Raw genomic sequence first — 115343 nt, forward strand, 5'->3', positions numbered from 1 at the left:
CACCGGCACTTGCTAATACGTCTGGTACAAGTAATATGCCACGTTCAGTTAATATTCTAGTACCTTCTGGCGTTGTAGGACCATTCGCAGCTTCTACTACTACGTCAGCTTTAATGTCATGAGCATTATCAGCAGTAATTTGGTTTGCAATCGCTGCAGGAACTAAAACATCACAATCAATTTCAAATAATTCTTTATTTGAAATAGTATCTTCAAATAGATTAGTAACAGTACCGAAACTGTCTCTGCGGTCTAATAAGTAATCAATATCTAAACCTTCTGGATCATGTAATGCACCATAAGCATCTGAAATACCTACAATTTTAGCACCCATGTCATATAAGAATTTAGCTAAGAAGCTACCCGCGTTACCAAAACCTTGAATAACTACACGAGAACCTTCGATTTGTTTGTTTCTTCTTTTAGCCGCTTGTTCAATAGCTATAACAACACCTAATGCAGTAGAACGGTCACGTCCTTGTGAACCACCTAATACAATTGGTTTACCTGTAATAAATCCTGGTGAGTTAAATTTATCTAGAGAACTATATTCATCCATCATCCATGCCATAATTTGAGAATTTGTAAAAACATCCGGTGATGGAATATCTTTAGTAGGCCCAACAAATTGAGAGATTGCTCTAACATATCCACGAGATAAACGTTCAACCTCATGAATACTCATTTGACGTGGGTCGCAGACGATCCCGCCTTTACCGCCACCATATGGTAAGTTAACAATTCCACATTTTAATGACATCCACATTGATAATGCTTTAACTTCTTCTTCATCAACGTCTGGGTGGAATCTAACCCCACCTTTAGTTGGTCCAACAGCATCGTTATGCTGTGCACGATAACCAGTAAAAGTTTTAACAGTCCCATCATCCATTCTTACTGGTATTCTTACTTGTAAAAATCTTAATGGTTCTTTGATTAAGTCGTACATTCCATCATCAAAACCCAATTTGTGCAAAGCTTCCTTAATAATATCTTGTGTAGAAGTAACCAAATTATTATTCTCAGTCATGATTCATTTCGCCTCTTTTTCGTAACTAATGATTTCGCTTTCATAGTAATTGTAACATAACTTTTAGCTTTTTAAAGTGTAATTACTATACTAGATTGATGAACTTTTATGCTATTTAAAAACTGCTTTTACTTTGTCTAATGCGTAGTCAATTTCTTCCTTAGTAATAACTAAAGGTGGTGCAAAGCGAATAACCGTATCGTGCGTTTCTTTACATAGAATTCCTTGCTCTTTTAAAGCTTCACAATAAGGTCTAGCGTTTTCGTTCAATTCAATTCCAATGAATAAACCACGACCTCTTACTTCTTTAATAGCAGGATGGTCAATCTTTTGTAACTCTTCTTTGAAATAGTTACCTAATTCTAATGAACGGCCAGGTAAATCTTCATCTATAATAACGTCTAATGCAGCGATAGAAGCAGCACAAGCTAATGGATTACCACCAAATGTAGAACCGTGAGAACCAGGAGTAAACACCCCTAATACTTCTTCGTCAGCTAGTACAACTGAAATTGGTAATACACCGCCACCTAATGCTTTACCTAAAATATAAACATCAGCCTTAACGTTATCCCAGTCTGTCGCAAATAATTTACCTGAACGACCTAAACCTGCTTGGATTTCATCGGCGATAAATAAAATATTGTGTTCATCACATAATTCTCTAATTTCTTTTAAATAACCTTCTGGAGGTACATTTATGCCTGCTTCACCTTGAATTGGTTCGATAAGGACAGCAGCTGTATTTTCATTAATAGCAGATTTTAATGCTTCAATATCACCGAAATCAACTTTACGGAAACCTTCTAATAATGGACCGTAGCCACGTTGATATTCTGCTTCAGATGATAAAGAAACTGGTGCCATTGTACGGCCATGGAAGTTGCCATTAAATGCCACAATCTCTGCTTTATCTGGTTCAATATTTTTTACTTCATAAGCCCAACGTCTTGCAGCTTTAAGTGCAGTTTCAACCGCTTCAGCACCAGTATTCATTGGTAGTGCTTTTTCTTTACCTGCAAGTTTACATATTTTTTCATACCATGCACCTAAGTTGTCGCTATGGAAAGCTCTAGATACAAGCGTTACTTTATCAGCTTGGTCTTTCAACGCTTGAACTACTTTAGGGTGTCTATGTCCTTGGTTAACAGCTGAATATGCAGCTAGCATATCCATATATTTATTTCCTTCAGGATCTTTTACCCATACCCCTTCAGCTTCCGAGATAACAATTGGTAATGGAACATAGTTATGCGCCCCATAATGATTTGTAACCTCAATGATTTCTTCTGATCTTGTCATGATATCTCCCCTTTAAAGTTATTATGGGCTATAAAGCCACAATCAATCATATCCATAGCATAACGTATTTAACGGATAACTGAAACTATTTTCCTAAGTAAATTTTAGCCTATAATTTTAGTGCGTCTATGTAATGAGAATTACTTTGAATAAACGATATAATAATTTGTATATTTATCTATATGAAATTTATTTTGACACAGTCAAACTTTATTTTTATTCAAAAGTAATGATTATAAAATTATTATTATTTCTATGAATTTCAACCCATTTTGTTAAATATAACACGAGCTATATTTTGAAAATCCGATCCAGTTTTTCGGTTAATAGCCAGTTTAATTTACAGGTTATACATGATAGATAAATAGCAACCTCTTTTATAACTAATCATCTTTAACATGTAGAAACTCGCTTTTGATAAAATAAAAAACAACTTATCTCGGTCTGAATACTTCAGTGAAATAAGTTGTTTTGAAATTTAAATCTATGTTGCAAATCAAAATTGTTATTTATTGTTCATCTTTTCTTGGTAAAGGATAAAATCCAATATTAAATTGCTCCCATAATTTTGGAGGTAATTCATGTTTATCAGTTCTTTCCGGATCGAAGTATGATACAATTTCATCTTCTTTACCGTTTTCGATTTTACCAACAAATTGATAGTCTAATAAAATTTCTCTACCTAAAGCAATTAAGTCAACATTACCTGATTGGATAGCTTCTAAAGCTTGTTCTGCCGTGAAAATAGAACCAATACCAATTAATGGCATACGTCCATCTATCCATTGATGTAATAGTTTAATTCTTTCTTCACCCGCATATTTACCCTCACGTGTTTTAGAATGAACGTCCATTAAAGAAACATGTAAATAGTCTAGTGGTTTTTCAATAAGTGTTTTAACTAATGATTCAGTAATTTCCATACTGATTCCTGGTGATTCTGCTTCTTCAGGTGAAAATCTATACCCAACGATAAATGACTCATCAGCATATTGTTCTTTCGCTTTTAATACTTCATCTACAACTGCAGTTGGGAATTTCAATCTATCTGTTCCCCACTCGTCGGTTCTTCTATTGTAATATGGTGATACGAATTGATGAATAAGATAATGATTCGCACCATGTATTTCCACGCCATCAAATCCAGCTTCAGCTACTCTTCTTGTTGCTTCACCAAATGCTTTGATTGTTTCTTGAATTTCATCTTCAGTTATTTCACGTGCATCATGTTCTTCTTGTTGGCCAAAACTTTTAAGTGAAATTGGTGTAGGTGCAGCTACGTCTCCGCCAGGTGTTAAGTTTGGTAATGCTTGTGCTCCACCATGGTGAATTTGAACGACTGCTTTAGCGCCATTTTTCTTCATTACATGTGCTAATTTTTTCAAACCTTCTAAATCTGTATCATGTGCAACTGAAGGTTGACCAGGGAATGCTTTACCTAAATCAGTTACATTGCTTGCTGCTGAAATAGCTAAACCGACATCTTGTGAACGTTGTTCCATGTAGTTAATTTCGTCTTCTGATGCCGTACCATCATCGTTTGATGAGACATGTGTTAAAGGCGCTAAGACAAATTTATTTTTTAAAACTGCTTTATTAGGCAAAGTTACACTTTCAAATAAAGGGGTAAATCTTTCATTCATATTACTCTTCCTCCTTAATTATTCCATTACTATAGCACGCTATAATTAACGATACTAGCGAACTGCTTATTCATAATAACTCAAAAAATGATCAAGTTGAAATTATATGCTTGTGCATGCATATTAGAAATTAAAAAACTAACACTTCTTATTAAAGTGTTAGTCTCTCAAGACTCTTAGTCTTGTTTCATATCGTCTTTTGACTGTTCTATCCAAACCGGCAAGCGTTCTTTAATTGTTTGAAACCCATATTTTTCAGTTTCTTTGATTTCATCCAATACTGATTGCTTTTCTTTTTTACGCTCATAGTTTTTGAAATAATCATTATCTTTTAATGACAAATTCAATTTACCTTCATTATCTATAGAAATAACTTTAGCTCTAACAATTTGCCCTTCCGATAAGAATTTCTTCAAATTATGCACATAATCATCCATGATTTCTGATATATGGATCAAACCTTCAGTATTATCCGGGGTTTCAACAAATGCGCCATACGGTTGAATGCCAGTCACACGTACTTTAATGTGTTGACCAATTTTATAATGATGATTCAACTTGATAACCCCTTATATCGTTATACTTAACAATCTAATAATAGCATAAATAATAATAATGGACTAATGTTAAGTGAAAAAATTACTTCATTTGGTAAAAAATAGCACCGCTTACAAAATAAGAATCTAAAAAAGCCGAAAACTAAAAGTTTCCGGCTACTTATATTATAAAAGCATTGTATTTATTTTTTTAAGATGTTTGAACTTTATCTTTATTTATCTTCAACATCAATTGAATCGATAGTAATATCATGTAACGGTTTGTCTTGAGGTCCTACTTTAGTACTTGCAATATCTTCTAAAGTAGTTTCACCTTCTATTAATTGGCCAAAAACTGTATGTTTTTGATCTAACCAAGGTGTACCACCTTTTTCAGCATATCTATCGACGATTGGTTGTGGCCAACCTCCATCTGCTAACTGACTTAACATTGATTCAGGTACTTCATTCATTTGAACTATGAAAAATTGTGAGCCGTTTGTGTTAGGGCCTGAGTTTGCCATTGATAATGCGCCATAAATATTAAAGGCTTCTAGAGAAAATTCATCTTCAAATGGTTTGCCATAAATACTTTCGCCACCCATACCAGTAGCTGTAGGGTCTCCACCTTGTACCATAAAGTCATTAATTACACGGTGGAAAGTAATACCATCGTAGTAACCATTTTTAGCGTGAGTAACAAAGTTTTCTACTGTTTTAGGTGCTACATCAGGTAATAATTTGAATGTCATATCACCTTTATTTGTATGCATTACTAATTTGATTTCATTGTCTTTTACTTCGTTATCTAATTGAGGGTAGTTTGTCATTTTAATTCTCCATTTCATGTTAATATGATAATAGTATTCTAACATAAATGAAAGGAAGTATTGTATATGTTATACCGTTTAGCACATAAAACTGGCGTTTACGGCGTTAGTATCTTAGAAGAACAAAACAATCAAATATTAGTACAAGTCGAACAAGTGATTAAACACCCTAAACAAGGTGATTTACATAATCCTAAAGCAACTGAAAATGTCTTTTTCCATGAACGTAAAGCTTTAAGCCAATTCGAAAAGCGTTATACTTCTCAATCTCAATTGAAAGAATTTAACGAAGAACCGCTTCCTTATGTCGAATCATTGCAACTTGCAATTAGTAAATTAGAAGAACGCCTACAACAAAAACAAGATGAACATTCACGCCGTTCACTAGAAAATTTACAAAATTTAAAAGAAGATTATTCTATTCAATATAAAGAAAAATTTAAATAAAAACACTCACTTTCTTCTTATTTAATAGTACACTGAAATCCTTTATTTATAAGCGATTGACGTTTTTCAGAATAGTATTAATCATGTATAATGTTGTTATATACTTTTTTAAGGGAGGAATATTTAATGAGCTTGTTGCATATAGCGGTATTGTTACCGTTAATATTTGCCCTCATTATTCCTTTTGTGTATCGACTACATAAGCGGATTCATTTAGGCTGGTTCGTATTACCAATACCATTAGTCTTATTTATTTATTTCATCTCATACATAACAACAACAATGTCGGGTGATACCGTTTTACTAAAAGCAAACTGGATGCCAAAGTTTGGCATGAACTATGACCTTTACATAGATGGTTTAAGTTTATTATTTAGTTTACTGATTACTGGTATAGGTACGTTAGTCGTACTTTATTCAATCAGTTATTTAAGTCGAAAAGAACAATTGGGGAATTTTTACTGTTATTTATTATTATTTATGGGCGCAATGTTAGGTGTTGTCTTATCTGACAATATTATCGTTCTATATTTATTTTGGGAATTAACGTCATTTTCTAGCTTTTTACTTATCTCATTTTGGCGTGATAATTCAGCGTCTATATACGGCGCACAAAAATCAATGCTCGTCACAGTTTTAGGCGGGCTATGTTTGTTAGGTGGTTTGATTTTATTATCAATAGGCACACACACGACAAGCATTCACGAAATGATTGCCAATGCAGACAATATTCAAACTAGTCCGTATTTTATTTTGTCAATGGTACTTGTGTTAATTGGCGCTATGACAAAGTCTGCACAATTCCCGTTCTACGTATGGTTACCAGATGCCATGGAAGCACCAACACCTGTTAGTGCTTATCTACATTCGGCTACTATGGTTAAGGCAGGTTTATACTTAGTCGCACGTATGACGCCAATTTTCGCAGTTTCTCAAGGTTGGATTTGGGCAGTTACGGTGATAGGACTTGTAACACTTTTCTGGGCTTCTTTAAATGCTACAAAGCAACAAGATTTAAAAGGTATACTCGCCTTTTCAACAGTGTCCCAACTCGGCATGATAATGTCAATGTTAGGTATCGGAGCTGTTAGTTATCATTTTGAAGGTTCTGATAGTCAAATTTATAGCGCGGCATTTACTGCAGCTATATTTCATTTAATCAACCATGCTACATTTAAAGGTGCACTCTTTATGATTACTGGTGCTATAGACCATAGCACAGGTACACGTGATGTTAAAAAACTTGGTGGTCTTGTGACTATCATGCCAATTTCATTCACGCTTACTATAGTTACAGCTTTAAGTATGGCAGGTGTTCCACCTTTCAACGGCTTCTTATCAAAAGAATCATTTTTAGAAAGTGTTATTGAAATCACGCACGTTAATTTATATAGCTTAAATTCTCTTGGTCTTTTACTACCAATCATCGCTATTATCGGTAGTATTTTCACATTTGTATATTCTGTAAGATTTATCGGTCAAATTTTCTTAGGTAGCTATCACGAAGATAAATTACCGAAAAAAGCACATGAATCATCACTATTAATGCTAATATCTCCTATTATTTTGGCTTTATTAGTTGTTGTATTTGGCTTTTTCCCTAATTTAATTACGGGTTCAATTATAGATCCAGCAGTCAATTCAATAAGTAAATCTGTAAGCAAACCAGCAGAATTTCACTTCTTCCATGGTTTCACAGCAGCATTTTTCTCTACACTCTTAATATATGTGTTGGGAATTGTACTTATTTTTACGTTTAGTTATTGGGTACATTTACTACAAGCACAACCTGATAAATTAACTATCAACTACTGGTATAACAATAGTGGCCAATCTGTTCAATCATATTCTAGTAAATTTACAGATACTTATGTTACAGGATTTACACGTAATAACTTAGTAATTATTTTCCTAACTTTAATTATAATGTCAGCAATTGTATTACTTGTTTCACCTGTTTCCATTAATTTTAAAGATGTCAGCAATATTAGAGTATTTGAAGTGGTTATCGTTATATTAATTTGTGTAGCTGCAACAATGATGGTCTTAGCACATTCCAGACTCTTCAGTATTTTAATGGCTAGTGCTATTGGCTACGCTGTAGCAGTATTCTTTATTTATTTTGGTGCGCCAGACTTAGCGTTAACGCAATTCGTAGTAGAAACTATTTCGACAGCGTTATTCTTATTATGTTTCTATCATTTACCAAATTTAAATCGTTATAACGAGTCTAAAAGCTTCAAAACAGTCAATGTCTTAATATCTATAGGCGCAGGTTTAGTAGTAACTATTATCGGCTTAATCGCTTATGGAAATAGACATTTTGCATCTATTGCTAATTACTATAAAGCACACGTTCATGATTTAGCTCATGGTAAAAACATGGTTAACGTTATTCTTGTTGACTTCCGTGGTACCGATACTTTATTCGAATCTTCTGTATTAGGTATAGCTGGCTTAGGTGTCTATACAATGATTAAATTACGTTCTAAGAAAAATACAAGTATTAAAGGAGGTAATAATAATGAACAGACAGAAAAATAATTTAATTTTTCAATATTCAGCTATTGTTATCTTCTTTTTAATCGTCATGTTCGGACTTTCACTGTTTTTAGCAGGACATTATACACCGGGCGGTGGCTTCGTAGGTGGCTTACTTCTATCAAGTGCACTTGTGATTATTGCAGTTGCATTTGATATTAAAACAATGCGCAAAATCTTCCCTTGGGATTTTAAGATTTTAATCGGTATTGGATTATTATTCTGTGTAGCTACACCTATGGCAAGCTGGTTTTATGATAAAAACTTTTTTACTCATAAACCATTTGAAATACCGCTTATTATACTAAAGCCAATGCATTTACATACGGCTACGTTTTTTGATTTAGGTGTTATGTTTGCAGTAATTGGCACAGTTATGACTATTATATTATCGATTGGGGAGAATGAATAATGGAAATATTGATGATATTTGTTTGTGGCTTTCTCACTGCAATGAGCGTCTACCTCATTCTCTCTAAAAGTTTAATACGTATCATTTTAGGGACAACGCTACAAACGCATACGGCAAATTTATTTTTAATCACTATGGGCGGCTTAAAACAAGGTGGCGTTCCGATTTATGAAAAGGGCATCACTCAATATGTTGACCCTATACCACAAGCCCTCATCTTAACAGCAATCGTAATTTCATTTTCTGTAACAGCATTCTTCTTAGTGCTTGCATTTAGAAGTTATAAAGAGCTCGGCACAGATAACGTCGAACAGATGAGAGGAGTGCTTGAAAGTGATAGCGAGTAACTTACTTATGTCAGCACTGGTAATCCCATTATTAACAAGTATCTTGTTAATTTTCCTTGGCAAACGCCCTATTATTAAGCGTTACATTGCTTTAGGTGGCACTTTAATTACCTTGTGCTTTAGTTTAATTAATTTATATCACGTCTATAAAGAGGGTCCTATCAAACTGGAACTCGGTTCTTGGAAGGCACCATATAGTATTGTCTTTGTTTTAGATTTATTCAGTGGTTTACTTATTGTTACAAGTTTAATCATCACTGCTCTAATCATTTTATATTCATATAAAACAGTTGGTATTGAACGCGAAAGATTTTATTATTACTTCGCAATTATGTTTATGATTACTGGCGTGAATGGCGCGTTTATGACTGGAGATATTTTTAACTTATTCGTATTCTTCGAAGTCTTTTTAATATCTTCATACATCTTATTAGTGATTGGCGGTACGCAAATACAATTAAGTGAAACCATTAAATATGTACTAGTTAATGTTACATCTTCAGCCTTTTTCGTTATTGCTGTAGGTATGCTGTACTCAGTCGTTGGTACATTAAACTTAGCAGATATTAGCGACAAACTTAGCCAATTATCACCTAAAGATAGTAACGTCGTAATTATCATATTCGTTGTGTTTATTTTTGTTTTCGCTACTAAAGCTGGTGTTTTTCCAATGTACATATGGTTACCGGGTGCTTATTATGCGCCACCAACTGCGATTATCGCTTTCTTTGGTGCATTATTAACAAAAGTCGGGGTATACGCTATTGCTAGAACAATAAGTTTATTTTTCCGCGATACGTCATCACTCCCCTTCTACCTATTATTATTCTTAGCTATATTAACGATAATATTCGGTTGTCTAGGTGCCATTAGTTACAGTGATATTAAGAAAATCATCCTTTATAATATTATGATCGCTATTGGCGTTATATTAGTCGGCGTTGCAATGATGAATCAAGCAGGTATGATGGGTGCGATTTACTATACACTTCACGACATGTTAATTAAAGCAGGCCTATTTTTCTTAATTGGAGTTGTTTATAAAATAACTGGTTCTTATAATTTGAAAGACTTTAGCGGACTGATTAAACATTATCCAATATTAGGTTGGACATTCTTTATAGCGGCATTAAGTTTGGCCGGCATACCTCCATTTAGTGGTTTCTATGGTAAATATTACATTGTGGAAGCAACTTTCCAAAAAGGATTTTATTTAAGTGGTATTGTCGTCTTACTATCAAGTTTAGTCGTATTATATTCAGTCGTGCGTATTTTCTTAAAAGGATTTTTCGGTCCATCTTCTGGATATGACTATAATCCAAAATTACAATATCGCAGTGCATTAACAATTTCTGTTGTTACCGTCGTACTTACAATCATTTTCGGTTTGTCAGCAGACATATTACAACCAATAATTAAAGATGCAGCATTAACTTTCTATGACCCTAGTGAATATGTATCTAACGTGTTAGGAGGTAAATAATATGGCCATTCAAATATTAGTAAACTTAATATTAGCCATTCTATGGTTCTTCTTAACAGGCAGTTATACGTTAAATAATTTTATTTTAGGTTATATCTTCGGGCTTATTCTCGTAATACTTTTACGCAGCATATTCCCTAGTAGACTATACATTGTAACGCTATATAAAATCGTTAAATTAATCGTCGTATTCTTTATAGAACTTATCAAAGCAAATCTTGATGTTATCAAAATTGTGACTAAGCGCAAAATTACTAATGAGCCTGCATTTTTCACTTATAACACTGATTTAAAAACAGATTGGCAAATCGTACTCTTATCTACGTTAATCACTTTAACGCCAGGTACTATTGTCCTAGGTATTAGTGATGATCGCACAAAAATTTTCGTTCACTGTATTGATTTCAGTACAACAGAAGAAGAAACAGAAGGCATAAAATCATCACTTGAAAAAGTGGTAAGAGAGGTAGGCGAAACGACATGAATTATTCAATCATTATAATTATCGCACTTATCATTGTGTCGTTATCGATGTTAGCAATGCTAATTCGTGTAATTAAAGGCCCTTCTCTTGCCGATAGAGTTGTTGCTTTAGATGCTATGGGAATTCAATTAATGGCCATCATCGCATTATTTAGTATTTTTCTAGGTACAACTTATATGATAGTAGCTATTTTATTAATAGGTATTATCGCCTTTTTAGGCACAGCGGTATTCGCCAAATATATGGATAAAGGTAAGGTGATTGAACATGACGACGATAATCATTAGTATTTCCCTTATATTCGTTATCTTAGGGGCATTAATTAGTGCCCTTGCAGCTCTAGGTATATTACGTTTAGAAGATGTATATTCCCGAGCTCATGCAGCAGGTAAGGCAGCAACATTAGGTTCCATCTTCCTACTAGTCGGCGTATTTTTATTCTTTATCGGTAAAGAAGGCTATGCAAATATGCAGCTAATAATAGGTATCCTATTTATCTTAATTACGGGTCCATTAGCCAGTCATTTAATAATTAAAGCTGCATATAATTTAGAAACACCCTCATCTAAACGACTCAAACAAGATGATATTCCAGAACATTTGAAAGATAAGAAAATATAAATATTTCAATGTCCAAATTACTTAGTACCCTTACTAAGTTAATTTGGACGTTTTTTATTGCTTTTCTTAATATAATCCGTTATTATAAATCGTAATAATTCCTATTTAAATAAGGAGTGTGTTTATGCAACAATGGACTATTATCGGTGGCGGCATTCATGCTGTTACAATTGCTCTCAAATTAAGATCTATAGGGCTAACGCAAAATCAGTTAACAATTATTGACCCACATAATAATTTATGTGAACAATTTGCCGAACGAACAAGTAAAATTAATATGCCCTTTTTACGTTCACCATGCGTACACCATGTACATCCAGACCCTTTTCATTTAAAGCAATTTGTCAAAATAAACCAATATACCAATTGTACTTTAGGAAAATATCAGCGTCCTCAAACTGATATGTTTATGGACCATATACATATGCTAATACATCAATTTAATTTAAATCAATGCCATATATCGTCCTCTGCAATCGATATTTCACGTATTGGTAACCAATGGTCAATATTACTAGATAATAATATGAATATAACAACTGATCATGTCGTCATTGCATTTGGCAGTTATCACGATAAAAATATACCATCAATATTTCATCAACAGCCTGACATTCAACATATATTCGATGATGATAATATTAATTTCGAAAGATGTTCTCATGTTGTTGGGAGCGGTATTTCCGCCGCTCATATAGTAAATAAACTACTAAAACAAGATAAACGTATCGTTCATTTATGGCTAAATAAAACGCTCACGATTCATGATTTTGATGCAGATCCAGGTTGGTTAGGCCCTAAAAAAATGACTTACTTTGAATCTATTACTGATTCTCATCAACGCTTATTATTACTTAATAAAGAACGACATAAAGGATCTATGCCAAGAGAATTGTATTTAAAATTAAAACATTATCAAGAACAAGGTCGATTGATTATCCATCAAGATAAAATAAATGATGTTAAGCACCATCACATCATTACAAACGCTATCGAAATATTTTATGATCATATCATATTAGCCACAGGATTTAGTAACAGCATATATCAATTACCACTTATTAAAAAGTTAATTTTAAACTATCATGCATCAATGGCTAAATGTGGTTTACCACAATTAACAGATGACCTATCTTGGTTACCAAAGTTGCATGTTAGCGGTGCATTAGCTGATTTAAAATTGGGTCCTTTCGCACGTAATATTGCTGGCGGTAGAGAAGCAGCGAAACGCATAGCAACGGCATATAATAGTGGTGTATACGCGAGTTAAAAATTCATATCTAATATTTTAGTTTTCTAAACAGACGCAACACAAAAAAACGTTAGCAGTAATGCTAACGTTTACTTCTATCTTTTAAAATAAATCCAATTTTAGCAATAAGTGCTAAAACTAGTACCGGTAAAGCTCCAAAGATAACTGTCATTAACATAATAATTTTCCTATTTAGATAACAGTTTAATTGCTATGGAATGTATTATCTTAAGTGACATACCGTCTGCTATATTAGGGTAAAAAAAGAAGATCATTTCTAAGAAGTTTTATATAAATACTTAAATAAAAAATACAACTCATTCCAAACTGAATAAATCAGTGAAATGAGTTGGTGTTTATTTTTGAATTAAGTTTTATCTACTTTATACTTGAAACGATACAACTAGTTTTTACGTTCTTTGATTGCCACTGTACCTCTCATGATACAAATTAATCTGTCCGTATCATCTTTTATTTCGATGTTCCAAACTTGTGTTGTTTTACCTTCATGAATAATCGTTGCGGTAGCATAGATTGTACCTTCTACAGTAGAACCGATATGATTAGCATTCATTTCTAAGCCTAAAGGTATATAATGATCGGTATCTATAATATAAGCTGCTCCCATTGAACATGCAGTTTCACCTAATGCTAAACTTGCACCTCCATGTAAGTAACCAAATGGTTGTTTCACTTTATCAGTTACTGGCATAGAAACGACCATTAATCCATGCTCTTGTTTTTCAATCTTCATCTCTAAAGCATCTAACATCGTACTCATATCGCAACTCCCCTTTTATCAACTTATTAATTATAATACCATAGCGGCAATTGTTCCGAAAATGATTAAAGGTACGTTATAGAATATAAAGTTAGGTACACAAGTATCACGCACATGGTCATGTTGCCCATCAACATTTAAACCGGCTGTTGGTCCTAAAGTAGAGTCACTTGCAGGTGAACCTGAATCACCAAGTGCACTCGCTGTACCGATTAATGCGATAAGTGCCATTGTGCTTAATCCTAAAGATTCGCCTAACGGAATAAATAACGTTGCGATAATCGGTATAGTCGCAAATGAAGAACCGATGCCTAATGTCACGATTAAACCAATTATATACATTAATATAATACTAAGCAGTTTGTTACCGCCTGTAATATCACTTAAGCTATGTACTAATTGGCTAATGTCACCTGTCTTATTCATAACCCCGGCAAAACCATTAGCTGTCAATATAACCACACCAATGTAAGCCATAATTTGAATACCGTCGACAAATTTTTGATCCAAATCTTTCCAGTTATAAGCTCCTGAAACAAAGAATGTTAAGACACCTGCTAAAGCACCAAATATCATTGAATCTGTTAGTGTTTGAACTGTAAAAGTAGCAATAATAGAAATGATTGTAATAACAATTACATAAGGTTTTAAAGTTACTTCTGCAATTTCACTTTCGTCTTTATGTTCAATATATTTTCTTGGCTTACGATAATAAATTAAACCTACGATTAAACCTACAATATACCCCATTGAAGGTATTATCATGGCTTTCCAAATCATACTCATTTCTATAGGATGATGTGCTTTCGTAAACCCTTTTAAAATAATTTGGTGGAAAATTTGACCAAAACCAAATGGTAGTAAGACATATGGGAAACATAGCCCAAACCCTATTATCAAGCCAATTTGACGTCTATCAATATTAAGCTCATTAAATAAACTAATTAATGGTGGTATAACTATTGGAATAAATGCAATGTGTACTGGTATTACGTTTTGACTCATAATACTTAATACTAATAATGCAATCATAATAATTACTTTAACTTTAACACGTGACATTTTTGAATTCTCGGCACGTATTGCTTTTATAATTTTTAACACGAGGTAATCAGTAATACCACTATAAGAAATTAAAGCGGCGAAACCTCCTAATAAAGCATAACTCAGTGCAACTTCTGCACCATCTACAATATTTTTACCGAATACTGTCACTATATCTGTGACACTCATTCCGGCTATTAAGCCACCTACTAGCGCACTAATGAATAAACTAATAACTACATTTAATCTACATAAGCATAGAATAATCATTACTACGACAGCTATAACGACTGCATTAAACACAATTTAAAACTCCTTTACCACATTATCGAGCTAAAGCGTTATGAAATTTATATTATCAATCTGTATTACCTTTGTCAACAAAAATAAAACAAATCATAATTAATAAAAAAGTTGAACTACTACCTTTTTTACTTAACACTCTATCAATAATCATTTAATTATTAGTTTAATTTGTATTATCGATATGTGTATAAGCTAGATATAGTTCAACTTATGATTTTATATTATAAACTTCTTAACCACTGTACGATTGTAGGGATCATATAACCCGTTGGACCTTTAGGACCATTAAATGATGCTTTATGCGTCGTAGCTGGCCCAGCAATATCAAAATGCAAATGTGGTGTATCACCAGCGAAATGGCTAATAAATGTGGCTGCAAATAGGGCTTTACCATGACCATTTGTATGATTTACTAAATCAGCGACATCCGTTTGACGAATTAAACGTTGCTCTGTTGCCGTCATCGGTAACTCAAAGACCATTTCATCCGCTTCATAAGCATGTTCTAAAATCGTAGCTAATGGGGCTTTATCATTATTCTTAAATACTGCTGCTTTATCTTCACCTAATGCTGCTACGGCTGCACCTGTTAAGGTAGCAAAATCTAATATAACTTGTGGTTTAAATTGATTTGCATAAAAGACTGCATCACCTAATACGAGTCTACCTTCTGCATCAGTATTTAATACTTCCACTGTTTCACCACTTAACGCCGTGAAAACATCGTCTGGTTTCATTGCTTCACCATTTATCATGTTTTCTGAAGCTACGATAACGCCAACGATATTAATTTTTAATTTAAGTAAACGTGCCGCTTCAATCATGCCAATGACATTTGCAGAACCACACATATCATATTTCATAGTCTGCATACCTAACTTTGATTTAATTGAATAACCACCAGAATCATACGTAATGCCTTTACCTACTAATGCGATAGGCGCTTCATCACTTGAAGCTCCATTATAAGTAAGCGTAAATACGCGCGCAGGATTAATCGAACCTTTACTTACAGCATGTACTAGTCCAAAACCTTCATTTTGTAATTGCTCTTCGTTTTTAACATCCAATTGTACCTCTGTATCTTTAAAATGCTCAGTTAATACTTCTTCATAATAACTTGGCGTTAAAATATTAGGAGGCATGTTACTATAATCTCTTGCTAAATTTATCGCCTCTCCTATTGTTTGCCCTTGTTGCACAGAAGTTATGATGTGTTGGTTCTCACTATGTAAATTAATTACTAATTCATAAGGCGCTTTTTTCGTCGTTTTATAATTATCAAATTCATATATTGAACGCATACTTTGTTGTCCTAACAATTCTGCTATTCTTTCTACAGGCAATTCCTTCGCTTCAAAACTATCAAATAATAATGATGCTGTTGTTACATTTTCAGCTTTTAAAAATTGGAACAGATTGCCAAATACCTTTGCAATATCTGATGACGTCAATTGTTTTAAATTAGCTAATCCAATTGTTACAAGTCGGTATTTTTTATCATTAATTTGTAATTGCGTTTGATATATTTTACCTACCTGACTACCAACTATGTGATCATGTTTCAACTGTGATAAGTCTTCGGTAATGTCTACGCCGTCTACTACAATAGGTTGCGATAATTGATTTAAATGTCCTGCTACACCAACGATTAGTGTTTGATTAAATGCTTTATCCTTTGTGTTAAATTGAATGTTCATTAATATCATTCCCCTTTAATTAAAATAAAAAGCCTATCTTTTTCAGATAGGCTTTTCACACACAGCATATCCTAACTAGATACTACTGTCATATTATTAATTTAACAATTAAAATTTACCTTTTTTGAATGCAAGACCGATACCGCCTAATTTGAATACAGCACGTGTATCGATAACTTTCTTCATGAAAGCAGCTTTTTTACCAGCAATATCTCTACCGTAAACGATACCAACACCGTCATTAGAACCTAATGAACATACAGTACCTCTATCTACGTAAGTAAATTCTTGTGTTGGTTGTCCTTCAAGAATATGTTTGATATTTTTAGCAACATGTTCACCTTGTTGCATAGCGATTTGAGCAGTTGTTGGTAATGGACGTTCTTCACCAGCAGGAATAAACGCTGAACAGTCACCAATTACGAAGATATCGTCATAACCAGCAATTGTTAAGTCTTGTTCATTTACAATTCTACCACGTTTAACGCCGTCGAATGATTCTTCCATTAATTGACTACCACGTACACCAGCAGCCCATACAGCTGTATTTGCTTCTAATTGTTGTTCTTCATCATTAACTTTAACAACGAAACCTTTTTCGTTACAAGCTACGATTGGAGTTGCAATTTTGAATTCAACACCTTTATTTTCAAGGTAGTTAACGGCATGGTTCACAAGGTCATCTGAGAACATTGGTAACATTTTTGGTGCAGCTTCTACACAAGTAATTTTAACTTTACTTTGTTCAACGCCATATTTGTTACATAATTCAGGAATACGGTCTGTTAACTCACCTAAGAATTCAATTCCAGTGAATCCAGCGCCACCTACTAATATAGCTAAATCACGATCATCTTTGTCTTTAGATGCAGCATAATTAGCAAATTTGTCTTCGATATGACGAGCTAAACGGCGAGAAGTTAAAACGTTCTCGATTTGGAACGCGTGGTCTTTCATACCTTTGATACCGAAAGTTTCACTTTCGAAACCTAAACCTACTACTAAAATATCGAAATCAAAAATACCAGCGTCAGTTTCAACTTTTTTAGCATTACGGTCAATTTTAGTTACTTCTGCTTTTACAAAGTTTACTTTATCTTCGTTAATAACACTTTTTACAGGATATAGTAAATCTTCATAGCTAATCGTACCTGCTGAAGCTTCATGTAACCAAGTAGCTTCATAGTGATAATCATTTTTATTGATTAATGTAATTTCTGCTTCATCAGCTGAAATTTGTTTTTGTAATTTAGTAACAGTTTGTAAGCCAGCATAACCAGCACCTAAAACTAGAACTTTTTTACGATTTTGTGCCATTTTATTCACCTAAGCTTTCATAATTTTTATTGCAACCGTCTTTAGCAAGAACTAATTAGAGTAATTCAACTCATTAAAGACAATCTTTCATCCATTAATAATTTTATATTTTTTAAGGTATATTTTCAAGCACTTACATGCACATTGTTTATTTTTTCACAAATTAATTATAAAAAAGTTGGAACAACCTTACTTCAATAGCCAATTTCATCTTTAAAGCTAAAACCTTATAAGATTTAACACGTGACTATCATTGCGTAAAAGTGTTCCAACTTATTAAATTAACAGTCTTCTGGTGAACCTGCTACTTTAGCCGTTCTAAATGAACTACCGCAACCACATGATGCAATGGCATTAGGGTTATCTATTTGGAACCCGCCACCCATTAGCGATTGTTTGAAATCAACTGTTGTACCATCTAAGACTGGTTTGTCATTTTTATCTACTAAAACTTTCAAACCGTAAAATTCATATACTTCATCATTATCGCCTTTTGATTCTTCTGCAGACATACCATAAGTTAGACCAGTGCAACCGCCACCGTTAACTTTAATTTTTAAATAACCGTCTGACATATCATTTTGTTTAAGCATGTCTTTAACTTCATAAGCTGCTGCTTCAGTCAAATTTATAACTGCCATAATGTTTCCCTCCTAGAAAATCCATGTTTCTTCTATATGAGCATATATTTTTTGTAATAAATCGTCTGGTGATTCACCTTCAACGATATCACCATTTACCAATGCATACAAGGTACTTGAACATAATCCGCAATTTTGCAAACACCCATATTCTAGAACATCTACACCAGGATCATTATCAAGTTGGTTATATACATAATCTCCACCTTTCGCCATGTTCGAAATGCAGAATTCTACTATCGGATTCATAATACACCTTCTTATTAATAATCAGTTATAACATTATAACAATTTTCACTACTAATGACTATGTTCTTGCTTTGCTTCATATCATTAAATTTTCAAGCTAACATATTTAGGGGTAAATATTAATAATTTCCGTTGGTTAAATTGATATTTATCAACTTTTTTAAGTCAATAATCATCGTTTTGTTAACAATTTTGATTACTATAATAATTTAATTTCTGTCTAAAATGTGTCTAAGTTATTTGTAGAACAATTAAAAAAAGCATATAATATAGACGAGTTATTTATTTTGAAAAATGAGATGGTCATTTATACCTATTTATTTTTCACCTTAGCAAATAGATTGAAACTTATAGACTTTAATGTATTTTATTCAAACGGGCTGAAATTTAGTACTATGTCTTTTGTTGAAATCTGTAAACACATTTATTATTAGAGGGGTATCAAAATGAAGAATTTAGTTCTATTAGGTGGCGGCTACGGCAACATGCGTATTATGTCTCATATCTTACCAAATGCGTTACCTGACAATTATTCACTTACACTAATCGACCGTATGCCATATCATAGTTTGAAACCTGAATTTTATGAATTGGCCGCGGGTACAAAATCAGATAAAGAAGTGCGTATGAATTTCCCAAATTCTGAACGAGTGAACATCGTTTACGGGGAAATCAATGATATTAATTTAGAGGACCAAATCGTTACGGCCGGTCAAACAAAAGTTGATTATGACGAACTAGTTATCGGCTTAGGTTGTGAAGATAAATATCATAACGTTCCCGGTGCAGAGGAATATACACATAGTATCCAAACATTATCTAAATCTCGTGAAACGTTCCATCATATTAGTGAGCTACCAAACGGTGCTAAAGTTGGTATTGTAGGTGCAGGGCTAAGTGGTATCGAATTAGCGAGTGAATTACGTGAAAGTCGTGAAGATTTAGATATTTATCTCTATGATCGTGGCGAACGTATCTTATCTCGGTTCCCAGAAAAATTAAGTAATTATATCGAGAAATGGTTTAAGAAAAATAATGTTCATGTCGTGCCAAATTCAGATATTAACAAAGTTGAACCAGGCCGTATCTATAACTGTGATGTACCAGAAGATTTAGATTTAATCGTTTGGACAGCTGGTATTCAACCGGTCGAAATCGTTAGAAATTTACCTATCGATATTAGTAAAAGTGGCCGAGTTATTTTAAACCAATATCACCAAGTGCCAACTTATCCTAACGTTTACGTAGTTGGAGATTGTGCCGAACTACCTCACGCTCCAAGTGCTCAATTGGCAGAATATCAAGGTGACCAAATTGCTGATGTTATGAAATTACAATGGCAAAACAAAAAATTACCTGAAAAAATGCCTGAAATTAAAGTACAAGGCTTCCTAGGTTCATTGGGAGATAAAAAAGGATTTGCTTACATTATGGATAGAACGGTAACTGGACGTTTAGCTTCCATATTAAAATCTGGTGTACTTTGGATGTATAAATATCATAATGGTTAAAAAAGAGACTGCTCATTTAAGAGCAGTCTTTTATTGTGCTTCAATTTTATTTACAAATCGAGTTAAATCTCTTAATTGGATATAACCGTCAGCCACATATTCATCATTCATTGTTATAAGCGGATAAAACAATTCGTCTTCTTGAATTTGTTCGATAAAATGTTGATCATGGTCTGATAAATTATCATCATCTTTTTCTATATCGATATATGTGTATTCAAACTGAATGTTTGGGTATTTCCTAGCTAATAATGGTTGTAACCATTCATACGTATTCTTTGAAGTCGGCGCATTGACACAACTTGCACATACATTTTCCGCTCCATACACGACGACACTCACCTTGTTCAAGTTAAATCCCCCTTTAGTTTCAATCATAGATTTTTCTTTCATTTTCTATTATAATAAATAAATGAGTACAAGTTGAAATTTTTTTACTTGAAAGGAGGCATATGTATGCCAACTGAAAACGCAACTATGTTTGATCAAGTAGCTGAAGTCATAGAGAGATTACGTCCATTCCTACTACGTGATGGAGGAGATTGTTCACTAGTAGATGTAGAAGATGGGATTGTGAAATTACAATTACACGGTGCATGTGGTACTTGTCCAAGTTCTACTATTACTTTGAAAGCTGGTATTGAACGTGCTTTACACGAAGAAGTACCAGGTGTTATAGAAGTAGAACAAGTATTCTAACCGACATTAAATATACTAAGAGCGCTCAGCTTAATGAGCGCTCTTTTTTAAGTTGTTATGGTTTTTCATGCATATGATGGTTGATACATTGGTTAATATAAACCCAACCTTTCCATCCAATATGAACAGCATCACTAATAACGAATGGTTCATAATCTTTGTCTGTCATGTCATACAATTTACCTTCACGTGATGTTACAGTGTGATTGATTTTTTTATAAACGCCTTGTCGACGCTCAGAATCGATACCAATATGATCATACCATTTACCATTAGCTGGAATACTTATGTATTGTACATCTGCACCAGCTGCACGCATTGTATCTACTAATAATGCTAAATCCGTAAATTCTGGAGAGTTTTTATTAAATTCGTAATTTCGATTAATCTTTCTCTTATGTGCTTTAATTAAATCCCAATATTTATCTCTAATACCAAATTTATTAGATTTAGTATGTTCACCGCCATATGCTTCTGCATCTTGTCTCATGGCCTTCCACGATTCGTAATTATCATTAAGTGGTTTAACGTTTTCGAGTGGTGATGATGCCAAAGGATAAGCGGATTTAATAGCTTCTATTTTTAGTAATTGATTTTCTTTAAACGAAGAAACATATGAATGCTTTACGTTATCTGGATTTTTAGCTACTTGTCTTAAAAATGGTTTGTTTTCAACATTTTTAAAATGTAATAGTCTTTTCGCATATCGTTGTTTAAGCTCAGGGCTTAAATTAGGTTGTTCAAACAATTTATCTATTTGTGTTTGAGAAATCCTAGCATTAAAATTATCGTTTGTTAATCCATGATTGGTAAACCATTGTGGTGAGATAATAAAGGCTAATTTCTTACCTTTTAAATTATTATATTGAGATGCTAATCCAACGGCATTGATTAAGTCAGTCGAACCACCAGTACCGATTAAATACGGTTGTTGTGGAACGTTCTTACGATTATGCATCACAATTCCAGGATTAAATGGATCGTCTTTACCAAGTTCACTCGATCCATAAATAGGATAGTAATGATTCGATTCGAATAATTTATTTTGAATGAGGGTTCCTTTTAACACTTGTTCATTCAGTGACAATCTTTGATCAGCTACTGCTTTATTTGAGATTAAACCTGCAAACCAACTTGCTGGTAATAATAGGAAAACGCCAAACAATACTAAGCTAACCAAAATTGGAATGTATGGTTTTAACTTCATTTTTGTTGTTCAAGTACTGCAACAATTTTATTTGGTGTCGCCCATTCGTCTCTGTCGAAGTCCATAATAGAAACTTCAATATCTAATTTATTTTGAATCTCTAATAAGAGTTCCACAGTTTTAAACGAATCAATAATACCCTCTTCAAAAATTTCGATATCTGGTTGTTCCTTCACGATGTTATTTTCTGATACATCGGCTAATAAATCTAATACTTGTTCTCTAAATTCCATATAAATTCCTCCTAAAATTAAAACAGTTTACCTGAAAAGATAAGAAAACCAAAAGTTACAAAGTGGAACGTTACAACGATACTCAATGCTTGAGTATATTTATTTTGCCATTTAGGCGGATGTTGTTTTTTCCAACGCTCATAATATCCATAACCTATAAACATCAGGCCATGATATAAACCATAAGCAATATAATGTACTTCTAAACCATGCCAAACCCCCATAATAAAGAAGTTGATGAAAAATGCGATATTCGACATTAAGAGTTGGCTTTTAAACATTCTTTTTTTAGACATATAGAATAGTGAACGCATATAAATACAGTCTCTAAACCAAAATGATAATGTCATATGCCATCTATTCCAAAAATCTTTAATATTTTTTGCTTTAAACGGCTGATTAAAGTTTTCAGGTGTTTTCACCCCGTATAAATAACTAAAGGCGATTGCAAACAAACTATAACCTGCAAAATCAAAGAATAAATACATACTATAGGCATACATATAAAGCCATTTGCCCGTAAAGGTAGTTAATTCTAATGTGAGTGGCGCAACGGCATATTTTTGAATTAAGTAAGCAATAATATATTTATATAAAAAGCCCATCATAATATAATGAATCGCTTTAATTAGTAAGTCATTATATTCTCCACCAGTTGGGATTTTTTTATCATCTTTGACAAAACGTTTATATCTATCAATTGGACCAGATGAAATAGTTGGGAAGAATGAAATAAATTGAATTAATTTCCAAAATTTAACTTCCTTAATTGAACCATCTCGTATTTCCATAAGTAATTGCACACTTTTAAAAGTCACGTAGGAAATTCCTAAAAAGCCAATGAATGATACGACTTTACTTTCGTGTAATATAACTTGGTAATGCCCTAACCATGAACTTTGAATAACTTTAACCAATACTAAAGGTAAAATAGATAAAGTTATCACTACTGCAAATTTTGCGAATGAATTATTCCTCGCCTTCGATTTCCAATAAGTCATTATGATACATACTTGCCATATAATATAAAGAATAAAACTGACAAGTTGCGTACTAATATAGCTAATTCCAAATAAATTATGTTTATGTGAAGAGAAAATAATTACAATCATAAAGAAAGTAGACAAACCATTATATATGTAACTTCTCTTACCCATAAGTCCCAATATGATTACTGGGAGTAATACGATGAGCGCTATTAAGAAAAAGGTAAAAGTGCCATAAGGTATCATGTTGTTGTAACCTCAGCAATTTGCTTTCTATCTACTTTACCGTTCACTGTCATTGGCATTTGATCAATGACTTTGAATTTGCTTGGAATCATATATACCGGTACATATTGTTTCAATTGTTCTTTAATTTCATGAGATAACACATTAATATCAATATTTTGAGGTGTATCTTGCGTTAACGTAATAACACCAATAATTTTTGATACTTTGTCTTTGTTATATACCGGCACTACAATAGCTTCTCGTATTTTATCAATATGTCTTAATTGAAATTCAATTTCTTCTAATTCGATGCGATAGCCGTTCAATTTAATTTGATAATCGATACGTCCTTGGATAAACCATAGGCCATCTTTTTGAACTGCTTTATCACCTGTATAGTAACTTCTACTGTGATCATTATCTTTAAACACTTTTTTACTTCTATCTTCATCTTTATAATAACCAGCACTTACACAGTTACCCGTAATGATTAATTCACCTTCTTCTGTTACATCTAAAGCTGTGCCATTTTTCGGAACTCCTACTGGAAGTGGATTATATCTATCGATGATATCTTTAGTGATCTGAATACTAGTAATCGCAACAGTTGCTTCAGTTGGACCATAAGTATTATAAATTGTTGCATGTGGGAATTTATTATTCAATATTGTTGCCGTTTTATGCGCTAATATTTCTCCACAGAAATAAAATTGTTTCAGTTGTGCATATTTTTGTTCATCAAAATGTGGCAATAATAAACACATTTCTAAAAATGACGGCGTTGAAACCCATACGTTAATATCATTATTTTCAAGTAACTCATTTAACAATTTAGGTTTGTTAATCATATTTTTACTAACTAGGTTAAGTGTGCCTACAGATAATAAACATGGATAAATAGCCATAACAGATAAATCGAAAGAAAATGGCGCTTGATTTAACCATTGTTGGTGTTCACCTGCTTGATTTAACTCAACTACCCAGTCAGCAAATTCATTTAAACTACTGTATTTAATTTGTACGCCTTTAGGTTCACCAGTTGAACCACTAGTAAAGATCGTGTAAGCAATATCATCGCTTGCAATTTGCGCTTCATAATGTTCAACAGTAGTCAGTTGACGTAAAGATTCTATGAAAATTTCTTCGCCAATTGTTAATGTGAGTGTTTCTGAAGTCGTATTAAAAATAAATTGTGGTTCTATTTTATTAATAATCGATGCTACCCTATCTTCAGGCAACGACGTGTCCACTGGTACGTAGCCACAACCTACTTTCATACTTGCTAACATACCTACAATCATGAACGGCGACATATGTCCATATAATAACAGCGGTTTGTTAGCATCTTCTATATGCTTTGCTAATGTGTTAGAGAATTGCTCTAGTTCTTTATAAGTTAAAATGTCGTCATTATATTTGATTGCTGCTTGATCAGGGTGAAATGATGCGTGTTGTTTAACTGTTGTTATGATGTCCATCTCTTTGCTCCTCATTAAAATTCATTATAAATAAAGTTGTTGTGGGTATCGCCTGACCCATATATCAAATATAGAGCGATTAATATTATAAAATACAATACAGTTAGTCCTGCTGTCTTCACAGCACTATATTGCATAAATTTAAGTTTAATTTTTGACATTGTCCACCTCATAATAAAATCAACGATCCATTTTCACAACTTAAATGACAAAATTTACAATCGTTGTCCATCATCATTCTTTACAAATTCATTATACATTTTTTCTTATAACTTTACAATTGTATAAATATTTTACATTGTTGTTATGGCATATATAAAACGCGCTATCGATAAATAAGTGTTACACAATATATTTTATTCAAATATCTTTTTAACATAGTTATAAAACGGTTTCAAATAATTATCTCAAAGGTTTTTACATGGGCTTTACATATTCATATACTTAATTAATATTTCTCAATTTAAATTTTTATTTGTATAGTCTAGTTATACAAAATTTTGTCATAAAAAAACTCGGTCTCTGGTTGTAACATTGTTGTAAACTTTGTAAAGTAATGTCATAAAACAAAAAAAGCAGCTCAACTTTGTAGGTTGAGCTGCTTTACTTAATATTTTATTGATTATCCCCTAACTGGCGTTAAAGGCTCATGTCCGGCTAATACTAATTTAATATTATCTACACATAACTGAATCATACGATCTCTAGTTACAATAGATGCACTACCGATATGCGGTACAATGACAGCATTTTTCATTTTTAATAACGGGTTGGCCATATTAATGGGCTCTTCCCTTAATACATCAAGTCCACACGCCCATATTTGACCTTCATTTAGTGCATGAATAAGTGCCTCTTCGTCAACGACTGCACCTCTACCAATATTAATAAATATGGCTTCTTTTTTCATTTTTTCAAATGCTTGTTTATCAAATTTATCTTTTGTTTCTTCAGTAAGAGGTGCTGTACATATAATAAAGTCACTGTTTTTAAGTAAAGTATCAAACGATACGTATAGCGCACCTAATTCTTCTTCAGCATCACTATGTCTAGAACGATTGTGATACATTATATTAGCTTCAAAACCTTTTAGCCTACGCGCTACTGCTTTACCGATATCACCCATACCAAAAATACCAACTTTGGCTCTATATAAATCTTTGCCTGCTAATAAGTATGGGCTCCAACTTTGCCATTTACCCTCTTGTACGTAACGTTCTGCTTCAACTATTCGACGTGCCACACTTAACGTTAATGAGACACCTAATTCTGCTGTCGTCTCAGTTAAGACATCCGGCGTATTCGTCACAACAATATTATGGTCGTGAGCTAGTTGTACATCTATGTTATCAAAGCCCACCGCCATATTTGCTATAATCTTCAAATTTGGTGCAGCGTTTAAAGCTTCTTCATCAATTTGCTCTGATAAAGTTATAAAACATGCCGTAGCTTCTGACAAAGCTTTTAAAAATTTATCCCTTGGCATTGGCGTATATGCATCATCCCAAAGTTCAACTGTATCAATCGCTTCTAATTGCTCAATAAATTTATCTGGTACTTTTCTTGTAACAATAATTTTACCCATCCCAATCGACCTACCCTTCTAATTCGGCTATAACTTCGTTTAAATCCTTAAATGAGTACGTTGGTGGTTGTTCTTTTTGTTGAATTTCTTCTAATGATGTTACCCCTGTTTGTACATGAATCGTATCAACATTTACGTTAATACCTGATAAAATATCAGTATCATATAAATCGCCTACCATTGCCACTTCATCTTTAGGAAGATTTAGCACAGACAAAGCCATATTCATGATTACTGGTTCTGGTTTGCCAATAAATACTGGTTCTTGTCCTGTTGAAACTGATACTACACTTGTTAAAGCACCGTTTCCAGGCATAAAGCCTCTTTCTTTCGGTATAGAAACATCTTTATTTGTTGATATAAATTTGGCTCCATTGCGTACCCCTAATGTCGCAATGCCTAATTTTTCATAAGTGATAGCTTCATCAAGCCCTATGACTACATAATCCACAAATTCATCATCTTTAAGCTGTAAACCTTTATTGCTTAGTGCAGTTTTTAAACCATTGCCACCAACCATATAAACTTTTGCATCTTGTTGTTCGTTCGCTATGTAGTCAGCCGTAGCTAATGCTGAAGTAATAATATCATCAGCTGTAGCTTTAATGCCTAATCTATTAAGTCTATTAGCAACTTCTACAGGTTCTTTTGATGAATTATTAGTTACGAATAAATAAGGAATATCGTGGTTACTTAAGTAATCTATAAATTCGGCCGCACCGTCTATAATGTCATCACCTTTATACATCGTGCCATCCAAATCTAATAAATACGCGCTATACTGCTTCATTTAAGTTATTCTCCTTTATCTCCAAATGCTGTCACTGGTACGTTTTCACTTTTTAAAAAGTTTATTACTTCTGCGATAAACTGTTGATAATAAGGAATGGCTTGATCAAACAATGGCATTAAATTATTATCTTCAAGTTGATCATAAAAATGAACAAATTGTTTTCTTACATCAATTGTTTGATTAATTTGTTCTTGTGTTTCAGCTGAAATAACTTTTTCCAAAGCTAAAATATCAATAACATCTTTATAGTTTCCTGGATCTCTTAAAATAAATCCATCAATAATCATGTTGCCAATATCTACAGATGATTCAATTAGCATTTGAGCAATACGTTCAAATGCATATGTATTGCCCTTATTATTCTCATAATCCTCGGTTAATTGCTGGATATAATTTATTTTAGTATTTAACTGTTCTTTATTTACAAAGTACATAACCGTCACCTCTCAATACTTTAATAATATCACAATTTTGAAGTTAAATTCATTAGTGGTTATACTTAGAACTAAAGATTTGCAAATATAAAATTAATCATTTTACGCTTAGTAAAATATAGAAAGAAGGTCGTTTTATGATAGACATGTATTTATATGATGATGATGAGACTGCACAGGTGCAATTTGTTGGATTTGTGGGCGAGGAAAGTCGGTATGATTTAATGCTAGTGCAAACCGATCGTCATTTTGGTAAAACCATAGTTTTAAATATGCAAACGAATAAATTTGGCATTATAGGAACAGATGACCTAGAAGAAGAAGGATATATTGCATACATACTAGGTGTTAATGAAGCAGAAGGTAATGAATTACATGCCTTTTTATCAGAAAAAATTCAGTAAAATTAATTAAGCAATGTATTTAACTGCTAAAAAAAGGCAATTTCTATTTAATATTGATAGAAATTGCCTTTTAAAGTATAAACTTAATAATATTTGCGAACTTATTAGTTATTCTTCAGTATTTTGAATTGTAGGTTGGATTTTAACGTCTTTTAATTTATCTTCCGGTGTTTCTTCTACAGATAGTTCTTCATTCGTATTATTTTTTGCTACTTCAGCTGTCACATTTTGCACGATAAAATATGGACACCCGAAGTTACAATACTCTAGTAAGTATTCTTGAATTGTTGAAAAACGTTTGCTTAACTCAGCTTTTTTATTGGAATCTTTGTAGAAACCTTTTAAACGAAGCTGATCGTAGCCGTAATCACCTACTACATAGTCGTATTTGTCTAAAATATCAGAATAGCGCCCAACAAATTTTTCTTCATCAAAACATTCTCTATATTCTTCTATTAGTTCAAACAACTGATTGTTTATTTTTATCATTAGATTTCACCTTGATTTTATATTGGATCAAATATGTTACAACATTAGCTTACTATCGCTGACACATATCTTCACAGGTTAGACGGTAACTAATTATTTTAATTGTTACTATAAAGACTTAGTCCACCATATGTCAAAAAACCATACGTGTAAACTAAGTCTAGATTTAAATCATATTAAATTATTGTTCTGCGTTTAGTTGGGCTTCACCAAGACGTTGTTTTTCTTTAGCCGCTTCGTTTACTTGTTCATCTGCGTGATATGAACTTCTTACAAGTGGGCCAGCCTGACAGTGTTTAAAGCCTTTATCCATAGCAATTTTACGTAATTTACCAAATTCTAATGGTGTATAGTATTTTTCAACTTTCAAGTGTTTACGTGATGGTTGTAAATATTGTCCAATTGTTAAAATATCTACGTCATTGGCACGTAAATCATCCATTGTTTCATAAATTTCTTCGTAAGTTTCGCCTAAACCTACCATAAAGCTAGATTTTGTAGGTATTTCTGGTTGTAATTCTTTTGAGCGTCTTAAAAATTCTAAAGTTCTATCATAAGTAGCACGTGCACGAACTCTTGGTGTTAAGCGACGTACTGTTTCTATATTATGGTTTAAAATATCTGGTTTAGAAGCCATTAATGTTTCTAAAGCTTCGTAATCTCCACCCATATCTGAAGGTAATATTTCAATAGTTGTATAAGGGTTACGAGCACGTACTTTACGTACTGTTTCAGCATATACGTTTGAACCGGCATCTCTTAAATCATCTCTTGCTACTGCTGTGATAACGACGTGTTTTAAGTTCATTAATTCTACTGATTCAGCAACTCTTTCTGGTTCACCTAAATCTAATTCGTTTGGTAATCCTGTTTTAACAGCACAGAATCTACAAGCACGGGTACAAACCGCACCTAAAATCATAAATGTTGCAGTACGACGTTCACCCCAACACTCATGTATATTTGGACACTTTGCTTCTTCACAAACTGTGTGTAAGTTCTTTTCACGCATCATTTTCTTGAGGCCAGTGTAATTTTCATTCGTGTTAAGCTTTATTTTTAACCAATCTGGTTTACGTAATATTTCTTCATTTTTAGTAGCCATAACAACGCTTACCCTCCTGTATAAATATCTCTAACTATTATAACTAACTTTACACCAAATTAAAACGTAATTGAGGCATAAATTAATATTGTAACAATTTCTTCTTAAATATATCTCTTAAAAAGTCCGGCATCAAGTACTCTATTTGTTGATCTTTTAACATTGGAAAATACCTTCCAAAAGTATACATATCAACTGTTCCTAACGTATAAGTATGGTCATCAATAATTTCTTCACCACCGATAAAATAACGATTTTCAGATTCAATAAAACCAACATTATATAGGATATATCCGCCAAAAATATTTCCCCTAAAACCTAAACCTTGTGCTTGAGCATTAATATATTCTTGTTTTTGACTTTTAATTACAACTTCTTTTAACACTTTACCTGAAAGTTTAATTCTAACTGCATTAATTGGATGTGGTAACATTTGGTGAATGTCATATTCAGTAACGATTTTATCGTCTATTGCATTTACTATCAGGCCGGCATTAATGATTGTACAATCCGCACCTGTAAAATATTGTAAACTTTCTGCCAACAAATATGCTGTTTCACTAATGAAGTTTGTTTCTCGTGGTAGAGATACAAGTCTATTTGTAACAGGCTCATCCATTAATGCTTGCCCTTCTTCGGCAAAATGTGTTTCTGTTTCAGGTAATGTCTCGAGAGGATGAATCGTAGCTTCTTTGGACGTTACTTTGTTGTTGTTTATTTCTAAAGTTACTTCCCCTAAATAGTTACCATATTTTCCTGCGGCTGCCATTAATACACCATTATTGACTTCGCCATTTTCAAAATAATGATGCGTATGACTTCCTAAAATCACATCTATCTCGGGAATTTCTTGGCATAATTTTTCATCAAAAAAGACGCCGACATGGCTCATAATAATCAATACATCATATTGACCTTCATTTGCATGAATTTCATCTTTAATGGCTTCTAACGGATTTGTTACAACCCAATCTAATGCTCTATAAAACGGTGTAAAAGGTGCAGTAGCAGCTACAAATAATATACGAACGCCATCGATAGTTTTTATATAAGATGACGAAATATTGTGTGGCAAATTCCCCTCTTTATCAAAAACGTTGGCACATGTCACTGCAAAATTTGCGTCATTATATAAATTATTCAGTGCTTCATGTGATATCGTCATGCCTTCATTGTTACCTATAGTTGCTATATCACAATGTGCGTCATTTAATAAATCTACGTTTCTAATCCCCATCGTTGCCTCTGTCACCGGTGCTGATAAATCTACGTGGTCTCCAATATCTAAGTATAGAGAGGGGTGTGTTAATTGTGGTCTTACTTCAGCTAAATACGCTGAAATTCTTGAATATTCGTGTAGATGACTATGTATATCATTAGTATGATAAATAGTTAATTGCATCTATATCCTCTCCTGATAACTTACAAAGTTACAAATTTAAACTTCAGAAAATACTCTATAATACTTTACTAAAATAAACGTAATTGTTGCGGCGCCAAACCATCATAATCTATACCTAATATTGTCTGATATGTTTTAGCGTTTTTCGCAGCATGCCCTCCAGAATTGTTGTTAAACACGACGTAAACTTCGCTAGCTTTTTGATCCAACACTTTTACTTTATTCGCTAAATTAGTTAATTCTTCTTTGGTATAATCATATAAATAACGTACGTCACGCCACTTTTCATCTGTCATATCTTGTTTGGTCCAACCATGTGTATTACGTCCATGGTATCTCACAAATGCAACGCTATTAGTAATTCTGTTCACTAATGGAATAGAACCTTGTCCTACTTGAGGTTCATCACATACAGAATGGATAATATTTTGCTCTGTTAAAAATGATAATGTTTGTTCTTTAAAATCATCAGAAAACCAAGATTGATGTCGAAATTCAACGCACATAGGAAAAGCCTTTAATTGTTCTCTAATGTACCTTATGTATGTAATATTCTGAGCAGTACAATCAAACCATGGTGGAAACTGAACTAATACCATCGCTAGTTTGTTTACTTGCTTTAATGGTTCTAACATTAGTTTAAATTGGTCTATTAATTCTTGCCTAGACTCTGCGTACTCTTTATAGTCTGCATGTAAAGTTAGTGCTTGATGTATTTTTACTATGAATTTAAATTTTTCGGGTGTTTCTTTAATCCATTTTAAAATATTTCTTTCTGGTTGAATTGCATAATAAGATGCATCAAGTTCTACGATTGGAAAATGACTAGCATATGTTTTTAACTTATCTGATTTTCGTTGTAGATCTTCATATAAAGTATCATGATCGCCCCAACCTGTGAGTCCAATATTTATCATTCATATCACCGACTACATAATACCATACATATAATAATTCATTCACTTGTTTAAGCTTAACAAATCGTTTTCATATATATAAAGCACCACTACACTAAAGAATCATTTTTAGCTAAAAACTATCTTTCAATGTAATGATGCTTATCTAATTATTATTGTAATACTTTTTTCGATTGATTAAGAATGTGTTGCATTAAGTCATCGACACTAACTGCTTGAGCGAGTCTTGGACTTTGACCACTCCATAAATGCGTCATATCGGCATCGCCTTTTTGCGCAGCAGCCTTACGAATCGCATTTGTTAGTTGATTTTGTATAGGATAACTTGGAATGGTATCGTCATAATTATTCATTTCATGAATAAACTCATTATCAATGCCACGAGCCGGCTTGCCACTAAATACAGGAGTAACTACCGTATCTGTTTCCTTACTATGCAAAATAGCGTCACGTAAAACATTATTGGCGCCACTTTCCAACGTAGTTAAAAACGCTGTACCCATCTGTACCGCTTGCGCACCTAATGCCATACTCGCAATTAACCCTCTGCCATCCATAATGCCACCAGCAGCAACTACCGGTATAGAGACGTTATCGACAATTTGTGGTACTAATGACATCGTACCTACGAGTGCGCCATTATTACTCGTGTCTATAAATGAACCACGATGACCACCCGCTTCACTGCCTTGCGCAACAACAATATCAATGCCTGCAGCTTCGTTAGCTTTGGCTTCGTCAACTGATGTAGCAGTCCCTAATAAAGTAATATGGTGTGCTTTCAATTTGGTAATGATTTCTTGATCTGGAATTCCAAAAGTAAAAGCGACAATAGGAACTTGCTTATTGATTATAATGTCTATGGCTTGTTCGAATTGTTGTTGCTCAGTGATATTCACAACGGGTTCTTCTAAATTAAATGCCTTGCGATAAGGTTTAAGCCAAGCTTGCATATGTTCTACGAGTCCATTGTCTATTTCATTATTACTTGGAACGAATAAATTCACTGCAAATGGTTTAGTCGTTAAGTCTTTCACGACATCAATTTCACTTTCCAGTTTTTCACCATCAAAGTAACCAGCACCTATCATGCCTAAACCACCTGCATTACATACCGCAGCGACTAATTCTGGTGTAGTACTTCCAGCCATACCTGCTTGAATTATTGGATAATCTATATTTAAGCGTTTCGTAAGTTGTGTTGATAATTGCATCTCTAACACCTCTCGATTAATGACAAATTAATTTTTCTTTATGTTTGAAGTTAATTTTTCTTCCTCTTCTTCGTCCATTTCATCTTCAATTTCCATTCCAAGCATTTCCTCAATTAAATCCTCGTGAGAAACGATACCATCCGTCCCACCATATTCATCTAGAACAATCGCTAAATGTTTACGTGTTACGGTCATTTTTCTTAATACCCACTCAGCTTTATTATGCTCATTAACAAATAATGGCACGGAAGTATAATCGATGATCGATTTGTCTTGTTCATGATTCCACGCTAATAAATATTTAGAATGAAAGACACCAACTATATTATCAATGTCACCTTCATAAACTGGGTATCTTGTATATGGATTTGATTTTACAGTTTCATATACTTCTTCATAGCTCGCGTCGTCTGAAAATGCCGTTACATTGATTCTTGGCGTAGTATTAACATCATTGATTTTTAATTTATCAAAATCCATTACTCCTTGGATACGTTTGCTTTCCATCTCATTAAATGCACCTTCGCTACCAGCAATGGTTACAAGTTGTCGTATTTCTTCTTTAGAATACTTTTGTTCGCTTTCCTGATTTTTTGTTAATGCGTGATGTATACTATCCGTTAAGCCATTTAGAATCATCGTGATTGGTTTGAAAATCATAGTTATTAATTTTAGTGGACCATAATTAAATCGACCGACAGCATTCGGAATTGATGCCGCAATAGATTTCGGAAAGACTTCGCCTATAAGAATGACTACGATAATCGACAGTATAATTGTTCCAACAATATTTAAGTTATGGTTGATAGCGACAATAGTCATTAGCGCCAAAATCAATAGATTCGCTATTGTGTTGCACACTAAAATTGTCGTAATAAAATCACTTGGTTTATGTAAAAAATCTAGTAATTTTTGTGCTTTTTTATTTCCTTGTTGTGCTTCTTCACTTAATTTAATTTTGTTTATAGCAGTCAATGCCGTTTCACTACTAGAAAAGAAAAACGAGGCTAACAATAAAATGATTATCGATATAACCAAAAAGCATATCCCCTTCGTTACGTTTTATTTGCTGTTTTAATTCTTATTCCCTATGAGGTTTACTAAAAACAACTTTGTTGATGAAATAAATTAATTCTAACACTCATTTTTATTCATAAGAATGTATTTGTACACTATATAGTTTAACACGATAGCTATACTTATTGTTAAACATAACGTGCTATAAAGCGAAATTTATTTATTCTCCTGCTAATAGATTCGTGCATTGTTCAATTGTTATTACGATAAAAAAAGAGGCGTCCTTAGGACACCTCTTTATATTATCAATAGACATTATAATCGATTTATTAACCGATTGAACCTTCCATTTCGAATTTGATTAGACGGTTCATTTCTACTGCGTATTCCATTGGTAGCTCTTTTGTGAATGGTTCAATGAAGCCCATTACGATCATTTCTGTCGCTTCTTCTTCTGAAATACCACGACTCATTAGATAGAATAATTGTTCTTCAGAAACTTTAGATACTTTCGCTTCATGTTCTAATGAGATGTTGTCGTTAAATACTTCATTGTAAGGAATTGTATCTGAAGTTGATTCATTATCTAAAATCAACGTATCACATTCAATATTTGAACGTGCACCTTTCGCTTTACGTCCGAAGTGAACGATACCACGATAAACAACTTTACCGCCATCTTTAGAAATAGATTTTGAAACAATTGTTGAAGACGTATTTGGTGCTTTGTGAATCATTTTCGCACCGGCATCTTGTACTTGGCCTTTACCTGCAAAAGCAATTGATAAAGTACTACCTTTAGCGCCTTCACCCATAAGCACACAGTTAGGGTATTTCATTGTTAATTTAGAACCTAAGTTACCGTCTACCCATTCCATATTACCATTCTCATAAACTAATGTACGTTTAGTAACTAAGTTATAAACGTTGTTAGCCCAGTTTTGAATTGTAGTATAACGCACGTGTGCATCTTTATGAACAATAATTTCAACTACCGCTGAGTGTAATGAACTTGTTGTGTAAACTGGTGCAGTACAACCTTCTACGTAGTTTACTGAAGCTCCCTCGTCAGCAATAATTAGTGTACGTTCGAATTGACCCATATTTTCTGAGTTAATACGGAAATATGCTTGTAATGGTGTGTCTAATTTAATGTTCTTAGGAACATAGATGAATGAACCACCAGACCATACAGCTGAGTTTAATGCAGAAAACTTGTTGTCAGCAGCAGGTACTACTGAAGCAAAGTATTCTTTGAATAATTCTTCATTTTCTCTTAAAGCACTATCTGTATCTTTAAAGATAATACCTTTTTCTTCAAGTTCTTTTTCCATGTTATGGTAAACAACTTCTGATTCATATTGCGCAGATACACCTGCAAGGTATTTTTGCTCTGCTTCTGGAATACCTAATTTATCAAATGTACGTTTAATTTCTTCTGGAACTTCATCCCATGAACGTTCAGCGTGTTCAGATGGTTTTACATAATACGTAATATCATCGAAGTCTAATTCAGATAAATCTCCACCCCACTGTGGCATTGGCATTTTGTAGAAATATTTCAATGCTTTAAGTCTGAAATCAAGCATCCATTCTGGCTCTTCTTTCATATTGGAAATTTCTTTAACGATGTTTTCTGTTAAACCTCGTTCTGATCTGAAAATGGAAACATCTTCTTCGTGGAAACCATATTTGTAATCTCCAACATCAGGTGCTTTCTTAGCCATGTTAATCACTCCTTTTATATATTTAAAGCCTCATCGTGCGAGTTATATTTATTTAAGATTGTAACAAGTTGCATGGTATATTCATCTATGCCACTACCAAGTTACATTAAACATTTGCTAGTTTAATCACCTTAGCGTATTCATGTTGTTTATTCTAGTTTGAATGGCATATTACACTTTGTCAACGTATTACAATGATTATTCTTCTGTTTTACCTTCTTTTTCAACTGTGCCTTTTTCTAATGCTTTCCAAGCTAATGTTGCACATTTAATACGTGCAGGGAATTGTGAAACACCTTGTAGCGCTTCAATGTCACCCATATCTTCAGTAATTTCGTAATCTTCACCAAGCATCATCTTAGTGAATTCTTGGCTCATTTCCATAGCTTCTGCTAAAGTATGGCCTTTAATTGATTCCGTCATCATTGAAGCACTAGACATAGAAATAGAACAGCCTTCTCCATCGAATTTAGCGTCTTTTATAACATTATCTTCGATATCGAACGTTAAATTGATACGATCCCCACATGTTGGATTGTTCATATCTACAGTCATCGTGCCATTATCTAATTTCCCTTTATTTCTAGGGTTTTTATAATGATCCATAATAACTGAACGATATAATTGATCTAAATTATTAAAATTCATATGAGAAAAACTCCTTCGTTTGCTTCAACGCTTCAACTAATTGATCAATATCTTCAGTCGTGTTGTAAATATAAAAACTAGCACGTGCAGTTGATGATTGATTTAACCATTTCATTAATGGTTGCGCACAATGGTGACCCGCACGTACTGCTACGCCTTCTGTGTCGACAGCTGTAGCTACATCGTGTGGATGAATATCTTTAATATTAAAAGTAATTACTCCAGCACGACGATCTTTTGGCGGTCCATATATTTCAATACCATCAACAGTAGACATTTGTTCATAAGCATACTCAGTTAATTGCTTTTCGTGCTTATGAATAGCATCGAAACCTAAATTTTCTAGATACTTAATCGCTTCACCAAGACCAATAGCTTGTGCAATTAATGGCGTACCTGCTTCAAATTTAGTTGGTAGGTCAGCCCATGTTGCGTCGTAATTACTTACGAAGTCAATCATGTCTCCACCAAATTCAACAGGTTCCATTTCTTGTAATAATTTTCGTTTACCATATAAGACACCTATCCCTGTTGGTCCAAGCATCTTATGGCCACTAAAGCTATAAAAGTCGACATCTAAATCTTGCATATCTAAAGCAGAATGTGGTGCAGCTTGTGCGCCATCAACACTTATAACAGCACCATGTTCATGTGCTACTTCAGTTATTGCTTTAACATCGTTAATCGTACCTAATACGTTTGATACGTGAGCGATAGCTACAATTTTAGTATTATCATTGATTGTTGCTTTAACATCTTCGATATCTAGTTCGCCATCAGCTGTCATTGGAATAAATTTAAGTTTAGCATTAGTACGTTTAGCTAATTGTTGCCATGGCACGATATTGGCATGATGTTCCATTTCGGTAACAACAATTTCATCTCCAGGTTGTAAATTAGCATCACCGTAACTACGTGCAACTACATTAATAGATGCTGTTGTACCACGTGTGAAGATAATTTCTTCAAAGTAGCGCGCATTTATAAAACGTCTTACTGTTTCACGTGCACCTTCATAAGCATCAGTAGCTAGTGAACCTAACGTGTGTACACCACGATGAACGTTAGAATTATACTTTTTATAATACTCGTCAAGTACGTTTAATACTTGAACGGGAGTTTGACTTGTTGCTGTAGTATCTAAATAAGCGAGACGTTTCCCATTAACCTGTTGGTTTAAAATAGGAAAGTCTTTAATAATTTCTTGTACATTTAATGATTCGGTCACATTACCCACAGACCTTTCTTAATTAAGAATCTCTGATTAGACCTTAGTTGAAGTTACTAACAAGTACTTCATACAATTTTATATCAATCACTTTATCATAAGGTGACTGTGCTAAGGTTTATTACTTGTTTACTTTTAATTCGATTACTTCACGTAATTGACGTTTAACATCTTCAATAGGTAATTCTCTAACAACAGGGTCTAAGAAACCATGAATAACAAGTCTTTCAGCTTCTCTTTGTGAGATACCGCGACTCATTAGATAATAAAGTTGTTCTGGGTCAACACGACCAACAGATGCAGCATGTCCTGCTTCAACATCATCTTCGTCGATTAATAAGATAGGGTTAGCATCACCACGTGCATTTTCAGATAACATTAAAACACGAGACTCTTGGTTCGCGATTGATTTTGTACCGCCGTGCTTGATGTAACCAATACCATTAAATACAGATGATGCATTTTCACGCATAACACCATGTTTTAAAATGTAACCGTCTGTTTCTTTACCGTATTGAACGATTTTAGAAGTAAGGTTTACTTTTTGATCACCAGTACCTACAACAACTGATTTTAATTCACTTGTTGAACGGTCACCTACTAAGTTTGTAGTATTATCAATAATTTGACTACCTTCGTTCATTAAGCCTAATGCCCAATTAATCGTTGCATCTGCATCTGCAGTACCTCTACGAATAATATGACCAGTAAAGCCTTTATCCAAATAGTCCACTGAACCATAAGTAATATTTGAGTTAGGTCCAGCAATTACTTCTGATACGATATTTAGTTGGTTTCCTTCGCCACTTGCATTTGAAAGATAGTTTTCAACGTAAGTTACTTCAGCACTTTGTTCAGTAGCAATGATTACGTGGTTATAAAAACTAGCATTTTCATCATCGTGTAATACGACATATTGAATTGGATGTTCTACGACTACATTTTTAGGTACATAGACGAAAACCCCGCCATTCATTAATGCTGTGTGTAAAGCAGTAATACGGTGTTCGTCAATAGAAACCGCGTCTTTCATATAATATTTTTGTACTAAATCAGGATGGTTAACTAAAGCTTCTGATAAGCCTTCTACAATTACGCCATCTTTTTTAGCTGATTGAGAAACACGTGTAAAAGCTAATGAATTATTATGTTGGATAATCAAGTTTTCTGATTTATCAACATCGATAATTGCTCTTACTTCTTCAGGTAACGCATCTAAATCATCGTACGCTTCACCTGTTGTTTCAAATTGTTTAAATGAGTCAAAATCCCATCTATTTATTTTAGTTTTATCTGGTTTTGGCATTTCTAAAGTTTCAGTTAATTTCAACGCTTCTCTACGTAATTCCGTCATCCAAGAAGGTTCATTATGGGCTTGTGAATATTCAACAAGTTGCGCTTCAGAAATGTTCAAAGTTTCAGTCGTCATACTATTTTCCTCCCATTAAGATGATTAGTTGTTGCCTTGTTTTGGATATACTGACTAAGAACAATCAGTTATACAAATAAATATGAGTTGAGACTTATTCTGTAGCACCGAACTCTTCTTTAACCCATTCGTAACCTTCTTCTTCTAAACGCTTAGCTAATTCTGGTCCGCCTGATTTAACGACTTTTCCGCCGAACATTACGTGTACTTTATCAGGTGTAATGTAGTTTAATAAACGTTGATAGTGAGTGATGATTAATGAACCAAACTCATCTCCACGCATTTCATTAATACCTTTAGAAACAACTTTTAACGCATCGATGTCTAAACCAGAGTCGATTTCATCTAAGATTGCGAATTTTGGTTCTAACATTAATAATTGAAGAATTTCATTACGTTTTTTCTCACCGCCAGAGAAACCTTCGTTTAAATAACGTTGAGCCATATCTTGGTCGATGTCTAAGAAATCCATTTCTTTATCTAATTTTTTGATGAATTGCATTAAATTGATTTCTTCTCCTTCTTCACGTTTCGCATTAATTGCAGAACGCATGAAGTCAGCGTTTGTAACACCTGTAATTTCTGAAGGATATTGCATAGCTAGGAATAAACCAGCTTTTGCACGTTCGTCAACTTCTAGTTCTAAAACATTCACGCCGTCTAAAAGAACTTCACCTTGAGTTACTTCGAAACTTGGGTGACCCATAATTGCAGATGATAATGTTGATTTACCTGTACCATTTGGTCCCATAATTGCATGAATTTCACCAGTATTAATTGTTAAGTTAACACCTTTTAAAATCTCTTTATCTTCAATAGACACATGTAGGTCTTTGATCTCTAATGTTGATGGCATACATATTCCCTCCGTAATAAATAATATGTTTTCCTTACTAGTTTATAATAATTTTAATCTACAGTCAAAAAACTGCAAACGCATTACATCGTCTAATTATAACGCACTTACTAGCTAATATAAACCTTTTGGCGTGGTATTTTATAATAATTATTATAAAGCAACTATTTTTATTAAGCCTTACTTTCTAAAAGTAACTGATAATGATTAAACGTTTGTTCTCAATGGCTATTCACACTATTTAGCTACTCCATTTAACTTAATATTTATAACAACAAAACAGGTGCTATATACGTTTATTTTCTTTTACTGTGTTCCATTTTGATGGTAGTACAATATTATAAAACACTCCCTTTTCATAAGATAAGGGAGTGTTTATTGCTTTATTATTTAGCTGGTACTACCGCACCGTCGTATTTCTTATTAATGTAGTCTTTGATTTCTTTAGATTGTAAAACTTCCATTAAAGCTTTAACTTTCTTATCATCTTTATGACCTTCTTTAACAGCTATTAAGTTAGCATAAGGATTGTCTTCAGATTTTTCTAAAGCGATTGAATCTTTACGTGGGCTTAATTTTTGGTCAATAGCAAAGTTTGAGTTGATGATTACTGCGTCAGCTTTTTGATTTTGATAGATCTTAGGTAAGTACTCAGCTGATTGTTTGTTGTTAAATTTAATGTCTTTTTTGTTTTCTACAATGTCGCTAAATTTAGCATCTTCAATTTTCACGCCTTTTTTAACTTTAACTAATCCAGCATCTTGGAAGAATTTAATGAAACGACCTTCTTCAGCTGGGTTATTTGAAACATAAACCGTAGCGCCTTTTGGTAAATCTTTTAAGCTTTTATATTTTTTAGAATACACAGCCATTGGTTCTAAATGAACGTCACCAGCTGATTCAATTTTATAATGCTTGTCTTTTTTCTCAGTGTTTAAATATGGTGTGTGTTGGAAATAGTTAGCGTCAATTTCGCCTTTATCTAACAATTTGTTAGGTGTTGTGTAATCGTTGATCGTTTTAATTTGTAAATCATAACCTTTATCTTTTAATAAAGGCTTAGCTTTTTCTAAGATTTCAGCATGTGGTGATGGTGATGCACCTACAGTAATTTTTTTATCATCTCCGCCTTTACCACAAGCTGCTAGTACTACTGCTAAAATTGCAACTAACGCTAAACTTAAAAACTTTTTCATGTTAAGTCCCCTTTCATCTTACCTTTTATCGATTTTATTTGTAGCCCAATCACCAATGAATTGGATAATAAATACTATGATTAAAATTAAAATTGTTGAAACTAAAATGACATCATTTTGGTTACGCGTGAATCCAGTTAAATATGCTAAGTTCCCTAATCCTCCTGCACCAATTACACCTGCGATTGCTGTTGAACCAACTAAAGCAATTGCAGTAACGGTGATACCTGAGACTAATGCTGGCATCGCTTCTGGTAATAGTACCTTTCTTACGATTGTCCAAGTATTAGCACCCATAGACCATGCCGCTTCAATAACACCTTTATCAATTTCTTTGAATGCAATTTCAACTAATCTAGCATAGAATGGCGCTGAACCTATGATTAATGCTGGTAATGCACCAGTTGGTCCACTTATTGTCCCTAAAACTATGCTTGTAAATGGAATGAGTAGCAAAATTAAGATAATGAATGGAATCGCTCTAAATAAGTTAACGACAAATGACACAATCGTATAAAACACGTGCGCAGTTTTGGATTTACTTCTCGCCGATAGGAATAACAGTACTCCTAAAATAATACCGAAAATAAACGCAAAAATAGTCGAAATCACTGTCATGTATAACGTTTCATATGTTGCTTGCCAAACTTCAGGCCATTGTACATTTGGCATTGTTAGCATCTCTTGTAAAATTTCTCCAAATGACTTACCCATGACGTAACACCTCCACTGATACTTGTTGCGACTCTAGGTTTTCTTTGAAAGTGTCGAATTGATTAGTGCCTACATTTGGTAAATGTAATACTAAAAATCCAATTGAACCATTTTTACTATTTTTAATATTGGCTTCTAAAATATTCACATCAATATTATGTGTCTTAGTTATATATGAAACGATTGGTTCTGTAGTATTATTGCCTACAAAGTTTAATCTTACTATGTAATCTCCAGGCTGTAATGCACCTAAGTCATCGATAGATTCGTCAAAGTCATCATTCAAATCGTCTTTAACAAAACGTTTTGTCACTTGATGTTTAGGGTGTTCAAAAACATCATTAACTGTACCTTGTTCAATCACTCGTCCACTCTCCATTACCGCAACTTCATCGCAAATGCGACGAATTACATGCATTTCATGAGTGATTATTACAATAGTTATATTGCTTTGTTCTTTAACTTTCAACAGTAAATCAAGAATTTCGTCTGTCGTTTGAGGGTCTAATGCACTTGTCGCCTCATCGCAAAGTAATACAGTTGGCTCATTTGCAAGCGCACGTGCAATACCTACACGCTGCTTCTGCCCACCTGATAGCTGCGAAGGATATGCGTTTTCTCTTCCTTGCAAGCCTACAAGCTCGATTAATTCTTGCGCTCTCTTTTTTGCTTGTTGTCGTGATACGCCAGCAATTTCTAAAGGGAACGTAATATTGTTTAATACGGTTCTAGACCATAATAAATTAAAATGTTGAAATATCATGCTTACTTTTTGACGTTTTTGACGTAATGCTGATTTAGACAACTGTCCTATATTGTCTCCATCAATAATGACATCACCAGATGTTGGCTGTTCCAAATTGTTTAAAAGTCTAACTAAAGTACTTTTTCCCGCTCCTGAAAAACCAATCACGCCAAAAATTGAGCCAGTTTCTATGTTTAAATCAACATGATCGACAGCAAGAACTTCTTGCTTTTTCGTCTTATAACGTTTGACGATTTGATTTAACTCAATCATTGTGATTGCCTCCTTGTAATGCTCGATAAACTAAAAAATGCTTCCCCTATCTTATCCAGAATAGAGAAAGCAATACATACCCTCTCTCATCTTTTAAAGTTAGTTTAACTTTATGTGAATTGGCACCATTTCTATTAATTAGACGGTTGCCGGGCTTCATAGGGCACATCCCTCCACCTCTCTCGATAAGAGTTACATAATTTAATTATTTTTAATCCTACCATTACACTAATGTTTCGTCAATTATTTTTTTAAATTTTCTAACAAATAAGGAACAGACTGAAAAGCGTATAATCGTTTTAGTTCTGAACCTTTTGACATCACCATTAGAACAGGGACTGATTGAATTTCATGTTGTTGACTAAAATCAGGATGTAAATTCAAATCAATCTTAGTGATTGGTAATTTTAAAATGTCGTTCGCGATATCTAACATTCTTTCTGAAACTTTACACGTACCACATGTAGGTGTATATCCAAAAATTAAATGTTTTTCTTCATTGAAATGTTCTTCTACATTAACTCGTTGTTCTTTTGTTACGTTCATGTTATCAAACTTACCCTTTCAGCTATATTTTCTAATTGTGCTTTGTCTAACTGTTCTTCGTCTTTAACTATAAAGCCATTTTTTTCTAATAACCTAGATAAATAAGGTTTAGGACATCGTGCTACTTCACAATATTGTTTATCTACTTTTATATGTTTACTTTCACTTAAATATCTTTTGAACCAACTACGAATTTTTTCACCTTCATCATCTGAATCAACCAAGATGAATACTTGTTTATCATAAAGTGTGTCAATCATTTTATCAATTTTATCAATACTCATGGTACCGTGAGTGCATATTATCTGTACAGGTTCATCAAGCACTTTGTTTACTTGCAGTTTATCTGATTTACCTTCAACGACAATTACTTTATTTAATAGAGTCATGACATCCACCTTCTCAAAGTCGATTATCTATACTTTACTATACTATTCCACGATGTATTTGTTCATTAAACATGAATTATTATCAAACGACCAAAAATATGCTTACGTTGTAATAAATTTTGTCATAATAATAAAAACTCCTAGATATAAATATCAAGGAGTTCAACTTTTTTATTATTCGCCTATCATTTCTGAATATTGTTCAGCTGATAATAAACCGTCTAATTGACTTTCATCAGTAACTTCTATTTTAACCATCCAAGCTTTCTCGTATGGTGATTCATTTACGAATTCAGGGCTATCTTCTAATTCTTCATTTGCTTCTAAGACTTTACCTGAAAGAGGTGCATATAATTCTGATACAGTTTTAACTGATTCTACGCTACCAAAAGTATCTCCTTCATTAATTTCATCGTCAACCTCTGGTAATTCAACAAAAACGATATCTCCTAATTCATTTTGTGCGTATTCAGTAATACCAATTGTTGCTGTATTGCCTTCAATTTTAACCCATTCATGATCTTTAGAATATTTTAATTCGCTCGGTACTGCCACAAGTATCCCCTCCTATATGATTTTACACTTTTATGATGCCATATGACGATGCTTAAAGGCAACTGTTTATAATAAAAATAAAATAATAAACGACATGTAGTGATAAACATGTGTCTAATATATAAACACCCTACTATTACTTCTGTTGATTACAACCAAGTTTCTTTATAAACTTCTTCATTAAAACCTACTGTTGCTTTATCTCCAGATATAGCTAATGGGCGTTTAACAAGCATGCCATTTTGAGCTAACAAATCTAACTTATCATTGTCTGACATTGAGCTCAACTTATCTTTTAGACCTAACTCACGATATTTTGCGCCGTGTGTATTAAATAGTTTATTCACTTCAATGCCTGTACGTTCAATAATTTCTTTAAATTCACTTTTCGTTGGTGTGTGTTGAACGATATCGATTGGTTCGTAACTAACACCATATGCTTGTAAAAACTTAGCCGCTTTTTTACAAGTAGTACAATTAGGATATTGGTAAAATTTAATCATATTTCTGTACCTCCTATACGTTGTTATCACTAATATAGCAGAATTATATTAAAAACGCTCTTAATTTTAAGCTTAAAGTTTTTAATTAATAATAATTATTCGTTATAATAAAAATTAATAAATTAAAAAAAGGAGCGTTATTATGCAACCTATTAAAACAAATGATGATTTTAACACTACTATAAATAGCGATAATCCAGTAATTGTTAAATTCGAGGCCGGCTGGTGTCCTGATTGTAAAGCAATGGATATGTGGATCGATCCAATACAAGAAAAATATAATGATTACAATTGGTATACAGTCAATAGAGATGAGCTAGAAGATGTTGCCGCAGATAATGAGGTCATGGGTATTCCTAGTTTATTAGTATTTAAAAATGGAGAAAAATTAGCTCATTTACATTCGGCAAATGCAAAATCTCCTGAACAAGTTGAGTCTTTCTTAGCTGAGACATTTAATTAATTTATCCTTTGATTAGATAAATAATTCAAGCCAGAAAACAAATAACAACTCATTTCACTGATTAAATCAGTTAGCAATAAGTTGTTTTTATATAGTTTTACAAAAAAGTAGCCGCTTTCTTAGACGAAAGTGGCTACTGCTCTATTTTTAAGACACTAAATCTTGTACTTACAATTTATATTAATCCATCGTGTAATTACATAGATTATTTACGAATTAAAATTCGGTAATAATATTATGCGTATGACGTGGTGCATGTGGCATGTCATCTTGCATATCCGTTAAATATAAAAAGCCCACCAAACTTTCATCATCTTTAACGCCTAATTCTTTTCTTACTTGTGGCATAAAAATATATGGAGGTGTTTTCCAACATGTACCGATATGCGCTTCATGAAGTAATAGCATTAAATTTTGCGCAAATGTACCAAAAGCTAGATAATTTTCTAAATTTTCTTTTTGTCTTGGATCATCTTTAACGATTAGTGCTAACATACCACCTAATTTTGTCACTGTTTTATAATGATCCTGTTGTTTATCCTTTTGATGTGGAAATGCTTTATCTGAAATTGCTTTACTCATGTCACCTAATCTATCTTTAGCGATATGCACAACACGCCAAGGTTCTCTTAAACCGTGATTTGGTGCATCGGATGATTGTTTTATGGCTTGATACAATGCCTCATCATCGATATGCATATCTCTCTTAAATATTTTGCTACTTCTTCTATTAGCGATTGCATCTTGTAGTTCCATTCTCTATCGCCCTTTCGTTAATGATAACTATTTTCAATTATAAGATACAATCGGCGTATTTTCAAATTACTCGTATATTTTTAATTGTTCTCTTAACACGCTTACATGAACTTGTCCTGGGGCTTTTGGTGTATCTAAACAACCATATGAAACTGTACCACCAAAGACACCTTGTGTCGTACGTGTTACCAATCCTAATTTCGACATCGCAATACCTATCACACGTGGTTTAACTGAATCGGCAGAATCAGACATTGCCATTAAAAGATTGGTTACGTCTTGTTTATTTTTAGGCATGACAGCAACTTTAATATAATCTGGACTCAATGATTGCATTTTATAATATAAATGTTTTAATTCGTCCAATTTAGGTGTTTGTTCAAAATCATGATAGGAAAGAACAACTTCTAAGTCTTTATTTTGGGCTGCTGAAATAATCGTAGCTAATCGTTCTTTATCACTTTTTTTATCAAATTCTATATCTATTAAATCGTAATGACTAACTTCTATTAATGAATTCAGCATTTGATAATACGCATCACCATTTAAATGACCATTCCCACCCTGAATACTTGTTCTATAAGTAATAAGTAGACGTTTATTTAAATCTTTAATTTGTTGTTGAATGGTGTCAATTAAATTAACATCAATGTCATTCCACTGATCAATGCGTAATTCTATAATATCAATATCTTCATTGTACTGCTTTAAGTTAGTAAGTGTTTCTTCGTCTAACTTGTTTTCTGGTGCTATTGTTACAGCAATGTCTACATGTGTCACGACTTTCACCTTCTATTTCTTAATATAATAAGCCATATTTTAGCTTAAATTATACTATAATGACAACTACTGAAACCGGTCTAGTAAAAATATTATTAAAATCGAGTTAATTACTCATGATTGAACTTTCAAAATTTGGGGTACACTTTATATATAACTAGATATGAGGAGGAATTATAATGGCAGTTAAATATGAAACTAAAGCTACAAATACAGGTGGACGTAAAGGACACGTTCAAACTGATGATAAAGCAATAGATGTTGCAGTCATCCCTCCAGATCAAGCAGACGCTGGTAAAGGTACAAACCCTGAACAATTATTCGCAGCAGGTTATGCTTCTTGCTTTAATGGTGCTTTTGACTTAATTTTAAAACAAAATAAAGTACGTGGTGCTGAACCAGAAGTTACGTTAACAGTTAGATTAGAAGATGACCCAGATGCAGAAAGTCCAAAACTAAGCGTCGACATTGATGCAAAAGTAAAAGATGTATTATCTCAAGCTGATGCTGAAAAATATTTACAAGACGCTCACGATTTTTGCCCATATTCAAAAGCAACACGTGGCAATATCGACGTTAATTTAAACGTTGAAGTTGTAAGTTAAGCTTTCGAACAATAAAAAGTTCACTTAACATCAAATACTATAAAAGGCTGTAGCCTTTTATAGTATTTTTTTTATGTATTTTAAATGTATCTCTTAAAATTTAGATATCCCCGCAAATTCATTAATAAATTTAAAGATGAAAGATAGGTTTGTATTAAATATATATATTGTCAAATATTATTAAGTTTTATGTATATAAAAGATTGCTATTGAATAATTTATCCTTTATTATAAAAATAATATTAACTATACATACGTTTAATTCCTAATATAATCCACTTTTTGAAGGAGGGCTACAATGGCTCATTTTCGCATACTAACTAATAGCGATTTAATTACATATCAACAATTTATATCATATGTATTACACAAGAGTGGTGACGTGTTTTCATGGGGGATTTATGACTTAGAACTCTCTTCTGAAGAAAATTTAAAACCTGCATTTGCACCAGATAATAGTAATTGCATTATTATTGGGGCTTTTTCCAATGAACAATTAATTGCTGCAACGACACTATGTAATATTAAAATACATGGTCTTTCACACAAACTGTTTTTAGAAAACATGGGCATCATTGCCGATGATATCGAAGATCGTAAACGATTAGCGGCACAATTAATCGAACAGGTATTTAATTATTGTAAAGAACAAGAAATTGAAATCATCTTAGCTTCCGTTGCTTCTAATAATATTACTGCTAAAGTATTTTTCAGTGATTTAGACTTCGAAGTACTAACTGTAGAACAACATGCTAGAAAGTATAATCAACATTACGTAGACCAACATTGGTTAGTTTATCATTTAAAAGAAATCCCTTCTTAAATGTAGCGATAAATAAACACTTCTTTTATACTCTAAAACAAGGAAATTTATACACTTTAACTTGTAATAAAAATTACAAAAATATATTATTTTATTATGTCCGAATTCAGTAAACACAATTAAAGTATTTAGAGAGGATGTTTAATATGAATCATTCGAGCACTTTATTATCACTGTTTTTATCTTTGGTTACATTGGCGATTCCTCTATTTGTGGTTGCAAATGTTTTAGGTGGTAACATGACAATGGTTGTTGGATTACTATTTATTGCTGGTGTATTAATTTTTAATATTTCCGCCCTTTTAAATGGTGATAAAATAGCGAATATCTTTGCTATCGTAGTGACCCTTTTTTCACTTATTGTTATTCTATATCCCTTTTGGAAAACACTTATATAACAAATACATATTAAATAAAGAACAGTTAATAATTAATGATAATAGTTATTTATTTTTAATTATTAACTGTATTTTTTTATGTTTTAAAAAAACAGGAAAGAATTTTATGATTTTTATGATTTTTAATATCAAAATTTTAATGAAAGCGCTATAATGTAAAAAATAAGGGGGGAGTTTATGTATTTAGCAATTTTAGGTTTTATTATGATTGCAGTTTTTATGATTTTAATTATGACAAGAAAAATGTCAGCTTTAATCGCATTAATTGTAATTCCAACAATATTTGCATTAATCGGTGGTTTTTATGCTGGTATAGGCAAATTCATGTTAGATGGTATTGGTACCGTAGCACCTACAGGTATTATGTTAACGTTCGCTATTCTTTATTTTGGAGTAATGATAGACGCCGGACTATTCGAACCTGTCATTAAATTAATTATTAAAGTAGTTAAAGGGGATCCAGTCAAAATAGCAATAGGAACTGTACTTTTAGCCTCAATGGTCGCATTAGATGGGGACGGTACAACTACATTTATCATCACCGTCACAGCCATGATGCCACTTTATAAAAAAATCGGTATGAGCTATTACATATTATCAACACTAGCTTTATTATCTATTGGTGTAATGAATATGCTTCCTTGGGGTGGCCCAACGGCACGTGCAATTTCTTCTTTGCACTTACAAACTGAAGATGTATTCATTCCAATTATTCCAGCAATGATTGCAGGTATTATTTTCGCATTAGCTGTTGCAGTAATATTAGGTAACCGTTCTAAAAAATATATAAACTCTGCAACAGATATCGATACTGATGATATACAAATGGTCGATTCTAAAGAAGATTCATTGTTAAAACGACCAAAAATGATTATTCCAAATGCAATATTAACTATTTCTTTAATAGTATGTTTACTTATTGAGTTATTACCTATTCCAGTCTTATTTATGGTTTGGTTTGGTGTAGCGCTGTTAATCAACTATCCAAATTTAAGTATTCAAAATTCTGTTGTTAAAAAACATGCTGGTGATGTGTTAGCAGTTATAAGTTTAGTATTCGCCTCTGGTATCTTTACAGGTATTATGGATGGCACAAAAATGGTAGACGAAATGGCACATACATTAGTACAAATAATACCAGAAGCATTGGGCAGTCATTTTGCACTTATTACAGCAATTTTAAGTGGACCGTTCACCTACTTTATGGCTAATGACCCATTTTATTATGGCGTACTTCCAATTTTAGCTGAATCGGCACACCAATTTGGCATATCAAAAGTTGCCATGGCACGAGCATCAGTACTCGGACAACCATTGCACGTACTAAGTCCTTTATATGCAGCTGGTTATCTTTTAGTTGGGATGTTAGATATCGAGTATGGACGTAACCAACGTATCGTAATTAAATGGGCGATAGGATCCAGTTTATTTATGATATTTGTTGCCTTAATTTTAGGTATAATTCCTTGGTAACTAGGACTTTCAAAAACTCAAATAATTTAAAATTAACCTGTTAAAGCTAGGACAACTAATGTTCTAGCTTTTTTCTTTAATCAAAAAATCGCTAAAGTATTTATACTTTAGCGATTAAATCACACATATCTTATTTTTGTTATAACCCTACTACTGCATAAATTAAGAGTTAACACACTTTATTTACAGGTATTTTTTCATTAATTTGTATAAATTTTCGTTTTATTTTAATAGTACATGGGTAAAAGTTAAAGTCGGATTTACAATATTAAGGAGTGTATTAATTATGAATCAAACTAATGATTGCAATTATGTTAATCCTTCTGCCATTTCACTTGATTGGGAATGCTTTATCATAAGCAAAAGTGAAATGTTATTAGATGGCTTACCAAGTGAATTGATTAATACTTGGTTGGATCAAAACATTATTGAACCATTTTCAGTGAGAAATAATGAAATTAACTTTAAAACAAAAGATGTATGGGATGCATTAATTGAACATAACTGGTATTACAATTAATACTATTTATAGTTTACACGATATAAACTAAGCGCTCTATTGGCAGATTCTAACATCTCATGATCTAAATAATGACTATGGAAGTACTTACGTAATGTTGAATGACATGTTTCATTTTTGGGAAAATTCTTATCGCTGCGCACATTATGCGCTAAAGTGCCAAGTGGTGTATCATCTTCTATAAAAGTTATTACAAAATCATAAAATGTCATTAGCATCTACCCCAATTTCATTTATTTTATTAGCGCTTACATTATCTTTATGACAGCCTTTATCTAATCATATCAAATTTAAATTTTTTGTCTATATGTATATCTTACTGTTTTGGTAATATTAATATCAACACATCTGATGTGCCAACGTTTAAAGGCGTATGTAAACATTATTAAAAAATTTTGAAAATTGTATGAACAAAAAACGAGCCTGGGACAGAAATATTCTAGAAAGTAAAAATACAGTGGAAGTTCATTATTAAAATTGAATTTCCACTGTATTTCATTTTTAAAGTCTTTTTGGTAGCTCTTAGAGCTACCATTTTTCTTATATTTGTTGCCATTAAGGCAATTCCAAGTTCATGTTTTACTTTGGATTTCCCCCGTAATGACATATCTTATTTCATCGTAAGTCCAATTTTGAGTGTTAAATTTATTTTCTTTATATTGCTTCGTTTGTTCTTTTAAATACATAGTGTACGTTATGAGTGGTGTTTGATTAAACGAATCTAATACATTTTTTATGGTTTTCATCACTACCATAACTAGCATCTACAACAATGCAATTAGGTAAATAAAATAGTTATTTGTGATGTTATTTAAAAATGGGATTAAAGTTCTAATTTCTTTAGAATGCTTCATTAGGCATAGACTCTACAATTTGATTCACATAATGTGCAATATCATTTTCTGGCACCAATACTTCAATATTTAGTGGTAGCGTTATTTGAGACATATTATAATTTTTATACATAAGGCACCTCTTTAATTTGGTTTAGTGGTATTTATTAAATTATACGAGCGTGCTTTGTTTTTTTGTATAATATTGGAAATTTGTAACGATTTTGTAAAGTGCTGACGCCTGAGGGAATCGTATGAGTGAGAGACTACAGGCTCGAACCATACCCTAGGCAAGCATGCACGAACAAAATCGTAGATTATAAAAAATAACACCTCATTTTTACTGAATAAATCAGTTGAATGAGGTGTTAATTAATTCGAGTTAGGAATTATGTCCCAAGCTCGTTTTTTCTCTATATTTAAACAAGTACATTGCCGTTTTCATCAGCTGGTTTAAATAACGTAATTATAGCGCCTATAATGGCTAAAATGTGTGGGATGGCAGTCCAACAAAATACTAAGAAAATTAAACCCACAACTGGTTTGCGTGCGTAAAATTTATGAACGCCAAAGCTACCTAAAAATACAGCTAATACGATATATAAAACTTTATTTACTTCATTCATCATTTAGTCACCTCCCTAATTACGATTAATTAGAAGATATATTTATATTTTATCTATAATCATTGAAAATTGCTAATAACTTAATGGTTCACTAGTCATATTTTCTTCATTTACGATGTTAGTACTATTATTTACTAGTCAAAATTATTATTTTTATCAATAATGTCACTAAAATGTTGATTCATTTGTCTATTGAACACTTATAATAAATGATAAGATAAATACAATAAATATTCGATTATAATTTAACTTAAATTGTTTGATTTATTAAATTTAAATTATTGAATAAGGAGGTTAATGTTATGAGTTTACATTTCTTAATAGTATTTTGGCTATCTTTCATCTTTTTAGTGGCAGGTATCATTACTTTTATTCTTTTCAAAAGAAAGAAACCTTCTGAAGGTAAAGATTCATTACTTGGAGTAACAGTAATGCTACTCATTTTTGGCATAGTTGGTATATTGTTCAGTCTAATATTTAGTTAACTATTATAATATTTTAAAATTTTCAGAGGTGACACCTTATGCATTTACAAAACTTTCCTCAATGGCAAGTAATAAATAAAAGTACGAAAAAGTTTGCTATACAAGAGGAACAACAAAGTTTATCTATAGTTAGCCCTATTAATGATTATGCTTTCGCTATTTTAAACCAAGTATTTTTCACTATAACTGATAATGAAATAACTGAAGTAACGACAGAAAATAACAGTGATGAACTAACGATTGAAGTAGATAAAGAAAACGCCAGCATAACAATTATCGATAAAAACTGATTATAAAATAGTTGCGCGCCACACTTATGCATCCTAACTGTCTGCTTAGAAGGATAAATTAACACTTACGATTTAAATTATACGACTTACGAATAATTGCCCAAAACTAAGTTGTTACCTATATAATAAAGATAAGTTAAAACAAAGAAGGAGGTAACACTATGGATTGGACAGAAATCGTAGGTGGTATCATCAAAGTTGTCAAAACGATCGTAGATAGTTTTAAATAATCTCATATAACTTCTAAGGAGGGCGTAAACATGGAATGGACTCAAATCGTAGATGGTGTCTTAAACGCTATTAAAGCAATTATAGATATCTTTTAATCATAAGCATAATTTCTTTTTTATAAAATAACTCTAAATATTCTATCGTAATTATTTACTAAAATTTTCTTTACAACTATATGCAGCCCAACATCTTACTATAAGATTGTTGGGTTCTTTTTTATTTTATAACACTACATATTTGTCTATTTTTGTAGAATTCGGGTAATGATTACTAAAGGTATTATTTAATTTAGTGATTGGGCGTGGTTAGAATGAAATATGTAAAAAAAATACTATTACTTGTAACTGGCATATTTATAGTACGCGCATTATTGTTGAATGTTAATGAAACTAGTGATGATAAAATTGAAAACAAAGTCAATGTTGAAGCAAAACGCTAAAGTAAATTACTCTAGCGTTTTTTATGTTAAAATTAATAAAAATCTGTAATGAGTTGATGATATGCACAAATTGAAACATACAATGGAGACCAAACAAGCATACATATATTTCCTCGCGGTAATTATGGGTATCATAATGGGTATTTCTTCCACATCAATTGCTACGTTTTTCAAAGAAATAACCACACCTGCTATCATAATTTTAATGATTAGTATGTTTTGCCAACTGCCATTAAATAGTTTAAAAAGCCAATTTACTAATTTGAAATTTATAATAGTCTTATTATTATCAAACTTTATTTTAATACCAATCTTGGTTTGGCTACTCATAACAATATTTAACATTCATTCTGGCCCCATTCAGATAGGGCTTTATTTAGTTTTACTAATGCCTTGTATTGATTACGTCATCGTTTTCACTAGTTTAGGCAAAGGCAATGCAGCTATGTTGTTATTATGTACACCTTTATTGTTAATAGTACAAATCATTTTACTACCTGTTTACTTCACTATTTTTCTCACACATAACGTAAATAATTATATTGAGGTAACAACATTCTTATTAGCATTTATATTTTTTATTTTAATTCCGTTTATCTTTGCATTGCTTTTACAAAAGTTTAGCCACAACAACAAAGGATTAGATAATTTGAACCATGTAATGAGTTGGTTACCTGTTCCAATGATGGCTTTGGTACTTATAGCAGTAATCGCTTCTCAAATTTCATTTGTATTAAAAGATCTCACAGTTATCTATCAAATTATTCCAATTTATATTTGTTTTGCAATTATCGCACCTATAATCGGAAACCTATGCGCCAAACTATTTAAATTGGATATTGAGTTACGACGCACTATAGCTTTCAGTGCTACAACGAGAAACTCACTTGTCGTATTACCACTCGCCTTAACATTACCGCAAAATATAGCTATTACTGTAACTGCAATTATCGTTACACAAACTATTATTGAATTGATATTTGAAGTGATCTATATTCAAGTCATTCCTAAACTTATAAAATAAGGAGTATGTACCTATGATTAGATACATACTCCTCTTTTAAAATCTTACTTCATTATAATTTAGTATAGTCTTGGCCATGTAACATCCATCTCACGTTATATTTGTCGGTAAATGAGCCCATTTTACCACCCCAAAATTGTTCTTCCAATGGCATTTCTACGTTAATAGTGTCGTGATCTTTTACACGGTCATATAATGCTTCTACTTCTCTTACATCCGCTTCATTATTAATATCATAATCAATTAGTAAAGAAATTGATTCATTTATAGCAGAAGGCTTTCCAAAAGAATCAGAAGCTAATATCGTCGTTCCTGCAATTTTAAAATCCGAATGCATCGTTGCATTATTAGCTTCGTCTTCGGATATTCCAAAATTGCTAGCCTGTTGTGGATCTACGGGCAAACGTTTTACATCAGTTGCCCCAAAAACTTCTTCGTAATATGCGATTGCTTCTTTTGTGTTATCAAATGCTAAATATGGAAATAATGCTGTCATCATTGCACCTCAAATTTTGATATAGTCTATCTTTATTTTTAAATACTACAAGTTTTACCCTTTTTTATTTAAATCACTCATATTAAATTGAAGAAGATCGTAATTGGTTAGGATGGATTATAACTACATATCTGTAAGCGACTTATTGTATTCACTTTTTATTGTGTATATATCGATAAAATAGTAAAATTAATTTAATAAGTTTTATACTTTTTAGTGTACCTATACACCTTTTGATGTTTTGATATACATACGGTGTGGAATACGTCAAATAGTATATACTTATAGTATTTTAACCATACTGACTTAATTATTTAAACTTAATAATTAATATTTAGTTTTTTATTATATTATTTATACTACAAAATTTATCGCAAATAACTAAGTAAGTTTAAAAATTTAGTCTGTTATACAAAACATATTTTTAGGGGTGGACCATTATGAGAAAAATATTGTTATATGTTTTTATAGCTTCTCTTAGCATTTTAAGTTTTAAATTTTTAAATGCAAATGCGACTAAAAACGCATCACCTTCGGACGATCATGATGAAATTGAAGAAGATGAAGATCGTACAGATGACCAATTTTAAATTGTTTTAATTGCCTTCTTATTATATGAAGGCTTTTTTATTTGTCTAATATTTTATACAAAAAAATCTATAACAATGGTTAATCATTGTTATAGATTCAAAATACATTATTTTCTTAATGCTTTTAGTATAAATGATACAATTAAAATTAAAACAATTGCACCGATTAATGCTGGAATAATAGGTACGCCACCTAAAACTGGTCCCCAAGTACCTAATAATTTACCACCTATAAATGAACCAATTAAACCGGCAATAATGTTACCTAAGATTCCGCCTGGGATGTCTTTACCAAGGATTGCGCCAGCTAACCAGCCGATTAATCCTCCGACTATAATCATAATTATAAAGCCCATGACTTAATTCCTCCTAAACATATATTGTGTATAGTATTTCCATATATATGTTACCCTTACAACATTAACTAAAACGTAGTTATAGCAAAGAATTTGAGCATTTTTTTAACCTAATATTGTGAATTTTCCAGAAATGTTGTTCGACACTAATTTTAAAAACATTTCATATGATACACTTTAGTAATTAAATGGCATTAATTAATTTTTCAACATCTTCTTTTTTAGTAGACCAACTTGTACATAGCCTAATCACGATTTTTTCAGGGCTTAATTTTTCCCAAATTTGAAAAGCAAAGTCTTTACTTAACATTTCCATTTGTTGGTGTGAAATTATCGGGAACAATTGATTTGTTGGTGAGTCATATTGCATTGTGACCCCTTTTTGTTGTAATTCTGACTTGAGTAAGTCAGCCATTTCAAGCGCATGACGCCCTAACTGAATATATAAATTATCTTGGAATAACGTTGTAAATTGAATACCTAAAAGTCTTCCTTTTGCTAATAAGCCACCATGTTGTTTCATCATATATCTAAAATCTTGTTTTAAATCATTATGCGTTATAACAATCGCTTCGCCAAAAAGTGCACCTACTTTCGTGCCACCTATGTAAAATACGTCTGTTAATTTAGTTAAATCATTTAACGTTAGATCATTACTATCTGAAGCTAATCCATATCCTAAACGTGCACCATCTACCATTAAATAAAGATTGTTACTTTGACACACATTATAAATATCAGTAAGTTCCTTTTTTGAATATAAACTACCTAATTCAGTAGGTTGTGATAAATAAACTAATTTGGGCTGTGGGATGTGTTCGTGTGTAGCATCATCCCAATAATCCGCTACATATTTAGTAATTTGTGCGGCTGAAAGCTTTCCATTATCATTAGTTAATTCAATAACTTTGTGCCCTGTTGCTTCAATAGCTCCAGTTTCATGTACTGCTATGTGTCCAGTATCAGCTGAAATAACTGCCTGATATGGTCTTAAAATCGAAGCTATAATCGTCGTATTTGCTTGTGTTCCCCCTACCATTAGATGTACGTCAATATCGTCGTTATCACATGCTTGTTTAATTAAAGTTTGCGCACTTTCAGTGTACTTATCAGTTCCATAGCCAGGCAATTGTTCTTCATTAGTTTTATATAAAGCATCTAAAATTGCAGTGTGACCACCAGCAACATAATCATTATCAAATCTAATCATTTTTATTCCCTCTTTCAAAAATAGACATAATTTCCATCATATTTTTATTTATTGTGAAAATTTCTGTTTCATCTAATCCATCAATCATTTGGTTTACTTGTTTATTTGATGCTTCATTTAAATAATCAAATAATTCATTACCTTCAGTAGTCAATTTGATTATTTTACTACGACTATCTGTGGGCGACGTTACTTTCTCTATTAACCCTTTTTTATTAAATCTACTTAATACTCTACTTAAATATCCCTTATCTATATTTAAAGTTTGAACGATTTCATTAGCGATACAATCATGACGAATACCTATCTCGATAATGACCCTTGCCTCAGTAAACGTATAATTACTATCAAACTTATTAGTACTAAAGACATCTAATTTATTTGTGTAATACCTATTAAACTCTCTTATATTGTTAATAATTTCCTTCATGTCACCCTCCTGCTTAATTAATATAACGATTTTAGTTGACTAAGTCAATTAAAATTAACGTAAGTAATAGAATATTTATAATATCAAAATATGGTAATATGGAGAAAATTAACGAGAGAGGTTCGCTACTTATGGAATTATTAATTAAACCAACGACACAACTTACTAATTTAGAATTAATCAATATATTTATCGAAAGAACAAAAGTATTTGTAGTGGAACAAAATGCCGCTTATCAAGAAGTTGATGAAGCTGACAAAGATGCCAAACATGTTTTTTTCAAAGAACAGGACGACATTGTAGCATATACTAGAATTATTAATGATGAGGATGCAGTTGCATTTGGTCGAGTACTCGTGAATGAATCTTATAGAGGTCAAAATTTAGGTAGAAAAATTGTAACAGCAACTTTAGACGAAATTAATGCTAATTATGATACAAAGAACGTTCGTATTTCAGCTCAAGCAAGATTACAAAAATTTTATGAATCATTTGGTTTTAAAGTGGCTTCAGAAGTTTATTTAGAAGATAATATTCCGCACATCGCAATGACATTGAATTTATAAACTAAATAAAAATGTCGCAACTCATGTGATAATGAGACACGACACTTAATTATATTGATAAAATGTTATTTTATATGTTAAAAAAACGGAATAACTTTACTAGCTTCAATAATATCTTGTGTATAGAAAAATTGTTTCCCTTCGCCAGTATAGGCAGGATTAAGGATCATATTAGCTTTAGCATTATAAAGCCATTCCGGATTAATTCCACTATTTAAAATGTCTTGAAACTCTTGGAAATCCTTATTCCAATTTATGTTAAGTTTCATAAAATCACCTCAAGACCATAATAGAACAAACGTTCGCTTTTGTAAAGTGACATATACAATATAATGATATTTTAAATAGTATTGCAGTTAATGTATTATATGTTATATTTTATTTCAAAATTCCGAGGTGATTTACTATGAGTAGAGTTAACGTACCTAAAAAATTAAATTATGGTGACACCATTGCTTTTGTTGCTTTGTCTTCAGGTCTAGCAGGCGAAAAAGGTATTAACTGGAGAGTCGATTTAGCTAAAGAAAGATTAGAAAACATGGGGTTTATTGTTAAAATAATGCCACATACTTTATGCGATAAAGAATTTATTTATAATCACCCAGAATTAAGAGCACAAGACTTAATGGATGCATTTCTCGATCAAAATATAAAAGCCATTATTACAACTACAGGTGGGAACGATAGTATACGTATGCTCCCTCACCTTAATTTTGAAAGTATTGCTTCAAATCCTAAAATTTTTACAGGTTTTTCAGATAGTACAATTACCCATTTAATATGCCAAAAGTGTAATCTAGTTAGTTATTATGGTATTGATGTCTTACATGATTTAGCCGAAAATGTTCACATTCCACAATTCACTTTAGACTATTTTACTAAGGTATTTATGAACAACAAGTTAATATCAAACATTCAAGCTCCTTCAACTATTAAAAAACAGGGTCTTCGTTGGGACTATAATAAAAAAGATATTGAACGTGAAGATATTATTAACTCGCCTTTAGAGTTTTTAAACAGTAACAATATTGGAACAGGAAGATTAATCGGTGGTTGTTTAGAAGTGTTAAATATTGCAAAAGGAACTGTAATATTTCCTAGTTTAGAACATTTCGAAGGAACAATTTTCTTCATAGAAACATCTGGAGTTAAGTCTCCACCTTGGTTATTCGAAGACAGTTTAAGAAATCTAGGAGCTATAGGTATCTTAAATAAGATTAATGGTTTAATAGTAGGTAAACCATTTGATTCTATATATTATGAAGAGTATAAAGAAGTACTATTAAAAATTCTAGCAGAGTTTCATTGTACTGAACTCCCAGTAATTTTCAATTTTCCAATTGGTCATAATGAACCAAAGACGATTTTACCTATAGGTATTACTGCGCAAATCAATCCAATTAGGCATACTTTTTCATTATTGGAACCTACTGTTAAGTAGTAGATCTTCCCTTATAAAAAAATGATATAAAAAGACCCCCAATTAAGGGGGCTGTCGGTTTAAAGGAAGTGTACCTATGCATGCCAAAGGGCACGCACAAGTTACTATAACCTTTAAGCCGCATGCCCTAAGGCATGCAAAGCCATTATATGTAAATTAATTGTTAATGTAAAACAATATTGTTCTATACTGTTTTATTTTCTACACTAATGAATAAAAGTCTTTTATTCATTAGTGTAATCATAAACAGATTAATGAGATAATATGTTTAAATAATATAGTATTTATTAATTACGCATACAGAGGTCTTCTATGTCTATTACTTTAATTACATTTATACTACTAGCTATCTTTCTAGGTGCATTTATACGTACTTACTTCGGCTTTGGCGAAGCTCTAATTAGTATGCCTTTATTAGCAATAATTGGTTTAGATATTAATAGTTCTATATCGATTATAGGTTTGGCAGGTTTAACTGTTGCGATATTTAATATTTTATCTGAACTAAAACATATAAAATACAAAATATTAAGTTTAATGTTATGTAGTAGTATCATCGGTATACCTATTGGCATATATATTTTGCACCATTTTAATACAGCTATAATTCAAGTTTTCTTAGCACTCTTTTTATTGTTATATGGTACTTACGCTTTTTGTAAAAGACAATTCTTTAAAAATAATCGCAAACTTGTATTGCAATCACCTTATTGGAGTACGATTGCTGGTATTATTTCAGGTATTTTAGGGAGTTTATATAACTCTCATGGCGTCCCGATAGTCATATATGCCACATTAAGTAAATGGCCTATTAAAACATTTAAAAGTACGTTGCAAGCTCATTTTCTGCTTACCGCAATTTTCGTCGTTATCGGTCAAGCATTTGGTAATGTATGGACCGATAAGACGATTCCTATTTATTTAATGTCATTACCGTTGTTACTGCTCGCAACAATAATAGGCAGATATTTAACAATTAAAACACCAGCACATCATTTTGAAAAATGGGTTTATTTACTTATAGTGGCGTTAGGCTTATTGCTGCTAGTTTCAATATAAAAACAACTCACCTTATTTGGTGAGTTGTTTTATATTATTTACCCTGTTTCTCTAATATTGCTTTTTTAAATTGTTCTCCTTGTTTCTCTATGGTAATTAAATCACCATAAATAGCTTCGTCTGCTGGATAATAAATTACTCTATTATTTTTAACTGCTTTATTGTTTTTCCATATATCTGATTTTGTAAAATCATTATTTGGTTTTTTACCATCTACTGTAGGTACCATTAAATAGTCTCCAGAATACTCATTAAATTTCTCTTTTGGTACTTTCATAAATCTTTCCTCTGGCATAGCTTTCTTAGCTTCAGGGTCTTCTTTCACTTTAAAGCCATCATATAACGTATCGCTACCTCTACCAAATCGTGCACCGAATTGGTATATATCTTTTTGTTGAATATCCATTATTGAGAATGTCGCATCGTTGCCAATATGTTTTTTAATTTCTTTACCATCTTGTTCTAATTTTTTAGCAACTTCATCTGCTTGTTCTTTAGCTTTTTGCTCTTTATTTACTAATTTTCCGTATTCTATATGTGTTTGTTTATAATCAAATTTTTGTACTTTTATAGGTACGGTCGGTGCAATTTTTGAGAATTTCTTGTTATTTTTATTCTCTTTATATGTAATGATTAAATCTGGTTTTAATTTCGTAACTTCTTCGACATTTTCTGGATCTACTTTTTTCACTTTATCATTACCGATAAATTTAGAATTAGGAAAAGCGTTCGTGATTGCCACTGGCTTAATGCCTAATTTCTTCAGATTTCCATAATTGGCAGTAAGTAAGACTACCCTTTTAGGATTTTTAGGAATATCTATTTTTTTCCCATCTGTCGTCGTATACGTCTTCTTATCCTTAGAACCCTTGTCTTGACTATCTTTGTTGCCACATGCTGCAGTAATAACTAACAAACTTAACATAAGTAATATAATTTTTTTCATGTTTAACACCTCACTTCTTTAAGTATAAGCTTAATTGATAACGATAATCAATATTAATATTTAAAATAACAAATTAATATTGTTTAACTATTTTTCATATTGTCAATTAACGTTCATATTTGGTGTAATTTTTAGCTATTACTACAACTTATATGTGCTATGATTTCACTGTAGTTTTAACTTAAAATTTAATAATTGGAGAACAACAATGAATAAGATAAATAAACCATTATATTATTATCTGATGCTTTTTATATCAACTACCTTTATAGGAGCTTTATTACTATTCTTACCTTGTACTGGTAAGAAGCCTATAGGATTTATTGATGCACTATTTATTGCTTCTAGTGCCTTTACAGTAACAGGATTATCCCCTACTGATATCGGCACACAATTTAACGTATTGGGAGAAACTGTCATACTTCTGCTTATACAAATTGGTGGATTAGGTATAGTGACGGTGACGATGCTCACGCTTATTTTCTTAAATAAGAAAATATCAATACGCAACAGATTTTTAATTATGGTGACGTGGAATATTGATGAACCAGGAGGTATTGTTAAACTAGTTAAGCATTTAGCTATTTACACTTTAATTACTGAGTTTATCGGTTCCTTATGTTTGTGCTTATCGTTTATACCTAAATTTGGCATATCGAAAGGTATTTTCGTCAGCGTATTTACAGCAATTTCAGCATTTAACAATGCAGGATTTGCCTTATTTAAAAATAATTTAATAGATTTTACGAAGGATCCTATCGTTATGGTCACGGTGCCTTTATTGATAATATTAGGCGGATTAGGACATTTAGTATTACTAGATTTAGCGACTTGCAAAAAATTAAAAAAACTGACTTTGCATTCAAAAATAGTATTATCTACAACGGTATTTTTAATTTTATTCGGTGCTCTAACGTTCTTTATTTTAGAAACACATAACACAATGCAACATATGAGTGTCATTGAAAAGATAGGCACTTCATTTTTCCAATCTGTAACTACAAGAACAGCAGGTTTTAACAGTATTGATATGGGCCAAATCAATACTTCAACTGCACTATTATTTATGCTGTTGATGTTTATTGGAGGTGCACCTTTAAGTGCTGCGGGTGGTATTAAAGTTACGACATTTGCGATACTTGTAATGTTTGTAATTAGTACTATCAGAAAGCATAATTATGTAGAATTATTTAATAGAGAAATTCCACATAAACTTATCAAACTAGCTACTGTAACGTTTATTGTATCTTTATGTTACGTCGTTTTAGTCACATTTGTGATAACTGTACTAAATCCAAACGTTCAATTAATTAAAATACTCTTTGAAGTCATTTCGGCTTTTGGTACTGTTGGCTTAACGATGGATTACACAGATAAATATCATGGCGTGACAGAACTACTTATTATTTTTGTTATGTTAAGTGGTAAAGTTGGCATATTAACTGTCTTAAGAGCTTTCGTTACACCAAAAGATAAAAAATATCATTACGCTCAAGGACACATCCATCTCTAACTTTAAATTATAATTTTATTAATCACCCACACTACCTTATATAAGGTAGTGTTTTTATGTGGTGCCAAACAACAAATAAAAAGACACCTGCGACTATCACAAATGTCCATTATTGCTAAATATGCTATAAGATATTACTCAAATTACTTTACGCTAAAACTTGTACTACTTAAACAAACTCTTAAATATTAATTCAATAACATTTTCGATCATTTAAATCACCCCTTCGTACAAATTAATTCGCTCTACTCAACTTGGTCAAAAACTAATTTCAAGATAGTTTCTAATAATCCACCTAGCATAATTTAGCCCCCTTTCGTTTTGTTAATTATTATATTAATACAAATAAATTTAAATTGCTATAATTTACATTTTTCTTTAAATTTAATTAATTATATTTATAACATGTTTTTACAATAACTATAAAAATTTTATTTATATTTACAAAAAAATAAACTTACTTCTTGAGTAAGTTTAAATAATAAAAATCCACCTAGTGACATGCTTAGGTGGCAGGGAATAAAGAAATATTGTTATTGAATGAATAAAACATAACACTGCATGTACTAATTATATTATAGCCTATTTAAAATTTTTTCAATAAACTTGTCTTGTTTGTATTTATACAAATCAATACTAAAGACATTAAAAAAAGGCCCCACTTAAGTAGAGCCTTTTTTGAGCGTTATATAATAATGAGGTAAAGAAAACTGTATGATAATTAAATTGTGAAATTTAAAAAGAGGTATAGCACGCTCAAAACTACACAACGTGTAACTTAGTTAAGGAAGTATTTAGCGTCTATAATAGCTTCCTATAATTAATATAATACTTTTACTTATCGTTGTAAATCTTCATTACGCAGATTATTGCTTTATCACTTGTGATTAATCAGTTAATTTAAAATAGCTTATCATATTTTTAGCTATACGGGCACATGCTTTTCTATCGGCATATTTATACAATTTATCTAGGTTACTTTTATATTTTTTAGGCATTGTCGTGTTGTGAAATTGCGAAATTAACTCCTGTTGATTATTTACGACATCCCCTGGTAACAAGTCCGCAGACTCTGAAATAAAGTCATCACCTAAAATATTTTCAGGTCTGAAATAAACAACTTTCTTATGCATCAATGCAAAGTCTAAACCAACACTTGAATAGTCAGTAACCAAAACTTGGTATTCTGCTAATAAATCTTTAACATTATGATCTTGTTCCGATAAAATATCAACACATTCAGAAGTGAAAAGATGTTTAAAACCTTGGAAATTTCTATGTAAGTAAAACGCAATTTGATAACCTTTTTCTTCAACTAAAGTTTTGACTTCTTCATTATTAATTAACTGTTGAAATTCTTTATAATACGCAGTTTCTATAAATTTCTCATCTAAATACGTACTTAAACCAGATCGCCAAGTAGGCATAATTAATATTTTATGTCGATTTTTAATTTTCTTAACAATGTTTCTACGTTCTTTTATAACATCATCAAATCTTGGCAGTCCCGTGATAATAATTTCATTTTTTTCGAAGCCATAGCCTTGAGAAATGACTTCCTTTTCTCTATCAGAAGAAACGACAAATAAATCTGTTACGGAATCATTTGGTGTTCTACCATATACCCCACTCACGTCTTTAGAACCAATAATACCATGTTGTAAAAACAATCTATTTTTTTGTTTGATATAAAGTAATGCTTTGTTTGTTAGTATAGGTAATAAATATTCTGCTGAATGAGAATGACAAATAACATCCACTTCATTTGCGAGTGCCCAATTTTCCCTTGATTTATAATAAATGACATGATTTTCATATCCTATTAAATTATCTAAATCTTTACTTTCCGGACTAACCATATAAAAAATGTTAAAGTCTTTAGCTAGATGTTTTACCAACCATTTAAAATAAATCAGCCCATTTTCTTGTGCTTTTTCAGGATATTCTAGACATACGATCGTTTTCTTATCATTATTACTTAACTTGACCATTTCACCAGTAATGTAGTCATTATATGTCTCTTTAGGAATAGGAATAAGTCGCATCGATAGATTTCCATATGTCGTCGGATAAGGTCTACAATGCAACATAAAATGATCATCAAAATCTAACCATTGCTCATCATCGACATTGTACTTTTCTTCAGCAGGTAACCTTAATCTAACGTAATATTTAGAAATCTGCATTTCATCAATTCGATAATTAAAACTAATGTCATATACATCAGAATTATATATGTAGTATGGTACTTGTCCCATAAATAATGTTGCTAACTCTTGAATATCAAAAATTAAATTTGCTGAAACACTATAGTCGTTTTTATTTTTTATTATTTCTACTATTACACCATTTGTAGTAATTTCAAAATCTTTATTTCTGACTTTTATTTTGCCAACGATAGCAGTTGGTTTGTAAATACTACAAGTAAATTCAAAATTTAAAATTAATTTATTATCTTTTACAGTTGCTGCTTTATATTCAGCACTTTTATTATGAAAATTTACTAAACTCGGACGTTTATCTAATATGACGCATAATTTGTTGTCCTTAGTTAAATAAATAAAATATGTCTTTTTCCCTTTTTTTATAAAGGTTTTCTCGAAACTATGTATATCATCAGGAATTATTAACTCTTCGTTCGTAGTTGTTGTGAATGCTATAGGTGCATTCTTTTCTGTTAAGACTTCCTGTAAATCTTCAAATTTAATAACAAATCGTGTTTGGTCTGCTGTAAATGTTTTTTGAATATTATTGTTACTTAATGTTATTTCTGATATTTGTAGATCTTCTATAATAAACTGATCATTTTCCACATATATTTTCAATAACTTAACCTCCTTTGCAATATCTAAATTTAATATGTTGATTAATTATTTATAAAATTGTACTATGCTATCTTAAAAATATTATACTATATAAAAATCATCTATAGTATATAAAGTACAAATTATTATTTTGATTAAGTAAGCAACAAGTATTTTGCAAATCAGAAAACCCTTCAGCCACAGTGGCTGAAGGGTTTTAATAAGCTATTATTTCACATTATCAATCATTGACTTTAATAATACGATTTGTCCAAAATGGCGACTAGTATGCAAAATAGAAAAATGAATAGATTCAGCGAAAGTTTTCATATTTAAGTCTAAATCTTTTAATATTATTGGTTCATTTCTATCTTTTTTCAGTTGTTCTTCTAATGTATTAAATATTTTGTCGAATTGATCTTTTAATAATAATTTTAATGATTCAAAAGAAGGCTCATTACCATCAAAATCTTGTGGTGATGTCCCCCATAAAAAATAATTTGCCGCAGATTGTTCCAAAGCATTTTTATCATTAATATTTTCAAATATTAAATAGTCATTTAATAAAATGATATGTCCTAATTGCCACTTAATATTATTATTGGCATTATCGGGTTGAAATGTAGCTTTTTCTTCATCAACATCATTTAAATGTTTTGATAGAAGTTTATATGTTGCTTCAAATTGTTCTCTAATCATTTATAAACGCCCCACTTAACTTAATTTTTAATACTCAATACCTTTAAATTTTAGTAAACTATCGTTTAGCAAATAATGTTTTATAAAATTCTAATATAAGCGTTCAATTCTATGTAATAATGTTAACATTATTACGCACTTTTTCCTAAGTTGCTACATTATTCATGTAATAGTCATAATATACTTCGTCTATAAATCTTTGGATCATCTTGTCTTCAAAACGATAAGCATCTTCTTCTCTTTTGGTCGAATCATAATACCAATCACCATTAACAAATGCATAATAATGACCAATTTCATGCACTAAAATGCGTAATATATTTAAGACTGCATCAAATGATCCTAAGTCTTTCTCGATATTTTCATACTCATAGAAAGATACTTTAATACTAGGATACTGAAATACATTTTGAGGATATTTAAAATAACCGTCACTATTAATTAAGTTTTTGTGTGTGAACTTAATTTTGACTTGAACAGGAAAATCTATTTGTTGAGTAATGAATGCTTCAAACAATTTAACCGCTTCTTTTAATATAAGCGGTTCTACATTATCTGCATTTATCTTCAGACCTTTTTTTAAATGTTGAGAATAACTCGAATTTATATAAATAAACTGTTGAAGCATATGATTTTTTTCATCATACATGGTTCTTTCAAACTGATCGTAACGACTAATATAGTTCTCTACGCTTATATTTTCATTATCTATAATATAAAATTTGCTAAGTTGTAAACTTAAATCATCAAAAATTTCAAATAGCGTGTATACATAACTGTCTAATTTATACTGATTATTACGATGTTCTTCCATAAAGCTTTCTATATTATAAAGTGAGTAATAAATGATTTTATGTTCCATATCTACTTGGCAATCATTTAAATCACCATACGATAATATCGGATAATCATGTACAACAATGCGTATATCCGACTTAAAATCTCTATGCTTATTTAACCATGATGCAAACTGACTAATGGGGACACTGAATTTATGATTTTGCTTTTTCAAACGTAATTTTAATTTAATCATTTATCTACCTTTAACGAGATTGAGCAATTAATTATAAAACTAATATTATTGACAACTTTACTAGTTATTTTTCATAACGCATCACTATTGATTTCGCACAACAGACAGTATGATTAAATAAGAATATCAAGTTTTTATAGAAATAAGGCCGAAATGAAAAGATTCGTAACAAATAGGTCTATACTATACAAAAACTATTGCTTAAAGAAAAAAATTATCGTTTATAATCACATATAAACTGTTGGAATTTTCAATGGCAAATAATACCGATATGTTACTTCAAAATTTATTTATATCATATTATATGACTTTTCTCTGCACTAATTATTGCGGTTGTTTTCATTGAGTTTAACCACCATTAACATAAATTAAATTTCGATGTAGCACGAAGTTTATCTCAGCATACAAGAAAACCCTTATGCATTATGAAACTTATGCACAAGGGACAATCTTTATTCTACAATTTTATTTGCTTTTTTAGGTATTTGAGATTTAGAAACTTCTTTATATGATTTAACTTCTCCCACTTTATATTTTAAAGCTAAATAGTGATCTTTTTTCAATTTTTTAGTGGCTGTATATTTAATTTGCTTATGCTTACCATCTTTATTATATGCTTTAGATTTATATGTGTATTGAGTTATTTCATCATCCAATTTTTCTACTTTAATTGGATTATCAGTTTTTACATAATACGTTTCACTTTGAATTAAAGGGTTCAGGTTAGCTAAATTTCTAGCTGTCGAGTTATCTGTATGCGATTCAGCATATAACTTCCATCCAAAAAGTGCTATGAATATGATGACTATTATAGAAATAATGCTATAAATAAATTTCATGATTCAATTACCTCCTTCAACTACCACCACTTTAACAATACATAACTTTGTTCTCATTTGATTTAGGTAACAATTTGCAGTATCGATGTGACAAAATCGTTATACAAAAGTTTATATATTGATTTTAATACCAACACTAATATTAATTTGGCAAAAAGTTTCAAATCCTAAAGTGAGTATCAAATAAACTACAATAAATACACATACAACAAAGCAAATGTGATTATTGAATTGATTAAAACTATTACTTTAATTCTTCGGTCTAATTTTTCTATTAACTTTTGATAATTTGCTGTTGATTTAATAGTTTCCTTTTTTATCATATAAATTAATAGAGGTAATAAATTCAACAGCATAATACAACATAGCAATAACACGATTACTTACCTCTTTATATTAAGAACCATATCTATATGCGGTATATTATCTTCTAAGTACATTTCTGAAACTTTTTCAAAACCGAAAGAACTATAAAATTTTTCCAAATATTCTTGGGCCGAAATATAGATACGTGTTTTATCACTATTGTCATTTATTTGTTTTATCGTTTCTCTTAAAATTTGTTGTCCATATTTTTTACCACGATAATTTTTAGTAACTAACACTCTGCCAAAACTAATTTTGCTTTGATCTTCGATGATTCTAGTATAAGCAACTATAATTTCACCATCTTTTAAGATAACGTGTTTTGCTTCTGTATCATATTCGTCTATTTCTTGATAAGCACAAGATTGTTCTACAACAAAGACTTTTACACGTGCTTCAAATATTTTCACTAATTCTAAATTTGTTAAATCGCTTGTTTCCTTTACTATTAATTCCATTAATATTCCTCCTTTAAAACAAAAAAAGACACCACTTTCAATCCTCACACCTATAAGATGCGCCCTAGTGGATTGAAAACAGTGTCTTATGAATATCTATCCGGGGATAAATATTCAACACATTTATTTAATTATTTAAGATTATAATAGCAAAACTTTTTGTAAAAGTGAATAGTTATTTTAAATGCTATTTTATATTCAATACTAATTAGTTGCCTTATGAGACGTTTCAAAGCATTGCTTAGACCATTGCAACACCGTAGTCCAATTAACTAACTTTGATTTTATATACTTGTAAATGCTGTTGCTCATATTATGGTTTTGACCAACAATTAGGCTATTCGATTAGCATCAAGGTTTACAATCGTTATGGACATTTATACCCAGAATACATAAAATGAGTTAATAAAACATTTATAACCACTACTTTAAAATAAGGTGGTTTTTGTGCTGAAAAAACATTAAGACAACAACAAACCCCCTCCTACCGCAATGGTTGGAGGGGTTAATTATGTATGGAGACGGCGGGATTCGAACCCGCGTCCAGAGGTCCTGATACAAATCTTTCTACGTGTGTAGTCTATCATTAAGTTTCGCATAATGAGAGGTGATAGACGACCAACATTATGCTAGTTTGATTAATCTCTTCTAGGCAGACTTCAAACTGCAGTGCCTAGCGTATCCTACTAAAGTTGAATCGCGTTAACAGTGCATAGGAAACACTGTTAGGCGATGCAGAGTGCTATTACGCAGCTACTGCTAAATTATTGTTTGATTTGCCAGTTATTATAAACTGAGTGTGTTGTTGCGGAGACAACCCTCCGACACGCTTAATTAGCTCGGGGGACCCCTGTCGAATCCAAGAACGTCCCCTCAATAGGAATTAATGTACTTTCTGCCGATTAATTATTGCATCTAATCTTTTTCAGAAAGCACATTTAATAATATCAAACAATCGCTTGTAGCGCAACAAATCCGCTTAATAACGGGCTTTCATTTCTCTATCAACATCACGTTTTACTGCTTTTTCTTTTAATGCTTGACGCTTATCGTATTTTTTCTTACCGCGTGCAATACCTAATAAGACTTTACAGTTACCGTGTTTTAAATAGAGTTTCAAAGGAACGATAGAGTAACCGACTTCTCTCGTTCTTTCTCCTAGCTTAGCAATCTCACGTTTGTGTAATAGTAACTTACGTGAGCGTCTAGGATCATGGTTAAAACGGTTACCCTCTTCATATGGCGCGATATGCATGTTCTGCAAATAAATCTCGCCACGCTTCACTTGTGCGTAACTATCCTTTAAGTTTGCACTGCCACGTCGGATGGACTTAATTTCAGTTCCTTGTAACACAATGCCCGCTTCAATCGTATCTTCAATATTAAAATCATGTCTTGCTTTACGATTTTCAGCTAATGTACCTGGTGATTTTTTCTTTGGCATTGAGTTTCACCTCTTTGTTGGTTTATTTTTTCTTTTTACGTGCGTGTTTTTTCACTTTTTTGTCTTTGTAAAAAGGTTTGTGTTTCGTATTGCCACCGCTTTGGTTATCGCGGTTACGTTGATTTTTACCTTTACGTTGTTTTTTCTTTTTATTGCCTTTATTATTGTTGCCTTTATTATCGTTATCTTTATTTTTATCTAATGACTTACCACGTGTTTTGGCTTGAATTGTTTTGCCTCTTGCTGGTCGTTGGCTACGTTCATTTTTAGGTAGCGGCATACCTACGATTTGGAAATCAATCATACGCTCATCAACATCTACATTGATAACTTTTATCTGTACTGAATCGCCGATACGGAATACTTTAGCCTGACGCTCACCTATCATTGCCATTTGACGTTCATCGAAATGATAATAGTCATCTGTTAAGTTAGCTACGTGTACCATACCTTCGATAGTATTAGGCAATTCAACAAACATACCAAAGTTGGCCACTGAACTAATGATACCTTCAAACTCTTCACCAATATGTTGTACCATATATTCGGCTTTCTTAAGTTCGTCAGTGTCACGTTCCGCTTCGATTGCTCTACGTTCCCTTTGAGACGTATGATCAGCAATTTCAGGTAACATTTCTTCCCATTTGTGGATTTCTTTATTATCCATAGACTTATCGATTAAATATTTACGTATTAATCTATGCACTATTAAATCAGGATATCTTCTGATTGGTGACGTAAAGTGCGTATAATATTCTGCTGATAAGCCAAAATGACCTAAGTTTGTATCATCATAACGTGCTTGTTGCATAGAACGAAGCATCATGGTAGAAATCACCATTTGTTCTGGTAATCCTTCTACTTCTTGTTGAATTTTTTGTAATGTCGCTGGATGAATGTCCTCACCAGTACCTTTAATCATTAAACCAAAGTTAGTAATAAAATCAAAGAATTGACGTAAACGTTCTGATTTTGGTTGTTCGTGCACACGATAAATAAATGGTACTTCTAATTTATCAAAATGTTCTGCAACAGTTTCGTTAGCTGCTAACATAAATGATTCAATTAAACGTTCACCTTCGCCACGACTACGTACTTGTACATCTGTTGGAATACCATCTCCATCAACAAGTACTTTTGCTTCATTAATATCAAAGTCAATCTCACCACGACGTCTTCTCATTGAGATTAAACGTTGAGATAAGTCTTGTGCTAAATCTAGCATTGGTGTGACTTCACTATATTTTTGACGTGTCGTTTCGTTTTTATCAGTAATGATTTCATTTACTTCGTCGTAAGTCATACGATAATCAGAATGTATAACGCTATCAAATATTTCATGTTTAACGACGTCACCACGTTCATCAAGTTCCATGCGACAACTTAAAGTTAATCTATCAACATTTGGATTTAATGAACAAATACCATTACTTAAACGGTGAGGAATCATAGGAATTACACGGTCTACTAAATAGACACTCGTAGCTCTATCATAGGCTTCTTTATCTAGAGCCGAATCCTCAGTGACATAGTAACTTACGTCGGCAATACTTACTGTAAGTTCTGTATGACCATTGTTTAACTTCTTCACACTGATGGCATCATCTAAGTCTTTAGCATCTGCGCCATCAATTGTTATTGTAAGTTCGTCACGTAAATCTTTTCTACCTTTAAGTTCATTTGGTTCAATTTGCTCAGGTACTTTTTCAGCATCTGCTAAGACATTATCAGGGAATTCAATTTCGATGCCATGTTGGTAAATGATTGATAGTATATCTACGCCTGGATCATTTTTATGTCCTAAAATTGCAGAAATATGACCTTCTGGATTAGAGTTTTCATCTGCATATTTTGTAATTTGGACAAGTACTTTATGACCGTCAACGGCACCTAAATTTTGGCCTTTTGGAATAAAGACATCTTGCATAATACGTTTATCGTCAGGTATTACAAAGCCAAAGTGACGAGCTTCGCTATACGTACCGACAACTTGCGTTACTGAATGTGTTTCGATAGATTTTACTTCACCTTCAGTTTTACCTTTATGGTCGCCTCTTGAATTGTGAAGCTCTACTAATACAGTATCGCCATCTAACGCTCTATTAATTTTTGTTGGGGGAATAAAGATATCATCCATGTCACTATCTTCCGGACGTAAAAAAGCAAAACCTTTTTTGTTTTGACTTAAAGTTCCTTTAATTAGTGAGCCTTGTTTCGTTTTGTTACTTTCTTTGCGTTGATATCTATCCGTTTTTGTTCTTTCTATTAAACCAGTTTGTTCTAGTTCTACGAGCACCTTAATTAAGTCTCTAAATGAGTCGGCACTGTTCAAACCTAAGGCATCTTGAAAGTCAGACACCGACATCGGTTCATAATCTGGTTGTTTAATTATTTCTTCAATGGATTGTTTTAAATTCATCATGCCCCTCCTTTCTCATTGTATATTTGTATTTACATTATTTGGACCAATCTAATGATTCTAAGTAATCATAAATGTCTTCAAATAATTGTTCTTTTTCTTTGTCAATTGTGATGACATGACCTGAATTTTTATACCATTTTATAGATTTTTCATCTGAGTCACTTTCATTGTATATAATATTAGCTGAATCTGTATTTATCATTTCATCCAGTTCACCTTGTACGACAAACAATGGATCTATTACTTCATCAACGTGTTCACGTATACTTTGTATTTGACCTTGTAATTCTTTCAAAGTATCTGTCGGTTTGAATGCAGACATTTCTTTTTCAATTGTTGATTCATCTTTGCCTTCATATTGTTTAAATTTACGTGCATAGTCGAGCACACCATTAAACATTGAACCTTCAGTCTTGATATACATAGGAGAACACATGGTTATAATACCCTTTACATCTCGATTTAAGCTTATATTTAAAGCATAACAGCCACCTAAAGAGATTCCTGCTACTACAATTTCATCATAGCCTTTATCAGCTAGGAAATCATAACCATCTAAGGCGTCTTTAAACCAAACGTGAGGACTTGATTCGAGTATTTCTTCTGGTGGTGCTGCGTGACCTTCATATTGAGGCGCATAACAAGTATAACCCTTTTTCTGTAGGAATCTGCCTAGTTGTCTAACATCGGCTGAATTTCCAGTAAAACCATGTAATAGTAATACTGCACGATTTCCTTCTTCAAAGAAAAAAGGTTTTGGTAGTTTAATTTGCATAATGTTTCAATCCTTTCACTTGCATTAAATACACGCATGATGTTTGTACCCATCTTCTTACTAAATATTTATAATATTCACACCGTCTATTATAAATAAAAAAGTCCGACGATAACATTGTCGGACCTTATATACCCAAATAACTAATGCCTAACATTAACAAGAAGAAAATGACAGACAATACAATTGTTAATCTATGCAAAAATAAGTCGATACCACGTTGTTTTTGCTTTCCAAATAACTGCTCTGCACCACCACTAATAGCGCCTGAAAGTCCATTACTTTTACCTTCTTGGAGTAATACAACAGTTATTAATGCAATACAATCTATTACTAATAGTATTATCATTAACGTGTGCATGATAATTGTCCTCCATTCATTATATACGAAACGCATTATACCATACGTTCGTTTACTTTATCAAATTTCTATCTATTAAATGTGCTCTTTCGTTTAATTGATACTACTAACATATAAATCGCTAATAATGTTGATGCTACCATAACGATTGATAATGGTAAGATGTTTACTGTAGATTTTGCATCAATGATTGCTTTAAATAATGCGGAAATATTTACTAAGTTATATAAAACATTAGATGTAAATGTCGCAAACATAAACCACCATAAATATGTGTGTCGATTCCAAATCGCCACAACACCAGCTAGGTAGGCAAAAACATACATAGTACCAGTAAATTGAAAGCTATTACGAATAGTGCCAATAGCATTTGCTGTTGGTTTTTGTCCATTACTCACTAACAATTGTTTTACCACATGGTCGTCTAATATAACAAATAAGTGGATTGCTAACAAGATAGCAAGAAATAATGAACTATACGCAATAAAATGACCCGTTTTTATAACTCTTGAGTTTTGCTTATCATCCATAGTAACCAAGTGCTCCTTAAAATATTTACACATATTATTATATCAGTTTCACCTATAAAGATGAACTTTTAGCTATATTTCACATAAAATATATTTGTATATAATAAAAAAGCACGTAAGTTTGATTAACTTACGTGCTTTTATGCGTGAACTGTTTAAGCGTGAACTCTTTTAAGCTATATTATTTAGATAAATTGTAAAATGCTTTTAATCCTTTGAATTTAGCAGTTTCGTATAATTCATCTTCGATACGTAATAATTGGTTGTATTTAGCGATACGATCAGTTCTTGATAATGAACCTGTTTTAATTTGACCAGCGTTTGTAGCAACGGCAATGTCAGCAATTGTTGTATCTTCAGTTTCACCAGAACGGTGAGAAACTACTGCTGTGTAACCAGCTTTTTGAGCCATTTCGATAGCATCAAATGTTTCAGTTAAAGTACCGATTTGGTTAACTTTGATTAAGATAGAGTTACCAATACCTTTTTCAATACCTTCAGCTAATTTAACAGTGTTAGTTACGAATAAATCGTCACCAACTAATTGTACACGGTCACCGATACGTTCAGTTAGAACTTTCCAACCGTCCCAATCGTTTTCATCCATACCATCTTCAATAGAGATGATTGGATATTTGTTTACTAATTGTTCTAAGAAGTCAACTTGTTCTTCAGCTGAACGTTTAGCACCATTTGGTCCTTCGAATTTAGTGTAGTCATAAACACCATTTTCGTAGAATTCTGATGATGCACAGTCAAAGCCTAAGAATACGTCTTTTCCTGGTTCTAATCCTACTGCTTTAATAGCTTCTTGGATAGTTTCTACTGCATCTTCAGTACCTTCAAATTTAGGAGCGAAACCACCTTCGTCACCTACAGCTGTTTCTAAACCACGTTTTTTAAGGATTGATTTTAAGTTATGGAAAATTTCAGCGCCCCAACGTAATGATTCTTTAAATGATTCAGCACCAACTGGTAAAATCATGAACTCTTGGAATGCGATTGGCGCATCAGAGTGAGAACCACCGTTAACGATATTCATCATTGGAACTGGTAATTCAGTACCATTGAATCCACCTAAATATTTGTAAAGTGGTTGTCCTAGTAAATCAGCTGCTGCACGAGCTACTGCGATTGACACGCCAAGGATAGCGTTAGCGCCTAATTTACCTTTGTTTTCTGTACCGTCTAATTGAATCATCATTTTGTCGATAGATACTTGATCTAACGCTGAGAATTCACCTTCAACGATTTCAGGTGCAATAATTTCGTTAACATTTTCTACTGCTTTAGTAACACCTTTTCCTAAGTAACGATTTTTGTCTCCGTCACGTAATTCTACTGCTTCGTGTTCACCTGTTGATGCACCTGAAGGTACTAATGCGCGACCAAATGCGCCACTTTCAGTTAATACTTCAACCTCAACAGTTGGGTTACCACGTGAGTCTAAGACTTCGCGAGCATAAACATCTGTAATAATTGGCATGTTTTAATCTCCTTTTTTTCCTAATGTAGTTTAGAATTTTTTATTTTTGCACTTTCATTATAGCTTGATTTAATTCAAATATAAAATGATTAAGTTATTCATGTCCTTATCATTTATTTATAATGAAGCGTACTTACTGTTCATTATAAATTAAGAATTACTTTTAATACAGTTACTTTAACCATTTTCCTCAATTAAGTATTACCTTAATGTTGAATTAATGATTCACCAGTCATGTCTTCAGGTTGGTTAACACTCAATAGATCTAACAATGTTGGCGCTAAGTCACCTAAACGGCCTGTTTCGCGTAAAGTAACGCCGTCTTTTGTTACGATTACTGGAACTGGATTTGTAGTGTGTGTAGTCATAGGTTCATCATTGTCAGTTAATACCATGTCAGAGTTACCATGGTCAGCAGTAATAATTGCATTACCACCCATATCGATAATTTTATCAACTACTTCACCTAGACATTCATCTACAGCTTCAATTGCTTTAATAGTTGGTTCTAACATACCACTGTGACCAACCATATCAGGGTTAGCAAAGTTGAGTAAGATTAAATCTAAATCACCTTTGTTTAACTCTTCGATTAAAGCGTCTTTCACTTCGTATGCACTCATTTCAGGTTTCAAGTCATAAGTAGCTACTTTAGGTGAATCAATTAAGCGACGACGTTCACCTTCGAATTCATCATTACGACCACCACTCATGAAATAAGTCACGTGAGGGTATTTTTCAGTTTCAGCAATACGTAATTGTTTTAAGCCATTGTCTTGAATCACTTCACCAATTGTATTGTTTAAATCTACTTTTTCAAATACAATTTCAGCGTCGACATTGTCATTGTATTTAGTAAACGTTGCGTAAAATAGATTGTTAACTTGTTCAACTTTGAAGCCATCAAACACTTTGTTTGTAAATACTTCTGAAAGTTGAGCAGCTCTATCAGGACGGAAGTTATAGAAAATTACAGCATCATTATCATTAACGCCATTATTTTGATTTTCTACGATAAATGGTTCAACGAATTCATCAGTTAAGCCATTATCATAATTTGCTTCAACGCCTTCTTTGGCAGAGCTATATTTAGGTCCATCAAAGTTACGAATAGCGTTATAAGCTTTTTCTTCACGATCCCAACGTTTGTCTCTATCCATTGCATAATAACGACCAGAAACTGAGGCAAATTTACCAATACCTACTTCTTGGAATTTTTGTTCTGTTTCTTCGATATATTTCAATGCAGATTTTTGATCTACGTCACGACCATCTAAGAATGCATGTACATACACTTCTTCTAGTCCTTGTTTTTTAGCTAATTCTAAGATTGCAAATAAGTGTTTATAATGACTGTGTACGCCACCATCAGATAATAAACCAAATACATGTAATGCAGAGTTATTATCTTTAACGTGTTTAATAGCATTAATAAGCACTTCGTTATCAAAGAAATCTCCGTCTTCAATTGATTTATTAATACGTGTCAAACTTTGATAAACAATACGTCCAGCACCAATATTCATATGACCAACTTCTGAGTTACCCATTTGACCTTCTGGTAAGCCTACGTCTAAACCACTGGCTTCAATTTGAGTCGTTGGGTATTTAGAATAATAACGGTCAAAGTTAGGCTTATGCGCTAATTTAACTGCGTTACCATGTTCACTTTCTCTATTTGCAAAACCATCTAAGATGATTAATGCAGTTGGTTGTTTTGCCATACTATTTCGCACCTTCTAACAATTGTACAAAATCATCGACTTTAAGTGATGCGCCACCTACTAATGCGCCGTCGATATCTGATTCTGCCATGTACTCTTTAATATTATTTGGTTTAACACTGCCACCGTATTGAATACGTGTAGCGTCTGCAACTTCTTGGCTCGTAGCGTCTGCAACTGTTTTTCTAACAAATGCACACATTTCGTTTGCATCTTTAGCAGTTGATGATTTACCAGTACCGATTGCCCAAACTGGTTCATAAGCAATGATAACTTGTTTAAGTTGATCGTCAGATAAACCTTCGATTGCTTTTTTAACTTGGTTGCCAACAACTTCGTTAGCTTTACCGCTTTCGCGTTCTTCGTCTGTTTCACCCACACAAATAATTGGTGTCATACCATGATTAAATACTGCGTGTGCTTTTTTATTAATTTCTTCATCTGTTTCATGGAAGATGTCACGACGTTCTGAATGTCCGATTACTACATATTGAACGCCTAAATCAGCTAATGCTACTGGAGATGTTTCACCAGTAAACGCACCATTGTCTTCATAGTAAGCATTTTGCGCACCGATTTTTAAACCTTGTGCTTTGCCATCTTTGACTAATGTTACTAATGCATCTAATTGGATTGTTGGTGCACAAATAACTGATTCTACTTCGTTTGTATCTGGTAATGCAGGTAATGCATTAACAAAATCTTTAGCTTCTTGAACTGTTTTATTCATTTTCCAGTTACCAGCGATAATAGGTTTTCTCATTATATTACACTCCTATAAGTTTGTTTATGTTCTTATCATAAGCATAGTTAATTCTTGTTGTATTATCAATTTATTTATCAGAGATTGATTCTACACCAGGTAGTGTTTTACCTTCTAAATATTCTAGTGAAGCACCGCCACCTGTTGAAATATGACTGAAGTCATCAGCGTAACCTAATGAAATTGCAGCTGCAGCTGAATCGCCACCACCGATAATTGTATTAGCATCTTTTAATTCAGCGATTGCTTCACAAATACCGATAGTACCTTTAGCAAAGTTACTTAATTCAAATACACCCATAGGTCCATTCCATACTACTGTATGTGCACCTTGTAATTGTTCTTTGAATAATTCAACTGTTTTAGGACCAACATCCATTGCTTCTTGGTCAGCTGGAATATCATCAACAGAAACAACTGTAATTTCAGCGTCATTTGAAAATTCTTTCGCAACTTTACAATCTACAGGTAACACGATTTGATCGCCAGCGCGGTCAAGTAAATCTTTAGCAAAGTCAACTTTATCTTCCTCTAATAGAGATTGACCGATTTCCTTACCTTGTGCTTTAAAGAATGTGTAAGACATACCACCACCGATAAGTACTTTATCAGCAATGTTAAGTAAATTAGTGATAACACCAATTTTATCTGATACTTTTGCTCCACCTAAAATAGCTACTACAGGTTTATCGGGATTTTCAACTACGCCACCGATATATTTAATTTCTTTATCCATTAAATAACCAGCTGCAGTTTCAAGATTAGATGCGATACCTACGTTTGAAGCATGCTCACGGTGTGCAGTACCAAAAGCATCATTAACGAATACGTCGCCTAATGAAGCCCAGTATTTACCTAATTCTGGATCATTTTTAGATTCTTTTTTACCATCAACATCTTCAAAACGAGTATTTTCTACTAAAAGGATTTCTCCTTCGTTTAAATCTTTGATAGCAGTTTCTAATTGTTCTCCACGTGTAGTTGGAACAAATACTACTTCTTTACTTAATTTCTTAGATAAATCAGCAGCTACTGGTTTTAAGCTTAATGATGCTTTATCACTTTCTTCTTTAACTTTACCTAAGTGAGAGAATAATACGACTTTACCACCTTGTTCAGCAATATATTTAATTGTTGGTAAAGCTTGAACAATTCTGTTGTCGTCAGTAATTTCTCCATCTTTCATTGGTACGTTAAAGTCAGCACGTACAAGTACAGTTTTACCTTTCAAATCTAAGTCAGATACAATTTTTTTAGTCATCTAAACTTCCTCCTCTTTGTGGGACAATAAAGTAAAAATAAGCGGAGAAGCGTTTGTGCTCCCCGCTTACTCCTAAGCTTATTAATAAAATTTAACAGCACATCGGCCTTGCTAAATTAAACTATCTTAACTTATTTAGCTTGTGATGCTAAGAATTCTAAAGTACGAACTAATTGAGAAGTGTAAGACATTTCATTGTCATACCAAGCCGCAACTTTAACTAATTGACGGTCACCAACAGTCATTACACGAGTTTGTGTAGCGTCGAATAATGAACCGTAAGTCATACCGATTACGTCAGAAGAAACGATTTCGTCTTCAGTGTAACCAAATGATTCGTTTGAAGCATTTTTCATTGCGTTGTTTACATCTTCAACACTTACGTCTTTTTCTAATACAACTGTTAATTCAGTTAATGAACCTGTTGCAACTGGAACACGTTGTGCGCCACCGTCTAATTTTCCGTCGATTTCAGGAATAACTAAACCGATTGCTTTTGCAGCACCTGTTGAGTTAGGGATGATGTTTTCTGCTGCTGCACGAGCACGACGTTTGTCACCTTTTCTGTGAGGAGCATCTTGTGTGCTTTGGTCACCAGTGTAAGCGTGGATAGTTGTCATTAAACCTTCAACTAAACTAAATTCATCATTTAAAACTTTAGCTACTGGAGCTAATGAGTTAGTAGTACATGAAGCACCTGATACTACTGATTCTGAACCGTCTAATTCGTTGTGGTTAGTGTTGTAAACGATTGTTTTTAAGTCGCCTGTAGCTGGAGCTGAAATTAAAACTTTTTTAGCGCCTGCATCGATATGAGCTGAAGCTTTATCTTTATCAGCAAATAAACCAGTACATTCTAAGACAACATCGATATCTAAGTCGCCCCATGGTAATTTACTTGGATCTGGTTCAGAGAATGATTTAACTTCTTGACCATTTACGCGGAAGCCGTTTTCTTCAACTTCAACTTCTCCAGTGAAACGACCTTGCATTGTGTCATATTTTAATAAGTGTGCTAACATTTCGTCATCTGTTAAGTCGTTAACTGCTACTACATCGATTCCGTCAACGTTTTGAATTCTTCTAAATGCTAAACGACCAATTCTACCAAAACCATTAATTGCTACTTTAACTGCCATTATAATGGCCTCCTTTAAAATGAATATTTAAAAAGCTAAATTACTTTTTATTACTATGATTTGCTATTACTTGTGCTGCACCTTCATCAGTTATTAAAACTGTGTTCTTAGGGGCAATAGAAAGATAGGCTTTTATCGCCTCACCTTTAGATTTACCCCCTGCTACGGCATAAATAAACCTTTTCGATTCAAGGTCTTCCAACTGTAGCCCTATCGTTTTCACTCGATGAACTACATCGCCTTGAGCATCGAAATAATAACCAAATGCTTCTCCAACAGCATTATGATGTTGAAGTTTTGCAACTGTTTCTTGGGGAGATTGTCTTCTCCGAGCCATCTTCAGCGCATCACCTATGCCGTGAACTGTAATATTTGATTCTTTAATTTTTTCTAGCGTATGAATGACTGAAGGTTCATTTAACAATGTATTATAAGTTGTTTCACTTACATTGTCTGGAACATATAACGTTGTATAATCTCCGTTTGTTTGTTGTGCCATACTAGCAGCAATCGTGTTAGCTTGATAAACAACGTTTTCTCCTAGACCTCCACGTGCCGGAACAAAGAATACTTGATAAGGTTGTTTATGCATTGACTCACTTACGTAAGCCATTGTTGAACCACCTGTCACAGACACTACCGAATTTTCGTAAAGACTGTTTTCAAGTAATTGTCCAGCTTGACGTGCTATTTCAATTTTAACTGATCTTTTAGCATCAGAATCGCCTGGTATAACAAAAACATCTTGAATGCCATAACGTTCTTTTATTATTTGCGCTAAATGTTGATCATCAGCAAAAACATTGAAATAACTATTTAATTGTTGAAGTAAAACCTCTCCGTCATGTGTTATTTCCATGCCAGTTGGTTTTACTTTAATTAATTCTTGCTTCTTTAGCACGTCTGTTTCAGACCTAAGCACACGTTCAGTCAAATCCATATGCTCGCTTAAACTACGTCTACCTACAGGCTGAGTCTTAGCAATAGTAGAAAGAATCGAAAAACGACGATATAACTTTTCAACAATTTCTGGAACTAACTTCTGTTGAATTTTTATCAATTCTTTCACTACTAACCTCCTCCGTTTCTTGTTCAAAGGGTCAACTAACAACCATAGGTTGACGTTTTACGTCCCTTGTGGGACAAAAAAATATAACCTCTACATTTGCAATAGTACTACTATATATAAAAAATTGCAAGTATAAGCTCAGTTAGCTAACCACAATTTAATTTTTATCTTCTTAAGGGCTTTAATGACTACATTATTAATTTATACCCCTAATACAAAATATTAATCATTATTTCTACGCTATAGTATCATTTAGCCATTTGCGTTAAACTAACGTTGATAACTACACCATTATATTTTAAAGGTGGGACCATAATGCACCAAAATGACAAACAAGAAATATTAGAACCTGGAGATAAAAATTATAAAGATAATCATCACTTTTCAAACCAATATGATAATCACACTATAAAAGGACATACAAGAGTCTTTAATTGTGGTTGTTTCCCATTAAGTATCGGCTGTGTTGGTTTGATTATAATAATCATAGCAGTATTCCATTTTGTAAGTTATTTATTCTCATTACTCTTTTAAAGCTTTAAGCAAAAATTTAGGCTGAGACACACTTAAATGTCTCAGCCTATTTGTTTTATTAATCGTCTTTATCTGATTGTTTATCTTGAGAGGAATTTGAATTACTTTTCGGTTGTTCTGTTTTTGGTTGCTCAGTTTTAGGTTGTTGAGTCTTTGGCTGCTCTGTTTTTGGTTCCTCTGTTTTTGGTTCTTCGGTCTTTGGTTCTTCAGTTTTTGGCTCTTCAGTTGACTTTTCCTCTGTCTTTGGCTCATCTGTTTTTTCTTCTGTTGTCTTTTCTTCAGTTTTTTCTTCAGTCGTCTTTTCTTCTTTAGTAGGTCGTTCTTTTGTTTGTTGAGTAGACTTACGCGCTCTATTTTGCGTCGTTTGTTGTTGAGTTTGTTGTGTCTGTTGAGTCTGTTGTGTTTGCTGAGTTTGTTGTGTCTGCATTGTCTGTTGCGATTCTTGTGTTTGTTCGTCCGATTGCTCTTTATCTTTTTTCTTTTTCTCTTTATCTTTCTTTTCTTTGTCTTTCTTTTCTTGATCTTTCTTCGCTTTTTCTTCTTCTTTCTGATGTTGCAGTCGTTCATTGGATTTATTTGAATGATCAACAAACGCAAATATGGCAAAAGCTAAGCCACCTATTAAAAGTAAAATGATTACAACACTAATAGCTTTGGCCAAACCACTCATTTTTTTATTTTGATTCGACATAAACTTCCCTCACTTTAAAATCTCTCTAATTTATTTAACTTACTACTATCTTATTACATTAAGACATTATATTTTAACCTATTTATTGCAAAAGTTGAATTAATTAGTTATCAAACAACAAAATAAGTCGTTTTTATACGTATACACTCTAAGATTATACTTATGTTATTACTATACTTATAGTAATCTAAATAGAGGAAGTGTTTCAACATTTAATAGGTTAAATTTTATATAATTTATAATTTAAGGAGTATAACTAGATGACAAAACATGATCCTTTTGAAGAACTTGAAGATAATAAAAATGTTAAAGGACAATCAATTAAACAAATGATGTTAGAAAATGACCATTATCATTCAAAGAAGCATAGTAAGTTCTCGTTTAGCATTTTTATCATAGCGTTATTAATTGTTATATTTGTTATAGGCATGTTTATCATATAAATTTTATAACTTTAAAATTGCGAACTATATTTTTTACAAAACAAATTTTTAACGTCTTTGTTGTAAAATACGTTATACTGGTTTATATACTTCATATAATAATGATAATAACTGAAACTAAATACCTGAGGTGATACAATGAAAAATTATTTAATAACTGGCGGCACTGGTATGGTGGGTACCCAGTTAGTTGATGCAATTAAAGAGAGTGATGCACATATAACTATATTAACCCGTCAAGATAAATCAAGTAATCACCCTAAAATAAGCTACGTTAATTGGTCTAAACCGGAATGGCAATCATTAGTACCAGACATCGATATTGTTATCAACTTGGCTGGCGCTAGTTTAAATAAACGTTGGACTACAAAATACAAACAAACCATTATGTTAAGTAGATTACAATCTACACAAGCATTATATGAACTATTTAAAGATAGAAGCCACAAACCTGAAGTTCTTTTTAATGCTAGCGCAGTAGGATATTATAAACCTGATTTACATCAAACATATACTGAACTATATCGTACATTACCTTTCGATTTTTTATCAGAAGTTGTCTATCAGTGGGAACGTAAGGCAAAACAATTTGAAACATTGGGTACACGCGTAGTAATTGGCAGATTTGGAATGGTACTCTCTAATGAAGGTGGCGCATTACCATTAATGAAACTACCATACAATTTATATGTAGGTGGTAAAATTGGTTCTGGTCGTCAATGGTATTCATGGATTCATTTAGAAGACCTTACTCGTGCTATCTTATTTGTAATTAGCAATAACAAAGCGCACGGTGTTTTTAATTTCACTACACCTATTGCCGAACGCCAAAATTTATTCGGTTATACACTTGGACGTATTATGGATAAACCTCATTACACATGGGTCCCATCCACATTGATTCGCCTCGTATTAGGACAAATGTCCACGGTAGTACTAGACACTCAAAAAGTTATTCCTAATAAATTAGAATCACTAGACTTCAATTTCAAATTCAATAATTTAAAAGTAGCACTTGAAAATTTAGAATATTAAACAAAAAAAACAGCCCTATTAAGGGCTGTTTTTTTATTATGCTTCCGGTTCCATTACTTGGTCAACTAAGCCATATTCTTTAGCTTCATTTGCTGATAAGAAATTATCACGATCTGTATCTTTTTCAATTTGTTCAATTGATTGACCAGTACGTTCAGCTAAAATTTGATTTAATTTAGCACGTGTTTTTAAGATATGGTTTGCTGCAATTTCAATTTCTGTTGCTTGACCTTGAGCGCCGCCTAAAGGTTGGTGAATCATTACTTCAGCATTTGGTAAAGCAAAACGTTTACCTTTAGCTCCTGCTGCTAATAAGAATGATCCCATAGATGCTGCCATACCAATACAAATAGTTTGTACATCTGGTTTAATATGTTGAATTGTATCATAAATTGCGAAACCAGCAGTTACACTACCTCCTGGTGAATTGATATAAAGATAAATATCTTTATCAGCATCTTGTGCTTGTAAGAATAACAATTGAGATACAATTGAGTTTGCTACATTGTCATCAATTTGAGAACCTAACATGATAATACGGTCTTTTAATAAACGTGAGTAAATGTCATAAGCACGTTCACCACGGTTTGTTGTTTCTATTACTGTAGGAATTAAATTCATTCTGTTTCCTCCTTAATTATAACTGTTGAATTTATTTTAACTTAAAAGTCAAAAATGGTCAAAACATAAACTCACCTTTTTTAATTCTTTTCAAAGTCATCATTGACCAATACTTTGAACATTTGTAAACTATTGGTATTGTATATTTTACCCCTCGTAGTGTAATGGATAACACATAAGATTCCGGTTCTTAGAATAGGGGTTCGATTCCCTTCGAGGGGATTAGTAGTCTATAATTATATATTTTTAGAATAAATAATATTCTATCAACTGCATTAATCAACTGGAAGAAACTTTTTCAAGAATAAATTCATTTTCAGAACAACAAAAAATTAAAATTTAAAGGTTTGTCTCCTAAAAAACACAGGAGACAAACCTTTAAAATATAACCTTCAAAAGATTCAAAACAGAATTTACTATTTAATTATCATTAAATAGTAAATGTAAAACATCAATAAACATATCAAACTAGCTATAATAAATAACACACTATATAAAAAATTGTTTATAAAAATTCCTACTATCAATATTAAAGTGCTGAGTAATATACATATAACAGCTACATATATTACTTTATTCTTTTTACCTTTGGGTATCTTATTAGAATCTATAGAAGCTATAATATTTAAATTTTTAGTTGATAGCAAATATAAACAAATTAATAAGATTATCGTCATAATAATTATACTTACTATCAAATTATCTACTATACTTAAATCTATCTCCTATTATAATATTATATTTTCTTGAAACAAACGTTAAACTATATTTCGCCTTTCATAGTAGTAACTTTATTTAATTGATTTTCTTAGATATCTATAAATGATTGTTTATTTCTGTCTATTTAACAATTTGCACTTAATATAACGAATTAACACTCTTAATTCGAGAATAGACTTTTGTCCTAACTACTCTTAATTACTTTATCAATGTGTCTAAATTGATAATTTTATTTCCTAAATCAAAGTATTTTTTGTTATGTGTTGCCATAACTATCGATACGCCTTGGCTATTTAACTGAGTAAATAATTTCATTACTTCATCACTATTATTTTCATCTAAATTACCCGTTGGTTCATCTGCTATCAAGACTTTAGGTTGTTTTAATATTGCCCTTGCAATAGCAATTCTTTGTTGTTCACCCCCGCTACATGTATAAACTTTTTCTTTTAATATCTTTTCATCTAAACCTACATTGATTAACACAGAGTTTATTTTGTCTTTATCTTTTTTCGATATATTTAAAGGTAATGTCAAATTTGTAAATACCGTTTCATTTACCAATAAACCATAATTTTGGTAAATATAAGCTATATCTTCTCTAACTACATGTAAAATATCTTTTTGTTTACTCAATAGTCGGTTATTATAGCTAATCTTACCAGAATCAGGTTTTTCTAATAATCCAATTATATTTAATAAGGTTGTTTTACCTTTTCCACTTTCACCTGATATTACAATAAAATCTTTATCTTCAATATTATAATTAAATGCATCAATAACTTTTTTCGATTTGTAGGACTTACTAATATTTACTAGTTTAATCATCGTCTTTTCCCTTCAATATTAAATTAGCATTTGTTTTATTCAATCTATTAATCAGTACATATATTACTACTGTTTGTATTAATAAAATCATTAAATATATAAAAAGCGTAGTAAACCAATATTTACCAAGAAGCAATTTTAATAAAAATGTATTGGCAATAACTAAAAAACAAATTAGCCACTTATGAATTTGCCAATAACTATAACCTAAATGCCGTTTTAAACTAATATTAAATTGAAAAGATTTAAAATAAACGTTCAATAATGTCACGATAATAAGAACTAGGGAAGCAATAGTTATAATTACCAATGTTACATATTTTAATGTTTCTTTTTTATATTCATTAATAAGATTCACTTTAGAATTATAGATGGATTCCACATTTTTTATTGTATTATCCATTTTAAAATGTTTGACCCCTTTAACTATTGTGTCATATGGTTTATCTAAATTAGATGTAAAATAATAACTAGAAGTTAAATAGTGGCTAAAATGAGCGATGTCGCTATTTCCCATTTCGATGATAGCTATCGGATTAATAACTTCATTGTTCAAATTTCCAATAATTGGATCATATGAGAAATAACCTTTATTGCTTGAAGTATATATAATATTTAGTGATAATCCTTTATTATGGTTTTCATTATCTTTATTAAAGTATTTGTAAAAATAGAATTTCTCTAAATAAATTTCTCTTATTTTTTCCTCATGTTTCTTCAATACGCTTGGCACTAATAAATTCTGAACTTTATCGTCATGTTTTAATTTAGTTGCTACCTCTTCACCTTTCTCCGTCAAGATGTTATGTCGTTGCAAATAATTTTTATCAATAATGACATATCTACTATCAATAGGTAACTCCAATTCACCATTAGCGTTGTTTTCTTTTTGTTCTTTTTCCTCAGAAATTAAGTAATTATTAAAACTAGCAATAAATCCCTTGTTAAATTTGCTATTATAATACGCTTTATATTTCGTATTTTCAGCCTTTTCCAGTTCTTTATCTTTTAATTGTCCAATATAAGTAGCAACTGTGCGATAGATATTTTTAGTATTTTGCCAATGTTTTAATGATATTTGTTGCTTATGATAATTTGTATAATTTACCAATAAATTTTGCGTGGCATTTCCTATAATATACATCATCATAAGCGTTAAAATCATATAAGCAATAGTTAATGCATACTTATTATTCTGGGCTTTATTTTTACTAAACCCTTTATAATATCTAAGTATAGTAATTATTGTTAAAACAATATAAATAATGGCACTAATAATCACAAATGCTCCAAAAACCACTATCACAGTTAAATAATGAAAATCTTTATATAGTATATAATATATTAATACCACAGTTATGAAAGAAAATGTAATCGCAATACCAATATGCTTTTTAAATGATTTAATGATAAATAGCATAATCTGCCTTTTAGAATAACCCAAATCATAAAGAATTTTATATTGCTTTTTATTATTTCTTAAATAATGCAAATAGATAATACTATTAAGCAAAGCAAGCATTACTATCATTAATATAGAAAAAGTATCAAGATTATAATTCCAAAGTGACATATACTTATTATCTTTTTCAGCTATTCCCACATTTTTATTAATTAAATTAATCACTGTTTCTACATCATTTTGATTCCCTTTTAAATAATATTTGCCATCTGTAGCTAATTTAGTATCAAAGAACTTATAGACTTTAATGTTAAATTTACTATTAAAAGTTTTTAAAATATGTTTATTAGATGCTTGTTTCAATAACGACTTGTCTGTAGTGTGTAAAAGTACTTTGTTATCATTAATAAATGTCTCTTGTGTAAACTCAACATTATATTTTTTATGCAGATGGTAAAAATATTTTCTATCTTGTTTACTGAACTTTTTTTCTTCATCTGTAAAATTAAAATAAATTACTGTACTACCATTATTAACAATCTTAAAATACGACAACTCTTTTAATTGATGGATGAATATAAAAGTGATAGCTATTAAAAAAGCTATTATTAATACTGTAAGTAATTTTTTCATGTTTCACCTCTTCATATTTTCCAATATGATTAATACTATTACTTACATTTGTTTTTCTATTAGGCATAATAGCTTTAATCCTAACCACTTTAATATAAAATATTTATCTTATTATTAATTTTTATTATAATCAATAATTGTGTTTTGTAAACATGTTCCCATAAAAAATAAGCCTTCAAAATGATTTGAAGGCTTACATCGTTTACAATTTTATTAACCTTTATATTCTAATGGATCGATTTCATGTTTACGCATATCTGATCCTTTTTCATACAGCGTTACGACTCCAATAATTAATACTACTATAGTTACTAAAAACAATATGTTTTTCTTATTCCCAAAATTCATTACACCACTTATTATTACTAAAAATATAATAGCAATGAATAGAATAAATGCTAAATACATAAATAAAGTACCCATATATTTACTTCCTTCGCGTGTTAATTTAATTTGAAGCATAACTTATTATGCTCTGGAAATTTAAATATCGCAACATAAAGTTTTACAATTTTATGCAACTTATTTTCTTTTTAAATCAAATAAAAAAACTAGCTAGGCAATCATTACCCTATAGCTAGCCATTTTACTAATAATATTCTTCCATAAATTTAACTACAATGAATCTATATTTTCACCGCTTCTTATTTTGTCAGCCATTTCATTTAACTTGCGCAGACGGTGATTTACTCCAGATTTTGAAATTGTACCTGTTGATACCATTTCGCCCAATTCTTTTAACGAAATTTCTTGATGCTCTACACGCAACTTCGCTATTTCTCTTAAACGATCTGGTAAGTTATCTAATCCTATCTCTTGATCTATCAATTGTATGCTTTCTACTTGTTTCATAGCTGCACTTACTGTTTTATTTAAATTCGCAGTTTCACAATTAACGAGTCTATTAACTGAGTTTCTCATATCTCGTACGATTCTAACATCTTCAAATTTAAGTAATGCTTGATAACCGCCTATTAAACTTAAAAAATCGGATATTTTTTCAGCCTCTTTTAAATAGACAATACTTCCTTTTTTGCGTTCCAAATGTTTGGCGTTCAATTCATAGCCATTCATTAACTTAGTTAAGCCTTCTGAATGATTTTCGTATAAAGAAAATATTTCTAAATGATAGGATGAAGTTTCTGGATTATTGACTGATCCTCCAGCTAAAAATGCACCTCTTAAATAACTACGACGCATTTCGTCATCTTCAATGATAGCCTCATCGATTTCATGCGTGAAAATGCCATTTTTTAAAATACCTAAGTCATCTAAAATTTCTTTAGCCTTCATCTTAACTCTACAAATATAGATGTTATTTTTCTTTAATTTCATTTTTTTACGCACTAAAATTTCAACTTCAACGTTAAATATTTTTTTAATTAATGAATAGATTCTTCTAGCCGTTGTTGCATTCTCTGTTTGTACATTAATTACGAATTGTTGATTAGCCAAACTAAGTGCACCATTCATTCTTATCAAGGCACTGAGCTCTGCTTTTGCGTTGTCTATATCAACTTCTATTCTCGTTAATTCATTTTTCATGTCTGATGCAAAGCTCATATGTACTCATTCCTTTTCTTTACTACAAATTATTTCCTATGCTACGCATCACTTACGCTTAAACTTAATCGTTTCCGTAGTATCTAATGCAATTTCATAAATCATTTTTGATAACACTTTATTATTATGACGTACGTAATGTTCTGATGAAATTTCTACTAAGTTATCATGTGAAAACACTTTAATGCCTGCTTTGTCTAATTGTGCTTTATCATTTTTAACCGGACTCGCGTTTTCCTTTTCATATCTGTCTAACACACCTTGATTAAATGTTTCTTCATTACATATCGCATAATCAATAAATTCTTTACCTACATGGTCATGAATAGCTTTAATATGATCATGTGCCGTATAATTATTTGTTTCACCTGGTTGGGTCATAACGTTAGTAACATATAACTTAGGTGCTTCACTGTTAATAACCGCTTCAGCAATACCTTCAACGCATAAATTTGATATTACACTAGTATATAAAGAACCAGGTCCTAGTACAATTAAATCAGCTTCTGATAAAGCGTCTAATGCCTCTGACATTGGTTGTACATGTTTAGGTTCTAAAAAGACATGTTTAATTTTTTTGTTTTGCTTAGGTATATTAGATTCTCCATAGACAATTTCGCCGTCTTCCATAACAGCATTTAGTTGTACACTTGCATTGGTAGAAGGTATAACCCTACCTTTAATGTTTAATATCCTACTTAATTCTTTAACCGCATGCCCAAAATCATCTGTAATGTTAGTCAACGCAGCAATTAGTAAATTGCCTAATGAATGCCCTTCGATTTGGTTTTCTTGAAATCGATATTTGAATAATTCTTCCAACATAGGCTCTGCTTCACTTAGAGCTGATATAACATTACGAATATCTCCAGGTGCTGGAATATTCATTTCATTACGTATTTTACCTGTACTACCACCATCATCTGCAACAGTAACGATAGTAGTAATGTCAATATTATAGTCTCTTAACCCACGTGCCAAAACTGATAATCCAGTGCCACCGCCGATAAGTACAAGTTTAATTTTCTCCATTTTTCTCGCCACTTTCAATATGTGCATCACGGTGATGTACATATACATTATAGTCAAAGCTTTCTCTCAATTCTTCACCAATTCTTTTAGCCAAAGCTACTGAACGGTGTTGACCTCCTGTACAACCCATAGCAATAACCAACTGCGTTTTGCCTTCTTTTTTGTAACCGGGTATCATGTATTTTAATAAATCGATTAATTTTTCGTAAAACGTTTCAGTTTCTTGCCATTTCATCACATAATCATAAACTGGTTTATCTTCGCCTGTTAAAGGTCTTAATTCTTCTACATAGTATGGATTAGGTAAAAACCTAACATCAAACACTAAATCTGCGTCCATTTGAATACCATGTTTAAAACCAAAGCTCGTCACATTGACGCTAAATGGTTCATAATTTCTACTATTAAAATAATCATTTATACGCTTTTTTAATTCTTTCGGTGTGAAATACGACGTATCGATAATATAATTTGCACAGCTTCTAATTTCTGTTAATAAATGACGTTCTTCTTCTATTGATTCTATCAAAGAACGTTGGCCATTTTCATTTAATGGGTGTGCTCTACGTGTTTCTTTATATCTGGAAATTAGACGTTCTTCGCTTGCTTCTAAAAAGATAAGATCTACAATAACGTCGTTTCTACTTTTTATCGCATCTACTTCTTTGACGAAGGATTTAAATAATTCTTTACCGCGCAAATCAATAGCAATTGCTACTTTTTTTAACGAAGGATTGCCTTGTTCCATTAACTCGACAAACTTTGGTAATAAGATAGGTGGTAGGTTATCAACACAAAAGTAACCAATGTCTTCTAAACTTTGAATAACAAGTGATTTCCCGGCACCTGACATACCAGTTATTAATAATAATTCACTTTTAACACTTTCTTTTTCGCTTTTTTGCATCTTCTACTACACCATCCACTTAAATTTTAATTCCTGTATATTACAAGCTGAAAATCAATATACTGTATCATGATACATTTTACATTAAATAGTAGTTTCATCATAGTATTATAATTACAAAAAAACAGCTAAGACAGATTAACCTACTAACTCGTAAGTCAATTATCCTAGCTGTTATTTTATTGATATATGCTTAAACTTCCATTTTATCTTTTAATTCTTCGATATAAGCTTGCACACTTTGTGCCGCGATACTACCGTCGCCAGTTGCTGTAACAATTTGACGCAATCCTTTTTCTCTTACATCGCCAGCTGCATAGATACCTGGCACTGAAGTTTTCATATCTTCATCAGTTAAAATGTAACCTACTTCGTTCGTAATACCAAGATTTTCAAATGGTGCAGTTAATGGTTTCATACCAATATATACGAAAACACCATCAGCATCTAATGTTTCTTCTGTACCATCAATCGTAGAAGCTAAAGTTACTGAACCGACTTTACCGTCTTTTTCATTGATTGTTTTAAGTGTATGGTTCCAGATAAAATCAATTTTGTCATTTTTAAATGCACGATCTTGTAATATTTTTTGAGCACGTAATTCATCTCTTCTATGAACTACTGTTACGCTGTCAGCAAATTTAGTTAAGAATGTACCTTCTTCAACTGCTGAGTCACCGCCGCCAATAACGAATAATTTTTTGCCTTTAAAGAATGCACCGTCACATACCGCACAATAACTAACGCCTCTGCCGCCTAGTTCTTGTTCACCTGGTACGCCGATTTTTTTATATTCTGCACCTGTTGTAATAATAACGGCATGTGCAGTAATTTGACTATTGCCAAGGTCAACAACTTTATAGTCGCCTTTGTCTTCGACTGATTTAATATCACCATATTGATATTTTGCACCAAATTTTTTCGCATGCTCAAACATTTTTGTAGATAAATCAGGACCCGTTACCATTTCAAAACCTGGGAAATTTTCTACTTCTTCAGTATTTGCCATTTGTCCGCCTGGCATACCTCGCTCAATCATAACAGTGCTTAAATTTGCTCTAGATGCGTAAACAGCAGCCGTCATACCTGCAGGTCCAGCACCAATAATAGCAACATCATAATCCACTTGTTCAGTCATTTCATAGCCTCCTATTTATTAATTCATTATGCGAATTATACAGTAATTATTATATTTCTCAAAACTATATGCTTAACAGATAATCTATCGCTTGATTTAAGCGATAGCGTGTTACATCAAACCAATCCATTACTTGTTGTTTCGAAACTTTGCTCTCACTATTTTGATAATAGTTATAAATAAAAGCAGCAACATAATGGCTCACATGCGTTAAATCTATATCTTCTGCGATAATCGCTTCTGCTTGATCAATCCATACAATAAACAATTCTTCGTCATCTTTCAAGCTTTCGATATTATATAGTTTTACTAAACCTCTATGCACGAAATCTAGCTTATTTAATTTCAAATCTTGAATAAGATACGTTAAATATAGTTTTTCATAATCGTTCATACCTTCTAAAATCGACCAGATTTCTTCAGTCAACAGTACTTCTCGACCTTTTAACTGATTGAGTAAAAAGATACCGTAAATACGACGATGACTATCATCATTTAATAATAAAGGTAAGATATGTTGATTAAAGAAGTTTTTGCTTTCTTCAATCTTCCATGGTGCATAACCTACGTCAACTTTTGAAATTTCTTGTAGTTTTGACCAGAAGAATTCACTTTCTTCTCGTTGACCTAAATAGTAATAATTAAAACTTAATGCATTATACATTTGCAAAGATAAAAATTTACCTTTTTTGTATAGTGGCACTAGCAATCTTTGTGATGCATCGTATTCTTTTAAATAACTTAAGACGATACCTAGTTTAAACGTTTCATCTTCATTCATTGGCATCACTTTACTTAATAGATGAATATATTTCTGATATTTCTCTGTTTCATTAATGTTATATAGCAATAAAGTATAATGACACAATGCATGCATATCTGATTTATCTTCAGCAAGCAAAGTTTCGAACATCTCTTTAGCAATATCATATTCACTTAAATATAAATAGCACATTGCTAACAAATTGCGTACGATTCTATGTTGTTGAACTTCGTCCTCTTGTCGCTTAATATAATCTTTCGCCTCTGGCAACCGACCTTGTGAGAATAAGTATTGAAAGATTAATTGCACTGCAAACAATTGACTTTCTAAGTTAATATCGTGCCCAGAATCATATGAAACTTCAAACATATTTTCTAATTCTTCGTGGTACGCTTCGTCTTCAGATATTAATACATAATTAATACCAAACAAGAAAGCCTTGTTTGGTTCGTTCAATTCGATGTTTAACTGACTTAATTGGAAGAAACTTTGTGCAACAAACTCATCTTTAATGATATATTCATAAAAAAGCGTTTCGGCGCGTTGGCCAGCCCCAATTTTTGATAAGCATAACGCATAATTTACGGTTACATCAAAATCTTGAGGTGACATTTCTAGCACTTTACCGAAATATTCAGCAGCTTTTTTATATTCTTGCTGCTGTAATTTTTGATTTCCCATTTTTTTATAAAAGTCCGCATCAAAATTCATTGGGATTATATTGTCATTTTGTGCCATCCATGTACACCTCCTTTTTATTTATCTCTTTGGTTCACAATTTGTAATGGATTACCATATGCTAATGCATTATTAGGTATATCTTTAGTGACGATACAACCTGCCCCAACTTTCACATTGGAACCAATAGTAACACCCGGTAAAACCGTGACATTGGCACCTATCATCGTATTATTACCAATGTAAATCTTCCCAGTGCGAAATTCATCAACTAGAAACTCATGTGTTAACAATACTGTATTATAGCCAACTATACTATTATGGCCAATATGAATGTACTCAGGATACATAATATCAGGCACGACTTTATATGCAAAAGCAGTATGCTCACCAACGGTCATCTTTAATAGATGCCTATACATCCATCTTTTTAACTTTAAACTAGGTAAATAGCGACAAATCTCGATAACAATCGTCTGTTTTAAAACTTTAAATTTACTTACGTGTCGATACATCGTCCATAGCGGATTGATATTTGCGACACGTTGTTTGTTAATATTTCTCACTGCAATCACTTCGCTTTTGTTTTCGGCCAAGATAATGGACCTGCATCTTTATATTGCATTGGATTATATTTTACTCTTCTAAAAATTATAATTGCTATACCAATTATAACGAGTATGACAGACATTAATTGGGCTACTCTAATATGTTCCGTCAACATTAAACTGTCTGTACGCATACCCTCGACAAAAAATCTGCCAATAGAATACCAAATTAAATATAAACAGAAAGTTTCTCCAATTTTCAAATGCTTACGTAACGTAATCAAAATAATGAAACCTAAAATATCCCATACAGACTCATATAAGAAAGTAGGTTGATAATACTGACCATCAATATACATATTTTTAATTATAAATTCAGGAATATGTAGATGTTCAAGTGCAGTACGAGAAACAGGGCCACCATGTGCTTCATGATTCATAAAGTTTCCCCATCTACCAATACCTTGTCCTAGAATAATACTCGGTGCGATAACGTCTCCCATTTGAAATGGGTTATAATTTTTCATTTTACAAAGTATAACGCCTGTAGCAAAACCACCAATTAATCCCCCATGAATAGCAATACCACCATGCCAAATCATCGGAATCTCAATTGGATTTTGTAGATAATAAGGTAACTGAAAGATGACAAAATAGATACGCGCTACGATAAAGCCAAAAATCGCACTCCAAAAAATAATATCCACGAGTGTATCTTTATCATGGCCGATACGTTTGACGCCAGCCTGTGCAATAAAGTATCCAAGTAGAATACCTGCCGCAATAATAATGCCATACCATCTTATCGAAAGTGGTCCTAATTCTATGGCGACTGGATCGATATAACTTAACATCATTGAGGTAAATCTCCTTCGTTGTTTTTATTACTATTGCGCATTATCTCAGCATTTAATCTATCATTAAACTCTTCAGCAGTATTAATGCCCATAATATTAAGTCGATAGTTCATTGCCGCCACTTCTAAAATAACTGCAACGTTACGACCAGGTCTTACTGGGATAGTTTTCTTCGTAATTTCATTATCTAAAATACGTAATGTTTCTTCATTTAACCCTACACGGTCATAGAGTTTATCTTTATGCCAATTTTCTAAATGTATATTCAAACGAATTCTCTTTTCAGTCAGGATTGAGCCTGCACCAAATAATGTCATAACATTGATAATACCTAACCCACGAATTTCTAAAAGATGTTCGATTAATTTAGGTGGCTTACCAATCAATTCGTCTTTACTCACTTCTCTAATTTCGACATTATCATCAGCTACAAGTCTATGACCACGTTTAACAAGTTCTAAAGCTGTTTCACTTTTACCAATGCCTGAATCACCTGTAATCATAACACCAACGCCATATACGTCTACAAGTACACCATGTAATGATGTCGTACGAGCAAGTTCATGTTCTAAAAATGTCGTTAAACGACTCATCAATTGCGTCGTAGCAACCGTAGACATAATTAATGGCGTCTCTAATTCTTTTGCAGCTTCTATTAATTCTTCAGGGGGTTCTAAATCTCTCGTCACAATAATAGCCGGTGTTTCGGGGCGACATAACTTTCTCATTCTACCTTGTCGTTCTTCATCCGGGAGTAAATTATAAAAAGATAATTCAGTAGTACCTAATAATTGAATACGGTCAGATGCATAATGAGAAAAGTAACCTGCCATCTCTAATCCTGGTCTAGAAATATCTGTATTTTTAATTTGCTTATTTAAACCGGCCTCGCCAGCTATCAGTTCAAGTTCAAACCGTTCCACTAGATCTTTAGTAGTTAACATAGGTTCACCTCAATAATATTTTTCCTATACGTATTATGTTCATATCATATCAAAAAGTTACTATTAAACATAATTAAAATATGTGTAAATTGTATGACTGCTCACGTATTAAAATGGTCTATTTATTAATTATATACGATTAGTCACAATAACGTCTAAATATATTAAACTTTTATACTGTAAATTTTTTGTTATTTAAAAATGAGCAATAAAACGTGCCTATCAATTAAAAAATGGCTGAAACATTAAAACATGCTTCAGCCATTTTGCTATAAGTTATTTATTAATTTTGCACACTATCACGTTCTAAGACGTGTTTTAAATATTGACCTGTATAACTTGATTCAACTTGTGCGATTTCTTCAGGCGTCCCTGTAGCGATAATCGTACCACCACCGTCGCCACCTTCAGGACCTAAATCAATAATATGATCTGCCGTTTTAATCACGTCTAAATTATGTTCGATAATAACGACTGTATCGCCATTTTCGACCAAGGTATTTAAGACATTTAATAAACGACCAATATCATCAACATGTAGTCCAGTTGTCGGTTCATCTAAAATATAAATAGATTTACCAGTTGAACGTTTGTGTAATTCGGATGCCAATTTAACACGTTGTGCTTCCCCACCAGATAAAGTAGTGGCAGGTTGACCCAATGTCACATAACCTAGTCCAACATCGACTAATGTTTTTAATTTGCGATGTATTTTTGGTACATTTTCGAAAAAGTATGTTGCTTCTTCAGCAGTCATGCTCAGTACATCAGCAATATTTTTACCTTTATACGTAACTTCAAGCGTTTCACGATTGTATCGTGAACCATCGCATACTTCACAAGGCACATAAACGTCAGGTAAAAAGTGCATCTCTATTTTAATAATGCCATCACCTTTACATGCTTCACAACGTCCGCCTTTAACGTTGAAACTAAATCTACCTTTAGAGTAACCACGTACTTTCGCTTCATTAGTTTGCGCGAATATATCTCTAATATCGTCAAAAACGCCTGTATAAGTAGCAGGATTAGAACGAGGTGTACGTCCTATTGGTGATTGATCAATATCGATTATGCGTTCTAATTGGTCAATACCTTCGACTGCATCACAATCTCCTGGTTTCACTTTTGATTTATTTATTTCTTTTGCTAATGATTTATAAAGCACTTGGTTTACAAGTGAACTTTTACCAGAGCCAGAAACGCCTGTAACAACAGTCATCGTTGATAATGGAAAATCAACATCAACATTTTTCAAGTTATTGCTACGCGCACCTTTAACGCTTATTTTTCTATCTGTAATTTCTCGTCGATGTTCAGGTACATCTATGCGCTTTTTACCACTTAAATATTGACCAGTTAACGAATCTTTACTCTTCATAACTTGTTTTGGTGTACCACTAGCAACAATTTCACCACCGTGTTCACCTGCACCAGGGCCAACATCGACTAAATAATCCGCAGCACGCATCGTATCATCATCATGTTCAACAACTATAAGTGTGTTACCTAAATCTCTCATTTCCTTTAACGTTTCGATAAGACGATCGTTATCGCGTTGATGCAAGCCGATAGAAGGCTCATCTAAAACATAAAGCACACCTGACAATCTAGAACCTATTTGCGTAGCTAATCTAATACGTTGTGCTTCCCCGCCTGAAAGCGTACCAGATGAACGATTTAACGTTAAATATTCTAAACCAACATTAAATAAGAATTTCAAACGTGAAATAATTTCTTTTAATATTTGGTTTGCAATCGTTCTATCTTGATTAGATAGTTCAATATTTTCATAATAATCAAGCGCTTCTTTAATAGATTTATTAATTACCTCACCAATATTAAGTCCTGATACGTAAACAGATAAGGCCTCTCTACTTAGACGTTGTCCATGACAAGTTTCACAAGGTAATTCTGTCATATATTTACTCATCATTTCACGTACATATTCTGATGGTGATTCATGGTAACGTCGATTAATATTATTAATTACGCCTTCAAATTCCATCGTACGTGTTCTAGTTTGACCGTTACGTTGTTTAAAAGTAAATTCTATTTCTTTACCTTGTGAGCCGTTCATTAAAATATCTTTTTGTCTGTCTGTTAATTTTTTGTATGGTTTATCCATATTTATTTTATAAACTTCACATACGCGTTTTAATAGCGTTGGATAAAAATCAGAACTTGTTGGTTCCCATGGTACGATGGCACCTTCATTAAGCGTTAAGTTTTTATCAGGCACTACTAAGTCCATATCTACAGTCAATTTTTGACCTAGACCATCACACGTTGGACAAGCACCAAATGGACTATTAAAACTAAACATTCTTGGTTCTAACTCACCAATTGAAAAACCACAAATTGGACAAGCATGATTTTCGGAGAATTTTAACTCTTCGTCACCGATAACATCGACAACTAAATTTCCTTCTGCTAAACGTAAAGCAGTTTCTATTGAGTCCGCTAAACGTGTTTCAATACCTTCTTTAACAACGAGTCTATCGACAACAACTTCAATGGTATGATTTTTATTTTTATCAAGCTCTGGCACTTCGTTAACGTCTGTAATTTCACCATCGACGCGTACACGAACGTAACCTTTTTTAATAATATCGTCGATTAACTTCTCGTGTGATCCCTTACGATGTGAAACTACAGGAGCAAGCAATTGAATTTTAGTACGTTCTTCTAAATTCAATATTCTATCCGTCATTTGTTGCACTGTTTGCGATTCTATTTCAATACTGTGATTAGGGCAATATGCTTTACCTACACGCGCATATAATAAACGAATATAATCATATATTTCAGTCACTGTTGCTACGATAGATCTAGGATTTTTACTAGTAGTCTTTTGATCGATTGATATTGCAGGTGACAAACCTTCAATCGTGTCTACATCAGGTTTATCCATTTGACCTAAAAATTGACGTGCGTATGCGCTTAGCGATTCAACATAACGTCGTTGACCTTCTGCATAAATCGTATCGAAAGCAAGTGAGGATTTACCTGATCCAGAAAGACCTGTCATGACAATCAATTTATTTTTAGGAATTTCAATATCTACACTTTTTAAATTATGGGCACGCGCCCCTTTAACGACAATAGATGGTTCTTTCATATATTAATGTCACCCTTCTGCTTTTAATTCAAATAACATATCTCTTAGTTCAGTAGCTTTTTCAAAGTCTAAATCTTTGGCAGCTTGTTTCATTTCTTTTTCTATATTTTGAATTGTTTTTTCGCGTTCTTTCTTAGTCATTTTCTTAGGTAGTTCTTTTTGCTGTTGTTCATTCGTGTCATCACTTTCAACAGTGGCACTAATAACATCGTGAATTTTTTTGTTAATTGTAGTCGGTGTAATGCCATATTTTTCGTTATAGGCTGTTTGTATTTCTCGACGACGTTCAGTTTCATCAATAGCATAACGCATTGAGTCTGTTATTTTGTCGCCATACATAATTACTTCACCTTCACTGTTACGTGCAGCACGACCAATTGTTTGTACTAACGAACGTTCTGAACGTAAAAAGCCTTCTTTATCAGCATCTAAAATAACAACTAATGAAACTTCTGGAATATCTATACCCTCTCTTAACAAGTTAATTCCGACAACAACATCATAAGTTCCCATACGTAAATCTCTTATAATTTCAATACGCTCTAATGTTTTAATCTCGGAATGTAGATAATTGACTTTAATACCCGCTTCTTTCATATAGGTCGTCAAATCTTCACTCATTTTTTTCGTTAATGTTGTAACGAGCACACGTTCATTTTTGTCGATACGTTCCTGAATTTCACCCAATAAATCATCGATTTGATTTTCAGTAGGACGCACTTCAATTTTAGGATCTAGTAATCCAGTTGGACGAATAATTTGTTCTACCATTTCGTCTGTATGTTCTATTTCATAAGGTCCAGGTGTTGCAGACACATATACAAGTTGATTTGTTTTTTCTTCGAATTCCTCAAATTTTAACGGTCTATTATCTAAAGCACTAGGCAACCTAAAGCCATGGTCGACCAATACTTGTTTACGTGCTCTATCTCCGTTATACATGCCTCGTACTTGTGGTAACGTAACATGTGATTCATCGACCATAATAAGCCAGTCGTCACCAAAGTAATCTAATAGTGTATATGGCGTTGAACCTAATGGTCTTAAAGTTAAATGGACTGAATAGTTTTCAATTCCTGAACAGAAGCCCATCTCACGCATCATCTCTAAATCATAGTTCGTACGTTGTTCAAGTCTTTGCGCTTCTAATAATTTATTTTCAGATCTTAATTCTTCTAAACGTTCGGCTAATTCATCTTCTATACGTTGGATAGCTGATTTCATCTTTTCTTCACGAGTTACGAAGTGAGAGGCTGGGAAGATCGCAAAGTGTTCACGTTCACGTATAACTTCGCCAGTTAAGTAATTCACTTCTCTAATTCTATCTATTTCATCACCAAAAAATTCAACTCGGATACACATTTCTTCACGAGAAGCCGGGAAAATTTCCACGACATCGCCACGTACTCTGAAAGTCCCACGACGAAAGTCAATATCATTACGTGTATATTGTACATCTACTAATTGACGTAACAATTCACTTCTATCCATTTCCATGCCAACTCTTACACTAACTACTAAATCGCGATATTCATCTGGATTACCTAAACCATAAATACAACTTACACTGGCAATAATGATAACGTCATCGCGTTCAAACAAAGCACTCGTTGCAGAGTGACGTAATTGGTCTATTTCATCGTTAATAGAAGCGTCTTTTTCAATAAATGTATCTGTGGAAGGCACATATGCTTCGGGTTGATAATAGTCATAATAACTAACAAAATATTCGACTCTATTTTCAGGGAAAAATTCTTTAAACTCACTATATAATTGGCCTGCCAATGTTTTGTTGTGAGCGATAATGAGTGTTGGTTTACCAACCTCTTTAATAACGTTACTCATCGTAAACGTTTTACCAGTACCTGTGGCTCCTAGTAATGTTTGATGTCTTTTACCTTCATTGATGCCATCTACAATTTTTTGTATAGCTTGAGGTTGATCGCCTTGAGGTTTAAAATCAGAAGCTAATTTAAATGGGTAATGTTCCATATGTGACACATGCCTCCTATTTATTATCGCATTACATGTCTTTATTCATTAAACTTGTTCGTATTTAACATGTTATTTTACATAATTCTGCATTAGTTACAGTCTATTTTAACAGATTCAGTCACTTTTATACAAACATTTGTTCGTTATTTTAAGTTTACTTTTGTTCAAATAAAAAACAAACATAGGTTGTACGCTATGTTTGTTTACGAATGTATATAGTATAAATGTATATAGACAAAACAATCAATTTTATTGTTTGTTGTATCATTTAATCATAATCATCATCTTTTTTATGAAACTTTAAATTATCTATAATGATATAGCCTGCCAAAATAGATACTACATCGATAAAAATTATCCATTCATTGTGAAAAAATCCCTTTTGAACGGATACGCCAATTAATACTAACGTTAAAATTGTTCCAACCCATTTACTTCTAGTTAATACGCTAAATAAAATGACTAATACACATGGGAAAAATGAAGCAAGTATGTACCATATCATATTATTCACTCATTTCTTTTATTGATAATACTCATCGTTGTATCATATAACTCTGACTTTGGAATATATTTTTCTTGTAACATTTCTGGAATAATATGCTCTATAAAATCTTGCACCGAATAAAGGTGATCAAATTGCATGATAGTTTCTAGAGACATTTCATAAATTTCAAAAAACAATGGCTCTGGGTTTCGTTTCTGTATTTCGCCTAATGTTTCATATAATAAATCAATCTTATCTGCTACTGATAGAATTTGACCTTCTAACGAGTCATCTTTACCTTCTTGTAGTCGTTCACGATAAATATTTTGAAAATGTTCTGGTATTTCTTCACTAATAAATGTGTCGACCATTTCTTCTTCAACTTGCGAGAATAATTTTTTTAGTTCACCACTCGCATACTTCACAGGTGTTTTGATATCCCCGGTAAATATTTCAGCAAAGTCATGGTTTAGTGCTTTTTCATATAAACTCTTCCAATCTACTGTACTACCTCTATACTCTTCAACTGTACCTAAATATTGCGCAATTTTCGTAACTTTAAACGAGTGCGCCGCTACATTATGTTCAAAATATTTAAATTTCCCTGGTAGTCTTATTAACGTTTCTAAGTCGGATAAACGTTTGAAATATTGATGTACACCCATGACACATGCCTCCTCGTATATTTAAATAAAGATTATACTTGTTTCTATTAATTGAAGCAAATGTGATAAATATTGTTAAACAATATATCGTGATTGCTTAAATTAAATTATGCAGTGTTTAGGTGTAATTTTCAAAAATAAAACGACTATAACTAAAATATTCACGCGCTTCGTCATTTCAAAACATAATTTTGCTTTGAATAATTAAACGAAACGTGACCTATTATAGTTATAGTCATAATTTAAATTAATGAATGTATTGATATGCTCCAGTATTCGTAATTGTACGATATGATTTTTGTCCTAAACCTTGCCAATTCATTTCAGAAACGACAATAGAACCATCTTGATTCGTCTTTTCAACGATACCTACATGACCAAATGGTCCCGCAGTTGTTTGAAAAACTGCACCTACAGCTGGTTGATTATTTACTGTAAATCCTTGACTTTGTGCTGCTGAAGCCCAGTTATTAGCATTGCCCCATAACGTACTAATTGATTTGCCTAATTGTTGGCGACGATCAAATGCATAATATGTACATTGACCCCAATCATAATAATTATTATGTCCTGCAAAATTAGTGCTTCGCGTATTGTATGACGGCTGTTGATAATAACTAGATTGACTTGCATCATAATTGTATGGTTGTGTATTTATATTGTAATTACTTGTATATTGTGTAGTGTATGAATTTGCATACCGATTACTAAAATCTGACGTATTGTTTGTAGCTGTAGCTGTTGTATGTTGAGTTGATTGTACTGCAGTTCTTAACTCACTATTAAATGGTGATAAGTGTGCAGAACCTTTTTCCGTGATTGTGATGCGTTGTCCTGCGTGAATCATCTCAGTTACGTTAGGGTTTAACTTATAAATTTTTTCTAAAGAAACCTGATATTTTTTACCTATTTTATATAACGTGTCACCCGTTTTTACCTCTACAATATCTTGGTCTGGTAATAAAAGCGTTGTACCTTTAGCGACATGTGTCGTATTTTCCGCTAGACCATTCAATTTAATAATGTCTGATGTTGTTGAAGCATATTTCTCTGCTAATGTACTAAGTTGAGTTTCTTCCTCAGCAACTTGATGACTCTGACTTGCCGAAGCTGTATGATTTATTAAACCAATTAATGATAAAGAAAAAATAGAACTCGTGATAGTTTTTTTCATGGTGTTGTTCAATCCTTTTTAACCGATTTTGTGATTTTAATATAGCACACTTTTTATAAACACGTGTTACTGTTATCAAGCTGTAATAAAAGCGTTAATTTTACACATATAATTCAAATCAAAAACTATGAAACCATGCATTAAATCAACGTTTACGGAAATCAATCTCATCAATCGGTTAATAAATCTAATTGAAATTTACATATGAAATTATAATATTTTTAAATTGAAAAAATTTTAATGTCTGCGCCGCATTATGATTCAACTCAATAAAAAAGTCGCACCTCAATTAATTATCATCTTAGCGCCATATTTAATAGCTTAGTGATAGTAATGAGATTGCGACTTAATATTTTGTAGTAATTTATTTATTATTTTTCTGCATTCGCCATTTGATTACGTAAATATGCTTCCATGAATGGACCAATATCCCCGTCCATTACTGCATCAACTTTACCAGTTTCTTCATTTGTTCGATGGTCTTTTACCATTGAATATGGATGGAATACATAAGATCTAATTTGGCTGCCCCAACCAATTTCTTTTTGTTCACCACGAATTTCAGCCATTTGTTTTTCTTGTTCTTCTAATTCTAATTGATACAATTTGGCTTTTAACATTTTTAACGCCGCTTCACGGTTTTTAATTTGTGAACGTTCGTTTTGGTTATTAACGACAATGCCAGTTGGATGGTGCGTAATACGGATTGCTGATTCTGTTTTGTTTATGTGCTGACCACCTGCACCAGACGCTCTGAACGTATCAATTGTAATATCGTCTGGATTGATTTCAATTTCTATCTCGTTGTTGTTAAATTCAGGAATTACGTCACAAGAAGCAAATGAAGTATGACGTCTACCTGAAGAATCAAATGGTGAGATACGTACTAATCTATGCACACCTTTTTCAGCTTTTAAATAGCCATAAGCATTGTGACCTTTAACGATAATTGTCACACTCTTCACGCCTGCTTCATCACCCGGTTGATAATCAGCTGTTTCTACTTTATAACCTTGTTGTTCACAATAACGTTGATACATTCTTAAAAGCATGCTCGTCCAATCTTGAGACTCTGTACCGCCTGCACCTGGATGTAATTCTAAGATTGCGTTATTTGCATCATAAGGTCCATCTAGTAATAATTGTAATTCAAAGCGTTCGATTTTATCATTAAATTCCGTGATTTGGCTTTCTAACGCTTCTTTCATATCGTCATCATTTTCTTCTACTAATAACTCGTGCGTAGCTGACATATCATCTAATTCATCAGTCAAACTAGTAAAATCATTAACCACAGACTTTAACGCATTATTTTTATCGATAATGTCTTGTGCTTTATTTTGATCATCCCAAAATGTTGGGTCCGCCATCATTTCTTCGTATTCTTGAATATTTGTCTCTTTTTCCTCTAAGTCAAAGAGACCCCCTAAGTTGGTCTAATTTAGCTTCATAACTATCTAAGTTTCTTTTCATTTCTGATAATTCCATTGTACATCGCTCCTATTAGCGTTTAATTAACATTCTCTTTTTAATAAACTGTTCACTTTAAAAGTATATCATTATATACAAGATTTCAAAACGTTGTCTGTGCTTGATAAAAAACTGGAGTATGTCAACAATATTAACATACTCCAGTTGCGTATTTTATGCGCCGTGACAGTTTTTGTATTTTTTACCACTACCGCATGGGCATGGGTCATTTCGGCCAATATGTTCATCTTTAACATAAGGTTGCGCTTTAGCTTTTTCTTTGCCATCTTCTGCTGAAACATGTTCGGCCTTACCAAAGTCAGTAGATTTATCTCTTTCTACATCATCTTCTACCGTAACGACAGATTTTAAGATATATTTACTAACATCTTCTTCGATTTGTTGCATCATTGAGTCGAATAGCTGATGACCTTCATTTTGATAGTCACGTAATGGGTTTTGTTGACCATAAGAACGTAAATGAATACCTTCTCTAAGTTGATCCATTGTATCAATATGATCAGTCCAGTGTGTATCGATAGAACGTAATAATATCATACGTTCAAATTCGTCGAATTGCTCACCAATTGCTTCTTTTTGTTCAGCTAATGCTTTTTCTACTTTTTCCCATACTAGTTGATAGATGTCTTCGCTATCTTTACCTTTTATTTCAGATACGTTTAATTCATTTTCATTTAAAAATACATCATCGACGTAATTTACGAATGGTTCGTAGTCTGGGTCTTCTTCGTCATCATTAATATAATGTGCAACACTGCGTTCTAGTGTTGATTGCAACATAGAATTTACAAGTTCACTACTATTTTCACTATCGATAATGCTATTACGTTCACTATATATGATTTCACGTTGTTTACGTAATACATCATCATATTCAAGGATACGTTTACGTGCATCAAAGTTATTACCTTCAACACGTTTTTGTGCAGATTCAACAGCACGAGATACCATTTTAGATTCTATCGGCGTTGAATCGTCCATGCCTAAACGGTCCATCATTTTTTGTAATCTTTCAGAACCAAAACGAACCATTAATTCGTCTTGTAATGATAAATAAAAACGACTATCCCCACGGTCACCTTGACGACCAGAACGACCTCTTAATTGGTCATCAATACGTCTAGATTCGTGACGTTCAGTACCAATAACCGCTAAACCACCTAATTCTTCGACGCCATCGCCAAGTTTGATGTCTGTACCACGACCGGCCATGTTTGTAGCGATTGTAACAGCGCCACGTTGACCAGCGTTTGCAACAATTTCTGCTTCGCGTTCGTGGTTTTTAGCATTCAATACATCGTGTCGGATACCACGTTTTTTAAGTAAATTAGAAATATATTCACTTGTTTCAACTGCTACCGTACCTAAAAGAACAGGTTGTCCTTCTTTATGTTTTTCAATAACATCTTCAACAACTGCATCAAATTTACCTTTTTGACTAATATAGATTAAATCTGGCTTATCAATACGTTGTACCGGTTTATTCGTTGGTATTTGTGTAACGGTCATATTATAAATATTTCTAAATTCTTCTTCTTCAGTTTTAGCTGTACCTGTCATACCAGACAATTTGTTGTACATTCTAAAGAAGTTTTGGAATGTTATAGAGGCCATCGTTTTAGATTCGTTTTGAATTTTTACGCCCTCTTTAGCTTCAATTGCTTGGTGTAAACCTTCAGAGAAACGGCGACCTGGCATTGTACGACCTGTAAATTGGTCTACAATTAAAATTTCTCCGTCATTAATCATATAGTCTACATCACGTTGTAACGTTACATGTGCACGTAATGCTGTATTGATATGGCTAATGATTTCAACGTTTTTAACATCATATAAATTATCGATTTTAAACATACGTTCTGCTTTATCAATACCTTGTTCAGTTAACTGCACCGCTTTTGTTTTTTCATCATAATTATAGTCGTCTTCATTTTTTAACATTTTCGCAAATACATTAGCTTGCGTATATAAAGAAGTAGATTTTTCAGCTTCACCTGAAATAATCAATGGCGTACGTGCTTCATCAATTAAAATTGAGTCGACTTCGTCAATGATTGCAAAGTTCAATGGACGCATTACACGTTCTTCGGCATAGTTCACCATGTTATCACGTAAGTAATCAAAACCTAATTCGTTGTTAGTGCTATATGTTATATCATCAGCATATGCTGCACGCTTTTCTTCAGTTGATTTACTGTTTAAATTTAGTCCTACAGATAAACCTAAAAAGTTGTATAGTTCAGCCATCTCTTCACTTTGTGAACTAGCTAAATATTCGTTGACCGTAATAACGTGAACGCCTCGGCCTGCTAAGGCATTTAAATACGTAGGCATTGTAGCCGTTAATGTTTTACCTTCACCAGTACGCATTTCTGCAATATCGCCTTTATGGATAGCAATACCACCCATTACTTGGACACGATAAGGAATCATGTTGAAAACACGTTTAGAACCTTCGCGCACTAAAGCAAAGGCTTCTGGTAAGATATCTTCCAATATTTTTTCTTGTTTTTTAATATCGTCTTCTGCTTGCAGTTTCTCTTGAAATTCTGCAGTTTTATTTCGAATCTCTTCATCAGTTAGTATTGCTATATCCTCTTCTAATGAGAGCACTTTGTCTGCTAATTTACCAAGGCGTTTTATTTCTTTATTATTGCCATCAGCAATCTTTGATAAAAAACCCATTATGTTCGCTCCTTTAGCTTATTAACTCTTTTCCTTACAACAATTTATATTACCACTTATAAGCATAAATTTACACTTATATTACCGTTACTAAAAAATACTTGCTTATTATTTTTATATTTTTAAAATTGCGTTTCAAAGTTATTGTTATGAATCTCTATGAAAGCTATTTTTACTTTCAAATTATTACATATTAACATAACAAAAATTAAGCGTCCAAGATTTAACACATCTTGGACGCTAGAACTATAAATTTAAAATTATTATTCTGATGTTTCGATTAATCCGTATTTACCATCTTTACGTTTGTAAACAATGCTTGTGCCATCTGTTTCACGATCTGTGAAAATAAAGAAATCATGTCCTAATAAATCCATTTGTAGTACTGCTTCTTCAGAATCCATTGGCTTTAAGCTAAACTGTTTAGAACGTATAATTTCGAAATCTGTATCTTCAGAACTATCTTCTTTCACATCATTATTTGGTTCTGTAATTTCAGCGAAAACGTCAGGCTCTCCGCGGTCTTTATGCTTACGATTAACTCTAGTTTTATATTTTCGAACTTGTCTCTCTAACTTACTATTAATTAAATCAATTCCTGCATATAAATCATCGTTACGTTCCTCTGCTCTTAGAGTAACATTTTTAAGCGGGATAGTTACTTCAATTTTAGTTGTTGAATTAGTATACGTTTTCACTTTTACATGTGCAGTGGCATCTGGCACATCATTAAAATAGCGTTCTAGCTTACCAATCTTCTCCTCAATATAGTTGCGAATAGCATCAGTAATAGTGAGGTTCTCTCCGTGAATTTCAAATCTGATCATAGTAATCGACTCCTTTAAAACCACTATATTGGTGTTGTTGCTTAACTTTATAATACCACGTTTATCCTACCGTGCAAACGTAAACACATCGAATTTTCTGATTTTTCTTACAAAAAAATTACACGCTACTTGATGAACGGTAATTCCAGTTGTATAAATATCATCTACAAGTAAAATGTATCTATCGGTGAAATCATGAGTCGTAATAATTTCGAATGGATTAGCTTGTGCTGCTCTTTGCTTTTTAGTTAACGAAGATTGTTTTAATTTATATTGTGCTTCCACACATGATAAGTATGTTACATCCAGCTCATCCAATACAGCCGTCACTGCGTTGAAAGTGCGTTCATTATCTCTGTCTGTCGGAGAAGGTATCGGAATAATATGGTCATATTTATTTTGCGGTAATGTTATTCTTTGTGCAATGACTTCTTTTAATGCGTAATCTTTCATAAATTTATACTGTTGCAGCGTTTTTTTAACCGCACCGCTATAGTTATATTGGCAATAAAGTTGCTCCATTAAGGTATAATGGTGCGTTAGGTACAAACAATCTTTACATATAGAATCATTATTATCTTTACGCTTTAAACATCTTTGACAACGCTCTGCTTTGTTAATTTGAGCTTCTGCCCATTGCACTTTGCAACTTTCGCAAATATTATTGGCGCTATTAAACAAGTTAATAATATCTATTTGGTCTATAAAAGGTGTACGACATTGTAAACATTTAGGCATCGACCCACCCTTTCTTAATAGCTAAATGATTCATATGTTTTATTTTTCTGCGAGCAGCTATCATAGACCAAGAAACACCCTGATGACAAAATAAGACTAAACCATCAAATGCATATAACTTTCTTCCTACCCTGCCTGCAATTTGTATTAAAGCCGAAGTGAGAAACAAATGACTTTCCAAAACAATGACATCTAAATGTGCCATTGTGAAGCCTCTTTCTAAAATGGTAGTTGTAAAAATAACTTTATATTTTCCCGCCCTTAAGTCAGCAATTTTTTCGTATCGCTCGCTATCTTCACTATATACATAGGTCATATCCTCTATATAGGATCGGTATAATTGATACAATTTCTTCATATCAATTATGTTATTAACGAATACAAGTGTTATACGCTTATTTTGTATTTGTTGTTTAAGTAATTGTACTAACGTTGGATGTATTTTATGTGTATAAATTTTTAAATATTTAAATGTGGGGACAGGTAATAAACGTCGGTGATAACGTGCAGGTAATTTTATTTGATTATGTGGAGGGATAGTTTTAAGCAGTTGTTTTGGAGGCGTGGCAGTCATATAAATATGACTATATTTGGGGCATGAAGCTAGAGTGAGTGCTTTCATAAGTATGAGATCCATTGCTAATGGAAAAGCATCTACTTCATCTATAAATACCACGTCAAAATGCTTTTTAAAGCGCAATAATTGTTGCACTGTCGCTACTACAAAATGACCGTTATATTGTTGTGGATGCCCTTCATATATTATATCAATATCTTCATATTCAAATGCTTCTACGAGTCTCAAGCTCACTTCAATTACAACATCTACACGGGGTGACACGACTGCTACATTCAAACCGTGTTGTCTAGCATACTGGATACCTTTAAATATCATTTCTGTTTTACCAGCACCAGTTACAGCATCGAGTAATAAATTTTCTTGCGCCTTTATAGCTTCTACTATTTTATTAGCAGCGTATAATTGTTGTTCGGTTAACGGAAATTTTAATTGATATTGTGCAGTAGATTTTTGTTTAGCACTCGTTGTTATTAGTACTGAATTCACATTATCCATACGTCCTAAAAACAAACAACGTCTACAATAAGTTATCGTCTCATCCCTACATTTTGAATAGTACGAATAAAAATCATGTGTATCATTAGTGCCACATTGTACACATGTCCATAAGCCATCTTTTTTAAAAACGCCCTTACATTTATAGGCTATCCTTTCAGATGTCAGTCGTCGATTATCAGTAATTAATTTTCCGTATAATTTTATATTTATCACTCCTATAAAAAGAGACTAGCACGTTGTTACTATTTGAGTATTTTACTACTCACAAGTATATGTGCCAGTCTTTATCTTAGATTTTATTCTTCTATTATATCTCTACTTACATAGCCTAAGCCTATGCCACCTGAACCTAGATGTGCAAGAATGACAGGTCCAAACTCAGAATATATGATTTTATAGTCTGGATATTTTTGTTTTAAATCATTATATAACCATTCAGTGTCCTCTTTCTTATCTCCACCTATAACGAAAATAGTAAAAGTATCTAGTTCTTTAACCTTCTCAATCACTTTATTTTCAAGTGCAAGCAATGCTTTTTTCTTTGTGCGCACTTTTTCTTCCGGAACAATTTTACCGTCATCAAATTTAAGTACGGGTTTCATTTTTAGCATTGTACCAATCCAAGCTTGTGCTCCAGTAATTCGTCCACTCTTTTGTAGATTTTTCAAATCGTCTACCATTAAAAAGGCGCCTGTGTTTTCGCGCATATCAGTTAAATCATCGATTATTTCTTTTGGTTGTAATCCTTTATTAATCAGTTCAATCGCCCTTAACACATACGATCCTTCAACCATAGCAGCTAATTTTGAGTCAAATGTATGTACCTTAACGCCTTCGACTAACTCTGCCGCTTGTGTAGCCGTTTGATAACTACCACTAATACCTGAAGACAGAAAGACGCCGATAATATCTGTATATCCTTGATCTCGCAATTGTTCATATTTTTTTATAAATTCACCAATTGCAGGTTGGCTTGTTGTAGGTATCGTCTTAGATTTCTTCATACGTTCTTGGAATTCTGGCGCAAAGATCGTTTCATTTTCTATATAGTTATCACCATTATCAAAAGTAACACTTAGAGGAGCTATAGGTATATTATGTTTCTTTAAAATAGACTCACTCAAGTAGCTTGTAGAGTCTGTTATCACAGCTATCTTCATGTCAAACCTCCCAATGTAATTATACTTATCACAATCATACCTTAATTTCTTTTAATTTAAAATCGATTTTACATTTATTTTGATATTGCAAACAGTGTATAATAATTACACAAAATCGTCTTTGCAAAGTTATGCTTTGCATTGTTAATGACTTACACCTATTGTAAGTCATATAACATTATATATTTCACTACATAATTATAATATAGTCAAATAAACTACGGGTGGTCGTACAATGGAACAACAATCAATTATTACTATTAAAAAAGCACATACTATAGAAAATGTTATTAGTAAATCACGCTTTATAGCTCAAATTAAGCCTGTTCAATCAGAAGAAGAAGCAAAGCAATTTATTGCTGAAGTTAAACAACATCACAACGAAGCGACTCATAATTGTTCTGCCTATACCATTGGAGATAATATGAACATACAAAAAGCAAATGATGATGGCGAACCTAGTGGTACTGCCGGCGTTCCAATGCTTGAAATATTAAAAAAGTTAGATGTACATAACGCATGCGTCGTCGTTACAAGATACTTTGGCGGTATTAAATTAGGTGGCGGTGGTCTAATTCGTGCATACAGTGGTGCCGTTAGAGATGTTATCCATGATCTTGGTCGCGTACAGTTACTACCGGCAATACCTACTAAAGTAACAATCGCTTATGATTTGACTGGAAAATTTGAACATGAACTTGCTTCCACTAATTTTATTCATCGCGATACGGAATATACTGATAAAGTAAGCTATTTAATAGATGTATTAGCTACTGAATATGATGATTTCATCGCATTTTTAAACCGTACAACTGCGAGCAACTTCGACATAACCGAGGAAGATGTTAAACGCCTACCATTCGACATTGAAACACCATAACACAAAAAAATTCTGAGATTAATATGTAAGACAGCCCTCTATAAAACGGGTTAGTATTACATAAACTAATCTCAGAATTTATTTTTATCGTTAATCTTGATGTTCTTTTTTCTCTATTAATTTTAATAACGGTCGATATTCATCATCAATTAGACCAGTAAATTCTACTATTAATTCGATAGTTATAACAATTAAAATCAACATCATAATTACGCCCCATGATTGAGACAAATACAATATGATACTAGAAAGACTAAATAAAATCGCTATTGAATAAATAAGTAATACTGTTTGTCTATGTGAATAGCCTAAGTCTAATAATTTATGATGTAAATGTGATTTATCAGCTTGCATAATATGTTGCCCTTTTTTCACACGTCTTATCATAGCGAAAAGTGTATCTATAAAAGGTACCGCTAAGATAACGATTGGGAAAAATAACGACACGAATGTTATATTTTTAAAGCCAAGTAACGATAAAAATCCTACGATAAAGCCTATAAGTAATGCACCACTATCACCTAAGAAAATTTTAGCTGGGTGAAAGTTGAAACATAAAAATCCTAACAATGCGCCGATTAACACACTACAAATCATAATGATAAATATGTTAGCTTGTAATATGGCGATAAAACCTATAGTTGCTAATGCAATTGCAGAAACACCAGACGCAAGACCATCGAGGCCGTCTATTAAATTAAT

General features: G+C 32.3%; 121 protein-coding genes, 1 tRNA gene, 1 other RNA gene and 1 riboswitch (2 of these 124 cut by a window edge). Of the genes, 32 read left to right on the forward strand and 91 right to left on the reverse strand.

From position 1 onward, the window contains the following. From C7J89_RS11165 to C7J89_RS11185, 5 genes are all read right to left on the reverse strand, one after another. Positions 1-1030, reverse strand: the 5' portion of a protein-coding gene (locus C7J89_RS11165) for a Glu/Leu/Phe/Val family dehydrogenase (protein WP_106884411.1). It extends 215 nt beyond the left edge of the window; only the first 1030 of its 1245 coding nucleotides appear in the window; its start codon is at positions 1028-1030; its stop codon lies beyond the left edge, outside the window. A 111-nt stretch (positions 1031-1141) separates the two neighbouring features. Beyond that, on the reverse strand, positions 1142-2332 hold the full coding sequence (locus C7J89_RS11170) for an ornithine--oxo-acid transaminase (RefSeq protein WP_061855131.1): 1191 nt from the start codon (positions 2330-2332) through the stop codon (positions 1142-1144). A 509-nt stretch (positions 2333-2841) separates the two neighbouring features. Beyond that, positions 2842-3975, reverse strand: a complete 1134-nt coding sequence (locus C7J89_RS11175; protein ID WP_061855132.1) for an NADH-dependent flavin oxidoreductase — start codon at positions 3973-3975, stop codon at positions 2842-2844. A gap of 176 nt (positions 3976-4151) precedes the next feature. After that, positions 4152-4532 carry a S1 domain-containing post-transcriptional regulator Ygs gene (ygs, locus tag C7J89_RS11180; RefSeq protein WP_103294909.1) on the reverse strand — a complete coding sequence of 127 codons (381 nt, stop codon included), beginning with the start codon at positions 4530-4532 and terminating at the stop codon, positions 4152-4154. Between the two features lie 212 nt (positions 4533-4744). After that, complete coding sequence (locus C7J89_RS11185) at positions 4745-5341, reverse strand: peptidylprolyl isomerase (protein WP_061855134.1); 597 nt, start codon at positions 5339-5341, stop codon at positions 4745-4747. A gap of 66 nt (positions 5342-5407) precedes the next feature. Between C7J89_RS11185 and kapB the strand changes: the two genes are divergently transcribed. The 9 genes from kapB to C7J89_RS11230 all read left to right on the forward strand — a co-directional run bounded on the left by kapB (position 5408) and on the right by C7J89_RS11230 (position 12946). After that, positions 5408-5788, forward strand: a complete 381-nt coding sequence (gene kapB, locus C7J89_RS11190) for a sporulation phosphorelay system protein KapB (protein WP_103294908.1) — start codon at positions 5408-5410, stop codon at positions 5786-5788. A 126-nt stretch (positions 5789-5914) separates the two neighbouring features. Further along, positions 5915-8332 (forward strand): Na+/H+ antiporter subunit A, encoded by a 2418-nt coding sequence (locus tag C7J89_RS11195; protein ID WP_103294907.1) that lies wholly within the window; start codon positions 5915-5917, stop codon positions 8330-8332. Next, positions 8313-8741 carry a Na(+)/H(+) antiporter subunit B gene (locus C7J89_RS11200; RefSeq protein ID WP_061855137.1) on the forward strand — a complete coding sequence of 143 codons (429 nt, stop codon included), beginning with the start codon at positions 8313-8315 and terminating at the stop codon, positions 8739-8741. Before C7J89_RS11195 ends, C7J89_RS11200 begins: the two co-directional genes overlap by 20 nt. Next, positions 8741-9088, forward strand: a complete 348-nt coding sequence (gene mnhC1 / locus C7J89_RS11205; protein ID WP_103294906.1) for a Na+/H+ antiporter Mnh1 subunit C — start codon at positions 8741-8743, stop codon at positions 9086-9088. Before C7J89_RS11200 ends, mnhC1 begins: the two co-directional genes overlap by 1 nt. Next, positions 9075-10571, forward strand: coding sequence for a Na+/H+ antiporter subunit D (locus C7J89_RS11210; protein WP_103294905.1), 1497 nt, complete (start codon positions 9075-9077; stop codon positions 10569-10571). The genes mnhC1 and C7J89_RS11210 overlap by 14 nt, the downstream gene beginning before the upstream one ends. A gap of 1 nt (position 10572) precedes the next feature. Continuing rightward, positions 10573-11055: a Na+/H+ antiporter subunit E gene (locus C7J89_RS11215; RefSeq protein ID WP_061855140.1), complete on the forward strand. Its 483-nt coding sequence runs from the start codon at positions 10573-10575 to the stop codon at positions 11053-11055. After that, positions 11052-11342: a Na(+)/H(+) antiporter subunit F1 gene (locus tag C7J89_RS11220; RefSeq protein WP_103294904.1), complete on the forward strand. Its 291-nt coding sequence runs from the start codon at positions 11052-11054 to the stop codon at positions 11340-11342. Before C7J89_RS11215 ends, C7J89_RS11220 begins: the two co-directional genes overlap by 4 nt. Next, positions 11323-11676: a Na+/H+ antiporter subunit G1 gene (locus C7J89_RS11225; RefSeq protein ID WP_103294903.1), complete on the forward strand. Its 354-nt coding sequence runs from the start codon at positions 11323-11325 to the stop codon at positions 11674-11676. The genes C7J89_RS11220 and C7J89_RS11225 overlap by 20 nt, the downstream gene beginning before the upstream one ends. 124 nt (positions 11677-11800) lie before the next feature. Continuing rightward, entirely contained in the window at positions 11801-12946 is a 1146-nt protein-coding gene (locus C7J89_RS11230) for an FAD/NAD(P)-binding protein (RefSeq protein ID WP_103294902.1), read from the forward strand. Between the two features lie 385 nt (positions 12947-13331). On the opposite strand, the gene C7J89_RS11235 is transcribed toward C7J89_RS11230, so the two are convergent. From C7J89_RS11235 to C7J89_RS11260, 6 genes are all read right to left on the reverse strand, one after another. Continuing rightward, on the reverse strand, positions 13332-13709 hold the full coding sequence (locus C7J89_RS11235) for a hotdog fold thioesterase (RefSeq protein ID WP_103294901.1): 378 nt from the start codon (positions 13707-13709) through the stop codon (positions 13332-13334). Positions 13710-13739: 30 nt separating this feature from the next. Further along, positions 13740-15056 (reverse strand): Na+/H+ antiporter family protein, encoded by a 1317-nt coding sequence (locus tag C7J89_RS11240; protein ID WP_061855144.1) that lies wholly within the window; start codon positions 15054-15056, stop codon positions 13740-13742. 224 nt (positions 15057-15280) lie between these two features. Then, complete coding sequence (locus C7J89_RS11245) at positions 15281-16759, reverse strand: M17 family metallopeptidase (protein WP_103294900.1); 1479 nt, start codon at positions 16757-16759, stop codon at positions 15281-15283. A gap of 108 nt (positions 16760-16867) precedes the next feature. After that, complete coding sequence (locus C7J89_RS11250) at positions 16868-18076, reverse strand: NAD(P)/FAD-dependent oxidoreductase (protein WP_061855146.1); 1209 nt, start codon at positions 18074-18076, stop codon at positions 16868-16870. A 281-nt stretch (positions 18077-18357) separates the two neighbouring features. Further along, the gene (locus C7J89_RS11255) at positions 18358-18717 is read right to left on the reverse strand and encodes a HesB/IscA family protein (protein WP_061855147.1); all 360 of its coding nucleotides are present in this window, start codon (positions 18715-18717) and stop codon (positions 18358-18360) included. A 12-nt stretch (positions 18718-18729) separates the two neighbouring features. Then, positions 18730-18966 (reverse strand): YuzB family protein, encoded by a 237-nt coding sequence (locus C7J89_RS11260; RefSeq protein ID WP_048792666.1) that lies wholly within the window; start codon positions 18964-18966, stop codon positions 18730-18732. Between the two features lie 446 nt (positions 18967-19412). Here C7J89_RS11260 and C7J89_RS11265 point away from each other — a divergent pair, with 446 nt between their 5' ends. After that, positions 19413-20477: an NAD(P)/FAD-dependent oxidoreductase gene (locus tag C7J89_RS11265; RefSeq protein ID WP_061855148.1), complete on the forward strand. Its 1065-nt coding sequence runs from the start codon at positions 19413-19415 to the stop codon at positions 20475-20477. Between the two features lie 30 nt (positions 20478-20507). On the opposite strand, the gene C7J89_RS11270 is transcribed toward C7J89_RS11265, so the two are convergent. Then, positions 20508-20828, reverse strand: coding sequence for a YuzD family protein (locus tag C7J89_RS11270; RefSeq protein WP_103294899.1), 321 nt, complete (start codon positions 20826-20828; stop codon positions 20508-20510). A gap of 105 nt (positions 20829-20933) precedes the next feature. Between C7J89_RS11270 and C7J89_RS11275 the strand changes: the two genes are divergently transcribed. Continuing rightward, entirely contained in the window at positions 20934-21176 is a 243-nt protein-coding gene (locus C7J89_RS11275) for a NifU family protein (RefSeq protein WP_042739763.1), read from the forward strand. 55 nt (positions 21177-21231) lie between these two features. Here the strand turns inward: C7J89_RS11275 and dltD are convergent, their stop codons facing one another. The 8 genes from dltD to C7J89_RS11315 all read right to left on the reverse strand — a co-directional run bounded on the left by dltD (position 21232) and on the right by C7J89_RS11315 (position 28120). Beyond that, on the reverse strand, positions 21232-22383 hold the full coding sequence (gene dltD, locus C7J89_RS11280) for a D-alanyl-lipoteichoic acid biosynthesis protein DltD (RefSeq protein WP_103294898.1): 1152 nt from the start codon (positions 22381-22383) through the stop codon (positions 21232-21234). Then, positions 22380-22616 carry a D-alanine--poly(phosphoribitol) ligase subunit 2 gene (gene dltC / locus C7J89_RS11285; protein WP_103294897.1) on the reverse strand — a complete coding sequence of 79 codons (237 nt, stop codon included), beginning with the start codon at positions 22614-22616 and terminating at the stop codon, positions 22380-22382. Before dltC ends, dltD begins: the two co-directional genes overlap by 4 nt. Positions 22617-22633: 17 nt before the next feature. Next, positions 22634-23848 (reverse strand): D-alanyl-lipoteichoic acid biosynthesis protein DltB, encoded by a 1215-nt coding sequence (dltB, locus tag C7J89_RS11290; protein ID WP_061855152.1) that lies wholly within the window; start codon positions 23846-23848, stop codon positions 22634-22636. Further along, positions 23845-25308 carry a D-alanine--poly(phosphoribitol) ligase subunit DltA gene (gene dltA / locus C7J89_RS11295; RefSeq protein WP_103294896.1) on the reverse strand — a complete coding sequence of 488 codons (1464 nt, stop codon included), beginning with the start codon at positions 25306-25308 and terminating at the stop codon, positions 23845-23847. Before dltA ends, dltB begins: the two co-directional genes overlap by 4 nt. Before the next feature lie 14 nt (positions 25309-25322). Then, positions 25323-25469 carry a teichoic acid D-Ala incorporation-associated protein DltX gene (locus tag C7J89_RS11300; RefSeq protein ID WP_061855154.1) on the reverse strand — a complete coding sequence of 49 codons (147 nt, stop codon included), beginning with the start codon at positions 25467-25469 and terminating at the stop codon, positions 25323-25325. Positions 25470-25930: 461 nt separating this feature from the next. After that, the gene (locus tag C7J89_RS11305) at positions 25931-26893 is read right to left on the reverse strand and encodes a 2-hydroxyacid dehydrogenase (protein WP_103294895.1); all 963 of its coding nucleotides are present in this window, start codon (positions 26891-26893) and stop codon (positions 25931-25933) included. Positions 26894-26903: 10 nt separating this feature from the next. Further along, on the reverse strand, positions 26904-27683 hold the full coding sequence (locus tag C7J89_RS11310) for a TIGR01457 family HAD-type hydrolase (RefSeq protein ID WP_103294894.1): 780 nt from the start codon (positions 27681-27683) through the stop codon (positions 26904-26906). Between the two features lie 5 nt (positions 27684-27688). Continuing rightward, positions 27689-28120, reverse strand: coding sequence for a DUF86 domain-containing protein (locus C7J89_RS11315; protein WP_061855157.1), 432 nt, complete (start codon positions 28118-28120; stop codon positions 27689-27691). A 137-nt stretch (positions 28121-28257) separates the two neighbouring features. Here C7J89_RS11315 and C7J89_RS11320 point away from each other — a divergent pair, with 137 nt between their 5' ends. After that, a complete protein-coding gene (locus C7J89_RS11320; RefSeq protein ID WP_061855158.1) occupies positions 28258-28524 on the forward strand; it encodes a DUF3055 domain-containing protein in 267 nt (88 codons plus the stop codon). Positions 28525-28632: 108 nt separating this feature from the next. Here the strand turns inward: C7J89_RS11320 and C7J89_RS11325 are convergent, their stop codons facing one another. The 18 genes from C7J89_RS11325 to C7J89_RS11410 all read right to left on the reverse strand — a co-directional run bounded on the left by C7J89_RS11325 (position 28633) and on the right by C7J89_RS11410 (position 45477). Next, positions 28633-29013, reverse strand: a complete 381-nt coding sequence (locus C7J89_RS11325; protein WP_103294893.1) for a YutD family protein — start codon at positions 29011-29013, stop codon at positions 28633-28635. Positions 29014-29194: 181 nt separating this feature from the next. Then, positions 29195-30118 carry a lipoyl synthase gene (lipA, locus tag C7J89_RS11330; RefSeq protein WP_048792654.1) on the reverse strand — a complete coding sequence of 308 codons (924 nt, stop codon included), beginning with the start codon at positions 30116-30118 and terminating at the stop codon, positions 29195-29197. An 82-nt stretch (positions 30119-30200) separates the two neighbouring features. After that, the gene (locus tag C7J89_RS11335; RefSeq protein WP_103294892.1) at positions 30201-31520 is read right to left on the reverse strand and encodes a bifunctional metallophosphatase/5'-nucleotidase; all 1320 of its coding nucleotides are present in this window, start codon (positions 31518-31520) and stop codon (positions 30201-30203) included. A gap of 68 nt (positions 31521-31588) precedes the next feature. Beyond that, entirely contained in the window at positions 31589-32437 is an 849-nt protein-coding gene (locus C7J89_RS11340) for a DUF72 domain-containing protein (protein ID WP_061855161.1), read from the reverse strand. A gap of 152 nt (positions 32438-32589) precedes the next feature. Continuing rightward, positions 32590-33651 (reverse strand): NAD(P)H-dependent flavin oxidoreductase, encoded by a 1062-nt coding sequence (locus C7J89_RS13445; protein WP_103294891.1) that lies wholly within the window; start codon positions 33649-33651, stop codon positions 32590-32592. 27 nt (positions 33652-33678) lie between these two features. Continuing rightward, on the reverse strand, positions 33679-34689 hold the full coding sequence (locus tag C7J89_RS13450) for a hemolysin family protein (protein WP_061855163.1): 1011 nt from the start codon (positions 34687-34689) through the stop codon (positions 33679-33681). A gap of 308 nt (positions 34690-34997) precedes the next feature. Beyond that, entirely contained in the window at positions 34998-36395 is a 1398-nt protein-coding gene (sufB, locus tag C7J89_RS11355) for a Fe-S cluster assembly protein SufB (RefSeq protein ID WP_048792649.1), read from the reverse strand. A gap of 198 nt (positions 36396-36593) precedes the next feature. Then, the gene (sufU, locus tag C7J89_RS11360; protein ID WP_061855164.1) at positions 36594-37043 is read right to left on the reverse strand and encodes a Fe-S cluster assembly sulfur transfer protein SufU; all 450 of its coding nucleotides are present in this window, start codon (positions 37041-37043) and stop codon (positions 36594-36596) included. Continuing rightward, on the reverse strand, positions 37033-38271 hold the full coding sequence (locus C7J89_RS11365; protein ID WP_172459011.1) for a cysteine desulfurase: 1239 nt from the start codon (positions 38269-38271) through the stop codon (positions 37033-37035). Before C7J89_RS11365 ends, sufU begins: the two co-directional genes overlap by 11 nt. A gap of 121 nt (positions 38272-38392) precedes the next feature. Continuing rightward, the gene (sufD, locus tag C7J89_RS11370; protein ID WP_061855166.1) at positions 38393-39700 is read right to left on the reverse strand and encodes a Fe-S cluster assembly protein SufD; all 1308 of its coding nucleotides are present in this window, start codon (positions 39698-39700) and stop codon (positions 38393-38395) included. Between the two features lie 94 nt (positions 39701-39794). Then, positions 39795-40556: a Fe-S cluster assembly ATPase SufC gene (gene sufC, locus C7J89_RS11375; RefSeq protein ID WP_061855167.1), complete on the reverse strand. Its 762-nt coding sequence runs from the start codon at positions 40554-40556 to the stop codon at positions 39795-39797. A 386-nt stretch (positions 40557-40942) separates the two neighbouring features. Continuing rightward, positions 40943-41752, reverse strand: a complete 810-nt coding sequence (locus tag C7J89_RS11380) for a MetQ/NlpA family ABC transporter substrate-binding protein (RefSeq protein ID WP_103294890.1) — start codon at positions 41750-41752, stop codon at positions 40943-40945. An 18-nt stretch (positions 41753-41770) separates the two neighbouring features. Then, on the reverse strand, positions 41771-42466 hold the full coding sequence (locus tag C7J89_RS11385; RefSeq protein WP_061855169.1) for a methionine ABC transporter permease: 696 nt from the start codon (positions 42464-42466) through the stop codon (positions 41771-41773). Next, positions 42459-43484 carry a methionine ABC transporter ATP-binding protein gene (locus C7J89_RS11390; protein WP_061855170.1) on the reverse strand — a complete coding sequence of 342 codons (1026 nt, stop codon included), beginning with the start codon at positions 43482-43484 and terminating at the stop codon, positions 42459-42461. Before C7J89_RS11390 ends, C7J89_RS11385 begins: the two co-directional genes overlap by 8 nt. A gap of 83 nt (positions 43485-43567) precedes the next feature. Beyond that, a riboswitch (SAM riboswitch) is annotated at positions 43568-43676 on the reverse strand. 51 nt (positions 43677-43727) lie between these two features. Then, entirely contained in the window at positions 43728-44030 is a 303-nt protein-coding gene (locus C7J89_RS11395; protein ID WP_061855171.1) for a thioredoxin family protein, read from the reverse strand. Next, positions 44027-44419: a toprim domain-containing protein gene (locus tag C7J89_RS11400; protein ID WP_103294889.1), complete on the reverse strand. Its 393-nt coding sequence runs from the start codon at positions 44417-44419 to the stop codon at positions 44027-44029. The genes C7J89_RS11395 and C7J89_RS11400 overlap by 4 nt, the downstream gene beginning before the upstream one ends. A gap of 174 nt (positions 44420-44593) precedes the next feature. After that, positions 44594-44974 (reverse strand): glycine cleavage system protein GcvH, encoded by a 381-nt coding sequence (gene gcvH, locus C7J89_RS11405; protein WP_061855173.1) that lies wholly within the window; start codon positions 44972-44974, stop codon positions 44594-44596. Between the two features lie 149 nt (positions 44975-45123). Further along, complete coding sequence (locus C7J89_RS11410; protein WP_061855174.1) at positions 45124-45477, reverse strand: arsenate reductase family protein; 354 nt, start codon at positions 45475-45477, stop codon at positions 45124-45126. A 142-nt stretch (positions 45478-45619) separates the two neighbouring features. On the opposite strand from C7J89_RS11410, the gene C7J89_RS11415 reads away from it, so the two are divergent. Continuing rightward, positions 45620-45940 carry a thioredoxin family protein gene (locus tag C7J89_RS11415; protein ID WP_103294888.1) on the forward strand — a complete coding sequence of 107 codons (321 nt, stop codon included), beginning with the start codon at positions 45620-45622 and terminating at the stop codon, positions 45938-45940. Between the two features lie 216 nt (positions 45941-46156). Here C7J89_RS11415 and C7J89_RS11420 read toward each other — a convergent pair whose 3' ends face one another. Together C7J89_RS11420 and aroD are read right to left on the reverse strand one after the other, a co-directional pair. Further along, positions 46157-46696, reverse strand: a complete 540-nt coding sequence (locus C7J89_RS11420; protein WP_103294887.1) for a nitroreductase family protein — start codon at positions 46694-46696, stop codon at positions 46157-46159. Between the two features lie 66 nt (positions 46697-46762). Beyond that, positions 46763-47476 carry a type I 3-dehydroquinate dehydratase gene (aroD, locus tag C7J89_RS11425; RefSeq protein ID WP_103294886.1) on the reverse strand — a complete coding sequence of 238 codons (714 nt, stop codon included), beginning with the start codon at positions 47474-47476 and terminating at the stop codon, positions 46763-46765. 179 nt (positions 47477-47655) lie between these two features. On the opposite strand from aroD, the gene C7J89_RS11430 reads away from it, so the two are divergent. The 5 genes from C7J89_RS11430 to C7J89_RS11450 all read left to right on the forward strand — a co-directional run bounded on the left by C7J89_RS11430 (position 47656) and on the right by C7J89_RS11450 (position 51295). Then, positions 47656-48081 (forward strand): organic hydroperoxide resistance protein, encoded by a 426-nt coding sequence (locus C7J89_RS11430; protein WP_061855178.1) that lies wholly within the window; start codon positions 47656-47658, stop codon positions 48079-48081. Between the two features lie 298 nt (positions 48082-48379). Continuing rightward, entirely contained in the window at positions 48380-48904 is a 525-nt protein-coding gene (locus C7J89_RS11435) for a GNAT family N-acetyltransferase (protein WP_103294885.1), read from the forward strand. A gap of 146 nt (positions 48905-49050) precedes the next feature. Then, positions 49051-49302: a hypothetical protein gene (locus tag C7J89_RS11440; RefSeq protein WP_061855180.1), complete on the forward strand. Its 252-nt coding sequence runs from the start codon at positions 49051-49053 to the stop codon at positions 49300-49302. Positions 49303-49479: 177 nt separating this feature from the next. Continuing rightward, positions 49480-50775 carry a CitMHS family transporter gene (locus C7J89_RS11445; protein ID WP_106884412.1) on the forward strand — a complete coding sequence of 432 codons (1296 nt, stop codon included), beginning with the start codon at positions 49480-49482 and terminating at the stop codon, positions 50773-50775. A 286-nt stretch (positions 50776-51061) separates the two neighbouring features. Further along, positions 51062-51295 (forward strand): hypothetical protein, encoded by a 234-nt coding sequence (locus C7J89_RS11450; RefSeq protein ID WP_061855182.1) that lies wholly within the window; start codon positions 51062-51064, stop codon positions 51293-51295. 2 nt (positions 51296-51297) lie between these two features. Here C7J89_RS11450 and C7J89_RS11455 read toward each other — a convergent pair whose 3' ends face one another. From C7J89_RS11455 to C7J89_RS11465, 3 genes are all read right to left on the reverse strand, one after another. Beyond that, the gene (locus C7J89_RS11455) at positions 51298-51507 is read right to left on the reverse strand and encodes a YozE family protein (protein ID WP_061855183.1); all 210 of its coding nucleotides are present in this window, start codon (positions 51505-51507) and stop codon (positions 51298-51300) included. A gap of 628 nt (positions 51508-52135) precedes the next feature. Further along, complete coding sequence (locus C7J89_RS13495; protein ID WP_258027132.1) at positions 52136-52261, reverse strand: hypothetical protein; 126 nt, start codon at positions 52259-52261, stop codon at positions 52136-52138. 286 nt (positions 52262-52547) lie between these two features. Next, positions 52548-52754 carry a TM2 domain-containing protein gene (locus C7J89_RS11465; protein WP_061855519.1) on the reverse strand — a complete coding sequence of 69 codons (207 nt, stop codon included), beginning with the start codon at positions 52752-52754 and terminating at the stop codon, positions 52548-52550. 302 nt (positions 52755-53056) lie between these two features. On the opposite strand from C7J89_RS11465, the gene tsaT reads away from it, so the two are divergent. From tsaT to C7J89_RS11480, 4 genes are all read left to right on the forward strand, one after another. Continuing rightward, on the forward strand, positions 53057-53239 hold the full coding sequence (gene tsaT, locus C7J89_RS11470) for a type II toxin-antitoxin system toxin TsaT (RefSeq protein ID WP_061855185.1): 183 nt from the start codon (positions 53057-53059) through the stop codon (positions 53237-53239). Positions 53240-53277: 38 nt separating this feature from the next. Beyond that, entirely contained in the window at positions 53278-53529 is a 252-nt protein-coding gene (locus C7J89_RS11475; protein WP_061855186.1) for a hypothetical protein, read from the forward strand. A 541-nt stretch (positions 53530-54070) separates the two neighbouring features. After that, the gene (locus C7J89_RS13500; RefSeq protein WP_258027133.1) at positions 54071-54199 is read left to right on the forward strand and encodes a hypothetical protein; all 129 of its coding nucleotides are present in this window, start codon (positions 54071-54073) and stop codon (positions 54197-54199) included. Between the two features lie 61 nt (positions 54200-54260). Further along, the gene (locus C7J89_RS11480) at positions 54261-55223 is read left to right on the forward strand and encodes an arsenic resistance protein (protein ID WP_103295579.1); all 963 of its coding nucleotides are present in this window, start codon (positions 54261-54263) and stop codon (positions 55221-55223) included. Positions 55224-55275: 52 nt separating this feature from the next. Here the strand turns inward: C7J89_RS11480 and C7J89_RS11485 are convergent, their stop codons facing one another. Next, the gene (locus C7J89_RS11485) at positions 55276-55719 is read right to left on the reverse strand and encodes a VOC family protein (protein ID WP_103295580.1); all 444 of its coding nucleotides are present in this window, start codon (positions 55717-55719) and stop codon (positions 55276-55278) included. Between the two features lie 440 nt (positions 55720-56159). Between C7J89_RS11485 and C7J89_RS13255 the strand changes: the two genes are divergently transcribed. After that, a complete protein-coding gene (locus C7J89_RS13255) occupies positions 56160-56309 on the forward strand; it encodes a hypothetical protein (RefSeq protein WP_157881590.1) in 150 nt (49 codons plus the stop codon). 107 nt (positions 56310-56416) lie between these two features. Here the strand turns inward: C7J89_RS13255 and C7J89_RS11490 are convergent, their stop codons facing one another. The 3 genes from C7J89_RS11490 to C7J89_RS11500 all read right to left on the reverse strand — a co-directional run bounded on the left by C7J89_RS11490 (position 56417) and on the right by C7J89_RS11500 (position 58305). Beyond that, positions 56417-56665 (reverse strand): GlsB/YeaQ/YmgE family stress response membrane protein, encoded by a 249-nt coding sequence (locus tag C7J89_RS11490; protein WP_103295581.1) that lies wholly within the window; start codon positions 56663-56665, stop codon positions 56417-56419. A 184-nt stretch (positions 56666-56849) separates the two neighbouring features. Then, positions 56850-57875 carry a threonine aldolase family protein gene (locus C7J89_RS11495; RefSeq protein WP_103295582.1) on the reverse strand — a complete coding sequence of 342 codons (1026 nt, stop codon included), beginning with the start codon at positions 57873-57875 and terminating at the stop codon, positions 56850-56852. Beyond that, positions 57868-58305 (reverse strand): MarR family winged helix-turn-helix transcriptional regulator, encoded by a 438-nt coding sequence (locus C7J89_RS11500; RefSeq protein WP_103295583.1) that lies wholly within the window; start codon positions 58303-58305, stop codon positions 57868-57870. The genes C7J89_RS11495 and C7J89_RS11500 overlap by 8 nt, the downstream gene beginning before the upstream one ends. Positions 58306-58436: 131 nt before the next feature. On the opposite strand from C7J89_RS11500, the gene C7J89_RS11505 reads away from it, so the two are divergent. After that, on the forward strand, positions 58437-58871 hold the full coding sequence (locus C7J89_RS11505; protein WP_103295584.1) for a GNAT family N-acetyltransferase: 435 nt from the start codon (positions 58437-58439) through the stop codon (positions 58869-58871). 77 nt (positions 58872-58948) lie between these two features. Here the strand turns inward: C7J89_RS11505 and C7J89_RS11510 are convergent, their stop codons facing one another. Next, positions 58949-59140 (reverse strand): hypothetical protein, encoded by a 192-nt coding sequence (locus C7J89_RS11510; RefSeq protein ID WP_103295585.1) that lies wholly within the window; start codon positions 59138-59140, stop codon positions 58949-58951. A 137-nt stretch (positions 59141-59277) separates the two neighbouring features. Between C7J89_RS11510 and C7J89_RS11515 the strand changes: the two genes are divergently transcribed. Then, on the forward strand, positions 59278-60312 hold the full coding sequence (locus C7J89_RS11515; protein WP_103295586.1) for a S66 family peptidase: 1035 nt from the start codon (positions 59278-59280) through the stop codon (positions 60310-60312). Positions 60313-60624: 312 nt separating this feature from the next. After that, complete coding sequence (locus C7J89_RS11520) at positions 60625-61371, forward strand: sulfite exporter TauE/SafE family protein (RefSeq protein ID WP_103295587.1); 747 nt, start codon at positions 60625-60627, stop codon at positions 61369-61371. Between the two features lie 34 nt (positions 61372-61405). Here the strand turns inward: C7J89_RS11520 and C7J89_RS11525 are convergent, their stop codons facing one another. Further along, a complete protein-coding gene (locus tag C7J89_RS11525) occupies positions 61406-62317 on the reverse strand; it encodes an ABC transporter substrate-binding protein (protein WP_103295588.1) in 912 nt (303 codons plus the stop codon). A 208-nt stretch (positions 62318-62525) separates the two neighbouring features. On the opposite strand from C7J89_RS11525, the gene C7J89_RS11530 reads away from it, so the two are divergent. Next, on the forward strand, positions 62526-63830 hold the full coding sequence (locus C7J89_RS11530; protein ID WP_103295589.1) for a TrkH family potassium uptake protein: 1305 nt from the start codon (positions 62526-62528) through the stop codon (positions 63828-63830). An 887-nt stretch (positions 63831-64717) separates the two neighbouring features. On the opposite strand, the gene C7J89_RS11535 is transcribed toward C7J89_RS11530, so the two are convergent. The 17 genes from C7J89_RS11535 to C7J89_RS11615 all read right to left on the reverse strand — a co-directional run bounded on the left by C7J89_RS11535 (position 64718) and on the right by C7J89_RS11615 (position 83003). Further along, entirely contained in the window at positions 64718-66655 is a 1938-nt protein-coding gene (locus C7J89_RS11535; RefSeq protein WP_103295590.1) for a CDP-glycerol glycerophosphotransferase family protein, read from the reverse strand. Between the two features lie 207 nt (positions 66656-66862). Further along, the gene (locus tag C7J89_RS11540; RefSeq protein WP_103295591.1) at positions 66863-67333 is read right to left on the reverse strand and encodes a DinB family protein; all 471 of its coding nucleotides are present in this window, start codon (positions 67331-67333) and stop codon (positions 66863-66865) included. Between the two features lie 145 nt (positions 67334-67478). Further along, positions 67479-68366: a hypothetical protein gene (locus C7J89_RS11545; RefSeq protein WP_103295592.1), complete on the reverse strand. Its 888-nt coding sequence runs from the start codon at positions 68364-68366 to the stop codon at positions 67479-67481. A gap of 452 nt (positions 68367-68818) precedes the next feature. Further along, a complete protein-coding gene (locus C7J89_RS11550) occupies positions 68819-69205 on the reverse strand; it encodes a YxeA family protein (protein WP_103295593.1) in 387 nt (128 codons plus the stop codon). 383 nt (positions 69206-69588) lie between these two features. Then, positions 69589-70029: a GNAT family N-acetyltransferase gene (locus tag C7J89_RS11555; protein ID WP_103295594.1), complete on the reverse strand. Its 441-nt coding sequence runs from the start codon at positions 70027-70029 to the stop codon at positions 69589-69591. A 513-nt stretch (positions 70030-70542) separates the two neighbouring features. After that, positions 70543-70902, reverse strand: a transfer-messenger RNA (tmRNA) gene (ssrA, locus tag C7J89_RS11560). A gap of 106 nt (positions 70903-71008) precedes the next feature. Next, positions 71009-71473, reverse strand: a complete 465-nt coding sequence (gene smpB / locus C7J89_RS11565; protein ID WP_103295595.1) for an SsrA-binding protein SmpB — start codon at positions 71471-71473, stop codon at positions 71009-71011. A 22-nt stretch (positions 71474-71495) separates the two neighbouring features. Then, entirely contained in the window at positions 71496-73892 is a 2397-nt protein-coding gene (gene rnr, locus C7J89_RS11570) for a ribonuclease R (protein ID WP_103295596.1), read from the reverse strand. Positions 73893-73929: 37 nt separating this feature from the next. Then, positions 73930-74670, reverse strand: coding sequence for an alpha/beta hydrolase (locus C7J89_RS11575; protein WP_103295597.1), 741 nt, complete (start codon positions 74668-74670; stop codon positions 73930-73932). 127 nt (positions 74671-74797) lie between these two features. Continuing rightward, entirely contained in the window at positions 74798-75031 is a 234-nt protein-coding gene (secG, locus tag C7J89_RS11580) for a preprotein translocase subunit SecG (protein WP_048792610.1), read from the reverse strand. 68 nt (positions 75032-75099) lie between these two features. Further along, positions 75100-75561 carry a hypothetical protein gene (locus C7J89_RS11585; protein ID WP_103295598.1) on the reverse strand — a complete coding sequence of 154 codons (462 nt, stop codon included), beginning with the start codon at positions 75559-75561 and terminating at the stop codon, positions 75100-75102. A gap of 181 nt (positions 75562-75742) precedes the next feature. Next, complete coding sequence (eno, locus tag C7J89_RS11590) at positions 75743-77047, reverse strand: surface-displayed alpha-enolase (RefSeq protein ID WP_061855210.1); 1305 nt, start codon at positions 77045-77047, stop codon at positions 75743-75745. Positions 77048-77253: 206 nt separating this feature from the next. After that, the gene (gene gpmI / locus C7J89_RS11595; protein ID WP_103295599.1) at positions 77254-78771 is read right to left on the reverse strand and encodes a 2,3-bisphosphoglycerate-independent phosphoglycerate mutase; all 1518 of its coding nucleotides are present in this window, start codon (positions 78769-78771) and stop codon (positions 77254-77256) included. A 1-nt stretch (position 78772) separates the two neighbouring features. Beyond that, complete coding sequence (tpiA, locus tag C7J89_RS11600; RefSeq protein ID WP_048792606.1) at positions 78773-79534, reverse strand: triose-phosphate isomerase; 762 nt, start codon at positions 79532-79534, stop codon at positions 78773-78775. Between the two features lie 70 nt (positions 79535-79604). After that, the gene (locus C7J89_RS11605) at positions 79605-80795 is read right to left on the reverse strand and encodes a phosphoglycerate kinase (protein WP_061855213.1); all 1191 of its coding nucleotides are present in this window, start codon (positions 80793-80795) and stop codon (positions 79605-79607) included. A gap of 131 nt (positions 80796-80926) precedes the next feature. Further along, entirely contained in the window at positions 80927-81934 is a 1008-nt protein-coding gene (gap, locus tag C7J89_RS11610; protein WP_061855214.1) for a type I glyceraldehyde-3-phosphate dehydrogenase, read from the reverse strand. A 40-nt stretch (positions 81935-81974) separates the two neighbouring features. Beyond that, entirely contained in the window at positions 81975-83003 is a 1029-nt protein-coding gene (locus tag C7J89_RS11615) for a sugar-binding transcriptional regulator (RefSeq protein WP_061855215.1), read from the reverse strand. Between the two features lie 315 nt (positions 83004-83318). Here C7J89_RS11615 and C7J89_RS11620 point away from each other — a divergent pair, with 315 nt between their 5' ends. Beyond that, a complete protein-coding gene (locus C7J89_RS11620; protein ID WP_103295600.1) occupies positions 83319-83537 on the forward strand; it encodes a hypothetical protein in 219 nt (72 codons plus the stop codon). 58 nt (positions 83538-83595) lie between these two features. On the opposite strand, the gene C7J89_RS11625 is transcribed toward C7J89_RS11620, so the two are convergent. Beyond that, positions 83596-84228 carry a DUF4887 domain-containing protein gene (locus C7J89_RS11625; protein ID WP_103295601.1) on the reverse strand — a complete coding sequence of 211 codons (633 nt, stop codon included), beginning with the start codon at positions 84226-84228 and terminating at the stop codon, positions 83596-83598. Positions 84229-84488: 260 nt separating this feature from the next. Between C7J89_RS11625 and C7J89_RS11630 the strand changes: the two genes are divergently transcribed. Together C7J89_RS11630 and C7J89_RS11635 are read left to right on the forward strand one after the other, a co-directional pair. Next, complete coding sequence (locus C7J89_RS11630) at positions 84489-84671, forward strand: hypothetical protein (RefSeq protein WP_061855218.1); 183 nt, start codon at positions 84489-84491, stop codon at positions 84669-84671. Positions 84672-84809: 138 nt separating this feature from the next. After that, positions 84810-85706 (forward strand): TIGR01777 family oxidoreductase, encoded by an 897-nt coding sequence (locus C7J89_RS11635; RefSeq protein WP_061855219.1) that lies wholly within the window; start codon positions 84810-84812, stop codon positions 85704-85706. A gap of 36 nt (positions 85707-85742) precedes the next feature. Here the strand turns inward: C7J89_RS11635 and clpP are convergent, their stop codons facing one another. Next, positions 85743-86327, reverse strand: coding sequence for an ATP-dependent Clp endopeptidase proteolytic subunit ClpP (clpP, locus tag C7J89_RS11640; protein WP_048792598.1), 585 nt, complete (start codon positions 86325-86327; stop codon positions 85743-85745). 150 nt (positions 86328-86477) lie between these two features. Here clpP and C7J89_RS11645 point away from each other — a divergent pair. Next, positions 86478-86549 (forward strand) — tRNA-Arg (locus tag C7J89_RS11645). Between the two features lie 696 nt (positions 86550-87245). Here the strand turns inward: C7J89_RS11645 and C7J89_RS11650 are convergent. From C7J89_RS11650 to fakB1, 22 genes are all read right to left on the reverse strand, one after another. After that, positions 87246-87875, reverse strand: a complete 630-nt coding sequence (locus C7J89_RS11650) for an ABC transporter ATP-binding protein (protein ID WP_103295602.1) — start codon at positions 87873-87875, stop codon at positions 87246-87248. Continuing rightward, on the reverse strand, positions 87868-89910 hold the full coding sequence (locus C7J89_RS11655) for a DUF1430 domain-containing protein (RefSeq protein WP_106884413.1): 2043 nt from the start codon (positions 89908-89910) through the stop codon (positions 87868-87870). Before C7J89_RS11655 ends, C7J89_RS11650 begins: the two co-directional genes overlap by 8 nt. A 213-nt stretch (positions 89911-90123) precedes the next feature. Further along, complete coding sequence (locus C7J89_RS11660) at positions 90124-90333, reverse strand: hypothetical protein (RefSeq protein ID WP_061855224.1); 210 nt, start codon at positions 90331-90333, stop codon at positions 90124-90126. A 192-nt stretch (positions 90334-90525) separates the two neighbouring features. Next, entirely contained in the window at positions 90526-91473 is a 948-nt protein-coding gene (gene whiA, locus C7J89_RS11665; RefSeq protein ID WP_061855225.1) for a DNA-binding protein WhiA, read from the reverse strand. Positions 91474-91521: 48 nt separating this feature from the next. Further along, a complete protein-coding gene (locus tag C7J89_RS11670) occupies positions 91522-92505 on the reverse strand; it encodes a gluconeogenesis factor YvcK family protein (protein WP_103295385.1) in 984 nt (327 codons plus the stop codon). After that, complete coding sequence (gene rapZ, locus C7J89_RS11675) at positions 92492-93412, reverse strand: RNase adapter RapZ (protein WP_061855227.1); 921 nt, start codon at positions 93410-93412, stop codon at positions 92492-92494. Before rapZ ends, C7J89_RS11670 begins: the two co-directional genes overlap by 14 nt. A gap of 193 nt (positions 93413-93605) precedes the next feature. Further along, entirely contained in the window at positions 93606-94550 is a 945-nt protein-coding gene (trxB, locus tag C7J89_RS11680) for a thioredoxin-disulfide reductase (RefSeq protein ID WP_061855228.1), read from the reverse strand. A 64-nt stretch (positions 94551-94614) separates the two neighbouring features. Next, the gene (locus tag C7J89_RS11685) at positions 94615-96051 is read right to left on the reverse strand and encodes a tetratricopeptide repeat protein (protein ID WP_103295386.1); all 1437 of its coding nucleotides are present in this window, start codon (positions 96049-96051) and stop codon (positions 94615-94617) included. A gap of 17 nt (positions 96052-96068) precedes the next feature. Further along, a complete protein-coding gene (locus C7J89_RS11690; protein ID WP_229294374.1) occupies positions 96069-96506 on the reverse strand; it encodes an acyltransferase in 438 nt (145 codons plus the stop codon). Between the two features lie 56 nt (positions 96507-96562). Further along, positions 96563-97396, reverse strand: coding sequence for a prolipoprotein diacylglyceryl transferase (gene lgt, locus C7J89_RS11695; protein ID WP_061855230.1), 834 nt, complete (start codon positions 97394-97396; stop codon positions 96563-96565). Then, positions 97393-98340 (reverse strand): HPr(Ser) kinase/phosphatase, encoded by a 948-nt coding sequence (hprK, locus tag C7J89_RS11700; RefSeq protein ID WP_061855231.1) that lies wholly within the window; start codon positions 98338-98340, stop codon positions 97393-97395. The genes lgt and hprK overlap by 4 nt, the downstream gene beginning before the upstream one ends. 283 nt (positions 98341-98623) lie before the next feature. Continuing rightward, positions 98624-101461, reverse strand: coding sequence for an excinuclease ABC subunit UvrA (gene uvrA, locus C7J89_RS11705; protein WP_103295387.1), 2838 nt, complete (start codon positions 101459-101461; stop codon positions 98624-98626). A 9-nt stretch (positions 101462-101470) separates the two neighbouring features. Further along, positions 101471-103453 carry an excinuclease ABC subunit UvrB gene (gene uvrB, locus C7J89_RS11710; protein ID WP_061855233.1) on the reverse strand — a complete coding sequence of 661 codons (1983 nt, stop codon included), beginning with the start codon at positions 103451-103453 and terminating at the stop codon, positions 101471-101473. 271 nt (positions 103454-103724) lie between these two features. After that, positions 103725-103961, reverse strand: coding sequence for a CsbA family protein (locus C7J89_RS11715; RefSeq protein ID WP_061855234.1), 237 nt, complete (start codon positions 103959-103961; stop codon positions 103725-103727). A 5-nt stretch (positions 103962-103966) separates the two neighbouring features. Next, the gene (locus tag C7J89_RS11720; protein WP_061855235.1) at positions 103967-104608 is read right to left on the reverse strand and encodes a YfbR-like 5'-deoxynucleotidase; all 642 of its coding nucleotides are present in this window, start codon (positions 104606-104608) and stop codon (positions 103967-103969) included. A gap of 247 nt (positions 104609-104855) precedes the next feature. Further along, on the reverse strand, positions 104856-105782 hold the full coding sequence (locus tag C7J89_RS11725) for a COG3942 and LysM peptidoglycan-binding domain-containing protein (RefSeq protein WP_103295388.1): 927 nt from the start codon (positions 105780-105782) through the stop codon (positions 104856-104858). Between the two features lie 371 nt (positions 105783-106153). Further along, a protein-coding gene (gene prfB / locus C7J89_RS11730) for a peptide chain release factor 2 (protein ID WP_103295389.1) occupies positions 106154-107270 on the reverse strand; the annotation gives its coding sequence in 2 pieces (ribosomal slippage) (positions 106154-107197 and positions 107199-107270; 1116 coding nt in all). Between the two features lie 156 nt (positions 107271-107426). Beyond that, positions 107427-109958 (reverse strand): preprotein translocase subunit SecA, encoded by a 2532-nt coding sequence (gene secA, locus C7J89_RS11735; RefSeq protein ID WP_061855238.1) that lies wholly within the window; start codon positions 109956-109958, stop codon positions 107427-107429. Between the two features lie 263 nt (positions 109959-110221). Beyond that, positions 110222-110785, reverse strand: a complete 564-nt coding sequence (hpf, locus tag C7J89_RS11740; protein WP_061855239.1) for a ribosome hibernation-promoting factor, HPF/YfiA family — start codon at positions 110783-110785, stop codon at positions 110222-110224. A gap of 66 nt (positions 110786-110851) precedes the next feature. Beyond that, positions 110852-111523, reverse strand: a complete 672-nt coding sequence (locus tag C7J89_RS11745) for a ComF family protein (RefSeq protein WP_103295390.1) — start codon at positions 111521-111523, stop codon at positions 110852-110854. Continuing rightward, on the reverse strand, positions 111516-112598 hold the full coding sequence (locus C7J89_RS11750; RefSeq protein ID WP_233432823.1) for a DEAD/DEAH box helicase family protein: 1083 nt from the start codon (positions 112596-112598) through the stop codon (positions 111516-111518). Before C7J89_RS11750 ends, C7J89_RS11745 begins: the two co-directional genes overlap by 8 nt. Before the next feature lie 299 nt (positions 112599-112897). Then, a complete protein-coding gene (gene fakB1 / locus C7J89_RS11755; RefSeq protein WP_061855242.1) occupies positions 112898-113761 on the reverse strand; it encodes a fatty acid kinase binding subunit FakB1 in 864 nt (287 codons plus the stop codon). A 235-nt stretch (positions 113762-113996) separates the two neighbouring features. Between fakB1 and C7J89_RS11760 the strand changes: the two genes are divergently transcribed. Then, positions 113997-114641 (forward strand): YigZ family protein, encoded by a 645-nt coding sequence (locus tag C7J89_RS11760; protein ID WP_061855243.1) that lies wholly within the window; start codon positions 113997-113999, stop codon positions 114639-114641. Positions 114642-114731: 90 nt separating this feature from the next. On the opposite strand, the gene C7J89_RS11765 is transcribed toward C7J89_RS11760, so the two are convergent. Then, positions 114732-115343 carry the 3' portion of a glycosyltransferase family 4 protein gene (locus C7J89_RS11765; RefSeq protein ID WP_103295392.1) on the reverse strand. Its footprint extends 438 nt past the window's final position, so the window shows 612 of its 1050 coding nt (coding positions 439-1050); its start codon lies beyond the right edge, outside the window; the stop codon is at positions 114732-114734.

This window comes from Staphylococcus kloosii (genome assembly GCF_003019255.1).
Taxonomy (GTDB): domain Bacteria; phylum Bacillota; class Bacilli; order Staphylococcales; family Staphylococcaceae; genus Staphylococcus; species Staphylococcus kloosii.

Bases quoted from the DNA above. Each gene is read 5' to 3' on its own strand.
- C7J89_RS11220 (WP_103294904.1), top strand. From the start codon at position 11,052: ATGAATTATTCAATCATTATAATTATCGCACTTATCATTGTGTCGTTA.
- C7J89_RS11620 (WP_103295600.1), top strand. From the start codon at position 83,319: ATGCACCAAAATGACAAACAAGAAATATTAGAACCTGGAGATAAAAAT.
- C7J89_RS13500 (WP_258027133.1), top strand. From the start codon at position 54,071: ATGAAATATGTAAAAAAAATACTATTACTTGTAACTGGCATATTTATA.
- C7J89_RS11325 (WP_103294893.1), bottom strand. From the start codon at position 29,013: ATGATAAAAATAAACAATCAGTTGTTTGAACTAATAGAAGAATATAGA.
- C7J89_RS11260 (WP_048792666.1), bottom strand. From the start codon at position 18,966: ATGAATCCGATAGTAGAATTCTGCATTTCGAACATGGCGAAAGGTGGA.
- C7J89_RS11575 (WP_103295597.1), bottom strand. From the start codon at position 74,670: ATGCAAATTAAACTACCAAAACCTTTTTTCTTTGAAGAAGGAAATCGT.
- C7J89_RS11465 (WP_061855519.1), bottom strand. From the start codon at position 52,754: ATGAATGAAGTAAATAAAGTTTTATATATCGTATTAGCTGTATTTTTA.
- C7J89_RS11215 (WP_061855140.1), top strand. From the start codon at position 10,573: ATGGCCATTCAAATATTAGTAAACTTAATATTAGCCATTCTATGGTTC.
- C7J89_RS11530 (WP_103295589.1), top strand. From the start codon at position 62,526: ATGAATAAGATAAATAAACCATTATATTATTATCTGATGCTTTTTATA.
- fakB1 (WP_061855242.1), bottom strand. From the start codon at position 113,761: ATGAAGATAGCTGTGATAACAGACTCTACAAGCTACTTGAGTGAGTCT.
- C7J89_RS11720 (WP_061855235.1), bottom strand. From the start codon at position 104,608: ATGGGTGTACATCAATATTTCAAACGTTTATCCGACTTAGAAACGTTA.
- C7J89_RS11650 (WP_103295602.1), bottom strand. From the start codon at position 87,875: ATGATTAAACTAGTAAATATTAGTAAGTCCTACAAATCGAAAAAAGTT.
- C7J89_RS11510 (WP_103295585.1), bottom strand. From the start codon at position 59,140: ATGAAACTTAACATAAATTGGAATAAGGATTTCCAAGAGTTTCAAGAC.
- C7J89_RS11230 (WP_103294902.1), top strand. From the start codon at position 11,801: ATGCAACAATGGACTATTATCGGTGGCGGCATTCATGCTGTTACAATT.
- C7J89_RS11450 (WP_061855182.1), top strand. From the start codon at position 51,062: ATGAATCAAACTAATGATTGCAATTATGTTAATCCTTCTGCCATTTCA.
- C7J89_RS11305 (WP_103294895.1), bottom strand. From the start codon at position 26,893: ATGGGTAAAATTATTGTTACAAGAAAAGTACCAGATAAATTTATTGAG.
- C7J89_RS11335 (WP_103294892.1), bottom strand. From the start codon at position 31,520: ATGCAATTAACTATTTATCATACTAATGATATACATAGTCATCTACAC.
- C7J89_RS11585 (WP_103295598.1), bottom strand. From the start codon at position 75,561: ATGGATGATAAGCAAAACTCAAGAGTTATAAAAACGGGTCATTTTATT.
- sufD (WP_061855166.1), bottom strand. From the start codon at position 39,700: ATGACGACTGAAACTTTGAACATTTCTGAAGCGCAACTTGTTGAATAT.
- sufB (WP_048792649.1), bottom strand. From the start codon at position 36,395: ATGGCTAAGAAAGCACCTGATGTTGGAGATTACAAATATGGTTTCCAC.
- clpP (WP_048792598.1), bottom strand. From the start codon at position 86,327: ATGAATTTAATTCCTACAGTAATAGAAACAACAAACCGTGGTGAACGT.
- C7J89_RS11390 (WP_061855170.1), bottom strand. From the start codon at position 43,484: ATGATTGAGTTAAATCAAATCGTCAAACGTTATAAGACGAAAAAGCAA.
- C7J89_RS11725 (WP_103295388.1), bottom strand. From the start codon at position 105,782: ATGAAAAAAACTATCACGAGTTCTATTTTTTCTTTATCATTAATTGGT.
- hpf (WP_061855239.1), bottom strand. From the start codon at position 110,785: ATGATCAGATTTGAAATTCACGGAGAGAACCTCACTATTACTGATGCT.
- C7J89_RS11660 (WP_061855224.1), bottom strand. From the start codon at position 90,333: ATGGGTACTTTATTTATGTATTTAGCATTTATTCTATTCATTGCTATT.
- whiA (WP_061855225.1), bottom strand. From the start codon at position 91,473: ATGAGCTTTGCATCAGACATGAAAAATGAATTAACGAGAATAGAAGTT.
- gap (WP_061855214.1), bottom strand. From the start codon at position 81,934: ATGGCAGTTAAAGTAGCAATTAATGGTTTTGGTAGAATTGGTCGTTTA.
- C7J89_RS11395 (WP_061855171.1), bottom strand. From the start codon at position 44,030: ATGAACGTAACAAAAGAACAACGAGTTAATGTAGAAGAACATTTCAAT.
- C7J89_RS11520 (WP_103295587.1), top strand. From the start codon at position 60,625: ATGTCTATTACTTTAATTACATTTATACTACTAGCTATCTTTCTAGGT.
- C7J89_RS11605 (WP_061855213.1), bottom strand. From the start codon at position 80,795: ATGACTAAAAAAATTGTATCTGACTTAGATTTGAAAGGTAAAACTGTA.
- sufU (WP_061855164.1), bottom strand. From the start codon at position 37,043: ATGAATTTTAATAATTTAGATCAATTATATCGTTCAGTTATTATGGAT.
- dltA (WP_103294896.1), bottom strand. From the start codon at position 25,308: ATGGACATCATAACAACAGTTAAACAACACGCATCATTTCACCCTGAT.
- secA (WP_061855238.1), bottom strand. From the start codon at position 109,958: ATGGGTTTTTTATCAAAGATTGCTGATGGCAATAATAAAGAAATAAAA.
- C7J89_RS11490 (WP_103295581.1), bottom strand. From the start codon at position 56,665: ATGGGCTTTATAATTATGATTATAGTCGGAGGATTAATCGGCTGGTTA.
- C7J89_RS11625 (WP_103295601.1), bottom strand. From the start codon at position 84,228: ATGTCGAATCAAAATAAAAAAATGAGTGGTTTGGCCAAAGCTATTAGT.
- C7J89_RS11455 (WP_061855183.1), bottom strand. From the start codon at position 51,507: ATGACATTTTATGATTTTGTAATAACTTTTATAGAAGATGATACACCA.
- C7J89_RS11440 (WP_061855180.1), top strand. From the start codon at position 49,051: ATGAATCATTCGAGCACTTTATTATCACTGTTTTTATCTTTGGTTACA.
- C7J89_RS11480 (WP_103295579.1), top strand. From the start codon at position 54,261: ATGCACAAATTGAAACATACAATGGAGACCAAACAAGCATACATATAT.
- C7J89_RS11550 (WP_103295593.1), bottom strand. From the start codon at position 69,205: ATGAAATTTATTTATAGCATTATTTCTATAATAGTCATCATATTCATA.
- C7J89_RS11545 (WP_103295592.1), bottom strand. From the start codon at position 68,366: ATGATTAAATTAAAATTACGTTTGAAAAAGCAAAATCATAAATTCAGT.
- C7J89_RS11750 (WP_233432823.1), bottom strand. From the start codon at position 112,598: ATGGATAATGTGAATTCAGTACTAATAACAACGAGTGCTAAACAAAAA.
- rnr (WP_103295596.1), bottom strand. From the start codon at position 73,892: ATGAATTTAAAACAATCCATTGAAGAAATAATTAAACAACCAGATTAT.
- C7J89_RS13445 (WP_103294891.1), bottom strand. From the start codon at position 33,651: ATGCAATTATCAACACAACTTACGAAACGCTTAAATATAGATTATCCA.
- C7J89_RS11300 (WP_061855154.1), bottom strand. From the start codon at position 25,469: ATGTCAAAAATTAAACTTAAATTTATGCAATATAGTGCTGTGAAGACA.
- C7J89_RS11515 (WP_103295586.1), top strand. From the start codon at position 59,278: ATGAGTAGAGTTAACGTACCTAAAAAATTAAATTATGGTGACACCATT.
- C7J89_RS11715 (WP_061855234.1), bottom strand. From the start codon at position 103,961: ATGATATGGTACATACTTGCTTCATTTTTCCCATGTGTATTAGTCATT.
- rapZ (WP_061855227.1), bottom strand. From the start codon at position 93,412: ATGCAAAAAAGCGAAAAAGAAAGTGTTAAAAGTGAATTATTATTAATA.
- C7J89_RS11245 (WP_103294900.1), bottom strand. From the start codon at position 16,759: ATGAACATTCAATTTAACACAAAGGATAAAGCATTTAATCAAACACTA.
- C7J89_RS11525 (WP_103295588.1), bottom strand. From the start codon at position 62,317: ATGAAAAAAATTATATTACTTATGTTAAGTTTGTTAGTTATTACTGCA.
- C7J89_RS11445 (WP_106884412.1), top strand. From the start codon at position 49,480: ATGTATTTAGCAATTTTAGGTTTTATTATGATTGCAGTTTTTATGATT.
- hprK (WP_061855231.1), bottom strand. From the start codon at position 98,340: ATGTTAACTACTAAAGATCTAGTGGAACGGTTTGAACTTGAACTGATA.
- C7J89_RS11250 (WP_061855146.1), bottom strand. From the start codon at position 18,076: ATGGCACAAAATCGTAAAAAAGTTCTAGTTTTAGGTGCTGGTTATGCT.
- dltB (WP_061855152.1), bottom strand. From the start codon at position 23,848: ATGATACCTTATGGCACTTTTACCTTTTTCTTAATAGCGCTCATCGTA.
- C7J89_RS11175 (WP_061855132.1), bottom strand. From the start codon at position 3,975: ATGAATGAAAGATTTACCCCTTTATTTGAAAGTGTAACTTTGCCTAAT.
- C7J89_RS11505 (WP_103295584.1), top strand. From the start codon at position 58,437: ATGGAATTATTAATTAAACCAACGACACAACTTACTAATTTAGAATTA.
- secG (WP_048792610.1), bottom strand. From the start codon at position 75,031: ATGCACACGTTAATGATAATACTATTAGTAATAGATTGTATTGCATTA.
- C7J89_RS13255 (WP_157881590.1), top strand. From the start codon at position 56,160: ATGAGAAAAATATTGTTATATGTTTTTATAGCTTCTCTTAGCATTTTA.
- C7J89_RS11320 (WP_061855158.1), top strand. From the start codon at position 28,258: ATGATAGACATGTATTTATATGATGATGATGAGACTGCACAGGTGCAA.
- tsaT (WP_061855185.1), top strand. From the start codon at position 53,057: ATGAGTTTACATTTCTTAATAGTATTTTGGCTATCTTTCATCTTTTTA.
- C7J89_RS11275 (WP_042739763.1), top strand. From the start codon at position 20,934: ATGCCAACTGAAAACGCAACTATGTTTGATCAAGTAGCTGAAGTCATA.
- tpiA (WP_048792606.1), bottom strand. From the start codon at position 79,534: ATGAGAAAACCTATTATCGCTGGTAACTGGAAAATGAATAAAACAGTT.
- C7J89_RS11265 (WP_061855148.1), top strand. From the start codon at position 19,413: ATGAAGAATTTAGTTCTATTAGGTGGCGGCTACGGCAACATGCGTATT.
- C7J89_RS11630 (WP_061855218.1), top strand. From the start codon at position 84,489: ATGACAAAACATGATCCTTTTGAAGAACTTGAAGATAATAAAAATGTT.
- C7J89_RS11315 (WP_061855157.1), bottom strand. From the start codon at position 28,120: ATGTACTTTGTAAATAAAGAACAGTTAAATACTAAAATAAATTATATC.
- C7J89_RS11195 (WP_103294907.1), top strand. From the start codon at position 5,915: ATGAGCTTGTTGCATATAGCGGTATTGTTACCGTTAATATTTGCCCTC.
- C7J89_RS11685 (WP_103295386.1), bottom strand. From the start codon at position 96,051: ATGGCACAAAATGACAATATAATCCCAATGAATTTTGATGCGGACTTT.
- C7J89_RS11690 (WP_229294374.1), bottom strand. From the start codon at position 96,506: ATGTATCGACACGTAAGTAAATTTAAAGTTTTAAAACAGACGATTGTT.
- C7J89_RS11485 (WP_103295580.1), bottom strand. From the start codon at position 55,719: ATGACAGCATTATTTCCATATTTAGCATTTGATAACACAAAAGAAGCA.
- uvrB (WP_061855233.1), bottom strand. From the start codon at position 103,453: ATGGAACATTACCCATTTAAATTAGCTTCTGATTTTAAACCTCAAGGC.
- lgt (WP_061855230.1), bottom strand. From the start codon at position 97,396: ATGATGTTAAGTTATATCGATCCAGTCGCCATAGAATTAGGACCACTT.
- C7J89_RS13495 (WP_258027132.1), bottom strand. From the start codon at position 52,261: ATGTATAAAAATTATAATATGTCTCAAATAACGCTACCACTAAATATT.
- C7J89_RS11170 (WP_061855131.1), bottom strand. From the start codon at position 2,332: ATGACAAGATCAGAAGAAATCATTGAGGTTACAAATCATTATGGGGCG.
- mnhC1 (WP_103294906.1), top strand. From the start codon at position 8,741: ATGGAAATATTGATGATATTTGTTTGTGGCTTTCTCACTGCAATGAGC.
- kapB (WP_103294908.1), top strand. From the start codon at position 5,408: ATGTTATACCGTTTAGCACATAAAACTGGCGTTTACGGCGTTAGTATC.
- C7J89_RS11385 (WP_061855169.1), bottom strand. From the start codon at position 42,466: ATGGGTAAGTCATTTGGAGAAATTTTACAAGAGATGCTAACAATGCCA.
- smpB (WP_103295595.1), bottom strand. From the start codon at position 71,473: ATGCCAAAGAAAAAATCACCAGGTACATTAGCTGAAAATCGTAAAGCA.
- trxB (WP_061855228.1), bottom strand. From the start codon at position 94,550: ATGACTGAACAAGTGGATTATGATGTTGCTATTATTGGTGCTGGACCT.
- C7J89_RS11400 (WP_103294889.1), bottom strand. From the start codon at position 44,419: ATGACTCTATTAAATAAAGTAATTGTCGTTGAAGGTAAATCAGATAAA.
- dltD (WP_103294898.1), bottom strand. From the start codon at position 22,383: ATGAAGTTAAAACCATACATTCCAATTTTGGTTAGCTTAGTATTGTTT.
- C7J89_RS11495 (WP_103295582.1), bottom strand. From the start codon at position 57,875: ATGATTAGATTTGATAATGATTATGTTGCTGGTGGTCACACTGCAATT.
- C7J89_RS11670 (WP_103295385.1), bottom strand. From the start codon at position 92,505: ATGGAGAAAATTAAACTTGTACTTATCGGCGGTGGCACTGGATTATCA.
- gpmI (WP_103295599.1), bottom strand. From the start codon at position 78,771: ATGGCAAAACAACCAACTGCATTAATCATCTTAGATGGTTTTGCAAAT.
- C7J89_RS11310 (WP_103294894.1), bottom strand. From the start codon at position 27,683: ATGAAGCAGTATAGCGCGTATTTATTAGATTTGGATGGCACGATGTAT.
- C7J89_RS11555 (WP_103295594.1), bottom strand. From the start codon at position 70,029: ATGGAATTAATAGTAAAGGAAACAAGCGATTTAACAAATTTAGAATTA.
- dltC (WP_103294897.1), bottom strand. From the start codon at position 22,616: ATGGAATTTAGAGAACAAGTATTAGATTTATTAGCCGATGTATCAGAA.
- C7J89_RS11655 (WP_106884413.1), bottom strand. From the start codon at position 89,910: ATGAAAAAATTACTTACAGTATTAATAATAGCTTTTTTAATAGCTATC.
- C7J89_RS11235 (WP_103294901.1), bottom strand. From the start codon at position 13,709: ATGAGTACGATGTTAGATGCTTTAGAGATGAAGATTGAAAAACAAGAG.
- lipA (WP_048792654.1), bottom strand. From the start codon at position 30,118: ATGGCTACTAAAAATGAAGAAATATTACGTAAACCAGATTGGTTAAAA.
- C7J89_RS11435 (WP_103294885.1), top strand. From the start codon at position 48,380: ATGGCTCATTTTCGCATACTAACTAATAGCGATTTAATTACATATCAA.
- C7J89_RS11745 (WP_103295390.1), bottom strand. From the start codon at position 111,523: ATGCCTAAATGTTTACAATGTCGTACACCTTTTATAGACCAAATAGAT.
- eno (WP_061855210.1), bottom strand. From the start codon at position 77,047: ATGCCAATTATTACAGATGTTTATGCTCGCGAAGTCTTAGACTCACGT.
- C7J89_RS11185 (WP_061855134.1), bottom strand. From the start codon at position 5,341: ATGACAAACTACCCTCAATTAGATAACGAAGTAAAAGACAATGAAATC.
- sufC (WP_061855167.1), bottom strand. From the start codon at position 40,556: ATGCCATCAACATTAGAGATCAAAGACCTACATGTGTCTATTGAAGAT.
- C7J89_RS11540 (WP_103295591.1), bottom strand. From the start codon at position 67,333: ATGATTAGAGAACAATTTGAAGCAACATATAAACTTCTATCAAAACAT.
- C7J89_RS11475 (WP_061855186.1), top strand. From the start codon at position 53,278: ATGCATTTACAAAACTTTCCTCAATGGCAAGTAATAAATAAAAGTACG.
- C7J89_RS11635 (WP_061855219.1), top strand. From the start codon at position 84,810: ATGAAAAATTATTTAATAACTGGCGGCACTGGTATGGTGGGTACCCAG.
- C7J89_RS11200 (WP_061855137.1), top strand. From the start codon at position 8,313: ATGAACAGACAGAAAAATAATTTAATTTTTCAATATTCAGCTATTGTT.
- C7J89_RS11415 (WP_103294888.1), top strand. From the start codon at position 45,620: ATGCAACCTATTAAAACAAATGATGATTTTAACACTACTATAAATAGC.
- C7J89_RS11500 (WP_103295583.1), bottom strand. From the start codon at position 58,305: ATGAAGGAAATTATTAACAATATAAGAGAGTTTAATAGGTATTACACA.
- C7J89_RS11420 (WP_103294887.1), bottom strand. From the start codon at position 46,696: ATGGAACTACAAGATGCAATCGCTAATAGAAGAAGTAGCAAAATATTT.
- C7J89_RS11430 (WP_061855178.1), top strand. From the start codon at position 47,656: ATGGCAGTTAAATATGAAACTAAAGCTACAAATACAGGTGGACGTAAA.
- C7J89_RS11255 (WP_061855147.1), bottom strand. From the start codon at position 18,717: ATGGCAGTTATAAATTTGACTGAAGCAGCAGCTTATGAAGTTAAAGAC.
- C7J89_RS11380 (WP_103294890.1), bottom strand. From the start codon at position 41,752: ATGAAAAAGTTTTTAAGTTTAGCGTTAGTTGCAATTTTAGCAGTAGTA.
- C7J89_RS11225 (WP_103294903.1), top strand. From the start codon at position 11,323: ATGACGACGATAATCATTAGTATTTCCCTTATATTCGTTATCTTAGGG.
- C7J89_RS11760 (WP_061855243.1), top strand. From the start codon at position 113,997: ATGGAACAACAATCAATTATTACTATTAAAAAAGCACATACTATAGAA.
- uvrA (WP_103295387.1), bottom strand. From the start codon at position 101,461: ATGAAAGAACCATCTATTGTCGTTAAAGGGGCGCGTGCCCATAATTTA.
- C7J89_RS11340 (WP_061855161.1), bottom strand. From the start codon at position 32,437: ATGATAAATATTGGACTCACAGGTTGGGGCGATCATGATACTTTATAT.
- C7J89_RS11410 (WP_061855174.1), bottom strand. From the start codon at position 45,477: ATGATTAAATTTTACCAATATCCTAATTGTACTACTTGTAAAAAAGCG.